Origin of the sequence: Streptacidiphilus pinicola (assembly GCF_003258295.1) — a bacterium.
Taxonomy (GTDB): Bacteria; Actinomycetota; Actinomycetes; order Streptomycetales; family Streptomycetaceae; genus Streptacidiphilus; species Streptacidiphilus pinicola.
The window spans coordinates 1-93,269 of the sequence record NZ_QKYN01000034.1 but is presented as its reverse complement, the minus strand read 5'-3'; the positions used below and the strand labels follow the sequence as shown (position 1 = coordinate 93,269).

General features: G+C 72.1%; 82 protein-coding genes, 1 tRNA gene and 1 pseudogene. 26 read left to right on the top strand and 58 right to left on the bottom strand.

Features of this window, described 5'->3' with window-relative positions:
* Window positions 1-156: 156 nt before the first annotated feature.
* Window positions 157-1,068 (bottom strand): proteasome assembly chaperone family protein, encoded by a 912-nt coding sequence (locus tag DN069_RS08745; protein WP_111500284.1) that lies wholly within the window; start codon window positions 1,066-1,068, stop codon window positions 157-159.
* A gap of 455 nt (window positions 1,069-1,523) precedes the next feature.
* Between DN069_RS08745 and DN069_RS08740 the strand changes: the two genes are divergently transcribed.
* Window positions 1,524-2,213: a GNAT family N-acetyltransferase gene (locus DN069_RS08740; RefSeq protein ID WP_111500283.1), complete on the top strand. Its 690-nt coding sequence runs from the start codon at window positions 1,524-1,526 to the stop codon at window positions 2,211-2,213.
* Window positions 2,214-2,275: 62 nt separating this feature from the next.
* On the opposite strand, the gene DN069_RS08735 is transcribed toward DN069_RS08740, so the two are convergent.
* The 5 genes from DN069_RS08735 to DN069_RS08715 form a co-directional block, all read right to left on the bottom strand.
* The gene (locus DN069_RS08735; protein ID WP_111500282.1) at window positions 2,276-2,734 is read right to left on the bottom strand and encodes a hypothetical protein; all 459 of its coding nucleotides are present in this window, start codon (window positions 2,732-2,734) and stop codon (window positions 2,276-2,278) included.
* A 70-nt stretch (window positions 2,735-2,804) separates the two neighbouring features.
* Complete coding sequence (locus DN069_RS08730) at window positions 2,805-3,776, bottom strand: hypothetical protein (RefSeq protein ID WP_111500281.1); 972 nt, start codon at window positions 3,774-3,776, stop codon at window positions 2,805-2,807.
* A 475-nt stretch (window positions 3,777-4,251) separates the two neighbouring features.
* Window positions 4,252-7,002: a pyruvate, phosphate dikinase gene (gene ppdK / locus DN069_RS08725; protein ID WP_111500280.1), complete on the bottom strand. Its 2,751-nt coding sequence runs from the start codon at window positions 7,000-7,002 to the stop codon at window positions 4,252-4,254.
* 429 nt (window positions 7,003-7,431) lie between these two features.
* Window positions 7,432-8,595, bottom strand: coding sequence for a tRNA dihydrouridine synthase DusB (gene dusB / locus DN069_RS08720; protein ID WP_111500279.1), 1,164 nt, complete (start codon window positions 8,593-8,595; stop codon window positions 7,432-7,434).
* 38 nt (window positions 8,596-8,633) lie between these two features.
* Window positions 8,634-9,515 (bottom strand): helix-turn-helix transcriptional regulator, encoded by an 882-nt coding sequence (locus DN069_RS08715; protein ID WP_111500278.1) that lies wholly within the window; start codon window positions 9,513-9,515, stop codon window positions 8,634-8,636.
* Between the two features lie 78 nt (window positions 9,516-9,593).
* Here DN069_RS08715 and DN069_RS08710 point away from each other — a divergent pair, with 78 nt between their 5' ends.
* Window positions 9,594-11,117, top strand: coding sequence for an MFS transporter (locus tag DN069_RS08710; protein ID WP_111500277.1), 1,524 nt, complete (start codon window positions 9,594-9,596; stop codon window positions 11,115-11,117).
* Window positions 11,118-11,181: 64 nt separating this feature from the next.
* Window positions 11,182-11,787 carry an NADAR family protein gene (locus DN069_RS08705; RefSeq protein WP_111500276.1) on the top strand — a complete coding sequence of 202 codons (606 nt, stop codon included), beginning with the start codon at window positions 11,182-11,184 and terminating at the stop codon, window positions 11,785-11,787.
* Between the two features lie 5 nt (window positions 11,788-11,792).
* Here DN069_RS08705 and DN069_RS08700 read toward each other — a convergent pair whose 3' ends face one another.
* The 3 genes from DN069_RS08700 to DN069_RS08690 are packed head-to-tail and all read right to left on the bottom strand — an operon-like array spanning window position 11,793 to window position 14,534.
* Window positions 11,793-12,572: a DUF4097 family beta strand repeat-containing protein gene (locus DN069_RS08700; protein WP_111500275.1), complete on the bottom strand. Its 780-nt coding sequence runs from the start codon at window positions 12,570-12,572 to the stop codon at window positions 11,793-11,795.
* A gap of 22 nt (window positions 12,573-12,594) precedes the next feature.
* Window positions 12,595-13,236, bottom strand: a complete 642-nt coding sequence (locus DN069_RS08695; protein WP_111500274.1) for a response regulator transcription factor — start codon at window positions 13,234-13,236, stop codon at window positions 12,595-12,597.
* Complete coding sequence (locus tag DN069_RS08690; protein WP_111500273.1) at window positions 13,224-14,534, bottom strand: sensor histidine kinase; 1,311 nt, start codon at window positions 14,532-14,534, stop codon at window positions 13,224-13,226. The genes DN069_RS08695 and DN069_RS08690 overlap by 13 nt, the downstream gene beginning before the upstream one ends.
* Window positions 14,535-14,698: 164 nt before the next feature.
* On the opposite strand from DN069_RS08690, the gene DN069_RS08685 reads away from it, so the two are divergent.
* Window positions 14,699-15,127: a hypothetical protein gene (locus tag DN069_RS08685; protein WP_111500272.1), complete on the top strand. Its 429-nt coding sequence runs from the start codon at window positions 14,699-14,701 to the stop codon at window positions 15,125-15,127.
* Window positions 15,128-15,257: 130 nt separating this feature from the next.
* On the opposite strand, the gene DN069_RS08680 is transcribed toward DN069_RS08685, so the two are convergent.
* The gene (locus tag DN069_RS08680; protein WP_111500271.1) at window positions 15,258-16,640 is read right to left on the bottom strand and encodes a glycine--tRNA ligase; all 1,383 of its coding nucleotides are present in this window, start codon (window positions 16,638-16,640) and stop codon (window positions 15,258-15,260) included.
* Window positions 16,641-16,869: 229 nt separating this feature from the next.
* Between DN069_RS08680 and DN069_RS08675 the strand changes: the two genes are divergently transcribed.
* The gene (locus DN069_RS08675; RefSeq protein WP_243639019.1) at window positions 16,870-17,289 is read left to right on the top strand and encodes a Fur family transcriptional regulator; all 420 of its coding nucleotides are present in this window, start codon (window positions 16,870-16,872) and stop codon (window positions 17,287-17,289) included.
* A 2-nt stretch (window positions 17,290-17,291) separates the two neighbouring features.
* Here the strand turns inward: DN069_RS08675 and DN069_RS08670 are convergent, their stop codons facing one another.
* From DN069_RS08670 to leuA, 4 genes are all read right to left on the bottom strand, one after another.
* The gene (locus DN069_RS08670; RefSeq protein WP_111500296.1) at window positions 17,292-18,131 is read right to left on the bottom strand and encodes an isoprenyl transferase; all 840 of its coding nucleotides are present in this window, start codon (window positions 18,129-18,131) and stop codon (window positions 17,292-17,294) included.
* A 40-nt stretch (window positions 18,132-18,171) separates the two neighbouring features.
* Window positions 18,172-18,918, bottom strand: coding sequence for a DNA repair protein RecO (recO, locus tag DN069_RS08665; RefSeq protein WP_111500269.1), 747 nt, complete (start codon window positions 18,916-18,918; stop codon window positions 18,172-18,174).
* Window positions 18,919-18,985: 67 nt separating this feature from the next.
* Window positions 18,986-19,648 carry a TerB family tellurite resistance protein gene (locus tag DN069_RS08660; protein WP_111500295.1) on the bottom strand — a complete coding sequence of 221 codons (663 nt, stop codon included), beginning with the start codon at window positions 19,646-19,648 and terminating at the stop codon, window positions 18,986-18,988.
* A 152-nt stretch (window positions 19,649-19,800) separates the two neighbouring features.
* Window positions 19,801-21,567, bottom strand: coding sequence for a 2-isopropylmalate synthase (gene leuA / locus DN069_RS08655; protein WP_111500268.1), 1,767 nt, complete (start codon window positions 21,565-21,567; stop codon window positions 19,801-19,803).
* Between the two features lie 338 nt (window positions 21,568-21,905).
* Between leuA and DN069_RS08650 the strand changes: the two genes are divergently transcribed.
* On the top strand, window positions 21,906-22,181 hold the full coding sequence (locus DN069_RS08650) for a protealysin inhibitor emfourin (protein ID WP_111500267.1): 276 nt from the start codon (window positions 21,906-21,908) through the stop codon (window positions 22,179-22,181).
* 103 nt (window positions 22,182-22,284) lie between these two features.
* Here the strand turns inward: DN069_RS08650 and DN069_RS08645 are convergent, their stop codons facing one another.
* From DN069_RS08645 to DN069_RS08635, 3 genes are read right to left on the bottom strand one after another with little or no spacing between them, the layout of a single operon-like run.
* Window positions 22,285-24,798: a beta-glucosidase gene (locus DN069_RS08645; RefSeq protein ID WP_243639018.1), complete on the bottom strand. Its 2,514-nt coding sequence runs from the start codon at window positions 24,796-24,798 to the stop codon at window positions 22,285-22,287.
* A gap of 52 nt (window positions 24,799-24,850) precedes the next feature.
* Window positions 24,851-25,549 carry an alpha/beta fold hydrolase gene (locus DN069_RS08640; protein ID WP_111500265.1) on the bottom strand — a complete coding sequence of 233 codons (699 nt, stop codon included), beginning with the start codon at window positions 25,547-25,549 and terminating at the stop codon, window positions 24,851-24,853.
* 40 nt (window positions 25,550-25,589) lie between these two features.
* Window positions 25,590-26,846, bottom strand: coding sequence for an MFS transporter (locus DN069_RS08635; RefSeq protein ID WP_243639016.1), 1,257 nt, complete (start codon window positions 26,844-26,846; stop codon window positions 25,590-25,592).
* Window positions 26,847-27,071: 225 nt separating this feature from the next.
* Between DN069_RS08635 and DN069_RS08630 the strand changes: the two genes are divergently transcribed.
* A complete protein-coding gene (locus DN069_RS08630) occupies window positions 27,072-28,076 on the top strand; it encodes a LacI family DNA-binding transcriptional regulator (protein ID WP_243639014.1) in 1,005 nt (334 codons plus the stop codon).
* A 149-nt stretch (window positions 28,077-28,225) separates the two neighbouring features.
* On the opposite strand, the gene era is transcribed toward DN069_RS08630, so the two are convergent.
* From era to DN069_RS08610, 5 genes are all read right to left on the bottom strand, one after another.
* A complete protein-coding gene (gene era, locus DN069_RS08625; RefSeq protein WP_111500263.1) occupies window positions 28,226-29,152 on the bottom strand; it encodes a GTPase Era in 927 nt (308 codons plus the stop codon).
* A 35-nt stretch (window positions 29,153-29,187) separates the two neighbouring features.
* On the bottom strand, window positions 29,188-29,787 hold the full coding sequence (locus DN069_RS08620; RefSeq protein WP_243639012.1) for a Uma2 family endonuclease: 600 nt from the start codon (window positions 29,785-29,787) through the stop codon (window positions 29,188-29,190).
* Between the two features lie 77 nt (window positions 29,788-29,864).
* Window positions 29,865-30,026, bottom strand: a complete 162-nt coding sequence (locus DN069_RS39940) for a hypothetical protein (RefSeq protein ID WP_165845426.1) — start codon at window positions 30,024-30,026, stop codon at window positions 29,865-29,867.
* Window positions 30,027-30,105: 79 nt separating this feature from the next.
* Window positions 30,106-30,462, bottom strand: a complete 357-nt coding sequence (locus DN069_RS08615; RefSeq protein WP_111500261.1) for a cytidine/deoxycytidylate deaminase family protein — start codon at window positions 30,460-30,462, stop codon at window positions 30,106-30,108.
* A 33-nt stretch (window positions 30,463-30,495) separates the two neighbouring features.
* Window positions 30,496-30,834 (bottom strand): GNAT family N-acetyltransferase, encoded by a 339-nt coding sequence (locus DN069_RS08610; RefSeq protein ID WP_111500260.1) that lies wholly within the window; start codon window positions 30,832-30,834, stop codon window positions 30,496-30,498.
* Here DN069_RS08610 and DN069_RS08605 point away from each other — a divergent pair.
* Complete coding sequence (locus DN069_RS08605; protein WP_111500259.1) at window positions 30,833-31,702, top strand: LLM class flavin-dependent oxidoreductase; 870 nt, start codon at window positions 30,833-30,835, stop codon at window positions 31,700-31,702. The genes DN069_RS08610 and DN069_RS08605 overlap by 2 nt on opposite strands.
* A gap of 77 nt (window positions 31,703-31,779) precedes the next feature.
* Here the strand turns inward: DN069_RS08605 and DN069_RS08600 are convergent, their stop codons facing one another.
* A complete protein-coding gene (locus DN069_RS08600; protein ID WP_111500258.1) occupies window positions 31,780-32,982 on the bottom strand; it encodes a M20 metallopeptidase family protein in 1,203 nt (400 codons plus the stop codon).
* 33 nt (window positions 32,983-33,015) lie between these two features.
* A complete protein-coding gene (locus DN069_RS08595) occupies window positions 33,016-34,431 on the bottom strand; it encodes an MFS transporter (protein WP_111500257.1) in 1,416 nt (471 codons plus the stop codon).
* A 193-nt stretch (window positions 34,432-34,624) separates the two neighbouring features.
* Here DN069_RS08595 and DN069_RS08590 point away from each other — a divergent pair, with 193 nt between their 5' ends.
* From DN069_RS08590 to DN069_RS08580, 3 genes are all read left to right on the top strand, one after another.
* Window positions 34,625-35,659 (top strand): AsnC family transcriptional regulator, encoded by a 1,035-nt coding sequence (locus DN069_RS08590; protein WP_111500256.1) that lies wholly within the window; start codon window positions 34,625-34,627, stop codon window positions 35,657-35,659.
* A 104-nt stretch (window positions 35,660-35,763) separates the two neighbouring features.
* Window positions 35,764-36,294 (top strand): hypothetical protein, encoded by a 531-nt coding sequence (locus tag DN069_RS08585; protein ID WP_111500255.1) that lies wholly within the window; start codon window positions 35,764-35,766, stop codon window positions 36,292-36,294.
* 70 nt (window positions 36,295-36,364) lie between these two features.
* On the top strand, window positions 36,365-37,252 hold the full coding sequence (locus DN069_RS08580) for a DUF4097 family beta strand repeat-containing protein (RefSeq protein WP_111500254.1): 888 nt from the start codon (window positions 36,365-36,367) through the stop codon (window positions 37,250-37,252).
* 3 nt (window positions 37,253-37,255) lie between these two features.
* Here the strand turns inward: DN069_RS08580 and DN069_RS08575 are convergent, their stop codons facing one another.
* Together DN069_RS08575 and DN069_RS08570 are read right to left on the bottom strand one after the other, a co-directional pair.
* Window positions 37,256-38,455 (bottom strand): M20 metallopeptidase family protein, encoded by a 1,200-nt coding sequence (locus tag DN069_RS08575; protein WP_111500293.1) that lies wholly within the window; start codon window positions 38,453-38,455, stop codon window positions 37,256-37,258.
* Between the two features lie 112 nt (window positions 38,456-38,567).
* Window positions 38,568-39,386, bottom strand: coding sequence for a helix-turn-helix transcriptional regulator (locus DN069_RS08570; protein ID WP_111500253.1), 819 nt, complete (start codon window positions 39,384-39,386; stop codon window positions 38,568-38,570).
* Between the two features lie 325 nt (window positions 39,387-39,711).
* Between DN069_RS08570 and DN069_RS08565 the strand changes: the two are divergent.
* Window positions 39,712-40,399: pseudogene (locus DN069_RS08565) on the top strand (SDR family NAD(P)-dependent oxidoreductase).
* Window positions 40,400-40,483: 84 nt separating this feature from the next.
* The gene (locus DN069_RS08560; RefSeq protein WP_111500292.1) at window positions 40,484-41,944 is read left to right on the top strand and encodes an MFS transporter; all 1,461 of its coding nucleotides are present in this window, start codon (window positions 40,484-40,486) and stop codon (window positions 41,942-41,944) included.
* On the opposite strand, the gene DN069_RS08555 is transcribed toward DN069_RS08560, so the two are convergent.
* Window positions 41,927-42,730, bottom strand: a complete 804-nt coding sequence (locus DN069_RS08555; RefSeq protein WP_111500252.1) for a helix-turn-helix transcriptional regulator — start codon at window positions 42,728-42,730, stop codon at window positions 41,927-41,929. The two genes, DN069_RS08560 and DN069_RS08555, sit on opposite strands and share 18 nt — an antisense overlap.
* 49 nt (window positions 42,731-42,779) lie before the next feature.
* On the opposite strand from DN069_RS08555, the gene DN069_RS08550 reads away from it, so the two are divergent.
* Window positions 42,780-43,217, top strand: a complete 438-nt coding sequence (locus tag DN069_RS08550; RefSeq protein ID WP_111500251.1) for a DUF2000 domain-containing protein — start codon at window positions 42,780-42,782, stop codon at window positions 43,215-43,217.
* Window positions 43,218-43,229: 12 nt separating this feature from the next.
* Here the strand turns inward: DN069_RS08550 and DN069_RS08545 are convergent, their stop codons facing one another.
* The 9 genes from DN069_RS08545 to hrcA all read right to left on the bottom strand — a co-directional run bounded on the left by DN069_RS08545 (window position 43,230) and on the right by hrcA (window position 54,151).
* Entirely contained in the window at window positions 43,230-44,588 is a 1,359-nt protein-coding gene (locus DN069_RS08545) for a hemolysin family protein (RefSeq protein ID WP_111500250.1), read from the bottom strand.
* 28 nt (window positions 44,589-44,616) lie between these two features.
* A complete protein-coding gene (gene ybeY / locus DN069_RS08540) occupies window positions 44,617-45,105 on the bottom strand; it encodes an rRNA maturation RNase YbeY (RefSeq protein WP_042367920.1) in 489 nt (162 codons plus the stop codon).
* A gap of 43 nt (window positions 45,106-45,148) precedes the next feature.
* On the bottom strand, window positions 45,149-46,192 hold the full coding sequence (locus DN069_RS08535; RefSeq protein ID WP_111500249.1) for a PhoH family protein: 1,044 nt from the start codon (window positions 46,190-46,192) through the stop codon (window positions 45,149-45,151).
* A 155-nt stretch (window positions 46,193-46,347) separates the two neighbouring features.
* On the bottom strand, window positions 46,348-47,265 hold the full coding sequence (locus DN069_RS08530; protein WP_111500248.1) for a ribonuclease Z: 918 nt from the start codon (window positions 47,263-47,265) through the stop codon (window positions 46,348-46,350).
* A gap of 5 nt (window positions 47,266-47,270) precedes the next feature.
* A complete protein-coding gene (locus tag DN069_RS08525; protein ID WP_111500247.1) occupies window positions 47,271-47,636 on the bottom strand; it encodes a histidine triad nucleotide-binding protein in 366 nt (121 codons plus the stop codon).
* Window positions 47,637-47,706: 70 nt separating this feature from the next.
* On the bottom strand, window positions 47,707-50,925 hold the full coding sequence (locus tag DN069_RS08520) for a S41 family peptidase (RefSeq protein ID WP_111500246.1): 3,219 nt from the start codon (window positions 50,923-50,925) through the stop codon (window positions 47,707-47,709).
* 66 nt (window positions 50,926-50,991) lie between these two features.
* Entirely contained in the window at window positions 50,992-51,741 is a 750-nt protein-coding gene (locus DN069_RS08515) for a 16S rRNA (uracil(1498)-N(3))-methyltransferase (RefSeq protein WP_111500245.1), read from the bottom strand.
* Window positions 51,742-51,880: 139 nt separating this feature from the next.
* Window positions 51,881-53,023 carry a molecular chaperone DnaJ gene (gene dnaJ / locus DN069_RS08510; protein ID WP_111500244.1) on the bottom strand — a complete coding sequence of 381 codons (1,143 nt, stop codon included), beginning with the start codon at window positions 53,021-53,023 and terminating at the stop codon, window positions 51,881-51,883.
* A 96-nt stretch (window positions 53,024-53,119) separates the two neighbouring features.
* Window positions 53,120-54,151 carry a heat-inducible transcriptional repressor HrcA gene (hrcA, locus tag DN069_RS08505; RefSeq protein WP_111500243.1) on the bottom strand — a complete coding sequence of 344 codons (1,032 nt, stop codon included), beginning with the start codon at window positions 54,149-54,151 and terminating at the stop codon, window positions 53,120-53,122.
* A 201-nt stretch (window positions 54,152-54,352) separates the two neighbouring features.
* On the opposite strand from hrcA, the gene htpX reads away from it, so the two are divergent.
* The gene (gene htpX / locus DN069_RS08500) at window positions 54,353-55,273 is read left to right on the top strand and encodes a zinc metalloprotease HtpX (RefSeq protein WP_111500242.1); all 921 of its coding nucleotides are present in this window, start codon (window positions 54,353-54,355) and stop codon (window positions 55,271-55,273) included.
* Window positions 55,274-55,327: 54 nt separating this feature from the next.
* The gene (pspAB, locus tag DN069_RS08495) at window positions 55,328-55,909 is read left to right on the top strand and encodes a PspA-associated protein PspAB (RefSeq protein WP_111500241.1); all 582 of its coding nucleotides are present in this window, start codon (window positions 55,328-55,330) and stop codon (window positions 55,907-55,909) included.
* Here pspAB and DN069_RS08490 read toward each other — a convergent pair.
* Both DN069_RS08490 and DN069_RS08485 read right to left on the bottom strand, forming a co-directional pair.
* The gene (locus tag DN069_RS08490) at window positions 55,869-56,510 is read right to left on the bottom strand and encodes a maleylpyruvate isomerase family mycothiol-dependent enzyme (RefSeq protein ID WP_111500240.1); all 642 of its coding nucleotides are present in this window, start codon (window positions 56,508-56,510) and stop codon (window positions 55,869-55,871) included. The genes pspAB and DN069_RS08490 overlap by 41 nt on opposite strands.
* A 68-nt stretch (window positions 56,511-56,578) precedes the next feature.
* Window positions 56,579-57,544: an RNA polymerase subunit sigma-70 gene (locus DN069_RS08485; RefSeq protein WP_111500239.1), complete on the bottom strand. Its 966-nt coding sequence runs from the start codon at window positions 57,542-57,544 to the stop codon at window positions 56,579-56,581.
* A gap of 72 nt (window positions 57,545-57,616) precedes the next feature.
* Between DN069_RS08485 and DN069_RS08480 the strand changes: the two genes are divergently transcribed.
* Window positions 57,617-58,447: a DUF3097 domain-containing protein gene (locus DN069_RS08480; RefSeq protein WP_243639011.1), complete on the top strand. Its 831-nt coding sequence runs from the start codon at window positions 57,617-57,619 to the stop codon at window positions 58,445-58,447.
* A gap of 3 nt (window positions 58,448-58,450) precedes the next feature.
* Here the strand turns inward: DN069_RS08480 and DN069_RS08475 are convergent, their stop codons facing one another.
* Window positions 58,451-60,937 carry a pectinesterase family protein gene (locus DN069_RS08475; protein ID WP_207892091.1) on the bottom strand — a complete coding sequence of 829 codons (2,487 nt, stop codon included), beginning with the start codon at window positions 60,935-60,937 and terminating at the stop codon, window positions 58,451-58,453.
* A 261-nt stretch (window positions 60,938-61,198) separates the two neighbouring features.
* Here DN069_RS08475 and DN069_RS08470 point away from each other — a divergent pair, with 261 nt between their 5' ends.
* The 3 genes from DN069_RS08470 (at window position 61,199) to DN069_RS08460 (ending at window position 63,657) form a co-directional block, all read left to right on the top strand.
* Entirely contained in the window at window positions 61,199-61,612 is a 414-nt protein-coding gene (locus tag DN069_RS08470; protein ID WP_111500238.1) for a hypothetical protein, read from the top strand.
* A 96-nt stretch (window positions 61,613-61,708) separates the two neighbouring features.
* A complete protein-coding gene (locus tag DN069_RS08465; protein WP_207892090.1) occupies window positions 61,709-62,971 on the top strand; it encodes a sensor histidine kinase in 1,263 nt (420 codons plus the stop codon).
* The gene (locus DN069_RS08460) at window positions 62,968-63,657 is read left to right on the top strand and encodes a response regulator transcription factor (protein ID WP_111500237.1); all 690 of its coding nucleotides are present in this window, start codon (window positions 62,968-62,970) and stop codon (window positions 63,655-63,657) included. Before DN069_RS08465 ends, DN069_RS08460 begins: the two co-directional genes overlap by 4 nt.
* Here DN069_RS08460 and DN069_RS08455 read toward each other — a convergent pair.
* From DN069_RS08455 to DN069_RS08435, 5 genes are all read right to left on the bottom strand, one after another.
* Window positions 63,651-64,295, bottom strand: coding sequence for a hypothetical protein (locus DN069_RS08455; protein ID WP_111500236.1), 645 nt, complete (start codon window positions 64,293-64,295; stop codon window positions 63,651-63,653). The genes DN069_RS08460 and DN069_RS08455 overlap by 7 nt on opposite strands.
* Window positions 64,292-64,837 (bottom strand): SigE family RNA polymerase sigma factor, encoded by a 546-nt coding sequence (locus DN069_RS08450; RefSeq protein WP_111500235.1) that lies wholly within the window; start codon window positions 64,835-64,837, stop codon window positions 64,292-64,294. Before DN069_RS08450 ends, DN069_RS08455 begins: the two co-directional genes overlap by 4 nt.
* A 77-nt stretch (window positions 64,838-64,914) precedes the next feature.
* A complete protein-coding gene (locus DN069_RS08445; RefSeq protein WP_243639009.1) occupies window positions 64,915-65,313 on the bottom strand; it encodes a PPOX class F420-dependent oxidoreductase in 399 nt (132 codons plus the stop codon).
* Between the two features lie 24 nt (window positions 65,314-65,337).
* On the bottom strand, window positions 65,338-66,567 hold the full coding sequence (gene hemW, locus DN069_RS08440; RefSeq protein WP_111500234.1) for a radical SAM family heme chaperone HemW: 1,230 nt from the start codon (window positions 66,565-66,567) through the stop codon (window positions 65,338-65,340).
* A 43-nt stretch (window positions 66,568-66,610) separates the two neighbouring features.
* Window positions 66,611-68,527, bottom strand: coding sequence for an AMP-dependent synthetase/ligase (locus DN069_RS08435; protein WP_243639006.1), 1,917 nt, complete (start codon window positions 68,525-68,527; stop codon window positions 66,611-66,613).
* A gap of 359 nt (window positions 68,528-68,886) precedes the next feature.
* Here DN069_RS08435 and DN069_RS08430 point away from each other — a divergent pair, with 359 nt between their 5' ends.
* On the top strand, window positions 68,887-70,620 hold the full coding sequence (locus DN069_RS08430; RefSeq protein WP_111500233.1) for an ABC transporter ATP-binding protein: 1,734 nt from the start codon (window positions 68,887-68,889) through the stop codon (window positions 70,618-70,620).
* On the top strand, window positions 70,617-72,578 hold the full coding sequence (locus tag DN069_RS08425) for an ABC transporter ATP-binding protein (RefSeq protein WP_279387884.1): 1,962 nt from the start codon (window positions 70,617-70,619) through the stop codon (window positions 72,576-72,578). Before DN069_RS08430 ends, DN069_RS08425 begins: the two co-directional genes overlap by 4 nt.
* Window positions 72,579-72,639: 61 nt before the next feature.
* Here DN069_RS08425 and DN069_RS39935 read toward each other — a convergent pair whose 3' ends face one another.
* Window positions 72,640-72,813, bottom strand: a complete 174-nt coding sequence (locus DN069_RS39935) for a hypothetical protein (protein WP_165845425.1) — start codon at window positions 72,811-72,813, stop codon at window positions 72,640-72,642.
* A 210-nt stretch (window positions 72,814-73,023) separates the two neighbouring features.
* On the opposite strand from DN069_RS39935, the gene DN069_RS08420 reads away from it, so the two are divergent.
* Window positions 73,024-73,884, top strand: a complete 861-nt coding sequence (locus tag DN069_RS08420) for a lysozyme (RefSeq protein ID WP_111500232.1) — start codon at window positions 73,024-73,026, stop codon at window positions 73,882-73,884.
* A 99-nt stretch (window positions 73,885-73,983) separates the two neighbouring features.
* Here the strand turns inward: DN069_RS08420 and DN069_RS08415 are convergent, their stop codons facing one another.
* Window positions 73,984-74,817 carry a helix-turn-helix domain-containing protein gene (locus tag DN069_RS08415; protein WP_111500231.1) on the bottom strand — a complete coding sequence of 278 codons (834 nt, stop codon included), beginning with the start codon at window positions 74,815-74,817 and terminating at the stop codon, window positions 73,984-73,986.
* A gap of 67 nt (window positions 74,818-74,884) precedes the next feature.
* Here DN069_RS08415 and DN069_RS08410 point away from each other — a divergent pair, with 67 nt between their 5' ends.
* Window positions 74,885-75,472: a TIGR03086 family metal-binding protein gene (locus DN069_RS08410; protein ID WP_165845424.1), complete on the top strand. Its 588-nt coding sequence runs from the start codon at window positions 74,885-74,887 to the stop codon at window positions 75,470-75,472.
* Between the two features lie 3 nt (window positions 75,473-75,475).
* Here the strand turns inward: DN069_RS08410 and DN069_RS08405 are convergent, their stop codons facing one another.
* Window positions 75,476-77,359 (bottom strand): serine/threonine-protein kinase, encoded by a 1,884-nt coding sequence (locus DN069_RS08405; RefSeq protein ID WP_111500229.1) that lies wholly within the window; start codon window positions 77,357-77,359, stop codon window positions 75,476-75,478.
* A gap of 155 nt (window positions 77,360-77,514) precedes the next feature.
* Window positions 77,515-79,389, bottom strand: coding sequence for a translation elongation factor 4 (lepA, locus tag DN069_RS08400; protein WP_279387883.1), 1,875 nt, complete (start codon window positions 79,387-79,389; stop codon window positions 77,515-77,517).
* A gap of 87 nt (window positions 79,390-79,476) precedes the next feature.
* On the opposite strand from lepA, the gene DN069_RS08395 reads away from it, so the two are divergent.
* Together DN069_RS08395 and rpsT are read left to right on the top strand one after the other, a co-directional pair.
* The gene (locus tag DN069_RS08395) at window positions 79,477-79,776 is read left to right on the top strand and encodes an antibiotic biosynthesis monooxygenase family protein (RefSeq protein WP_111500227.1); all 300 of its coding nucleotides are present in this window, start codon (window positions 79,477-79,479) and stop codon (window positions 79,774-79,776) included.
* A 106-nt stretch (window positions 79,777-79,882) separates the two neighbouring features.
* Window positions 79,883-80,149, top strand: a complete 267-nt coding sequence (gene rpsT / locus DN069_RS08390) for a 30S ribosomal protein S20 (protein ID WP_111500226.1) — start codon at window positions 79,883-79,885, stop codon at window positions 80,147-80,149.
* A 175-nt stretch (window positions 80,150-80,324) separates the two neighbouring features.
* On the opposite strand, the gene holA is transcribed toward rpsT, so the two are convergent.
* From holA to DN069_RS08340, 10 genes are all read right to left on the bottom strand, one after another.
* The gene (gene holA / locus DN069_RS08385) at window positions 80,325-81,305 is read right to left on the bottom strand and encodes a DNA polymerase III subunit delta (RefSeq protein WP_111500225.1); all 981 of its coding nucleotides are present in this window, start codon (window positions 81,303-81,305) and stop codon (window positions 80,325-80,327) included.
* Between the two features lie 94 nt (window positions 81,306-81,399).
* Entirely contained in the window at window positions 81,400-81,663 is a 264-nt protein-coding gene (locus tag DN069_RS08380; protein ID WP_111500224.1) for a hypothetical protein, read from the bottom strand.
* Window positions 81,664-81,677: 14 nt separating this feature from the next.
* The gene (locus tag DN069_RS08375; protein WP_111500223.1) at window positions 81,678-84,092 is read right to left on the bottom strand and encodes a ComEC/Rec2 family competence protein; all 2,415 of its coding nucleotides are present in this window, start codon (window positions 84,090-84,092) and stop codon (window positions 81,678-81,680) included.
* Window positions 84,089-84,985, bottom strand: a complete 897-nt coding sequence (locus DN069_RS08370; RefSeq protein ID WP_207892089.1) for a ComEA family DNA-binding protein — start codon at window positions 84,983-84,985, stop codon at window positions 84,089-84,091. The genes DN069_RS08375 and DN069_RS08370 overlap by 4 nt, the downstream gene beginning before the upstream one ends.
* A gap of 97 nt (window positions 84,986-85,082) precedes the next feature.
* On the bottom strand, window positions 85,083-85,427 hold the full coding sequence (locus DN069_RS08365; protein ID WP_133259857.1) for a hypothetical protein: 345 nt from the start codon (window positions 85,425-85,427) through the stop codon (window positions 85,083-85,085).
* A gap of 120 nt (window positions 85,428-85,547) precedes the next feature.
* Complete coding sequence (locus DN069_RS08360; protein ID WP_111500221.1) at window positions 85,548-86,387, bottom strand: DegV family protein; 840 nt, start codon at window positions 86,385-86,387, stop codon at window positions 85,548-85,550.
* 93 nt (window positions 86,388-86,480) lie between these two features.
* Entirely contained in the window at window positions 86,481-89,360 is a 2,880-nt protein-coding gene (gene leuS, locus DN069_RS08355) for a leucine--tRNA ligase (protein ID WP_111500220.1), read from the bottom strand.
* A gap of 273 nt (window positions 89,361-89,633) precedes the next feature.
* Window positions 89,634-91,625: a S53 family peptidase gene (locus DN069_RS08350; RefSeq protein ID WP_111500219.1), complete on the bottom strand. Its 1,992-nt coding sequence runs from the start codon at window positions 91,623-91,625 to the stop codon at window positions 89,634-89,636.
* Between the two features lie 234 nt (window positions 91,626-91,859).
* A tRNA-Ala gene (locus DN069_RS08345) sits at window positions 91,860-91,932 on the bottom strand.
* Between the two features lie 66 nt (window positions 91,933-91,998).
* On the bottom strand, window positions 91,999-93,269 hold a 1,271-nt coding region (locus DN069_RS08340), incomplete at its 5' end, for an MFS transporter (protein WP_111500218.1).

Below are 93,269 nucleotides of genomic sequence, written 5' to 3'. Positions count from 1 at the left end.
GAGATGTGTATACGAGGCCGGTTCCTGGCCGAGCAGGGCGCCACGGAGTAGAGATTTCGCTCCCGCAGTCAGTCGCAACACCTCAGGGGCGCGAGGAACTGCGCGACAGTTCCCCGCGCCCCTGAGGTGTTGCGACTGACTGCGGGAGCGAAATCTCTACTCCGTGTCGCCCTGCTCGGCCAGGAACTCCTCGAAAGCGCGGCCTAGTTCGTCCGCGGAGGGGAGGTCGACCGGTTCGGCGAGGAGGTTCTCGCGGTCGGCCGCCCCCGCCACCGCGTCGTACTGCTGCTCCAGGCCCCGGATCGCCGTCCGCAGGTCCTCGTCGCCCTCGGCGATCTGGCGGTCGATGTCCTCGCGGACCTCGTCCATCCGGTCCCGCAGCCCCGTGCCCGGCAGCACCAGCCCGGTCGCGGACTGGATCGCCTCCAGCACGGCCACCGCGGCGTGCGGGTAGGGCGTGCGCGCCAGATAGTGCGGCACGTGCGCGGCGAAGCCCAGGACGTCGTGGCCGGCCTCGTCGAGGCGGAACTCCAGCATGCCGCCGGCACTGCCCGGCACCTGCACCTGCTCGAACCAGCGGGGGTGCTGACCGATCAGGTCCTTGCGGTTGCCGTGCGGGGTCAGCCCGACCGGGCGGGTGTGCGGGACGCCCATCGGCACCCCGTGGAAGGTCACCGCGAGCCGCACGCCCAGGCGCTCGACGACCTGCCGCACGGCCGCCGCGAACCGCTCCCACTCCACGTCCGGCTCCGGGCCGGACAGCAGCAGGAAGGGGGCACCGACGGCGTCGTGCACGAGGTACAGGTCGAGCGTCGGGGCCTCGTACGTGGCCCAGTGGTCGCGGTCGAACAGCATCGTGGGGCGACGAGCGCGGTAGTCGACCAGCCGGTCGGCGTCGAAGCGGGCGACCAGCCGGCGGTCCGGGTCCTCCAGCAACTCCGCGACGATCTGCTCGCCGGTCTCCCCGGCGTCCATGAAGCCGTCGAAGAAGTGCAGCAGGATCGAGGCGTCCGCGGCCAGCTCCTCGGCGTCCGGCTCGAACGCGTACAGCCCCTCCGGTTCCAGCACCTGGGGTCCACTCCCGTCGTCAGGCTGTCGAAACAGCTTCCAGTACCCTGGTTCCAGCATCCCGGAACCAGGGTTCATTCCCCAATTCGGAGTGCGAACCGAGGCCATGCGCCCCGGAGACACGCCGTGCACGTCGGTTTCGCGCGACTGGGGTGACTTAACCCCTCAGGCCCGGTATGGTCCTCTCGCTGCACTCCACTCTCGCCCGCGCAGGGCGCGTGGAGACTGCCGCACAACCTCTCGCAGCACTTTCTTGCAGCACCCTCGCTTCGCACCTTGCCTTCACCTGGCCGCCCGCTGTCCTTCGCGCTCTCGTTCCCGCCTCGGCCATCTTTCGGACACACACTGTCCCCCCGCTCCCCGCTACGCCGCACGGCGCACGCGATCCGTCGCCGTACCCACGGCCGGCGGGGCGCACCTTTCCCGACCCCACCCGCCGAAGGACCTAAGGCCAAGTGCCCGTACCCGTCTTCCTCTGCGGCCGCACCGTGCGGCTGGAGCCGCTCACTGAGCGCCACATCGAGGCCCTTGCCGCGGCCGCGGCAGAGGACCGAAGCAGCTATGCGTTCACGCCCGTGCCGCACGGCATCGAGGCGACGGAACGTTACGTCAGAGACGCGCTGGCCGCGCAGGCGGCGGGTCGCGCCCTCCCCTTCGTCACGGTCAGAGCGAGCGACGGCCTGGTGGTGGGGTCGACCCGGTTCACGGAGCTGGACTACTGGCAGGGCCCGGTGATCTGGCCTCCGGCCCCCCGCGGCCCCGTCGGCGACCCGCTGACGGCGATCCCCGACGCGACGGAGATCGGCGCCACGTGGCTCTCCGCGCGGGCCCAGGGCACCGGGATCAACACCGAGGCCAAGCTCCTGATGCTCCGTCACGCCTTCGAGACGTGGGGCGTGCGCCGGGTCTCCATGCGCGCGGACGCCCGCAACGGGCGCTCGCGCGCGGCGATCGAACGCCTCGGCGCGGTCCTGGAGGGCGTCCACCGCATGCACACCCGCGGCCTGGACGGCATGGTCCGCGGCACGGCCTTCTACTCCATCCTCGACGAGGAATGGCCCCTGGTCCGCTCCGGCCTCGAACAACGCGTCGCCGCGGGCCGGAGCCACCGAGTGACCGACACGAGGCCCCTCATTTCGGCGTAGCCGAACAGGGGCGCGAGGCTCCGCTGATGTGCGGCTGTTACTCGCGCCCCTGAAGAGTGCGACTACCCCTTGACGACGATGGTGACCTTCCAGGTCTTGCCGGAGGCGGCTGAGCTGGTGAGGACCGACGTGCCGTCGGTGGTGCCGTAGAACATGGCCGGGGTGACGCCGAGGGGGGCGGTCATGACGCCCGTGTTGGCCGGGGCGAGGATCGTGGCGGAGGACTGCACCGGGCGCCAGGCGTCGCCGCTCTTCGCGGCGGTGAGGAATATGTCGACCCGCTGGCCGCGGGGCAGGCAGTAGACGCCGGCCTGCTGTTCCGTGAGCTCCCCCGCCGAGTGCGGCAGCACCGGGTCCGGGAGCTTCGCGCACGCGGGCAGCGCGGTGGTCGCGGTCGTCGCCGTCGCGGAGGGAACCGCGGGAGCCGCGCTCGGCGCGGCGGACGGGGTGGACGTGCCGCCGCTGCAAGCGGTCAGCAGGGCCACGGCCGCCAGGGGCAGGATTCGCAGGGCTCGGTTCACGACAGGACTCCTCGGATGCGGCCGTAGGCCGAACCCCTCGGGGCCCGGCCTACGACGGGGTGGTGCGACGTCAGTGCTGGTTGCTCGCGCTGGTGTAGGACACCACGCAACCGCCGGCACCGCCAGAGAAGTTGTTGCTCCACAGCGACTGGACGGCGAAGTTCGCGCCGTTCAGGCTGATGATCTGCGAGGCGCCCTGGCCGCTGGAGATCCAGGCGCACTTGTCGCCCGTCTCCGCGCCCGAGCTGTCGACCCAGCCGCTGCTGGGCGCCGGGTCGGTCAGCGTCTCGGCGTACTCGTGGCCGCCGACGATGGTGATGCCCTCGTCCGCGCCGTTCACACCGGAGGAGCCGGTGCCGACGAAGTTCGCGCCGCAGCCCGAACCCGCGTCGGTGATGTAGGGCATGTTGGTGTAGGGCAGGTCCGCGCCGGAGGCGGTCGTGGTGTGGTCGTGCCAGGCACAGTAGGAGGTCTTGAAGCCCGAGGGCACCACACCGTGCGGCAGGTCGACGACGATCTGGACGTTGTCACCGGAGACGCCGAAGTGGGCCGCCGCCTTGACCGCCTCGGCGGCGATCGCGGAGGTGCTGGGGCGGCTGGGGGTCTTGCTGGAGCTGTCCAGCCAGGTGCCACCGAGGGGGCTCGACGCCGGGTGGCCGACGGGGGTGCCGGCGCCGTTGCACTGGGTGGTACCGGTGGCCACGCCCTGGCAGTACTGGGTCTGCGAGGTGAAGAACGTGTCGCCGCTGCCGTAGGCGTGCGAGAAGAAGCTCTGCTGGAGGGCGACCTCACCCGACGGGTCGTTGGTGACGCTGGAGCTGCCCCACTGGTTGCCCCAGTAGACGTAGTAGACCGTCGGCGCGGTGACGACGTTGCCGCCACCGTAGGCGAGGTTGCCGGCGGTGCTGGCGGCCGCCGTCATCGCGGCGTGCGGGTTCATGTGGTGGGGGGCGAGCTCACTGGCGCCGGCGGGGGCGGCGGCGACGAAGCCGGCGACGGCCAGCGCGGACGCGGCGCCGGCGACAAGTGCGGAACGAAGCACGGTGGTGCCCTTCTCGAACGAGGGGGAGAAGCGGAGGGCTGTGCAACGCCGCTGGCCAGGCGGCCCGTTGGTGTCACCACGTTTGGGGGTGTGCGCTTGCGTTCCGAGACGTTAGGCGATCGGACAGACAGCGTTCAAGAGTGCGACGGCAGCCTCAGAGCGAACTGAGAGGTTCCGGAATTCCCGCCTACGCGCGGAGACATGAGGGGACGTGCGAAGACGTGCGAAGACGTCCGAGGACACGCGAGGACGCCCGGAGACAACAAAAGCCCGAGCGGGGACGGACGCCGTTGTCCGTGCCCCGCTCGGGCGGGTTTCCGTCGCGGCTACTCTGCGCCGAGCTCCGCGACGGAGCAGGTGCGGGCAGCGGCCCCTCCCCCTTGCATCAACTTCCGCCTTGGTCGGGGACGGTGTGACGTCGGAGGGGCATACCTCGCGCTGGCACCCGGTGAGGTGAGGACCGGGTGAGGGTTTGTCAGCGCGAGTCGCTGCCCGCCGTCTCGATGGCGGCGCGGCCTGCCTCCAGGCGCGCCACCGGGATCCGGAAGGGCGAGCAGGACACGTAGTCCAGACCGACCTCGTGGAAGAAGTGGACCGAGTCCGGGTCACCGCCGTGCTCGCCGCAGACGCCGAGCTTGAGGTCCGGGCGGGTCTTGCGGCCCTCGATCGCGGCGTTGCGGACGAGGGCGCCCACGCCGTCGCGGTCGATGGTCTCGAACGGGGAGACCCCGAAGATGCCCTTCTCCAGGTAGGCGGTGAAGAAGCTGGCCTCGACGTCGTCGCGGCTGAAGCCCCACACCGTCTGGGTCAGGTCGTTGGTGCCGAAGGAGAAGAACTCGGCGGCCTCGGCGATCTGACCGGCGGTCACCGCGGCGCGCGGCAGCTCGATCATGGTGCCGAGCGCGATCTTCAGGTCGACCCCGGTCTTCGCGCTGACCTCGGCGAGGACCTTCTCGGCCTCGTCGCGGACGATCTCCAGCTCCTGGACGGTGCCCACCAGCGGGATCATGATCTCGGCGCGCGGGTCGCCGCCCGCGAGCTTGCGCTCGGCCGCGGCCTCGGCGATCGCCCGGACCTGCATGGCGAACAGGCCGGGGATGACCAGGCCGAGGCGGACGCCGCGCAGACCCAGCATCGGGTTCTGCTCGTGCAGGCGGTGGACCGCCTGCAGCAGGCGCAGGTCGTTCTCGTTCGGGTCCTTGCGGGCCTCGGCGAGGGCGACGCGCACCGACAGCTCGGTGATGTCGGGCAGGAACTCGTGCAGCGGCGGGTCCAGCAGGCGGACCGTGACCGGCAGGCCGTCCATGGCCGTGAAGAGCTCGACGAAGTCGGTCTTCTGCAGCGGGAGCAGCACGGAGAGCGCGGCCTCGCGGTCGGCGTCGTTGTCGGCGAGGATCAGCCGCTCGACCTCCTTGCGGCGCTCCTCGCCGAGGAACATGTGCTCGGTGCGGCACAGTCCGATGCCCTGGGCGCCGTAGCGGCGGGCGCGGCTCGCGTCCTCGGCGTTGTCGGCGTTGGCGCGCACCCGCAGCCGGCGGGCCGAGTCGGCGTGGGCGATGATCCGGTGGACCGCCTTGACCAGGCCGCCCTCCTCGTCGGCGCCGGCGTGCAGGGTCCCCTCGAAGTACTCGACGACGGGGCTCGGTACGACCGGTACCTCGCCGAGGTAGACCTTGCCGGTGGAGCCGTCGATCGAGATGAGGTCGCCCTCCTCGATCACCCGGCCGTCGGCGGTGGTGAACCGGCGCTTCTTGGTGTCGACCTCGAGCTCCTCGGCGCCGCAGACACAGGTCTTGCCCATGCCGCGGGCGACGACGGCGGCGTGCGAGGTCTTGCCGCCACGCGAGGTGAGGATGCCCTGGGCGGCGATCATGCCGTCGAGGTCGTCCGGGTTGGTCTCGCGGCGGACGAGGATGACCTTCTCGCCGGAGCGGGACCACTTGACGGCGGTGTAGGAGTCGAAGACCGCCTTGCCGACCGCGGCGCCGGGCGAGGCCGCGATGCCCCGGCCGATCTTCTCCGCCTTGGTGTTCTCGTCGAAGCGCGGGAACATCAGCTGCGCCAGCTGCGCGCCGTTGACGCGGTGCAGCGCCTCGTCGAGGTCGATCAGGCCCTGGTCGACCAGCTGGACGGCGATGCGGAAGGCCGCGGCCGCGGTGCGCTTGCCGACGCGGGTCTGCAGCATCCAGAGCTTGCCGCGCTCGATGGTGAACTCGATGTCGCACAGGTCCCGGTAGTGGTTCTCCAGGGTCTGCATGATCGTCATGAGCTCGTCGTAGGACTTCTTGTCCAGCTGCTCGAGCTCGGCCAGCGGCAGGGCGTTGCGGATGCCGGCGACGACGTCCTCGCCCTGCGCGTTGGACAGGTAGTCGCCGTAGACGCCCTGGTGGCCGGAGGCGGGGTCACGGGTGAAGGCGACGCCGGTGCCGGAGTCCTCGCCGAGGTTGCCGAAGACCATGGAGCAGACGTTGACCGCGGTGGCCAGGTCGTGCGGGATGCGCTCCTGACGGCGGTACAGCTTGGCGCGGTCGCTGTTCCAGGAGTCGAAGACGGCGTGGACGGCGAGGTCCAGCTGCTCGCGCGGGTCCTGCGGGAAGTCGCGGCCGGCGTGGTCCTTGACGATCTTCTTGAACGTCTTGACCAGGCCCTTGAGGTCCGCGGCGTCGAGGTCCAGGTCGTTGACCGTGCCCTTGGCGCGCTTGACCTCCTCGAGGGCCTCCTCGAAGAGCTCGCCCTCGACGCCCAGCACGGTCTTGCCGAACATCTGGACCAGACGGCGGTAGGAGTCCCAGGCGAAGCGCTCGTTGCCGGACTGCTTGACCAGGCCCTTGACCGAGGCGTCGGACAGGCCGATGTTGAGAACCGTGTCCATCATGCCGGGCATGGAGAACTTGGCGCCGGAGCGCACCGAGACCAGCAGCGGGTCGGAGGCGGCGCCGAGCTTCTTGCCCATGGTCTTCTCGAGGGCGGCGAGGTGCGCACTGACCTCGTCGCGCAGGGAGGCCGGCTCACTGCCGGTCTCCAGGTAGACCTTGCAGGCCTCGGTGGTGATGGTGAATCCCGGAGGGACGGGGAGACCGAGGTTGGTCATCTCGGCCAGGTTCGCTCCCTTGCCGCCGAGAAGGTCCTTGAGGTCCTTGTTGCCTTCAGTGAAGTCGAAGACGAACTTGTCCTGAGTGGCCACGAGCCTCTCCTGCCGCGCGGTTGCCCTGATGCCGGAGAACATACCCAGATCGAAGGCACTTGGCTGCCCCAGATAGGCCGTCAGCGGCCGGTACCGACCGGTAACCCGTGAGATCGAAAGCCCGGAATCGGCCTTAGCCTGCGAAAGTAAAATCGTCGCCCTGACGCTAGCGATCCTTCATCAGTTGAACCCAGGGAAACCCCGATCTCACACGAGCGCAACCGGACGACCACGGATGGCAACGATCAGATGTCCTTGGCTTGATCCTTTGGAGGCACGCGCCCGTCGCCGCGTTCGGACTCGTTCGGGAAGCGTTTCACACCCCGTCCCACCTGCGGTTTTACGTCCATCTGACGCAAAGTGACGACGAATGTGGCCGGAGTCACGCGCCGATGGGGCGTCTGTCTCACTCCTCGTACGTAGCCCGTCTCACCATGTGTCGCCTGGTGTCCACACTCCGTTAGGCCAAGCTCAGCCCCCGGAGGTGTCCAGCTCCGCGTCGGCGGAGGGAACCGCGCAGTCGTAGGGGTCGTCGAGCCAGCCCTCGGGCAGGACGACGCGGTGCGCGCCGGAGGTGCGGCCGCGCGGGCCGTCGGCCGAGACGGGCCAGGGCTGCTCCTGGTCGACCTGGGCGAGCAGCTCCTCCAGCTCGGCCAGCGAGGAGGCGGTGGCCAGGCCGTTGCGCAGCTCCGAGCCGACCGAGAAGCCCTTGGTGTACCAGGCGACGTGCTTGCGGAAGTCGATGACGCCGCGCTTCTCGTCCCCGATCCACTCCCCCAGCAGCTCCGCGTGGCGGATCATCGTCGTCGCGACGTAGCCGAAGTCGGGGCGGGCGTAGTCGACCGTGCCCTCGAAGACCGAGACCAGCTCCTTGAACAGCCACGGGCGGCCCAGGCAGCCGCGGCCGACGACCACGCCGTCGCAGCCGGTCTCGCGGACCATGCGGGCGGCGTCGTCCGCGGACCAGATGTCGCCGTTGCCCAGCACCGGCACGTGGGCCGGGACGGCCTCGCGCAGGCGGGCGATGGCGGACCAGTCGGCCTCGCCGCTGTAGTGCTGGATGGCGGTGCGCCCGTGCAGCGCGATCGCGGCCACGCCCTCCTCGGCCCCGATCCGGCCGGCGTCGAGGTAGGTGATGTGGTCCGCGTCGATGCCGACCCGCATCTTCATGGTCACCGGCAGGTCGCCGGCGTTGGCGACGGCCTGGCGCAGGATGTCGCGCAGCAGGTTGCGCTTGTAGGGCAGGGCCGAGCCGCCGCCCTTGCGGGTGACCTTGGGGACCGGGCAGCCGAAGTTCAGGTCGATGTGGTCGGCCAGGTCCTCGTCGGCGATCATCTTCGCCGCGCGGCCGACGGTCTCCGGGTCCACACCGTAGAGCTGGATGGAGCGCGGCTGCTCGCTCGGGTCGAAGTGGATCAGGTTCATGGTCTTGGCGTTGCGCTCGACCAGGGCCCGGGTCGTGATCATCTCCGAGACGAAGAGGCCCTTGCCCCCGCTCTGCTCCCGGCACAGGGTGCGGAACGGCGCGTTGGTGATCCCGGCCATCGGCGCCAGCACGACGGGCGGCCACACGGTCAGCGCTGAGCCGAGACGCAGCGGCGCGGCGGTGACGGCATCGGGCGCGGGCGTGGTCATCCGGAGGTCCTTCGGTCGGGCGGCGACAGGCAGAACCTCTATTGTCCCATTGCCGCCAGCTGCTCCACGCGGGCCTTGGTCACCGGGTCGGCCGGGATGTAGGTGATCATGCGGTAGCCGGGGCGCGGACCGAGCCAGAGGTTGGTGTACTCAAAGTTCAGCAGGCCCACCGCGCTGTTGAGGAAACGCTTGGTCCCCTCGGAGGTGCCGGTGACGTCGTGCTGCTCCCACGCCTCGGCGAACTCGGGCGAGGCCAGCAGCAGCCGCTTCAGCAGCGACTTGTAGCCCGGCTCGGCCACGTGCTCGGCCAGGGCGACGCGGAACTTCGCGGTCATGTGGCGCGCGGCCACGTCCCAGTCGACGAGCAGCTCGCGCCAGGCCGGATCGGTGAAGGCCAGCCACATCAGGTTGCGCTGCTCCGGCTCGAACCGCTCCAGGCCGCCGCAGAGCCGGGAGTAGACGTCGTTGAACCCGATGATGTCGAAGCGGGCGTTGAGCACCACCGCGGGCATCGGCGAGAGCTGGTCCAGCACGGCGCGGACCGGCGGGGTGACCACCGGGCACTCCCTGGGCGAGCCGATCGGGTCGGCGGCGCCGGCGAGCGCGAACAGGTGCTGCCGCTCCACCTGGTTCAGCAGCAGGCCGCGGGCGATCGCGTCGAGGACCTGCGCGGAGACCTGGATGTCGCGGGCCTGCTCCAGCCACGTGTACCAGGTGACCCCGACCGCGGCGAGCTGTGCGACCTCCTCGCGGCGCAGCCCCGGTGTGCGGCGGCGGCCGATGCTGGGCAGGCCGACCTGCTCCGGCGAGATGCGCTCGCGGCGGCTGCGCAGGAACGCGGCGAGTTCGCGGCGGCGCAGGTCTCCGGGCTTGCCGACGGGTGCGACGAGTTCGAGGCTGGACGCGGGTGCGGTGGTCATGTATTCCAGGATGCAACCGATTCGATCCCGTTGCCAGGTAGTCCCAGTACCAGGATAACCAGACACTGGTACCAGGTTATGGAGCGGCGGACAGTAGTGGTCGTGACGATCCACACCACCCCTCAGCAGACCCCCCGGACACTCACCCGGGCGAACGTGCTGCCGCGCGTCTCACGCATCGCCGGCGGCCCGGCTCCGGCTCCCGTCCGCACCTCCGCTCCCGGCCGGCTCAGCACCCTGGGCCTGGTCACCGTCCTGCTCGGCGCCTTCCTGCCGATGCTGGACTTCTTCATCGTCAACGTCGCCCTGCCCACCATCGACAAGGACCTGTCGGCGGGCCCGGCCACGCTCGAACTCTTCGTCGCCGGCTACGGCATCGCCTACGCGGTGCTGCTGGTGCTCGGCGGTCGCCTCGGCGACCTCTACGGACGCAAGAAGCTCTTCGTCGCCGGGGCGCTGCTCTTCGGCCTCACCTCCGCGGCCTGCGGCTTCGCGCCCACCGCGCTGGCGCTGGTCGTCGCCCGCGTCGCCCAGGGCGCCTCGGCCGCGCTGATGCTGCCGCAGGCGCTGGCCACCATCCAGGCCGCGACCGAGGGCGAGCGCCGGGCCAAGGCCATGGGCGTCTACGGCGCCGTCGGCGGCATCGCCGTCGTCATCGGCCAGGTGCTGGGCGGCGTGCTGCTCTCCGCCAACCTCTTCGGCACCGGCTGGCGGTTCATCTTCCTGGTCAACGTGCCGGTCGCGGTCGTGGCCGTGCTGCTCGCGCTGCGCACCGTCCCCGAGACCCGCTCCGCCAACCCCGCTCGCGTCGACGTCCCCGGCACGGTGCTGCTGGCCGGTGCGCTGCTGGCGCTGCTGGTCCCGCTGATGGAGGGCCGCTCGCTGGGCTGGCCGGTGTGGACCTGGGTGCTGCTCGCTCTCTTCCCCTTCCTGCTCACCGCTTTCGTGCTGGTCGAGCGGCGTGGTGAGCGCAACGGGCAGGTGCCGCTGGTGCCGATCTCGCTGCTGAAGCTGCGCGGGCTGAAGGTCGGTCTGACCATGGCCGTGCCGTTCTTCGCCGGGTTCGGCGGCTTCATGATGGTGATGGCCGTCGCGCTCCAGGTCGGCCTGCACGAGGGCCCGATCGCCTCCGGCTTCGCGATGGTGCCCATGGCCGCCGGCTTCTTCGCCGCCTCGCTCGCCGGCCCGCGGCTGCTGGCCCGCTTCGGCTCGAAGGTCATCGTGACCGGCGCGGTCATCCAGGCCCTCGGCCTCGGCACCCTGGCACTGACGGTGGCCAACGACTGGTCCGGCATCAACACGTGGGGGCTGCTGCCCGGCATGGTGATCGCCGGCACTGGCCAGGGCCTGGTCATGCCGCCGCTCATCCGCCTGGTGCTGAGCCAGATCCCGGTCGAGCGGGCGGGCGTCGGCGGCGGCATCCTCGCCACCACCCAGCAGTCCTCGCTGGCCCTGGGCGTCGCCACCCTCGGCACGCTGTTCCTCTCGCTCTCCCCCTCCATGGGCATGCGGGACGCGCTGACCCTGGTGCTGGTCCTGCAGTTCGCGGCGACCTTCCTGGTCATCGCCCTCTCCACGCGCCTGCCGCGCAAGGTCGGGTGAGGAACGGTGAGGGCTGTGGATAACGCGTGGCGGGTTGTCAGTGCCGACTGCCAGGATCGCGGGCATGACGCAGAACGACATCACCACCCACGAACACCCGGCGGGAGCCCACCCGTCTGAGGCTCGCAGCCGGGAGGAGCTGGCCGCCCTCGTGACGGCCGGCGCCCATCCCAAGTGGCTGATGTTCTGGGGGCATCAGCCGCAGAAGGACGGGACGGTCGGTCAGGGCTCGCTGAGCCAGTGGTGGCCCTGCCGGTTCACGGTCGACGGCGTCGAGTACGCGAGCGCCGAGCACTGGATGATGGCGGCCAAGGCCCGGCTCTTCGGTGACGACGCGTCGGTCCCGGCGATACTCGCGGCCCGCACCCCCGCCGAGGCGAAGGCGCTGGGCCGCAAGGTCGCCAGCTTCGACGAGCAGCGCTGGGCCGAGTCCCGGTTCGAGCTGGTGGTCCGGGGCAACGTGGCCAAGTTCGGCCAGGACCCGGAGCTGCGCCGGTACCTGCTCGGCACCGGGCAGCGCGTGCTGGTCGAGGCCAGCCCGCTCGACCGGGTCTGGGGCATCGGTCTCGGCGCAGCGAACGAGGCCGCCTCCGACCCGCAGCGCTGGCGCGGCCTCAACCTCCTGGGCTTCGCGCTGATGGAGGCCCGCGAGCGGCTGGCCGCCGAGTAGTCCGGCTACCGGTAGTGCACCTCGGCCTGGCCGCTCGTCACGGACACGGCGATCGTGCCGGGCGCCGAGAAGGAGGACAGGCCCGGGGCGACGTCGCTCTCGCCACTGGTGACGGACGCGTTCACCCGGTACTGGGTGCCGGACGGCACGGCGACCGAGACCTGCCCCGAGGTCGCGCCGGCCGTGACGGTGGTGGGCGGCGCAGCGAAGCCGAGATCCACCTCGCCCGAGCCGGCGACGGCGTTCACCTTGTCGCTCTGCAGGTCGGTCCCGGAGATCTGGCCGGACCCCACCCGGATGTCGAGCGGGCCGCTCGCGCGGTTCAGGTCGACCTCACCCGAGCCGAACTGTGCGGTGACCGGGCCGGCCATGGCCGTGACGCTCAGCTGCCCGGAGCCTCCGGTGGAGACGACCTCGGCCGTCGCCGGCACGGTGATGTCCAGCTGCACCGCGCACTTGTCGGCGAGGAACCTGGCCCCCTCGCAGCTCGCGTCGACGTTCAGGGTGCCGCTGCTCGGGTCGAACTTCAGGACCACCGTCGGCTTGGTGAAGACCCACTGCATCGTCTGGGTCACCCGCGCCGTCCCCCCGTTCGCGGGATGCACCTGCACCTTCGCCGGCCCGGTGTTCAACTGCACCGACTTGATCTGTGCGGCGGTGTAGCTGTCGGTGTGCGTCGACTGCTGCTGCAGCATCCAGGTCAGCATCGTCCCCGCCGAGAGCGTCGCCGCCACCACGATGACGAGCGCCGACAGGACCCACCAGATCCTCTTCTGCCGTGCCATTTCATCCCTCCCAGTGTTCGTGTCACGCGTCGAGGAAGCGCAGCACCGCCATGACGCGGCGGTGCTCGCCCTCCGTCGGCGGCAGGTCGAGCTTCATGAAAATGCTGTTGATGTGCTTGGCCACCGCACTCTCGCTGACCACGAGTTCGCGGGCGATCGCCGCGTTGGAGCGGCCCTCCGCCATCCGGCCGAGCACCTCCCGCTCGCGCGGGGTGAGCTGGTCCAGCGGGCCGCTCTGCCGGCGCAGCAGCAGCTGCGAGACGACCTCGGGGTCCAGCGCGGTGCCACCGGCGGCGACGCGTTCCAGCGCGTCGAGGAAGTCGTCGACGTTGGCCACCCGCTCCTTGAGCAGGTAGCCCACCCCCCGGTTGTCACCGGTCAGCAGGTCCGCGGCGTAGCGCTCCTCGACGTACTGGGAGAGCAGCAGCACCGCGATCGACGGCCACTGGCGACGGATCAGCAAGGCGGCGCGCACGCCCTCGTCGGTGAAGCCGGGCGGCATCCGCACGTCCGTCACCACGACGTCCGGCTGGTGCTCGTCGACGGCGGCGAGGAGCTCCTCGGCGTCGTTGACCGCTGCGACGACGGTGTAGCCGACGGCCTCCAGTACCTTGACCAGTCCCACCCGCAGCAGGACGGAGTCCTCGGCGATTACAGCGCGCACGGCAGCTCCACATGAAGAGTCGTCGGTCCCCCGAGGGGGCTGGTGATCTGCAGCGTTCCGTCCACGGACGCCGCTCGCTGGCGCAGGCCCACAAGTCCGCTGCCGTTGACCGGGTCGGCGCCGCCGACCCCGTCGTCGGTCACCCTGATGACCAGGACCGGACCGTTCGCGCCCGGCCGCTCGTCCACGGCGATCTCCGCGCGTGAGGCGCGGGCGTGCTTCGCGATGTTGGCCAGCGCCTCGGAGACCACGAAGTACGCCACCGCCTCGACCGCCGGCGCGGCCCGCCGGTCCAGCCGCACCTGCAGCCGGACCGGCAGCGGCGCGCGGGCCGCGATCCCGGACAGGGCCGCGTCCAGGCCGCGGTCCTCCAGGACCACCGGGTGCAGGCCCCGCACCAGGTCGCGCAGTTCGGAGATGGCGGACTGGGCCTCGGTGTGCGCCTCGTCGATGACCACCATCGCCCGCGCGGCCTGCTCCTCGGGTGGCAGGTTCTTCAGCGTGCGCTTGGCCAGCCCGAGGTTCATCGCCAGCGACACCAGCCGCTGCTGGGCTCCGTCGTGCAGGTCCCGCTCGATCCGGCGGCGCTCGGCGTCCGCGGCGTCGACGACCTCGGCGCGGCTCTCCGCCAGGTTCTCGACGCGCCGCGTCAACTCCGCCAGCTCGCGGGCCCGGTTGGGCCCGAGCAGGCCGGCCGCCGCGCGGGTGTCCAGCATCCGCCCGAGCAGCACGATCCAGGGCGCGAGCACGAGGGCGAGCGAGCCCAGCACGATCAGCCAGGTGATGCCGTGGTGGTTGATCCCGAACGCGAGCGTGGCGGGCAGGTCGGGCCTGGTGCCCGGAGCGGCGGGCGGGGGCGCCCCGCCCGTCGCGTCGTTGCCCGGCACCGCCCAGTACCAGGCCGGCAGACTCACCAGCACCAGTCCGCAGACGATCACGAAGACGGTGCCCAGCGCGTACAGCGCCATCACGGTGTTCACCACGACGTGGTAGAGAACTTGCCGCCAGGTCGTCTCGGCGGTGAGCGCGCGCCAACGCGGCCGCACCTGCGGGACGGCCGGGATCTCCAGCCCCAGGAGCGAACGGAAACGACTGCGGTGAATCCTCGTCAGCACCGGGGTCAGCAGCAACGGCAGCAGTACCGGCGCGAGCACGAACGGCGCCGCGCCCGGCCAGGCCAGCACGACGACCGCCGAGAGGTTCGCCGTCGGCACGGCCGAGGCGAGGAAGACGAGGTCGCGCAGACCCTGCCGCCCGTAAGGGGCGAGGACTGCGCGGACCGCACGGGAGAAGCGCATGCGCCCAGGCTAGAGGCTGAATGATCACCGCTGCCATGAACCCTGAGACCGTCTCAGGGTGTACCTGGCACCACCCCCGGGACGGCGACTGGCGCTACTGCCTTCCACAGGAAGGTCCGGAAGGCTTGGATACGCAGGGCGGACCAAGAAGGTGGGAGGGAACGGTGAACGACACCGGGCTGGGCGAACCGAGCGCGCTGGACCTGGAGTTCCGCGGGCTCCCGCTACTGGACTCCCCCTGGTCCGTGCGCTTCGCCCGCGGCACGCGGGACCGCCGCGCGCTGGAGGTCTACAACAACGGCCTGCTGCTGGACGTGATGGTCGAAACGGCCCTCGCCACCCAGCTGCTGCGCGGCGCGCGCCGCGGCTGCCGCGACGGCCGCCACAGCGTCCTCGCCTGGGGCCACGTCTGCGCGGACGGCACCGCCCCGTCCCTGACCCTCGGCCGCGCCGGCACCCCACTGCTCGGCGCGATCACCACCCCGGGCGGCTTCTGGCTCGCCCTCACCGACGGCGACGCCGATCGTGTGCTGGCGCACGCCCCCGACGGCACACACGCCAAGCTCCGAGTACGGGCGGGTTGGTCGCGGTAGCGACTTGAGGGGCGCGGGGAACTGCGCGACACGCCACCCGCGTGCGGATGGTCGCCCATGAACAGGGCCATACGCACAGGGTGGTTGCTCGCGCAGTTCCCCGCGCCCCTGGATAGTGCAGCTACAGCTCTCAGCAGCCGATGAGCTTCGGGGCCAGGAACTGGGTGACCTGGTCGAGCGAGACGCGCGTCTGCTCCATGGTGTCGCGGTCGCGGATCGTCACCGCGTTGTCCTCGAGGGTGTCGAAGTCGACGGTGATGCAGAACGGCGTGCCGATCTCGTCCTGGCGGCGGTAACGGCGCCCGATCGCGCCCGCGTCGTCGAACTCGACGTTCCAGAACTGGCGCAGGTCCGCGGCCAGGCCACGGGCCTTCGGGGAGAGGTCGGCGTTGCGGGACAGCGGCAGGACCGCGACCTTGACGGGAGCGAGCCGCGGGTCGAGGCGCATGACGACGCGCTTCTCCATGACGCCCTTGGCGTTCGGCGCCTCGTCCTCGCGGTAGGCGTCCAGCATGAAGGCGAGCATGGCGCGGTTGACACCGGCGGCCGGCTCGATGACGTAGGGGTACCAGCGCTCGCCGGACTCCTGGTCGAAGTACTTGAGGTCGACGCCGGAGGCCTCGCTGTGCGAGGCGAGGTCGTAGTCGGTGCGGTTGGCGATGCCCTCCAGCTCACCGAACTCGTTGCCGCCGAAGTTGAAGCGGTACTCGATGTCCACCGTGCGCTTGGCGTAGTGGGAGAGCTTCTCCTTCGGGTGCTCGAAGAAGCGGATGTTCTCCTCGCGGATGCCGAGGTTGCGGTACCAGTCCCAGCGCTCCTGCAGCCAGTACTCGTGCCACTTCTCGTCCTCGCCCGGCTTGACGAAGAACTCCATCTCCATCTGCTCGAACTCACGCGTACGGAAGATGAAGTTGCCCGGCGTGATCTCGTTGCGGAAGCTCTTGCCGGTCTGGGCGATGCCGAACGGCGGCTTCTTGCGCGAGGTGGTCTGCACCGCGGCGAAGTTGATGAAGATGCCCTGCGCCGTCTCCGGGCGGAGGTACGCCAGGCCGGAGGCGTCCTCGGTCACGCCCAGGTGGGTCTTGAGCATGCCGGAGAACTGCTTGGGCTCGGTGAACTGACCCTTGGTGCCGCAGTTGGGGCAGTTGACGTCCGCCAGGCCGTTCGCCGGGAGCCGGCCGTGCTTGGCCTCGTACGCCTCTTCCAGGTGGTCCGCGCGGTAGCGCTTGTGGCAGGAGGTGCACTCGGTCAGCGGGTCGTTGAAGGTGGCGACGTGGCCGGACGCCTCCCACACCTCACGCGCCAGGATGACCGAGGAGTCCAGACCCACCACGTCCTCGCGGCCGGTGACCATCGCACGCCACCACTGGCGCTTGATGTTCTCCTTGAGCTCCACACCGAGCGGTCCGTAGTCCCAGGCGGCGCGCTGTCCACCGTAGATCTCACTGCAGGGGTAGACGAAGCCACGGCGCTTGCTCAGGCTGACGATGGTGTCGATCTTGTCGGCGGCCACAGTGCTCTCTTCAGGTACGACGAAGCGGTCAAGGATGGATTTCCATGCACGCGGATACCAAAGGCTACCGGGCGGCGCGGGGGACGTTTCAAATCCGTGGTATCTTGAAAATCGTTTTCATATGAACGCCACCGTACCAGTCCGTTCCCGTACGACCACGGACTGGCACAATTGCCCGGAAGGGCCTCGCGTCCACCCCCGAGAACACCCGAGAACCGCAGGAGAGCCGGTGACCCCCGCGAACCAGTCGTCCCCCGCCAGGTCGACCCGTCAGCGCACCGCCGTCGCCTCCCTGCTCGCGGAGGTCGACGACTTCCGCAGCGCGCAGGAGCTGCACGACCTGCTCAAGCACCGCGGCGACTCGGTGGGCCTGACCACGGTCTACCGCACGCTGCAGTCGCTGGCCGACGCCGGCGAGATCGACGTGCTGCGCACCGACGACGGCGAGGCCGTCTACCGCCGGTGCAGCAGCGGTCACCACCACCACCTGGTCTGCCGCTCCTGCGGCCGGACCGTCGAGGTGGAGGGTCCGGCCGTGGAGCGCTGGGCCGAGGGCGTCGCCCGCGACCACGGCTTCGTCGACGTCGCGCACACCCTGGAGATCTTCGGCACCTGCGCGGGCTGCGCCGCGCAGGCTCGACAGGGCTGAGCTCAGGAGGTCCGGACGGGCCCCGGCTGGGTCGGCACCTCGTTCGGCAGGGCCCCGCCGTAGCGGCGGTCGCGCATGGCGTACTCCTCGCAGGCCCGCCACAGGTCGCGCCGGTCGAAGTCCGGCCAGAGCACGTCCTGGAACACCATCTCGGCGTACGCGGACTGCCAGAGCAGGAAGTTCGAGGTGCGCTGCTCGCCGCTCGGGCGGATGAACAGGTCCACGTCCGGCATGTCCCGGTGGTACATGTACTTGGCGAAGGTCTTCTCGTTGACCTTGGCCGGGTCCAGCCGGCCCTCGGCCACGTCCTTGGCCAGCGCCGCCGCCGCGTCGGCGATCTCGGCGCGGCCGCCGTAGTTGACGCACATGTACAGCGTCATGGCGTCGTTGTCGCGGGTCATCTCCTCGGCGACCTGAAGCTCCTGGACCACGGACTTCCACAGCCTGGGCATACGACCCGCCCAGCGGATCCGGATGCCCATGTCGTTCATCTCGTCGCGGCGGCGGTGGATGACGTCGCGGTTGAAGTTCATCAGGAAGCGGACCTCGTCGGGCGAGCGCTTCCAGTTCTCGGTGGAGAAGGCGTAGAGCGAGAGGTTCTTTACGCCCAGCTCCAGGCAGCCCTTGAGCACGTCGAGCACGACGGACTCGCCGACCTTGTGCCCCTCCGTGCGCGGCAGGCCGCGCTCCTTCGCCCAGCGGCCGTTGCCGTCCATGACGATGGCGACGTGCTGCGGGACCAGCTCACCGGGGAGCTTCGGCGGCTGCGCGCCGCTCGGGTGCGGGGTGGGCGGGAGGTACTCCCGGGTCCGCTTGCTGCCGAAGAGTCCGCGCCGTGCCACAGCCATGTGCCCTACTTCTTCTCTAGCGTCGAGACGTGTGTCAGTGGGCCACGTACCGCAGCGAACGCAGCCCGCGTTCCAGGTGCCACTGGACGTAGGCGGCGACCAGCCCGCTGCCTTCGCGGCGGTGCCGCGGCTCGCAGGCGTCCGCGGTCTCCCAGTCGCCGGAGAGCAGGGCCCCCAGCAGCTCCAGTGTCTCAGGGGAGGGTACGACACTCCCGGGCACCCGGCAGTCCCCGCAGAGGGCTCCGCCGGTCTGCACCGAGAAGAACCGGTTCGGCCCCGGCAGCCCGCAGGCCGCGCACGCCCCGAAGGACGGCGCATAGCCGTTGACCGCCAGGGAGCGCAGCAGGAACGCGTCGAGCACCAGGTGCGGTTCGTGCTCGCCCGCGGCGAGGGTGCGCAGCGCGCCGACGAGCAGCAGGTACTGCTGGACGGCCGGCTCGCCCTCGTTCTCGGTGAACCGTTCGGCGGTCTCCAGCATGGCCGAGGCCGCGGTCCAGCGGTCGTAGTCGGTCGCTATCCGCCCGCCGTACGGGGAGATCGTCTCGACCTGCGTGCACAGCGCGAGATGCCGCCCGACGATCTCGTCACCGCGGCAGAAGAACTGCACGTCCACGTGCGAGCAGGGCTCCAGCCGCGCGCCGAACTTCGACTTGGTCTTGCGCACCCCGCGCGCGACCGCGCGGACCCGGCCGTGCTGCCGGGTCAGGATGGTGATGATCCGGTCCGCCTCGCCCAGCTTCTGGGTGCGCAGCACCACCCCGTCGTCCCGGATCAGACTCATGGGTCCATTCTGACCCGTACGGCACCGTGATCGTGACGTCGGGCCGGAAACCGGTCGGGCGGACCGGTCAGGGGCGCAGGGTGCGCGCCGCGGCCGCAAGGGTCGCGTCGGTCTCCTCGCCGCTGAAGCCGAGGCACTGCCCGACGGCCCGCAGCACCGACCGCTCGGCGGGCCGGTAGGGCCCGTCGGCCAGCGCGATCAGCGCGCCCTGCGTCAGCAGGCGGGCCAGGCCCGGCCCGAGCAGGTGCGGCGCGAGTGGCTCGATCGCGGTGTGCAGCTCGACGACGAGGGCGCTGCCACAGCCGCAGACGTCCGCCAGCGGGTCCTCCTCCTCGGTGCAGGCTGCGAGGTCGGCCAGCAGCCCAGGCTCGTCGAGGTCGGCGTACCCGGCCTCGCGCAGCGCCGTGATCGCACTCTCCTTCACCGCGGGCGCGGCCCCCGGCCCACCGGACGCGGCGAACACCGCGAGCGTGACCGCGTGCTGGGCGTTCCTGAGCATGGCCAGGAGCTGGCCGGAGGTGGGACGGGCCAGCGCGTCCGTCCCGTAGCGGTGCCGGCACGAGGTGCACTGCAGCGTCGCCGCGGTGCGCCGCAGCGGGAGCAGCGGGATCCCCGCGACCCGGAGCCAGTTGCGGCCGCGCTGTCTGCGGTAGTTGCGGTCGCCACCGCAGGCGAGGCAGTAGAACTCCCCGAGCAGCTCGGTGTGCCACCGGGCTGAGACAGCGACCACGTGCGCCACGTTGCGCTCCCGACTCCGTCGTCAGCCGGCAAGGCCCCGTCGCCGTCCGGCTGACCCTTGATGCTGCCACGCGGATGACGACCTGTCAGCACCCCCGGCGTAGCCGGGTAGGGGCGCGGGGCAGAGCCCCGCGCCCCTAGTGGTTACTGTCGCTGCGCGCGGTTGACGGCGGAGATGATGGCCTTGATCGACGCGCGGACGATCGAGGTGTCGATGCCGACGCCCCAGACGACCTGGCCGTCGACCGCGCACTCCCAGTACGCCGCGGCCTGGGCGCCCGAGCCCTGGCTCAGGGTGTGCTCGGCGTAGTCCAGGACCCGGACGTCGACGCCGATCTGGGCCAGCGCGGCGACGAACGCGTCGGCCGGGCCGTTGCCCGTGCCGGACAGGGCGAGGTCCGCGCCGTCGACGGTCGCGTCCACGGTGATCGTGTCGGTGCCGTCGGCCGTGGAGGACGCCTGGTGCGAGCGCAGCTGGATCCGGCCCCACGGCGCGTCCGGCGTCGGCAGGTACTCGTTCTCGAAGGCGTTCCAGATCTGCGCCGGGGTGACCTCGCCGCCCTCGGCGTCCGTCTTGGCCTGGATGATCTTCGAGAACTCGATCTGCATCCGGCGCGGCAGGTCCAGGCTGTGGTCGTTCTTCAGGACGTAGGAGACACCGCCCTTGCCGGACTGGCTGTTGACGCGGATGACCGCCTCGTACGAGCGGCCGACGTCCTTCGGGTCGATCGGCAGGTAGGGGACGCCCCAGGTCTGCTCGCCGACGGGGATGCCCGCCGCGGCGGCGTCGGCCTCCAGCGCGTCGAAGCCCTTCTTGATCGCGTCCTGGTGGGAGCCGGAGAAGGACGTGTAGACCAGGTCGCCGACGTAGGGGTGGCGCTCGGCCAGCGTCATCTGGTTGCAGTACTCCCAGGTGCGCCGGATCTCGTCGATGTTCGACAGGTCGACCTCGGGGTCGACGCCCTGCGAGAAGAGGTTCAGCGCGACGTTGACCAGGTCCAGGTTGCCGGTTCGCTCGCCCTGCCCGAACAGGCAGCCCTCGACGCGGTCGGCGCCGGCCATCACGGCCAGCTCGGCGGAGGCGACGCCGGTGCCGCGGTCGTTGTGGGGGTGGGTGGACAGCGCGACGAACTCGCGGCGCGACAGGTTGCGCGACATCCACTCGATCTTGTCGGCGTAGACGTTCGGCGTGGAGCGCTCGACCGTGGTCGGCAGGTTCAGGATGATCTCGCGGCCCTCGGCGGGCTGCCAGACGTCCATGACCGCCTCGCAGACCTCCAGGGCGAAGTCCAGCTCGGTGTCGATGAAGATCTCCGGCGAGTACTGGTAGCCGAAGACCGTGTCGTCGCCCAGGATCTTCTCGGCGTAGCCCATGACCAGCTGGGTGCCGTCGACGGCGATCTGCTTGATCTCGTCCTTGGAGGCGTTGAAGACGACCCGGCGGAACAGCGGCGAGGTCGCGTTGTACAGGTGGACGGTGGCGCGCGGGGCGCCGCGCAGGGACTCCACGGTGCGCTCGATCAGCTCGGCGCGGGCCTGGGTCAGGACGGAGATGGTCACGTCCTCGGGGATCGCGCCGTCCTCGATGATCGAGCGGACGAAGTCGAAGTCGGTGGCGCCGGAGGCGGGGAAGCCGACCTCGATCTCCTTGTAGCCCAGCTTGACCAGCAGGTCGAACATGGCGCGCTTGCGGGCCGGGGACATCGGGTCGATCAGGGCCTGGTTGCCGTCGCGCAGGTCGGTCGACAGCCAGCGCGGGGCCTTGGTGATGACCTGGTTCGGCCAGGTGCGGTCCGGCAGGTCGACGGTGCCGAAGGGTACGTAGCGCTGGAACGGCATCCCGGACGGCTGTTGGCGGACGGAGGCCGCGGTGATCGGGGTGGGACGCTCGTTGAAGGGCTGCTGGCTCATGGTGGGTGAGTCTCCTGATGCTCGTCGCTCCGAGAGGCGGCCGACGGCTGCGGGATCAACGAGTGATCAACTAACGCGCAGCACCCACCCCCGCGGCGAGGGAGTCGGCCTCGATCAACTCGGGCCCTCGCCGCGGCAGCTAAGAAGAAGCAGTCCGCTACGCATGATGTCTGCCAGAGTAACCCAACCGGTTCCGATGAGTGAGCGAAACCCGCCGGTAGTCCGCTTGGTGAGACAGGAGGTCTGGACCACTGCCCCCCTCAATGGACTGCTCGCGGTCAAGAGTCAAGGGCGGAAAGCACTGCATTTTCGTCGCTCCCCGGAGCACACTGATTACTATGCGCATCACGGTCACCCGCACCGGCGGGTCCGCCACGACGGACCACTGGGCCCTGTTGGACACCGACGGTCGTCCCGACGCCCCCCACATCCACGCCCTGGTGCGCGAGGCCCTCGGCGCCTGCGGTCGCAGCCCCTCTCTCGGCCTGCCGCACGCCCCGCACTTCGCCTACGCGATCACCGTCGACGGCCGCCCCACGGGCTACTGTGCGGACCCCCAACTGACCTCTTCTCAGCGCTCGTTGATAACCCTGGTGCTGAACGGCCAAATGTGACGACCGACTGGGAAATCAGCAGAGAGGACCAGGCTGTGAACGCGCGCCCGCCCCGCGGGCCCGGGCCAGGCACGGGCCGGGAGCGCGGGGCGGGCTCGGTGCGTCAGCCGCGGGGAGGCACCTCCGCGGTGACGGTCAGGGGCAGGTCGGCCACGCTGTGGCCGGCCTGGATCCGGTAGCCGCCCGGGCGGTCGGTCCAGTGCCCGTCCGTCCAGGTCTGGAAGGCGCGGAGCGGGAGCCGCACCCGCACCTCCGCCTGCTCGCCCGGCGCCGCCGTCGCCGACGCGAAGCCGGCGAGCGCGGTGGCCGGGCGGGAGTCGTCCGTGCCGTCCGGGGACAAGTAGAGCTGCACGACCTCGCGTCCGGGCCGGGCGCCGGTGTTGCGCAGCAGCACGACCGCCTCGACGACCGGGGCGTACGGGTCGTCGCCCGCCGGCGACGGCAGGACCCGCACGTCGAGGCCCTCGTAGCTCCACTCGGTGTAGCCGAGGCCGTGGCCGAACCAGTACGCGGGCGCGATCCCGCTTCGGCGCTGCCAGGCGCGGTAGCCGACGAAGAGGCCCTCGCCGTACGCCAGCGCGCCGTTCACCGGGTCCACGTCCCACACCGGGGCGTCCACCTCGGCCGCGGGCCAGGTCGTGGGCAGCCGACCGCCCGGCTCACGGGCGCCGGTGAGGACGTCGGCCAGCGCCGCGCCCGCCTCCTGGCCCGGGAACCAGCCGAGCAGCACCGCCGCGACGTCCTTGCGCCACGGCATCAGCACCGGAGCACCGGCGTTGACGACGACCACCGTGCGCGGGTTGGCCTCGGCGATCCGCGCGACCAGCTCGTCCTGGCGGCCCGGCAGGGCCAGTCCGGCCCGGTCGACGCCCTCGCTCTCGACCTCCTCCGTGGTGCCGACGACGACCACCGCGACATCGGCGGCGGCCGCCACCGAGACGGCCTCCTCCAGCAGCTCGTCGGCGGTGCCGGCCGGCTCGCCGTGGCCGAGAGTGAAGGAGACCAGGCCGAAGCCCGCGAAGCCGCCGCCCTCGGGCAGGACGTGCCGCAGCGCCAGCGACACCGGCCCGGCGACGCCCTCGGCCAGCTCCAGCTCGACGACGCGCTCGGGCGGGTTGAGGAACGCGGCCGCCGGGTCCTCGCCCTCCACCAGCACCGTGTCGTCGAAGAGCACCGCACCGTCCGCCTCCAGGACGAAGCGGCCCACCCCCCGGATCCCGATCCGGTGCGTGCCGGCGCGGCCCGGCTGGAGCGTGCCGGTCAGCTCGACCGCCGCGAGATCCGCGAAGGAGAGCCCGCTCGGCAACTGGCCGATCCAGCGCGCGGCGCCGTCCGGCAGCGTGGCCGTGCCGAGCTCCGCGCCGTCCCGGTCGAGGAACCGGGCCTCGGTGCGGGCGGCGAGCGGGCGCAGGTGCACGTTGGGATCCGCGCCGACGGCGTAGGCGAGGGCGGTGCCCGGCGGCAGCGCCGCCCGCAGGCCCTCCAGCGGGCTGACCACGTGCGTCGGGAAGACCTGCGCCGATCCGCCGCCGCCGATCCGCGCCTCCTGCGCGGCCTGGCCGACCAGCGCGACCGAGCCCACGGAGTCGGGCAGCGGCAGCACGCCGTCGTTGGCGAGCAGCACCATGCCGGCGGCGGCCACCTCGCGGGCCAGCGCCTCGCCGTCGATCGGCGCGGGCAGCTCGGCCGCCGGGACGGCCGCGGGCGCGCCCTCCAGCAGCCCGACCCTGGCGGCGAGCCGCAGCACCCGTCGGGCCAGCTCGTCGACGGTCTCCTCCGGGACCAGGCCCTCGCGCACCGCGCGGACCAGGTGCTCGCCGTAGACCGTCGCCGGGCCCGGCATCGCCACGTCGAGACCGGCCAGCGCGTCGCGCACGGTGTCGCGGGCGCCGGTCCAGTCCGAGACGAGCATCCCGTCGAAGCCCCACTCGCCGCGCAGCACGCCGTTGTTGAGCTCCTGGTGCTCGGTCATGAAGGCACCGTTGACCTTGTTGTACGCGGACATCAGACCCCATGGCGAGGCCTTGCGCACGATCGCCTCGAACGGCGCCAGGTAGAGCTCGCGCAGCGTCCGCTCGTCGACGCGCACGTCGACGGTGAAGCGGTCGGTCTCGGAGTCGTTGGCGACGAAGTGCTTGGGCGTCGTCCCCACGCCGCCCGACTGCACGCCCGCCACGAACGCCGCGCCCAGCTCGCCGGTCAGCAGCGGGTCCTCCGAGTACGCCTCGAAGTGCCGTCCGCCGCGCGGGCTGCGGTGCAGGTTGACCGTCGGCGCCAGCACCACGTGCGCGCCCTTGCGGCGCGCCTCCTGCGCCAGCAACTGCCCGGTGCGGCGCGCGAGTTCCGGATCCCAGGTGGCCGCGAGCGCGGTCGGTGAGGGCACCGAGACGGACGGGTCGTCCGGCGTCCAGTTCTCGCCGCGCACGCCCGCGGGCCCGTCGGACATCACCAGCCGTCCCAGGCCGATGTCCGCGTTGGCGGGCAGCGACCACATGTCGGCGCCCGCGAGCAGGGCCACCTTGGCGGTCAGGTCCAGCTTGCCCAGCGCCGCCTCGACGGCCGCCTCACGCTCCTGCTCGCCGTTCCGCTGCTCGCCGTGCTGCTGATCGGGTGTCATCTCTCCTGCATCCTTTCTCACTCCCCCGGTTGCCGCCATGTTCAACTCTCCGTCAGATCCAGCCGTCGAGCGAGGAGATGAACCCGTCGAAGTCGTCACGGTGGATGGTGTGCCCCGCGCCCTTGACCACACGCACCTCGAAGCCACGCTCGCGCAGCGTCTCCTGAGCCCCGTCGTCGAGCAGGAAGCTCGGGTCGGCGACCTGCACCAGGGAGGGGACGGCGGGCTTCGCCGGGAGCACCGCCTGCTCGGCCAGGCCGGAGAGGGAGGTGGCGGTGGCCGGATCCCAGACGGCGAGCGTCTCCAACTCCACCCCGATGTCCTCCCGCGCCCAGCGCGGGTTCATCGCGGCGATCGAATCGGACGTCGCGTTCGCGGCGAACTGGACGAAGACGGCAGGGTCGAAGCCCTGCTCCGGCTGCACGAACCGCCACGCCGGGTCGGAGAAGACCGCGCGCTCGGGCCGCAGCCGGTCGACGGCGAAGGAGAGGGTGAGGCCGCCGAGGGAGTGCCCGACGGCGAGGTCCGCGCCGGAGGGCAGGGTCTCGACCAGGTCCTGGGCGAACAGCTCGGGGGTGTACGCGCCGCGCCCGGACGCGCCGTGGCCGCGCAGGTCGACGGCGATGACGCGGTAGCCACGCTCGGCCAGCGCCGGGCCGACCCGGCGCCAGGTGCGGGAGTCGGACATGATCCCGTGGACGAGCAGGGCGACGCGGTCGCCGGAACCCCACTCGCGGGTGTTGAGCAGCATGGGTGTGTTCTTGCCTTTCGGGTTCGCGTCACGCCGGATCTCAGCGGACGGAGCGGATGGGTCGGATGGCCAAGGCGCCGAGGACGGCGAGCGCGCCGCCCGCGGCGAAGAGCAAGTCGTAGCCGCCGACGCTCACCAGCACCGAGGCGACGAAGGGCGCCACGATCTGCGGTCCGGCGTTGGCGACGTTCAGCACGCCCATGTCGCGCGCGGCGTCCTCGGCCCTCGGCAGCACGAGGGTGACCAGCGCGTTGTCGACGGCGAAGAAGCAGCCGAAGGCAAGCCCGTTGACCACGGAGAAGGTGACCATCCCGGCGAAGGTCGGGGCGGCGATCGGGATCAGCACGGCCAGGCCGGACGCCGCGGCCGAGATGCCGACGAAGAGCTTGCGCGCGTCGAGCCGGTCCGAGAGCGGACCGCAGATCGCGATCGAGACGACCATGGCGACGCTGTTGACCGGCGTCAGCACGGCGGCGGCCGCCGTCGCGCTCATACCGTGCGGCAGGCGGATGTGGTCCTGGAGGACGTAGAGCTGGTAGCCGCTGACGGCGAAGTAGCCGAGGACGAGCAGCGCCCGGCCGACGAAGGCCCAACGGAAGTCGTGGGCCTTCAGGCTGTCGGCGAAGGCGCGGACCTGCTCGCCGAGACCGGCCGGGGCCTTGGGCGGACGCCGGGTCTCCTTGCCGAGGGAGGTGAACAGCACGGCGGCGACTGCGACGACCAGGCCCAGCACGAGATAGCCGGTGGCGAAGTGGCCGGAGAAGCCGTTGGCGACGAGCACGCCGAGGATGGATCCGATCGGCACGCCGAGCCCGACGGCGGCGGAGGCGCTGCCGCGCCGCGTGACCGGCACCCGGTCCGGGATCACCGAGGTGATCGCGGCCTGGTAGACGTTCATCACCGCCTGGCCGAGGCACCAGGCGACGGCGACCAGCAGGACCGAGTTCACCGCGCCCAGCAGCAGCATCGCCGGCACGGCGAGCAGGCCGCCGCCGAGGATCCACGGGTTGCGGCGCCCGGACCGGTCCGAGAGCGCGCCCGCGACGGGGTTGAACACGGTGGCGAAGATCGCGCTGACCCCGGCCACCAGGCCGAGCATGGCGACCTTGTCGTGGGGGGTGATCTTCTCGATCTGGAGCGGCAGCAGGATGCCGCCGACTCCGACATAGAGCGCGTACATCGCCGTGTTGCCCGTGAAGAGCAGCGGCAACAGGCCTCTGGAAGGCCTCGCGTCGGCGCCGGCGTAGGCGGACTGCTCGACCGGGGCCGGGCTGGGGGTCGGCTCGGAAAGGGCCACGATGCCCTCCTGGTTTCTGGCTCGGAGCTGGGTGGGTGGGGGTGCCGCGATCGGCTGAGGGGGGCCGTCGCGGCCGGGGTCTCGCAACCCCGCGCCGCTCCTGCGTCAGGCTTACCCATGATGTGCTTACACGTGTCACCTGACTCGTGTAAGCACATGTCTAGCATTGGTTTTGTCGCAAGACCAGCCCTCAGGACAGATGAGTCTGCAAAGATGTGGAGCGCCATGAGCGAAACGACATCAACCGCGCCGACCAGCGCGGACGTCGCCCGCCTCGCGGGCGTCTCCCGGGCCACCGTCTCCTACGTGCTGAACGACACCGCAGGCGGCCGGGTGAGCGAGAAGACCCGACTGCGCGTGCGCGCCGCGGCGGACCAGTTGGGCTACGTCCCCCACGCCGCCGCGCGTTCCCTGCGCGCCGGGCACACCGGTCTGGTCCTGATGGCCGCGCCGGAGATCACCTTCGGCCCGCTCTTCAACGAGTTCTTCGCCGAACTGCGCGCGGGCCTGCGCGACCACGGCTACACCGCCGTCCTCTACGGCACCCGCGGCGACCTCTCCGGCCGCGAGATCGCCCGCGCCTGGGCGGAGCTGCGCCCGACCGCCGTCATCACCGGCGTCACCGACGACCTGACGCCGGAGGGCGTGGAGATCCTGCGCCGCTCCGGCACCCGCGCGGTGCTCTCCCTCGCCGAGCGCCCGGTCCCGGGCGCGCACTCGCTGCTCCTGGACCAGAGCGCGGTCGGCGCGACGGCCGGCGAGCACTTGGTGGCCCGAGGCCACCGCGCGATCGGCGTCGTGATGCCCACGGACGCCACCCTGCGCCGCTTCAGCGAGCCCCGGCTCGCGGGCGTGCGGCAGGCCGCGGCGGGCGCGCGCGTCGAACCGCTGGCCCTCGACTACACCGAGTCCTCCGCGGCGGAGCTGGCCGCGCGCTGGCGCTCACTCGGGCTGACGGGCCTGTTCTGCTACAACGACGAGTACGCGGCCCTGATCCAGGCGGCGTTCCAGGACGCCGGCATCGCCGTCCCGACGGACGCGGCGCTGGTCGGCGCGGACGACCTGATGCTGGCCCGCGTGCTGCGCCCCCGGCTCACCTCGGTCCACGTCTCCCTGCCGGAGGGCATCGCCCTGGCGGACCTCATCGACCGCCTGATCCGCGAGCCGGACACCCCACCGGAGACCTACCGGATCGGCGACGCGACGATCACGGTGCGGGACAGCAGCTAGTCGCACCACCTCAGGGGCGCGGGGAACTGCGCGAACAACCACCCGGGGCAGATGGTCCTCAACGTGCAGGGCCATCCGCACACGGTGGTTACTCGCGCAGTTCCCCGCGCCCCTGGCGGCCGCGCCGCCTGAGACAGTGCAACCGACCCCTAGAAGCCGAGCTTCCTGAGCTGCTTCGGGTCGCGCTGCCAGTCCTTCGCGACCTTGACGTGCAGGTCCAGGAAGACCGGCGTGCCGAGCAACGCCTCGATCTGCTGGCGGGCAGCGGTGCCCACCGCCTTGAGGCGGGCGCCTCGCGTGCCGATGACGATGGCCTTCTGGCTCTGCCGCTCGATGTAGACGTTCGCGTGGATGTCCAGCAGCGGGCGGTCCGCGGGGCGGCCCTCGCGGGGGATCATCTCCTCGACGACGACCGCCAGGGAGTGCGGCAGCTCGTCGCGGACACCCTCCAGCGCGGCCTCGCGGATCAGCTCCGCGACCATGACCTGCTCGGGCTCGTCGGTGAGGTCGCCGTGCGGGTAGAGGGTCGGGCCCTCGGGCAGCAGCGGGACGAGGAGGTCGACCAGCAGGTCGACCTGGTGGCCGTCCTTGGCCGAGACCGGAACGATCTCCGCCCACTCGATGCCGAGCTCCGCGCCGATCTTGGCGACGTCGAGCAACTGCTCGGCGAGGCGCTTGGAGTCGACCAGGTCGGTCTTGGTGACGATGGCGACCTTGGGCGTGCGCTTGATCCCGGCGATCTCCTTGGCGATGAACTTGTCGCCGGGGCCGATCTTCTGGTCGGCGGGGAGGCAGAAGCCGATCACGTCGACCTCGGCCCAGGTGGCGCGCACGACGTCGTTGAGGCGCTCGCCGAGCAGCGTGCGCGGCTTGTGGAGCCCCGGCGTGTCGACGAGCACGAGCTGCGCGTCGGGGCGGTGCACGATGCCGCGCACGGTGTGCCGGGTGGTCTGCGGACGGTCGGAGGTGATCGCAACCTTGGTGCCGACGAGCGCGTTGGTGAGCGTGGACTTGCCGGCATTGGGGCGCCCGACGAAGCAGGCGAAACCCGAGCGGTGCTGCTGGGTAGAACTCATGCGGCCATTCTCCCCCACGCGGGGAACGCTTGTGCTCAGAGCCAGCGCTGCGGGTCGGCAAGGTCGATGTCGATCGGGAAGGGCAGCTCCAGCGTGAGCCGGCCCCGGAAGATGCCCTGCGGCGCGTAGCTTCCCGTCGCCTCCTCCCGCTCGAAGACGTGCACCGCGAGCTCGCCCTTCTCGTTCTCGACCCGCCAGTAGTGCGGGAAACCAGCGCCCGCGTACTTGCGCGGCTTGACGTCGCGGTCGCGCTCGACCGAGTCCGGCGAGACGACCTCCACCGCGAGCAGGACGTCCTCCGGCCGGTAGTCGGACTGCTGGTCGTCGATGACGGCCGCCTTGGGCACGATCATGAGATCCGGCTCCGGCCGGTCGCGCTTGCCCAGCGTGACCGTCATTTCGCGGATAACTGCGAGCTCCGGAGGACGGGCGGCCAGGAGGCCGTATTCGAGCAACCTGATCGCGTAGATGTGAAAGTTGCGCTGCGGACTCATGAAGACGAGGTTCCCGTCGAGAAGCTCCGTGTGGGGAGGCAGGTCCGGGAGCCTGTCGAGATCGCCCGCAGTCCAGCCGTCCTCGGGCGGGACCGGCCAGGTCGGGGTGTTCGGCGGTGCGACGGTCATCGTTGCTCCCATGCCGCGGATCCTCGTCGTGCTGTTCAGCGTACCCAGCGGGTTGGGCCCATCACTCACCCGAACGTGGGAGCGCAGGCTCACTTGCCCTTCTTGAACAGCGACCCCACACCCCCCACCACCGTGAACAGCGCCACGATGATCGAGGCCGTGAGCCACCACGGGTTCTGGTCCTGCTGCCAGTGGCCCATGCCCATGAGCACGAACAGCACGCCACAGATGAACGCGATGCCCTTCATCATTTGCCCGCTCCCCCACGTCGCTCCACGGCCGACGCCCCGACCCTAGTCGGGCCCGGGGCGTTGGCAAGAGACCGCCGCCCTACTCCACGACGACGGTGTCGCGGACAACCGCGTCCGTGCCGGCCAGGTAGACCGGGGTGCCGGAGCCGCCGAGGTCGCGGGCGGCAGCGAGGTCGGGGTCGGCGAGGTGGTTGGCATCGCTGACGACGGCGGCCGCCTCCAGGCTCTTCGCGCCGCTGGCCACGGCCATGGCGACGGCCGTCTGCAGCGCGCTGAGGTGCAGGGACGGAAGGGAGACGGTCGCGGCGACGTAGGTGCGGCCGGTCTCGTCGCGGACCGCGGCGCCCTCGGCGACGCCGTTGCGGGCGCGGGCCGACCGGGCGAGGGTGATGATCTTCTTGTCTTCGGCGTCAAGCTCGACGGGCTGCTCGCTCATGGCACGAGGATAAGGTCTGCCGCGCCGTCATGATCAGTCGTGTTCACGGTGCGGTCCCCGGAACGGCTCCCCGGTCCCCGAGCGGCAGGGTGTGCCGCACCTCCTCCTCGGCGAAGCCGAGGGCAGCGTAGAGGCGCGGGCTGTCTCCACCAGCGCCCGGCCGATCCCGCGCCGAGCCGCGTGCGGGGCGACCAGCTCAAGCCCGTAGGCGTCCCGGCCGCCGGACCAGTGCGGTTGCGGCGTCACCGACCCGACCCCGAGGATCTCCTCGTCCACCGTGGCCGCGAACATCGCTCCCGCGTCGAGCGAGCCGGTCAGCCGGCTCCGAGCGCCGCGCAGCGCGCCCGTCCGGGCGCTACCTTGGCCGCTCATGACGGCTCTTCGTATCGGTGTCATGTACGACCGCTCCTGGGACCCCGCCGGGCTGCCCGCGTTCGCGCGCGAGGTGGAGGCGCTCGGGGTCGACGACCTGTGGGTCGTCGAGGACCTCGGCTGGAACGGCGGGATCTCGGCGGCGGCGGTCGCCCTCGGCGCGACCGAGCGGCTCCGGGTCGGCCTCGGGATCGCCCCGGCGCCGCTGCGCAGCCCCGCGCTGCTGGCGATGGAGATCGCCACGCTGGCCCGGGTCCACCCGGGCCGCCTGGTCGCGGGGATCGGCCACGGAGTGCGGGAGTGGATGCGCCAGGTCGGCGTCGCCCCGCGGTCGCCGCTGGCGCTCCTGGAGGAGACCCTGACCGCGGTCCGCGCCCTGCTGCGCGGCGAGCGGGTCACCTTGGACGGTCGCGAACTGCGGCTCGACGGGGTGGAGTTGGTGCACCCACCGGCCAAGGGCGCGGTGCCGCCGGTGATCGCGGGCGTCGTCTCTCCCAAGTCCCTCGAACTGGCCGGACGCGCCGCCCAGGGCACGCTCGTGGCCGAGGGCCACGGCCCGGCGGATCTCCACGCGGTCCGCGCGGCCGCGGAACGCGGCGGCGCGGGGGCGGACCACACCGTCACGGTCTTCACGTTCCTCGGCGTGGGCGAGGCCGCGGCGCCGGCCCTGCGGGAGGCCGTCGCGGGCCACGCCCAGTGGCTCGGGCGGGATGTCACCGAGACGTTCGCCGCGGGAGGCTCGGCGAACGACGCTGCGGCGTCACTCCGCGCGCTCGGTGACGCGGGTGCGGGGACGGTGGTGTTGCGGGCGTGCGGTCCGGAACCGCTCGCGCAGGTCCGCAAGGTGATAACGGCGCTCAGCCACTGACCTGAGGGGCGCGGGGCTCTGCTGATTGCGGCTCCGCCGCGTGGTCAGCAGAGCCCCGCGCCCCTAGGTAGAGCAACTCACCCGCGTGCCAGGCGCCGGATCGCCAGCTCCGCGAGGAGCGACGCGCCGTCCGCGAGGACGGAGTCGTCGAAGTAGGCCTCCGGGCTGTGGTTGTACGGGGCGGTGGCCGGGTCGCGGTCGGGGGCGCAGGCGCCGAGGAAGAAGTAGGCCGAGGGGACGCGCTCGCAGACGTAGGAGAAGTCCTCCGCGCCGGCCAGGGGCTGGGGCATGGGGCGGAAGCGGTCCTCGCCGAGGAGGTCGCGGGCGGTGGCGGCCGCGAACGCGGCCTCCGTCTCGTCGTTGCGGGTGACCGGGTAGAGGCGCTCGTAGCGCGCGTCGATCTCCAGGCCGTGGGCCGCGGCGACGCCGCGCACGACGCGCAGCGTCTCCTGCTCCGCGCGGGCGCGCGCCTCCGCCGAGAAGGAGCGGATGGTGGCCTCGAAGGAGGCGTCGTCGGGGATGACGTTGTTGATCGTGCCGCCGTGGATGTGGCCGACCGTCACCACGACCGGGTCGAAGGCGTCGAAGCGCCGGGTGACCATGGTCTGCAGCGCGGTGACCGCCTCGCACAGGGCCGGGATCGGGTCGAGCGCGGCGTGCGGGGCGGAGCCGTGGCCGCCACGGCCGCGCAGGGTGACGTGGAGGGTGTCGGCGGCGGCCATCGCCGGGCCGGGGCGGCCGGAGACGACACCGCCGGGCAGCAGGCCGCTGGTGACGTGGATGCCGTAGGCGGCGACGACCTCGACGCCGGCGGCATCCAGCAGGCCCTCGTCGATCATGACCTTCGCGCCGCCGCAGCCCTCCTCGCCGGGCTGGAACATGAACACGACCGACCCGGCCAGCTCCTCCCGACGCTCCACCAGCAACCGCGCCGCACCCACCAACCCCGCCACATGCAGATCATGCCCACACGCGTGCATCGCCCCCGCGATCCGCGACGCGAACGGCAACCCACTCGTCTCCTGCACCGGCAACGCATCCATATCACCACGCAACAACACCGCAGGCCCAGGACGCCCACCCCGCAACACCGCCGTCACACTGCTCAACTTCTCACCGAGCGAGACCTCCAACCCCAGCCCCTCCAACGCCGCCACCACCTTGGCCTGCGTCAACGGCAACTCCAGACCGATCTCCGGCTCCTCGTGAATCGACCGCCGCAACGCGACCAACTCCGGCAACAACTGCACAGCGGACTCGGCAAGAGTGGCTGCAACCATGAACAGGCCTCCTGTAAGGCGCGTAGGCGATGATCACACCGGCTGTTCCGAGGCTAGCCGCATGCCCTCTCTGGTGTCAGGAGTCGCGCCGTCAGGAGTCGCACGCAGGGCCAGGGCGACGGGCACGCCGAGGGCGCAGAGCAGGGCACAGGCGGTCCAGATCGTGACGTAGGCGGCCGCCGAGGGGACGCCGGGGCGCAGCAGCACCGCGTCCAGGACGGCAGCGCCGACGGCGCCCGCCGCCGCGCCCGCGAGCGTCTTCAGGGTGTTGTAGACGCCTGTGCCGATGCCCGTCCGGTCCGCGGGCAGACGGCGCATCAGCAGGCCCGGCAGCAGGCTGAGGCCGAGGCCCGCGCCGAAGCCGGCCACCGCGTTGGGGGCGACGAAGGCGGCGGCGCTGCCGTGGCTCGCGGCGATCACCGCGTAGCCGAGGGCGCTCATGGCGAAGCCGAAGGCCAGCAGGGCGCGGGCGCCGAAACGGCGGGCCAGGCGGTCGGCGACGAGCGCGCCGAGCATCGCGCCGAGGACGGCGGGCAGCGAGAGCAGGCCGAGCAGCCGCGAGTCCGCGCCGAGGCCGTAGCCGTCCTCGGCGGGCTTGGCGGCCTGGAAGGAGAGGGTGGGCGACTGGGCGCCGTAGAGGGCGAAGCCGAGCAGCAGGCTGAGGCCGAAGACGGGGGCGGTGGGGCGGCGCGCCAGCATCCGCACGTCCACCGTCGGGGTGGGGCAGCGTAGTTCCTGCCGGACGAAGAGCGCGAGCATGGCGGCCGCGCCGAGCAGCAGGCCGGCCGTCAGCGACACGCCGCCGGACTTGCCGGCGGTGCCGAGGCCACCGAAGAGCAGCCCGAGGCCGGTCGCGAGCAGGGCCGCGCCGCGCCGGTCGAAGCGTCCGACGGCCCGGGTCACGGACTCCGGCGCGAACACCCACACCGCCGTGAGGGAGACGGCGGGCAGCGCGGCGAGGATCCACAGCCCGGGGCGAACGACGGCGCCCGCGACGGTCCCCAGCGTCAACGCGCCGACCAGCAGGCCGACGGCGCGTCCGCCGCGCTCCTCGCCCAACTGGTCGCGCAGCAGCGCGAACTCCAGCGGCAGCCAGCAGGCGAGCACCCCGGCCAGGGCCTGTCCGACGAGCAGCAGCGGCAGCGCGGTCGCGGTCGCCGAGAGCGCGAACCCGAGGCTGGTCAGCGCGAGCGTGACCAGCAACAGGCGGCGGTGGCCCAGCAGGTCACCCAGGCGCGAGCCGAGCGGCACGGTCACGCCGGCGACGAGGAAGTTCACCCCGAGCACCAGCGCCTGTGCGCCCGCGTCGAAGTGCAGTGACCGGGCGAGATCCGGCAGCAGCACCGGGAAGGAGCCCTGGATGGTGCCGCTGAAGAACTCGACGAGGACGAGCAGACCGACCAGGGCGCCCGCTCCGGTCAGCGGCCGGGCGGCGGGGGGACGGGGCATGGGCGGCCCTTCTGTTCCAGGGAAGGCAGCGGGAGTGCACGAGAAGTGCACGAGCAGGGAAACGCAGCCGCTCACGCGGGCGAAAGGCCCGAGTGGGCGAAAGGATCGCTAACCTGGGCCGCGTCGGGCCGCCGCCGCACGGATCGGCAAGAGCGCGCCCCCGCGCGCACGGATCGGCCAAGGAGGGCGTCGCGTGATCGACGAACTGGATCTCGCCCTCGTGGACGCGCTGCGTGTGGCCCCCCGCGCGCCCTGGTCCCGGCTCGCCGGCCCGCTGGGCGTGGATCCGGCGACGCTCTCGCGCCGCTGGGCACGGCTGACGTCGGACGGCGACGCGTGGGTCACCAGCTACCCCTCCGCGGAGCGGATGGGCGTCGGTCTGACCGCACTGGTCGCGGTGGACTGCCGGGCCGACGCCGTGCTGGCGGTCGCGCAGACGCTGGCGGCCGACCCGCAGACACCGACGGTCGAGGTCGTCACGGGCGAGGCCGACGTCATGCTGACCGTCGCCGCGCTGGAGCCGGGCCAGGTCACCGCCTACGTGCTGGACCGCATCGGAAAGGTGCCCGGGGTGCTGCGCACCCGCACGGCGTTCGTCGAGCGCACCCTGCGCGAGGGCAGCCGCTGGCGGGAGGGCGCGCTGGACCGCTCCCAGCAGGAGGCGATCGGCGCGGGGCTCGGCCCGTCCGTCGAGACGGTCCCGGCGCGCGGCGGCGCGCTGCGACGGGCGCTCGACGACCGGGCCCTGCTGCAGGCGCTGGGGGCGGACGGCCGCATGCCGTTCGCCGAACTCGCCGAGCGCACCGGCCTGCCGGCGACGACGGTGCGCCGCCGGGTCGAGGAGCTGCGCCGCAGCGGCCGCCTGGTGCTGCGCTGCGACGCCTCACCGCGGCTGAACGGGCACTCGGTCAGCACCTGGCTCTGGCTCGACGTCCCGGTCCGCGAGCTGGACGCGGCGACGCACTGGCTGGTCGAGCTCCCCGCGGTGCGGATGTGCGGGGTGGTGGCGGGTGCGACGGCGAACGTGGTGGTGGCGGTGATGACGCATCAGGTCGCGGACGGGCGGCGGATCGAGGCGCAGCTGGGTTCGCTGTTCCCAGCGGCACGGGTGACGGCGCGCCAGGTGATCCTGCGGACCACGAAGCTGGTCGGCCATCTCCTCGACGCGGAGGGCCGCCGGATCGGCCACGTGCCGTTGGACCCGTGGCAGAACCTGAGCCTGGCCTGACCGCACAACCCGGCCTGACCGCACTGACCGGGCCTGAGCTGCTCTTACGCCAAAGTGAGCCAGAGCCACTTGCATTGGTGCCAAAGTGGTGCCACATTAGAGCCATGGAACTCACCCCTTATGTCGACCAGCTCCGCCGCGAGCTGACCACCGCGGCCGAGGTCGGCGGCGAGGAGGCCCGCGCGCTGGCCGGCCGGCTGCTGCAGCCGCTGGACGCCGCGGTCCGGCTCACCCTGCTGGAGGCACTCTCGGCCGCCGCCGAGGAGATCTCCGCCGAGCTCGCGCCCGGCTCCGTGGACGTCCGGCTGCGGGGCGGGTCCGCCGGCTTCGCGGTGACGCCGCCGCCCGCGCCCGCCGCGCCGGTCGCCGAGGCCGCCCCCGCGCCGATGGATGTCCGGCTGCCCTTCGCCGAGGGCGACGACGCCGCCATGGTCCGGATCAACCTGCGGCTGCCCGCCAACCTCAAGGCCCTGATCGAGGACGCCGCCTCCTCCGGCGGACTCTCCGTCAACGCCTGGATCGTCCGCGCGGCAGCGGCCGGCCTCGCCGCCGAAGGCCGCAGCTCCGCCCGGCCCGCGCCCGCGCAGAAGCCCGATCTGACGATCGGCCAGCGCTACACCGGCTGGGCCCGCTGAGCACCGCGCACAGCTGAGCACCGAGCACCGTCCGAGGGCGTCCTGTCCTCGCCTGCCTAAGGAACCCGAGATGTCCGAGTCGAAGTTCGCCACCCCGTCGCCGATCTCCGTCGTGCTCGACCTCTACGTCGCCGACGTCCGCTTCTCCGTCTCCGACCGGACCGACACGGTCGTCGAGATCAAGCCGAGCGACCCGGGCAAGCCCGCCGACGCCAAGGCCGTCGAGAACACCCGCGTCGAGTACGACGAGACCACGCGCACGCTCAACATCGTCTCCAGGAAGCCGCTGAAGCGCTTCGTCGAATGGAGCAGCAAGCGACCGGAGTCCATCGACGTGGTGATCGCGCTGCCCACCGACTCCGAGGTGCGCGGCGAGGCCGACCTCGGCGACTTCCACGCCGACGGCGCGCTGGGCACCGTCCAGCTCAAGACCGGACTCGGCTGCGTCCGGCTCACCGAGACCGGCCCGCTCAACGTCCGCGGCGGCGTCGGCCAGATCTCCGTCACGAGCGTCAGCGGCCCGACGCAGGTGCACAGCGGCTCCGGCGACATCCAGCTGGGCACGCTGGACGGCACCGCCGACGTCTCCAACGACAACGGCAAGGTGCACATCGGTGCCATCACCGGGCCGGCGACGGTCAAGTGCTCCAACGGAGCCGTCACCGTCGACCGTGCCCTCTCCGACATCACCGCCGCCAGCTCCAACGGCGTGGTCCGGATCGGCGAGGTCGTCCGCGGCAAGGTCTCCGCGACCTCCAAGAACGGCAGCGTCGAGGTCGGCGTCCGCGAGGGCACCGCGGCGTGGCTGGAGCTGAGCACCGGGGTCGGCCGCGTCTACAACGAGCTCGGCGCCGCCGCCGCCCCCGAGGCCGATGAGCCGGTCGACAGGGTCGAGCTGCGCGCCGGCACCAAGCTCGGTGACGTCACCATCCGCCGCGCCGTCCGCCTGGAGGACTAGGCCCTAGGCCCTGGCCAAGCGGGCGAGGGCGAGGCCCGCGAGCAGCGCTGCGGCGTCGCCCAGGACCGAGTCCTCGAAGGCGGCCTCGGGCGCGTGGTTGTACGGCGCGGTGGAGGGGTCGCGGTCCGGCGGGGTCGCGCCGAGCATCAGGTACGCGGAGGGGACGAGCTTGTCGAGCACGCCGAAGTCCTCGGAGCCGGCCACGGCGTGCGGCATCTCGACGTAGCGGCCCGCTCCCAGGACCTCGGTGACGACGCCCGCGGCGTACGCGGACTCGACCGGGTCGTTGACCGTCACGGGGTAGCCGCCGACGATCTCCGCCTCCACGGTGAGGCCGTGCGCCTCGCCGATCCCGCGGACGACGCGGAGCGCCTCCTGCGCGACCTTCTCCCGGGCCTCGACGGAGAAGGAACGGATGGTCGCCCCGAAGGTGGCGGTCTCCGCGATGACGTTCTCCACGCTGCCCGCGTGGAAGGTGCCGACGGTGACGACCACCGGGTCGAAGGCGTCGAAGCGCCGGGTGACCATGGTCTGCAGCGCGGTGACCGCCTCGCACGCGGCGGGCAGCGGGTCGAGCGCGGCGTGCGGCATGGAGCCGTGGCCGCCGCGGCCGCGGAAGGTGACCTGCAGGGTGTCGGAGGCGGCCATCACCGGACCGGGACGGGAGGCGACCCAGCCGGCCGGCAGCAGCGCGGCGGCGACGTGCAGGGCGTAGGCGGCGACGGCCTTCGTACCGGCGGCCTCCAGGACGCCCTCGTCGACCATCAGTTGGGCGCCGCCGCAGCCCTCCTCGCCGGGCTGGAACATGAACACGACCGACCCGGCCAGCTCCTCCCGACGCTCCGCCAGCAACCGCGCCGCACCCACCAACCCCGCCACATGCAGATCATGCCCACACGCATGCATCGCCCCCGCGATCCGCGACGCGAACGGCAACCCACTCGTCTCCTGCACCGGCAACGCGTCCATATCACCACGCAACAACACCGCAGGCCCAGGACGCCCACCCCGCAACACCGCCGTCACACTGCTCAACTTCTCACCGAGCGAGACCTCCAACCCCAGCCCCTCCAACGCCGCCACCACCTTGGCCTGCGTCAACGGCAACTCCAGACCGATCTCCGGCTCCTCGTGAATCGACCGCCGCAACGCGACCAACTCCGGCAACAACTCCACAGCGGACTCGGCAAGAGTGGGCGACATCGGCGTCTCCTCGGAGGGGGCGGTGAGCGGGAACGCTCCCATGCTCATCCCGGCCCCTCCCGCGCGCTCGCCCCTGCACGGATCGGCCGCAGCACGCTGCGGCGCGCACGGATCAGCCGGCGATGGGACGGAACGTGGAGCGGCGGCCCTCCGGGGAGGCGAGCCACTCCAGCTTGCGCATGGTGTCCGTGCCCGGCGCGGCGTTGTGCAGGACGACGGTCAGGTCGGGGCGGTCCGGGATGCGCAGCTGCGTGCTCTCGAACCGCAGCTCGCCCACGAGCGGGTGCTCGACGTGCTTGGGCCGGGTGCCGGGCGGCCGGACGTCGCCGCGGGCCCAGAGCTCGGCGAAGAGCTCGCTGGTGGCGCTCAGCTCGTCCACGATCGCCGCGAAGCCCTCGTCGCCGGGGAACTCCGCCGCCGCGGCCCGGTACTCGGCCACGACCAGCGACGCGTCGTGGTCCCAACCGACGTGGCGGTCACGGTAGAGGGTGTTGTGGAAGAAGGAGAAGAGGCAGTTGCTGCAGCGCTCGTCGAAGTCGAAGACGGCCGTGGCGGCGGTGTTGTAGGCGACGTTGTTCCAGTAGCGGTCGATCACGTTGGCCGGGAGCGGCATCCACGAGTCGATGAGCCGCTGGATCGACTCGCTCACCGGGGCCTGCACCGGCGGGACGGCGAGCAGCGGCGGATTGAGGCCGGCCAGCACGTAGAGGTGACGCCGCTCCGGCTCGTCCAGCTTCAGCACCCGCGAGACGGAGTCGAGCACCTGGCCGGAGACGGTGATGTCGCGGCCCTGCTCCAGCCACTGGTACCAGCTGACGCCCACCCCGGCGAGCACCGCCACCTCCTCGCGGCGCAGGCCCGGCGTCCGGCGCCGCGCGCCGCCGTCGGGCAGCCCGGCGTCGCCGGGGCTGACCCGGGCGCGTCGGCTCATCAGGAACTCACGCAGGTCGGCACGGCGTCGGACCTCGGCGGTATTCGTACGAACGTCCACAGTCTCCCCTGCCTTGTGGTGTGGCTCCAGACTAACGAAGCGCCTCCGGGGCGGCTTATGGCAACGGCCAGTGCGGTGCCGATCAGGCTGAGCGCGAGATCGATCCGCTCCAGGCGGACCGGCGTGGGCAGCGGCTGGGGCAGCTCGGTCCCCGTCCCGGCAACGCGGCCTTCCTGGCCGATCTGGCGGCCGTCTCCGCGCGATGCTGACGGCACCCACCCCCACCTCCTGACCCCACCTCCTGACCCTGAAGGAGCAGTTCGTCATGACCGACCTCACCGGAAAGACCGTCCTCGTCACCGGCGGCGCCCGCGGCCTCGGCGCCGAGACGGCCCGTCAGGCCGTCGCCGCCGGAGCCAACGTCGTCCTCACCGACGTGCTCGACGAGGACGGTGCCGCGACCGCCGCGGAGCTCGGCGAGCGCGCCCGGTTCCGTCGCCGCGACGTCACCTCCGAGCGGGAGTGGGCCGAGGCCGTCGGCTACGCCCAGGAGACCTTCGGCGGTCTGCACGGCCTGGTGAACAACGCCGGCATCGCCACCGGCGGCTTCCTCGCCGACGAGTCCGTCGCGCACCTCCGCCGCGTCCTCGACGTCAACCTGACCGGCGTCTTCATCGGCATGAAGACCGCGATCCCGGCCATGCGCGCGGTCGGCGGGCTCGATCGTCAACATCTCCTCCGCGGCCGGCCTGATGGGCCTCGCCCTGACCGCCGGCTACGGCGCGTCCAAGTGGGGCGTCCGCGGCCTCAGCAAGATCGGCGCTGTCGAGCTCGGCACCGAACGCATCCGCGTCAACTCCGTGCACCCGGGCATGACCTACACCCCGATGACAGCCGCCACCGGCATCCGGCAGGGCGAGGGCAACTACCCCAACACCCCGATGGGCCGCGTCGGCGAGCCCGCCGAGATCGCGGCCGCCGGCCCGACGGTCAGGTACGTCATGGGCCAGTAGCGGCCCGTCGCCTGCCTGGTGGTGGCACCAACAGGATAAGCGGCCTCTCTCCACGGGGTGTTGATCCGCAGAACCATGATGGTCATGGCGATCGACACCCCAGCGGACCTCCGCTCCACGACCACCACCACCGGGCTGCCGGCCGACCCCGAGAGCGGCGAACGACTGTCGCTACGGGCCAAGCTGGTCCTCTTCGTCCTCTGTGCCGCCCAGTTCGCGGTGGCCCTCGACTTCTCCATCCTCAACATCGCGCTGCCGTCGCTCGGCCGGTCGCTGCACCTGTCGCAGGCCAACCTGCAGTGGGGCATGACCGCGTTCGCGCTCCCCTCCGGCGGGTTCCTGCTGCTGTTCGGCCGGGTCGCCGACGCGGTGGGCCGCAAGCGGGTCTTCCTCGGCGGGCTGACGCTGTTCACGGCCTCGTCCGTGCTCGCCACCCTGGCCTGGTCCCCCGCGAGCTTCCTCGCCGGGCGCGCCCTGCAGGGCCTCGGCGCGGCCGCCATCGTGCCCGCCGGCATGGCGCTGCTGACCACCACGTTCCGCGAGGGCCCGCAGCGCGACCGCGCCCTGGGCATCATGGGCAGCCTGATGGCCGTCGGCTTCACCTGCGGCATGGTCCTCGGCGGCGTCCTCACCCAACTGCTGACCTGGCGCTCCACCATGGCCCTCAACGTCGTCATGGGCGCCGCGGTGCTGGTCGCCGCGCCGCGGCTGCTGCCGGAGTCCCGCAACGAGGTCCGTCCCCGGATGGACATCCCCGGCGCGATCGCCGTCACCGGCGGCCTGCTCTCGCTGATCTACGCCCTCTCCACGGCCGCGCAGCACGGTTTCGGCGACGCCTCCGTGATCGTCACCCTCGCCACCGCGGCGGTCCTGCTGGTCGCCTTCGTCGCGATCGAGGCCCGCACCGCCGAGCCGCTCGTGTCGCTGCGGATCCTGCGCCGCCCCACGGTGGCCTTCGGCAATCTCGGCGGCCTCACCACCATCGCGACGATGACCGCGGCGGTCTTCCTCGGCACGCTCTACCTCCAGCAGGTCAACCACCTCTCCCCCGTACTGACCGGCCTCGTCTTCGGCGCCCTCGGCGTCTCCTGCGCGGTCACCGGCGCGCTCGCCCCCCGCTGGGTCGCCCGCGTCGGCTCCGCGAAGGTCCTCGCCGGCGGCCTGCTGCTGCAGGCAGTCCTGACGTTCGGCCTGCTGGCCGTCGGGGCGGGCACGGGCGGGACGTGGCTCTTCCTGGTGGTCATCTCGCTGGCCGGCATCGGCCACATGGCGGCGATGGTCGCCTACAACGTCACCGCGACCTCCGGCCTCCCCAACGACGAGCAGGGCCAGGCCACCGGCCTCACCACGACCACCCAGCAGGTCGGGATCACCGTGGGCATCCCGCTGCTCGCCGCGCTGGCCTCGACCCGGGCGGACGTACTGTCCGGCGTGAAGCTGGGCCTGGCGGCGGACGCGGTGGCCGTGACGGTGCTCGCCGTGACGGTCGCGGTCGGACTCGGGGCTGCTGCTCGACGGCGACAGCCGTCAGGGGCGCGCCCCTGAGGTGTTGCAGCTGAACCGTCCGGGAGAGACTCCGATCACGCGCTTGAAGTGCCTTCCCAAGTGCGCCTGATCGTAGAAGCCCGCCGAGGTGGCCGCCTCGGCGGGCGCGCAGCCGTCCAGCAGCAGCGAGCGGGCCCGTTCCACCCGACGGGACGTCAGGTACTGGTGCGGGGCGATGCCGAACGCACCGGTGAACGCCCGCACCAGGTGCGCCGGGTGGGCGTGCAACAGCTCGGCCGCCTCGTTGAGGGTGACGCCCTGGAGGAGGCGGGCGTCGAGAAGGTCCCGCAACTCCTGTGCCAGGCCGGGCCGGAGGCCCTCGCTCCGCGCGCGTGACCGCAGGTGGGCGCGCAGGCGCTCGACGACGAAGGCGAGGCGGCTCTCCGCCTCCAGCTCCTCCCCTCGGTGTGCCAGCACTCCGTGGAGTTGGCCGACGCGCATGCGCAGCAGCGGGTCGGCGAGGTCGGGGGTGTCCGCCGCGGAGCCGATCAGCGCCGGGTCCAGGACGGTCGCGTCCAGGTAGAGGACGCGCTTGCGGAAACCCTCGGGCGTGGCCGGAGAGCCGTTGTGGGGGACGTGCGGGGGCAGCAGCGAGACGGTCTCGTGCAGCGTGCCGCAGGCGTGGCGGTTGAGGTCGTAGCGGACCGCGCCGGAGTCGACGATGAGCAGCGTCCAGACGTCGTGGACGTGCATCGGGTAGGCGTGCTCGGTGAAGTGGGCGTGGAAGACCTCGGTGACGCCCGGGACCTGCGGACGCCACGCGGAGACCGACTCACCCGTGGCCATGCAAAGAACGTACAAGACCGTGCCGCGCCTGACGCGGCAGTCTCACTCCATGAGCGATGACCAGACCACCGCCCCCGTCCGCTTCGACACCAAGATCGCCGTGCTGCTCCGCGAGGACCTGCAGACCTGGCAGCGCCTCAACGTCACGGCGTTCCTCGTCAGCGGCCTCGGCACGGAGGCGCCGGAGGTCGTCGGCGAGCCGTACGAGGACGCGGACGGCAACGCCTACCTGCGGATGTTCCGGCAGCCCGTGCTGGTCTTCGAGGGCTCCAAGGAGACGCTCACCGCCGCCCACGCCAAGGCCCTCGCCCGCTCGCTGCCGCGCGCGGTCTTCACCTCGGACCTGTTCGCCACCGGCAACGACGCCCACAACCGCGCCGCCGTCCGCGCCGTGCGCGGCGACGACCTCGACATCGTCGGACTGGCCGTGTACGGCGCGCGCAACGCCGTCGACAAGGTGATCAAGGGTGCGCGGATGCACCCCTGAGCCGAGGAAGGGTCACGCCGACTCCGCGCGCGGCTCCTCCGCCTCGCGCGGAGCGGCGGCGCTGACGCGCGGGACCGGGGACGCCAGCAGCGTCCCGATCCGGTTGCGGCGGCCCGCCGTGCTCTCCGCGGTGAGGCGGATCGCGGCGATCGGCAGGTCCTCGTCGTCCGGCAGCGGCACCACGGCGTCGGAGCCGGGGATCGGGACGCGGCCGAGGGCCTTGGCCAGCAGGCCGCCGACGGTCTCGACGTCCTCGTCCTCGAGCTCCAGGCCGAAGAGATCGCCGAGCTCCTCCACCGGGAGCCGGGCGGTGATCCGGTAGGAGCCGTCCGGCAGCGGCTCGACGGCGGGGGTCTCCCGGTCGTACTCGTCGGTGATCTCGCCGACGATCTCCTCCAGGATGTCCTCGATCGTCACCAGCCCGGCCGTGCCGCCGTACTCGTCGATGACGACGGCGACGTGGATCCGGTCCCGCTGCATCTCCCGCAGCAGGTCGGCCGCCGGTTTGCTGTCGGGGACGAAGGTGGCCGGGCGCATCACCGAGCCGACCGGCTCGGACTCGGCGTCGCGGTTGGCGTGGGTGCGCCGGACCAGGTCCTTCAGGTACGCGATACCGACGACGTCGTCCTCGTTCTCGCCGACCACCGGGATCCGGGAGAAGCCGGAGCGCAGCGCCAGCGTGAGGGTCTGCCGCACCGACTTGCCGCGCTCGATCATCACCAGGTCGGTGCGCGGCACCATCACCTCGCGGACGATGGTGTCGCCGAGCTCGAAGACGGAGTGCACCATGCGGCGCTCGTCGTCCTCGATCAGGTCGTCCTTCTCGGCCAGGTCCACCAGGGCGCGCAGCTCCGCCTCGGAGGCGAAGGGGCCCTCGCGGAAGCCCTTGCCCGGGGTGAGCGCGTTGCCGAGCAGGATCAGCAGGCGCGGCACCGGGCCCATGACCCTGGCCAGCGGCAGCAGCACGTAGGAGGCGGCCGTCGCGGAGTTCAGCGGGTGCTGACGCCCGATCGTGCGCGGCGAGACGCCGACCGCGACGAAGGAGACCAGCACCATCGCGGCGATGGCGACCAGCACCGCCTGCCAGGTGTGCGGGAAGAAGCGCACGCACACGACGGTGACCAGGACCGTCGCCGCCATCTCGCAGGTGACACGGATCAGCGTCGCCAGGTTGAGGTAGCGCGTCGGGTCGTTGGCGAGGGTCAGCAGACGCTCCCCGCCGCGGCGGCCGTTGCGCGCGGCCTCCTCGGCGCGGAAGCGGGAGACCCGCGAGATCCCCGCCTCGGCGCAGGCGGCGAGCCACGCGCAGATGACGAGCAGCACCGCCCCGATCAGGAAGGAGGTGCTGAAGCTGGTACTACTGCCGCTCATCTCGGTGGCGTTTTCTTCTTCTGCTCGCTCAGCGGGTGGTGGGGGCCGGCGACGGACCGGTCTCGCCGCGGGCGGCGCGCCAGTCGTCCAGGATGCGCTTCTGCAGCCCGAACATCTCGCGCTCCTCCTCCGGGTCCTCGTGGTCGTAGCCGAGGACGTGCAGCACGCCGTGGACGGTGAGCAACTGCAGCTCGGCGTCCATGGAATGGCCGTTGGCCGCGCCCTGCTTGGCCGCGACCTCGGGGCACAGCACGATGTCGCCGAGGAGGCCCTGCGGGGGCTCCTCGTCCTCCTTGCCGGGACGCAGCTCGTCCATCGGGAACGACATCACATCCGTGGGGCCGGGCTCGTCCATCCACTGCACGTGCAGCGCCGCCATGGCCTCCTCGTCCACGACGATGACGGAGAGCTCGGAGAGCGGGTGGATGCGCATCCGGTCCAGCGCGAAGCGCGCGACGTCGAGGAGCGCCTCCTCGTCGACGTCCGTACCGGATTCGTTGTTGATGTCGATCGCCATGGCGAGTGCGGTTCTCGGCTTCCTGGTCGGTTGGTTCTGTCGCTCAGTTGCGGTGGGAGTTCGGCTTCGGCGCGGGGTTCGCGTCGTAGCGGCTGTAGGCGTCGACGATCCGGCCCACCAGCTTGTGCCGGACCACGTCCGCGCTGGTCAGCCGGGAGAAGTGGATGTCCTCCACCCCGTCCAGGATGTCCTGGACCACGCGCAGGCCGCTGACCGTGCCGCCGGGCAGGTCGATCTGCGTGATGTCGCCGGTGACCACGATCTTGGAGTTGAAGCCGAGCCGGGTCAGGAACATCTTCATCTGCTCGGCGCTGGTGTTCTGCGCCTCGTCGAGGATGATGAACGCGTCGTTGAGGGTGCGGCCGCGCATGTAGGCGAGCGGCGCCACCTCGATCGTCCCGGCGACCATCAGGCGCGGGATCGAGTCCGGGTCGATCATGTCGTGCAGCGCGTCGTAGAGCGGGCGCAGGTACGGGTCGATCTTCTCGTAGAGCGTGCCGGGCAGGAAGCCGAGCCGCTCGCCGGCCTCGACGGCCGGACGGGTCAGGATGATCCGGTTGACCTGCTTGGCCTGCAGCGCCTGCACGGCCTTGGCCATGGCCAGGTACGTCTTGCCGGTACCGGCCGGGCCGATGCCGAAGACGATGGTGTGGCGGTCGATCGCGTCCACGTAGGTCTGCTGGTTCAGCGTCTTGGGACGGATCGAGCGGCCGCGGTTGGAGAGGATGTTCGCGGTGAAGACGGACGAGGGGCTCTCGTGCGCCTCCGGGCTGTTCGGATCCTCGGCAGCCTTGCGCAGCATCGCGATCGAGCGCTCCACGGTGTCCTCGGTCAGCGGCTGACCGGTCCGGAGCACCAGCATCATCTCGTCGAACACACGCTGCACCAGCGCGGTCTCGCGGGGGTCACCGGTCGCGGTGACCTCGTTGCCGCGGGCGTGGATGTCGACGGAGGGGAAGGCGTTCTCGATCACGCGGAGGAGTGAGTCCCCGGTACCGAGCACCGTCACCATCGGGTGCTTCTCCGGGATGACGATGCGCGCTTGGGTCTGCGACTGGGGCGACTGGGTCTGCGTTTGAGAAGTCATAGGTCGGCGCTGAGGCCTGCCTCATCCCATTTCTCTGTCGTGTCCGTCTGGATCCAAGAAAAGGGTACGACGGACGATACGGCCGGGGACAACGATGCTGCGCCGGTCAGCAGGGATTCGCCAGTCTTTTATTCCGCTGTTCATTTCGCTGCCCGCTATCCCCGCAACGGGACCGGGATGCGCATCAGGTCGGCCGCGACCACGATCTCGCCGTCGAAGTGGCGCTCGGCCTCGTCGAGATGCCCTCCGAGGTCGGGATAACGCTGCGAGAAATGCGTCAGCACGAGGGTACGCACGCCCGCCTGCGCTGCGACCCGGGCGGCCTGCGCGGCGGTGAGATGCCCGTGCTCCTCCGCGAGGTGCGCGTCCGCGTCGAGGAAGGTGGCCTCGATGACCAGCAGGTCCGCCCCCTCGGCGAGCGCGTGGACGCCCTCGCACAGCCGGGTGTCCATGATGAACGCGGCCCGCTGGCCGCGCCGCGTCTCACTGACGTCGCTCAGGGTGACGTCCCCGAGGCGTCCCTCGCGCTGCAGCCGGCCCACGTCCGGGCCGGTGATGCCGAGCGCGCGCAGCTTCTCCGGCAGGATCCGCCGGCCGTCCGGCTCGACCAGGCGGTAGCCGTAGGACTCGACCGGGTGCGACAGGCGCGCGGCCTCCAGCGTGAACGGAGACCTCTCGTTCCCGGTGGCCTTGAGCGGACCGCCCTCGCCGGAGACCGGCTCGGGCCGCAGCTCCACCTGCTCGTAGAACGCGCTGGCGTGCCGCAGCCGCTCGAAGAACGGCTCGCCCGAGGCCGGGTAGTGCACGGGCACCGGATACGGCACCTTGTCGAGGTTGATCCGTTGGATCACCCCCGGCAGGCCGAGGCAATGGTCCCCGTGGAAGTGCGTGACGCAGATCCGGGTGATGTCGTGCGCGCTCACCCCGGCGTGCAGCATCTGCCGCTGGGTGCCCTCACCCGGGTCGAAGAGCAGGCCCTCGCCGTCCCACCGCAGCAGATAGCCGTTGTGGTTGCGATGCCTGGTGGGAACCTGGCTGGCCGTGCCCAGCACGACCAGCTCGCGCGCCGACACCGCCGTCAGACCAGCTTCTCGTGCAGCTCGCCGTTCCCGCCGCCGAGCACGTGCACGTGGGCGTGGAACACCGTCTGCCCGGCGCCGGCGCCGGTGTTGAAGATCAGCCGGTAGCCGCTGTCGACGACCTTCTCCTCCTCCGCCACCCGCCCCGCCTCCGCGAGCACGGCCCCCGCGAGCCGCGGGTCCGCTTCGGCGAGCGCGGCGGCGTTCGGGTAGTGCGCCTTCGGCACGACGAGCACATGCGTGGGCATCTGCGGGTTGATGTCGCGGAACGCGAGCGTGTGCTCGGTCTCACGCACCTTGGTGGAGGGGATCTCCCCGGCCACGATCTTGCAGAACACGCAGTCCACCTGGGCCTCGCCGGCCATCACACGCTCCTACATCGGGGTTCTCGTACGGAATGGTACCGATGGCCTCAGCCATCAGGGGTGCGGGGAACTACAGCTCCGGGAGCGAGGGCGGGGTCGCGGCCGGGGTGGTGGCCAGCGCGGCGAGGGCCAGCCTGATCGCCTCGTCGAGTTGGGGGTCGCGGCCGGCCACCCAGTCGGCCGGGGTGCAGGGGACGGGGACGTCCGGGTCCACGCCGTGGTTCTCCAGGCCCCAGCCGTAGCCCTCCATCCAGGTGGCATAGCGCGGTTGGGTGACCGCGGTGCCGTCGACGAGGCTGTACCGCATGTCGATGCCGATCACGCCGCCCCAGCTGCGCGCGCCGACCACGGGGCCGAGGCGCAGGGCCTGGAACGCGCCGCCGACGATGTCGCCGTCGGAGCCGGCGAACTCGTCCGTGACGGCGACCAGCGGGCCGCGCGGGGCGTCCATGGGGTAGCTCATCGGGACGGAGTCCCGCTCCAGGTCCCAGCCGATGACGCGGCGGTTCAGCTTCTCGATGACCAGCTGCGAGGTGTGCCCGCCGCGGTTCTCGCGGACGTCGACGACCAGGCCCTCGTTCAGCACCTCGGTGCGCAGATCGCGGTGGAGCTGCGCCCAGCCGTTGCTGACCATGTCCGGGACGTGCAGGTAGCCGAGGCGGCCGCCGGACGCCGCGTGGACGTGGGCCCGGCGGTCGGCGACCCACACGTGGTAGCGCAGTGACGACTCGTCGGCCAGCGGCACCACGACGACGGTGCGCTCCGCGCCGCCGTCCGCCGGGGCGACGGTCAGCTCGACGGGCTTGCCGGCCGTGCCGACCAGCAGCGGCGCGGGGCCGGTGAGGGCCTCGACGGGGCGGCCGTCCACGGCCACCAGCGCGTCGCCGGCGCGGACCGCGACGCCCGGCGCGGCCAGCGGCGAGCGGGCTTGCGGGTCGGAGGACTCACCGGGCAGCACGGCGGTGATCCGCCAGAGGCCCTGCTCGTCGCGGGCCAGGTCCGCGCCGAGGAAGCCCTGACGGCGGGCCGCCTCCGGGCCGGACGCCCGCGGGGTGACGTAGGCGTGGGAGGTGCCGGGCTCGCCCTGGAGCTCCCAGAGCAGGTCGACGAGGTCGCCGTGACTGCCCAGGCGCTCGACCAGCGGCCGGTAGCGGGCCTGGACGCCGTCCCAGTCCATGCCTCCCAGGTCGGCGCGCCAGAAGTTGTCACGCATCAGGCGGGCGGTCTCGTCGAACATCTGCCGCCACTCGGCGGCGGGTTCGACGGTCACCCGGACCCGGGAGAGGTCCACCTCGACGCGGGAGTCCCGGTCGTCCTTGTCGACGCGGCTGTCGGCGGGCAGCACCGTCAGCGTACGGCCGTCGCGGACCACGACGCGGCTGCCGTCGCCGGAGACCGCGTAGTCGTCGAGCGCGTCGACGAGCACGGTGAGCCGACGCGCGGTCAGGTCGTAGTGCTCCAGCGCGCTGCGCTCCGGCTGGGTCTCCGGGGTGGCGCGGCCGTTGCCCAGGTTGCCGACGAGCGGGTGGCGCAGCCAGGCGACGCCGCCCTTGACGGCGTGCAGGCTGCCGTAGCGTCCGGCGGGGACGGGGAAGGCCAGCACGCGGGCCTCCAGGCCCGCGAGCTCCACCTCGGTCGCCGGGGTCGGCTCGGCCTCGTCCCCGGCGGGCTTCGCGTCGCCCGCGCGGCCGACCGGGCGGCCCTCCAGCAGCGGGCCGAACGGCGAGAGCGCCTCGGCGGTGAGGGTCAGCAGGTAGGGCCGGGAGGCGGCGGGGAAGGACAGGTCGAAGACGTGCTCGTCGTAGACCGGGTCGAAGTCGCGCGCGGAGAGGAACGCCAGGTGGCGGCCGTCCTGCGTGAACGCGGGCGACCAGTCGCGGAAGCGCCGCGGCGTCGCCTCGACGATCTGGCCGGTCCCGGTGTCGGCGAGCCGGATCTGCGTCAGCATCCCCTCGCAGAACACCTGGTGCGACCAGGCGAGCCACCGCGAGTCGGGCGAGAAGACGAGCCCGCCGGCGGCGCCGTACTCGCTGCGGTCCAGCTCCCGCGGCGCGTCCGCGGTGTCGGCTGTCTCGATCAGCAGCACCCGGCCGGTGCGGTCGGCGACCGCCAGCAGGCGGCCGTCGGGCGAGGCCGCCAGCTCCTCGACCCGGCCGAGGCGGCCGGCGAGCACGCGGCGGCCGTCGGAGAACTCCAGCGCGTCCTCGCCCTCGGCGTCCGTCACCCACGCCGACGCACCGTCAGGCAGCGCGACCGGCAGGCGGTGCCGCACGCCCGGCGTCGCGGCCAGCGCGCGGACCGGGCCGTCGCGATGGGTCACCCGGTGCAGGGTGCCGCGTACCTCGACCACGCTGGACCGTCCGTCCGCGTCGACGGCGACCTCGCCCAGGTGCGCCCCCGCGGCGACCGGATGCGGCTGCCGCCCGCTGCGCGGTCCGCCGAGCCGTACGTCCAGCGGGCGCGGCGCGACACCCTCGTCGAGCGAGTCGACCAACCACAGGTCGCCGCCCGCGTGGTAGACGACGCGGTGGCCGTCGGTGGCGGCGTTGCGGGCGTAGAAGTCGTGCCCGCCGTGGGTCCGCAGGTCGGAGCCGTCCGGGAGGCTGGACCAGAGGCGGGCGACGCCGTCGTGGTCGGAGAGGAAGGCGACGCGCTCGCCCAGCCACATCGGGGAGTCGAGCTGTCCGTCCAGCTCGGCGTGGAGGCGGGCGAACTCGCCGTCCTCGCTGCCGATCCAGAGCTTGCTCGCCGTGCCGCCGCGGTAGCGCTTCCAGTGCGCGGCCTCGCGCCCGGCGGTGGCGGAGGCCAGCAGCACGCCGTCCCCGTCCTGCTGCAGGGCGAGCCCGCTGAGCCGCCCGTAGGGCAGCGTGCGGGCGGGCCCGCCGTCCAGCGGGACGGCGTGCGCCCACACATGCGCCCGGGACCGGCGACCCTGCGCGCTCGCGGCGAGCACCTCGCCGTCGGCGGTCCAGCCCAGCACGGTGGTGTTGGCGTTCCCCCAGTACGTCAACCGCCGCGCGGGCCCGCCCTCGACCGGCGCGACATGCACCTCGGGCGCGCCGTCCCGCGTCGACGCCCACGCCAGCAGGGTGCCGTCCGGTGAGAACCTCGGCCTGCTCACCGGCACCTGATCCGCACTCACCCGCCACGCCCGCCCCCCGGCGACGGGGGCGACCCACACGTCGTCCTCGGCCACGAAGGCGACGAGGTCGCCGTGGATGTCGGGGTACCGGAAGTAGCCGTCGCTGTCGGGTGTCTGCTTCTGGGTCTGCGCCTGGGTCTCTGTCACGGGCGCACGCTACCCAGCGGACGTCCGGGATACGAGATCTTTTTCCGTGAGCGAACCAGACCGAACTCAGTTCCAGCGGCCGCTACGGCCGAGCAGCAGCGAGGCGGCGGCGATGCCGGCGGTGGAGGTGCGCAGGACCGAGGGGCCGAGAAGGTAGGCGCCGGCGCCGGCGGTGGTGAAGGTGTCCATCTCGTCCGGGGAGACCCCGCCCTCCGGGCCGACGACCAGGACGACGGAGCCGGACGAGGGCAGGTCGGCGGAGGCGAGCCGGGCCGCGCCCTCCTCGTGCAGGACGCCCGGGAGGGTGGCCGAGGCGAGCAGCGTCGCGACCTGACGGGTGCTCATCGCCCCGTGCACGACGGGGAACCGCAGCCGGCGCGACTGCTTCCCCGCCTCGCGCGCTGTCGCGCGCCACTTCCCGAGGGCCTTCTCGCCGCGCTCGCCCTTCCACTGCGTGATGCAGCGGGACGCCTGCCAGGGCACGATCTCGTCCACCCCGACCTCGGTCATCAACTCCACCGCGAGCTCCCCGCGGTCACCCTTCGGCAGCGCCTGCACCACGACGATGCGGACGTCCGGCTCAGGCTCGGAGAGCAGCTCGGCGACGGTGACGTCGAGGACGTCCTTCCCCTCGACGGCGGCGACGGCCCCGCGCAGCCCGGCCCCCTCACCGTCGGTGAGCACGACCTCCTCACCGGGGTTCATCCGCTTCACGGAGACGGCGTGCCGCCCCTCGGCGCCGTCCAGCCGCACCACGGCCCCGACCCGCGCGGTCACGATTCGGTCAGGGGGGATGAGAAACACCGGAGCGGTCACTTGCTTGCTCTACCTTCGGAAGGGCACATGTCAGGGGCGCGGGGAACTGCGCGAGAACCACCCTATGCGGATGGCCCTGCGCGTGCGGCGACCCACCCCATCAGTGGCTTGTCGCGCAGTTCCCCGCGCCCCTCAGTGGCTAACGCCCGTTGAACGCGTCCTTGAGGCGCGAGAACAGCCCCTGCTGCCCGGGCGCGAACTGCCCGGACGGGCGCTCCTCGCCGCGCAGCTTGGCCAGCTGCCGGAGCAGGTTCTCCTGTTCCGCGTCCAGCTTGCTGGGCGTCAGGACCTCGACGTGGACGATCAGGTCACCTCGGCCGCCGCCCCGCAGGTGCGTGATGCCGCGCCCGTGCAGGGGGATGGACTGGCCCGACTGGGTCCCAGGGCGGATGTCGATCTCCGCCATACCGTCCAGCGTCTCCAACGGAACCTTCGTGCCGAGCGACGCCGCCGTCATCGGCAGGGTCACCGTGCAGTGCAGGTCGTCGCCCCGACGCTGGAAGATCGCGTGCGGGTTCTCCGAGATCTCGACGTAGAGGTCGCCCGCCTGGCCGCCGCCCGGGCCGATCTCGCCCTCGCCGGCGAGCTGGATGCGCGTGCCGGTGTCGACACCCGCCGGGATCTTGACCGTCAGCGTCCGGCGCGCGCGCACGCGACCGTCGCCCGCGCACTCGGGGCAGGGCGTCGGGACGACCGTGCCGAAGCCCTGACACTGCGGACACGGCCGCGAGGTCATGACCTGGCCCAGGAACGAGCGGGTCACCTGGGAGATCTCGCCGCGGCCGCGGCACATGTCGCAGGTCTGGGCCGAGGTGCCCGGGGCCGCGCCCTCACCGTTGCAGGTGTTGCAGCGGACCGCGGTGTCGACCTGGATGTCCTTGGTCGTGCCGAAGGCCGCCTCCTCCAGATCGATGTCGATCCGGATCATGGCGTCCTGGCCCCGGCGGGTCCGTGAACGCGGGCCGCGCTGACCGCCGGACGCGCCGAAGAAGGCGTCCATGATGTCGCTGAAGCCGAAGCCCGCGCCCTGGCCGAAGCCGCCCGCGCCGGCTCCCGCGCCCGTCGCGGACAGCGGGTCGCCGCCGAGGTCGTAGACCTGCCGCTTGTTCGGGTCGGAGAGGACCTCGTACGCGGCGTTGATCTCCTTGAACCGCTCCTGCGTCTTCGGGTCCGGGTTGACGTCAGGGTGCAGCTCGCGCGCCAGACGGCGGAAAGCCTTCTTGATCTCGTCCTGACTCGCGTCCCGTCGGACGCCGAGTACCGCGTAGTAGTCCGTGGCCACCAAAATGCTCCGCTAGTTTCCGTCTGAGGCTCGTGCCGGTCGTCGGGCCGGTGTGGTCGGTCCCTGCTGCGTCGGTCGTCGCGTCGTCGCTGCCGCCTAGGACGCTGCCAGGATCTGGCCCACGTACCGGGCAACCGCCCGGACGGCGGCCATGGTTCCCGGGTAGTCCATGCGAGTCGGGCCGACCACGCCGAGTTTGGCGACGGTCTCGTCGCCCGAACCGTAGCCCACCGAGACCACCGAGGTGGAATTGAGGCCCTCGTAGGCGTTCTCGTGACCGATTCTGACCATCACGCCGGGGTCCGCGGTCTCACCCAGTAGTCGCAGCAGCACAACCTGTTCCTCCAGCGCCTCCAGCACGGGGGCGATGGTGAGCGGGAAGTCGTGCGGGAACCGGGTCAGGTTGGCGGTGCCGCCGAGAACGACGCGCTCCTCGGTCTGCTCCACCAGGGCCTCGAACAGCGTGGACAGCACGGTCGAGACGGCGGGGCGGTCCTGGGGTGTGAAACTTTCGGGCAGGTCCTGCAACAGACGCGGCACCTCCGCGAAGCGGCGGCCTCCGGCGCCCGCGTTGAGGCGGCTGCGCAGCTCGCCGAGGGTCGCCTCGCCGACCGGCGCCGGGCAGTCGACCAGGCGCTGCTCGACCCGGCCGGTGTCGGTGATCAGCACCAGCATCACCCGCGTCGGGCTCAGCGCGACCAGCTCGACGTGCCGGACCGTGGACCGGGTCAGCGACGGGTACTGGACGACGGCGACCTGACGGGTCAGCTGCGCGAGCAGCCGGACCGTGCGGGCCACCACGTCGTCGAGGTCGACGGACTGGTCCAGGAAGTTGGTGATGGCGCGACGCTCGGCCACCGACAGCGGCTTGACCTCGGTCAACCGGTCCACGAAGAGGCGGTAGCCCTTGTCCGTGGGGACCCGCCCGGCACTGGTGTGCGGCTGGTGGATGAACCCCTCGTCCTCGAGCACGGCCATGTCGTTGCGCACGGTCGCCGAGGAGACGCCCAGGTTGTGCCGTTCGACCAGGGCCTTCGAGCCGACCGGCTCCTCGGTGCCGACGTAGTCCTGCACGATGGCGCGCAGCACCGCGAGCTTGCGGTCGTCGAGCTGACGCTCCTCACGCACGGGCACGCACCTCCAGCCGGACCTTGATCCTGTCCCTACCTCGGCTCTGGCACTCTGGACATTCGAGTGCCAGCCTCCGTCAGCTGTCAGTGTAAAGCGCGACGGTCCACGACCGGAACGTCTGGACCTCGTCAGACGTACCACATACCGAGGGCGACAGGCAGAATTGCATCGGCAGTCCACCGCCCCAGGAGGGACCTCATGTCCAGGACTCGATTCGCGCCGGACCGCGGGCTGACCACGCGCATGCTGATCACGATGTTCTTGATCGGTCTGCTCTTCGTGGCCTTCGTCGGTCTGCTGCTGGTGCTGTTGCGCGGGGCATGGCCGATCGTCGTCATCCTCGCCGGTGGGCTGTTCGTCGCGCAGTTCTGGTTCAGCGACAAGATCGCCGCATTCAGCATGGGCGCCCGTGAGGTCTCGCCCGAGGAGTTCCCCGAGCTGCACGGCACCGTCGACCGCCTCTGCGCCCTGGCCGACATGCCCAAGCCGCGGGTCGCCGTGGCCGACACCGACATGCCGAACGCCTTCGCCACGGGCCGCAACGAGAAGAACGCCGTGGTCTGCGTCACCACCGGTCTGCTGCGCCGGCTCGAGCCGGAGGAGCTGGAGGGCGTGCTCGCCCACGAGCTCTCCCACGTCGCGCACCGCGACGTCGCGGTGATGACGATCGCCGGCTTCCTCGGCGTGATGGCCGGCATCATCACCCGCGTCGGCCTGCAGTTCGGCATGTTCGGCGGCTTCAACGACCGCGACAACCGGGACAACGACAACACCGCCGTCGCCGCGCTGATCGTCATCGCCGTGAGCGCCGTCGTGTACGCGATCAGCTTCCTGCTGACCCGGCTGCTCTCGCGCTACCGCGAGCTGTCGGCGGACCGCTCGGCCGCGCTGCTGACCGGCCGCCCCTCGGCGCTGGCCTCGGCCCTGACCAAGGTGACCGGCGACATCGGCGCGATCCCCTCACAGGATCTGCGCAAGGCGCAGCCGTACAACGCCTTCTACTTCGCCCCGGCCCTGTCGGCCCGTGAGATCGCGACGAACGCCTTCTCCACGCACCCCTCGCTGGAGCAGCGCCTGGAGCAGCTCGGCAAGATCTCCGCAGAGCTCGGCAAGAGCTGAGCATTGCGCTAGAACTGCAGCACATAGCGAAGAGCTGAGAGGACACACGTAGCGATGGGTTTCCTGGACGCCCTGCTGGGCCGGACCAAGCCGGTCAAGCCCGACCTCGACCAGCTCTTCGGCCTCCCCTCGGCCGCGATCACCCTGGAGGCCGCCGCGGGCTTCAAGCCGACCGGCGTCGGCTCCGTCTGCTTCGCCGCGGCCGAGGGCGGCGCGTTCGCCCAGGTCCAGCAGGACATCCAGGCGCTGCTCGACGCGGACACCGGCCGCGGCGGCCAAGCGATCGAGGTGACCCAGCGGGACTCCTACGGCTACAGCTGGATCACCGCGCGGCAGTCGCCGGACGACATCGTCTCGCTCGTCAACGACGTCCACGCGGTCAACTCCGGCCTGGAGTCCCAGGGCTTCGGCCCGCAGCTGCTGTGCACGCTGGTCAACTTCACCGACGCGCAGCACCGCAAGCTGGCCCTGGTCTACCTCTACAAGCGCGGCAGCTTCTACCCCTTCGCCCCACTGCCGGGCGAGAAGCGGGACAACCCGCTGGAGCTGCAGATCAAGGCCATGCTGGCCAACGACCTCCGCATCGAGCAGGAGCTCAGCCGCTGGTTCCCGGTGTGGGGCGCCCCGGGGCTGTAGTCGCCTTCGCCGCGGCGGGCAATGGGCGGCGGCCGGTGATGGTCAGGAGCAGGTCCTTGGCCGGGAGGTCGAGGACGGTGTCCCCCGTGCCGAAGGCGATGTCGGCGTCCTGAGCGCGGAGGGTGACGCCGCCGAGGTCGACGCCGAAGAAGGCGAGGGCGCGGGCGCTCCCGCTCGCGTTGGCGAGGACGGTGGCGATGCGCTCCGGCGGGGCCGGCGGGAGGCCGAGGGGTTCGGTCAGGTCCAGGCCGTGGATCACGTCGTGGCTGAGGGCCCCGGCCTGACCGCCGCCCGGGGGCTGCCAGGGGTGGCGGACGTTGTCGCGCAGCGAGCGCAGCAGCTCGTCCGCGGACATGCGGGAGGCGTCGCGCCGGGCGGCGGTGTCCGAGAAGCGGTTGATGGAGAAGCGCGCGGCCGCCAGCCCCGTGAAGAAGCGCAGCGGCTTGGTCCGGAACGGGAACGTGATGTGGGCGACCACCTCGCGCACCCGCCATCCCGTGCAGAGCGAGGGCGTGTCCCACTGCTCGGGGGTCAGGTCGGCGAGGAGCGAGGCGAGCCGCTCGCGTTCGGCGTAGGTCTCGGTCTGCAGCTGGGTGTCCATGGTCGTGCCTTCGCGTCCGTCGGAGTGGTGTCACTCCTGGTACGACGCGGAGCCCGGAAACTCATCGGTCATCGGGAGACCTTCGGCGGCAGGCCGAACTCCGCGAAGCGGTCGCCCCAGCCGAGGTAGGTGACGATCTCGCCCACCCGGCCGTCGCGCAGCTCCAGCACCAGCAGCGCGAAGGGCCGCAGCACCCCGTCCGGGTCCGGCCGGTACTGGCCGATGGTGGGGCTGCCGTTCGCGCTCGCGCCGAGCAGCATGCGGTCCTCGGCGCAGTACTCCGCACCCGCCTCCATGGCCGCGCCGATGCGCGCCGGGCCGTGCAGCCACCACAGGAACGGCGGCATGCCGGAGCGCACGTCGTCGGCGAGCAGCGCGATCAGCCGGTCCACGTCGTGGGACTCGAAGGCGTCCACGTAGGCGCGCAGCAGCGCCTGCGTCTCCGGGCCCTCGGGGTCGGCGGCGTCGGCGGGCGCGGGGCGGTGCTCCGCCAGGGTGGCGCGGGCGCGCTGGAGCGCGCTGTTGGCGGCGGCCGGGGAGCAGTCGAGGATCTGCGCGGTCTCGGCCGCCGAGAAGGCGAGGACGTCGCGCAGCACCAGCGCTGCCCGCTGCCGCGGCGGCAGCCACTGCAGCGCGGTGACGAAGGCGAGGCGGACCGACTCGCGGCGCACCGCCAGCTCGGCCGGGTCGGCCACCTGCGGCAGGCGTGAGTCGGCCAGCGGTTCGATCCACTGCGCGGGCGGCAGCGGTGCGCCGAGCTCGCCGGTGGTGGACGCCGGGCCGAGGTCCCACGGCAGGGCCCGGCGGCGGGCGCCGCGCAGCAGGTCGAGGCAGACGTTGGTGGCGATGCCGTGCACCCAGGTGGAGAGGCTGGCCCGGGTCGCGTCGTGGCGGTGCAGGTTCCGGTGGGCGCGCAGCAGCGTCTCCTGGACGGCGTCGTCGACCTCGGCGGAGGCGCCGAGCATCCGGTAGCAGTAGCCCGTGAGCGGGCCCCGGAGCGGTTCGAGCGTCGTTTCGGCATACGGTGCGGCCACCCGTCCATGATGGCGAATCAGCACACGCGCGGGCGTTCCCACGCCCGCGCTCCCCTCTGCGATGATCGACGGGTGAGCCGATACGACGCCGTGGACCTGACGCCGCCCTGGAAGCGCCCCTCCACCGTGCCGGAGCTGCCCGCCGAGCGGGACCTGGTGGTGGAGGAGGCCACGACGGGCTTCTGCGGCGCGGTCGTGCGCTGCGAGAAGACCGCGGAGGGCTTCACCGTCACCCTGGAGGACCGGCACGGCAAGCTGCGGGTCTTCCCGCTGACGCCGCGCGGGTTCCTGGTGGACGGCAAGCCGGTGACCCTGGTCCGCCCGCAACCGGCCGCGGGCGTCGCCCGGCAGGGGCCGGGACGGACGGCGTCCGGGTCGAACGCGGTGCAGGGCGTGAAGGCCCGGGTCGCGCTGCCGAGCCGGATCTACGTCGAGGGCCGGCACGACGCCGAGCTGGTCGAGCGGGTCTGGGGCGACGACCTGCGGATCGAGGGGGTGGTCGTGGAGTACCTGGAGGGCGTCGACGACCTGCCCGCGATCGTCGCGGAGTTCGCCCCGGAGCCGGGGCGGCGGCTCGGCGTGCTGGTGGACCACCTGCTGCCGGGCACCAAGGAGGCGCGGATCGCCGCGCAGGTGACGGGCGATCACGTGCTGGTGGTCGGGCACCCGTACATCGACGTCTGGGCGGCGGTGAAGCCCGCCTCCGTGGGCATCGCCGCGTGGCCGGAGGTGCCGCGCGGGGAGGACTGGAAGACGGGCGTCTGCGCCCGGCTGGGGTGGCCGCTGGACACCCCGGCGGCGTGGAAGCGCATCCTCGGCTCGGTGCGCTCGTACCGGGACCTCGACCCGGCCCTGCTGGGCCGGGTCGAGGAGCTGATCGACTTCGTCACCCAGCCCGAGTAGCGGTCACAGGGCGGGGAAGGCGGGGAACGAGCAGGAGGGCACGGAGCCGCTCCCGCTGACGCCCGTGACGGTCACGCCGGTGCCGGACGGCTCGAGGTTGTCGTCGCGGGCCGTGATCGCCGCGTAGGCGGCGGTGTTCGCGGTGGCGTCCGAGGCGACGTCGAGCAGCGCGAGACCGAGCGGGTGACTCGCGTCCAACCCGACGAAGGTCGACTTCGCGCCGGAGGTCGAGGCGGTCGCGCGGAAGCCCTCGACGGTGATGCCGGTGAACCAGGGGACGAAGGAGCCGGAGCCGCCCGAGTAGTGCGTGTCGAAGACCATCGGGGCGCGCACGGCGGTGACACAGGTGTCGAGGTAGCTGACGTCGCTCACCTTGCCGCCGTTGGCGGGCGAGGACTTGATCCGGATGCCGCTGCTGCTGCCGCTGACGTTGCCGTAGGCGTCGGTGCCGGTGACCGTGTTGTCGCGGACCAGGACGTTGCTGACGCCACTGTTGGTCTCGCTGCCGATCGAGATGCCGTGCGTGCCGTAGAAGTGGTCGTTCTCGATGGTGATGTTCCGGCTCGCGGCGCTGCCGCCCTTGATGGCGACGCCGTCGTCCCCGTCCATGATCCAGCTGTCGGCGACGGTCACGTTCGTGGCGCCGGCCGGGTCGATGCCGTCGGTGTTGCGGGCGGTGGCCGGGGTCTTGATCCGGACACCCCAGGCGGTGAAGCCGTCGCCGCCGTTGTAGACCACGTGGAAGTTGGGCGAGTCGACCAGGTCCACGTCGTAGAGGGTGAAGTTGTCGGAGTTGTTGGCCTGGATCAGGCGCGGGTTGTTCTGGTTCTCACCCGCCTTCTGCGCGGCGGTGGCCAGACCCCACCAGCTCGTGCCCTTGCCCAGGATCGTCTCGTCGCCGCGGCCGTCGATCCGGCCCTGGGTGCCGCTCGCCGCGCGCACGGCCTCGATGCCCGCGTTCGCGCCCGCGACGGTGACCAGCGGCGCGCAGCCACCCGACGAGGAGGCGAGCGTGCCGCAGGCCGGCTTGCCGCTGACCTGGTAGTTCGCCGGGTTGCGGGAGCCGAAGAGGGTGACGGTCGGGTCCAGCAGCAGCACCTCGCCGCGGTGGACGGTCAGCGGGCCGCTCAGGAACGCCGTCCGGGAGGAGGCGGCCGCCAGCTTCACCGCGACGGTGCCGGACCCGGTCTGCGCGCACGAGTCGAGCGCCCGCTGGATCCGGCCGGTGTCCGGCGGGGTCGCCTCGGCGCTCCCCGACGCGACGCGGTTCGGCATCGCGAGGGTGGCGGTGACGGTCGCGCAGACGGTCGTCGGCACCCTCGGCTCGCTCACCTGCCGGGCGTCGCCGGTGGCGAGGGTCCCGGCCGGCGCGGTGCTCGGGGCGGTCGCGGCGGGGTTCCAGCCGTCGGTTCCCGCGAGGTAGGCCCCGGTGGTGTACTGCGCGGCCTGACCGGCGGTCAACTGCGGACTGTCAGCGGTCACGGCAGCGCCCGGGCCGGTGTTCGCGTAGGAGTCGAAGCGTGCCGAGCGCCACGAGAAGCCGCTCATGTCCGTCCACGGCGCGGCACCCTTCACGGCCGCCGGCAGCACGGTGTTCCGGACCACCACCTGGGCCACGGCCGTGGCCGTCGGATGCCACGGCCGGCCCAGCCAGTATGTCCCGGCCTTGGCGCTGCTGACCACCGTGCTGTCGGTGATCAGGAAGCCGTACTTCTTCGACGCCTCGGTGTTCGCCGCCGTCAGCACGCCATTGACGCCGCCCGCCGCCGCGCCGTCGTCCCGCGCGTCGAGCGTGTCGTGGTCGAAGACCGCGGTCGCGTTGCCGAAGAGGAAGTCGACGTCGCCGCTGATGTCGTCGTCGCGGAAGTACTGCCGCGTCTGCGCGGTGGGGTTCGGCGACCAGGCCAGCAGCGTGTCCTGGTGGCCCAGGATGCGGTCGCCCTCGTACACCTGCCGGTCGCCCTCGGCGGCGAGCGCGACGGCCTGCGTGTTCTTGATTCCCGGATTCGCGGCCCTGGAGAAGGAGTTGACGATGGTGAGGTTCTTCACGGTCATTCCGGGCGCGGCGAAGGTGGCGGTCGCGCTGCCGAGGGTGCCGTGGGTCGAGCCGCCGGGCTCGGGGGTGCCGGAGGCGTTGCCGTAGCTGATCACCACGTCGGCGGCGCGGCCGGTCGCGCCCACCAGGGTGAGCCCGGTCTTGCTCGCCGGGACGGTCACCGTCTCGTGGTAGCCGCCCTTGGCGATGCTGATCGTGTCCCCGGCCGCGGCGGCGTCCACGGCCGCCTGCACGGTCCGGTACTGTGCGCCGCCGTCGGCGGCGACGGTCAGCGTGCGGGGCGCGTGCGCGGCGGGGGACGCGGTGCTCGCGTCGGCGAACAGCGGTATCGCGGCGATTCCGGACGCCGCTACGGTCAGGGCCGCCGCGGCCCCGAGCAGGCGGCGGGCCGGCCGGGAGCGGCGGTGGGCGGACGGTCGTGCGGTCTGTGACACCGGGTCAATCCTCTGGTGGGTACTGCTCGACGGGCAGGGACGACTCTTGGTGGTCCGGCGCGGCGGAAAGGTTGCCCGGCGCGCGGAAGTTCTTTCGGAGGCGGTCCACTCAGCCGATCGGTGGAGACGGATCAGCCGTTCGGTGGGGCGGCGGATTCAGCCGTGCACCCGGTGGATCGGTCGATGTGGGCGAGGGCCGTTCTCACGACTCTGGAAGGGAGCCGAAAGAAGCCCGAGCAGCCCCCTGAAAGGACTGGTCCCATGACCACCCAAGCCATCACCCACCCGCGCAGCCAGGCCGCGTTCCGCAGCCTGCGGACTCTCGTCACCGCCTACGCCGGGCTCAGCGTGGCGACGCTCGGCGTCGCCTACCTGCTGCGCGGGCACACCGCTCTGGTCACCTCGACCGTCTGGATCCGCGGCGGGATTGTCGCGCTGGCCTCGCTGCTGATGCTCTCCTTCGTGGTGCGCAGCGCGCGCGGCCACCGCGGGGCCTTCCGCCGGCTGCGGATCACCTCGGCGCTGATGCTCGTCGCCATCGCGGTCATCGCCTCCCTGCCCGGTTTCCTGCCCGTCTGGATGCGGGTCGAACAGGCCCTGTGCGGCGTGCTGTTGCTGGGCGTCGTGGCCATCGCGAACGGCCGGCACCTGCGCGGCGTCTTCGCCGCCGGATGACGGCGGATGACGGCGGACGACGGTGAGCGGGTGATGCCGGGTCAGGTGCACGTCGCGCCGATAGGGTGGCGACCACGAGACGGGAAGGAGGAGGGCGTGGACGATCCCACGCGGCGGTGGCCCGTGTGGGCGACCGTCCTGCCCTACCCCCTCCTTGGTTTCCTGGCCCTGGTGACGGCCTCCAACAAGGGTTTCGCCGGCGTCTCCCTCGCCGTCGACCTGGCGCTGTGCGCACTGACGGCGGCGTGGATCCTGGTGGTCTTCACGCTCCACCCCGAGTGGCGGGACCGGCCCCGGACGATGGCGGTCTTCTTCGTCGTCCTGATGGCGATCACCGCCGTCCTGGTGGTCCGCGACTCGTGGTTCGGCTTCTTCACCCCAGCCTGCTACGTCTTCGCCTTCCGGCTGATCCCGTGGCCCTGGGAGCCCGTCGCGGTGGGCGTGGTCGCCGCGGTCGCCGGAACCGCCCAGTCCTACGGGGTGGACAGGAGCACCGCGGTGGGCGCCACGGAGTACGCGGCCATCCTGCTCGTGAACATCCTGCCGATGTGCGGGTTCGCCTTCTACGCCCGGCGCAGCGCCCGCTACCAGCAGGAACGGGAGCTGGCCCTGGCCGAGATCCAGGAGGCCAACCGGCGGCTGGAGGTGAGCCTCGCGGAGAACGCCGCCCTGCACGAGCAACTGCTGGCCCGGGCCCGGGAGGCGGGGGTGCAGGACGAACGGCGCCGGATGGCGCGGGAGATCCACGACACGCTCGCGCAGGGCTTCACCGGCATCATCGCCCAACTGCGCGCCGCCGAGCACGCGGCCGACGGTCCGGACGCCGACGCCGCCGCCTGGCACCGGCATGTGGACGCGGCCGGACGGCTGGCGCAGGAGAGCCTGACCGAGGCCCGGCGTTCGGTGCACGCGCTGCGCCCCGAGCCGCTGCGCACGGCGGTGCTCGGCGAGGCGCTGGCCGGCGTCGCCGACCGCTGGACCGCCCTGCACGGCACACCGGTCCGCCTCTCCACGACGGGCACCGCCCGGCCGCTGCCCCCCGAGACGGAGCTGGCCCTGCTGCGCACCGCCCAGGAGGCGCTGGCCAACGTGGCCAAGCACGCCCGCGCCTCCCGGGTCGCGCTGACCCTGTCGTACCTGGAGGCCGAGGTGGCGCTGGACGTGGTCGACGACGGCGCGGGCTTCGACCCCGCGCGGGCGGCCGCCGCCGGTCCGCGTCGGGACGGCGGGTTCGGGCTGGTCGGGATGCGGGAGCGCATCGAGTCCGTGGCGGGCACCCTGCAGATCGAGTCCGAACCGGGCTCCGGCACCGGCCTCTCGGCCCGGGTACCGGTCGGTTCGACGGAGGAGGACGCATGAGCGGGGCGGGCGGGCGCGCGATCAGGCTGGTCGTCGCCGACGACCACCCGGTGGTCCGGGACGGGCTGGCCGGGCTCTTCGCCCGTGAGCCGGGGTTCGAGGTCGTCGGCGAGGCCGCGGACGGCGCCGAGGCGCTGCGGCTGGCCGAGACGCTGGCACCCGACGTGATCCTGATGGACCTGCAGATGCCGGGCACCGACGGCGTCACGGCCATCCGTGAGCTGGTCCGCCGGGGCGGCGCCGCACGGGTGCTGGTGCTGACGACGTACGACACCGACGCGCACGTGCTGCCCGCGATCGAGGCCGGCGCCTCCGGCTACCTGCTCAAGGACGCGCCGCGCGACGAACTCCTGCGCGCGGTCCGGGCGACCGCCCGCGGCGAGTCCGTCCTGGCCTCCTCCGTGGCCGCCCTGCTGATGCAGCGTGTCCGCAGGCCCGCGTCCGCCTCCGCCGCACCGTCGCCGTCGTCCCCGGCCGACGCCGGGCCGCTGAGCCAGCGGGAGCTGGAGGTCCTGCAGCTGGTCTCCTCCGGCGCGACCAACCGGGAGGCGGCGGCCCGGCTCTTCATCACCGAGGCGACGGTCAAGTCGCACCTGCTGAACGTCTACGCCAAGCTCGGCGTCTCCGACCGGGCGGCAGCGGTGACCGAGGCCTTCCACCGGGGGCTGCTGCGCCCGCATCAGTGACCGTGGAAGTCCCCTTGGACGGACACCGGTCGGCCGTGGCCGGTCGCCGTCGCGGCGTAGTCGTCCCGGCCCGCGTCGCGGCGGCCGGGGGCGTGGTCGTACCGGGCCGTGAAGGTGTAGGTGCCCGGCGGGAGGGTCGTGCCCGGCCCGAGGGTCCACTCGTAGAGCAGGAAGCCGCCCTGCCGGGTGACGGTGACGGCCAGGCCCTGCGCGGAGGACCGCTGTCCCGTGGCGGCGAGACCCGGCGTCAGCGCGATGCGGAGCCGCACGTCGAGGGCGCTGACGGTGTACCTGGTCGTGAGCGTGACCTCGCTCTGCGCCCGGGAGTCGTCGCTGCCCGGGGCGACGGAGCCGTCCGACCAGAGGAACCCCTGCTGACGGGAGGAGACCGAGGGGGCTGCCACCGACGTGGCGGTGGTGTGGCGGCCGAGCGCCGTCCAGGTACCGGTCACCGTCGCGACGAGGAGCAGCGCGCCCGCCGCCGCCAGACCGGCCGACCGCGGCGGGGTGCGCCGGGTTCGCGCCCGGGAGCGGCGCTCCGGGTCCTGACCGGCGGCGACGCGGGCCAGGATGGCGTCCCGGTCCGGCCGGTGGCGCGCGGCCTCGGCGTGCAGCGCGTCGCGCAGGTGCTCCGTCACCGCCCCTCCCCCACCGTCGTCAGCCACGTGTCCGCGTCCCCGTCCACCCCGCGCAGGAGTGCGGCCAGCTGGGCCGCGCCCCTGGACGTCTGGCTCTTCACGGTACCGACGCTGATCCCGAGCGCCCGCGCGGTCTCCCGCTCGGACAGGTCGAAGGCGTAACGCAGCACGACGCAGGCGCGGCGCCGGTACGGCAGCCGCCGGAGTGCGCTGCGCACGTCCACGACGGCGGGGACGTCGGCGCCGCGCGCGATGTGAGCGTTCTCATCCCACAGCGTGCGCCAGCCCCTGCGCTCGCGTCCGAGGCGGCGCAGGCGGTTGCGGCACAGGTTGGCGAGGACGCCGCGGGCGTAGGCCGCCGGGGAGTCGGCGGCGCTGACGCGGTCCCAGTGGCGCCAGACCTCGACCAGCGCGTCCGCCGCCAGGTCGTCGGCGGCGTCCGGTTCACCCGTCAACAGGTAGGCGAGTCGCGAGAGTTCGGCGTGGTGTCGCTCGAAGAAGGCGTGGTAGGCGTGCTCGACCGCCGGATCCCAGCCCGTCACCCGCCCTCCTCACGTCCGCCCCGACAGGGAGGCGCGAGCCTATCAACGGGCCGTGAGGGCAGGCGAAGCGGGGAAGGTCAGAAGCTGATCTCCACGGTGGCGATGGGGTGCCTGCGCCGACGGCCCGTCAGGTTGGACCAGGTGTCGCCCAGACGGAACATCAGGTACTTGCGACCCATCAGACGGCGCACCTTCTCGGTGCCCTCGGCGTCGAGCAGGCGCCCGGTGCCCGTGGCCTCGGGGGCGTCCGGGGCGATCCGGCCGCGCACGTCGCAGGGCACCACCGTGACGCGCGGGTCGCGGCGCAGCCGCTTGACCTTCCAGCTGCCGGCCTCCGTCCACACGTAGAGCCGGCCGTCGTCGACGACGCCCCAGACCGGGGTCGCCACCGGCGTGCCGTCCTTGCGGTAGGTGGTGAGGCTGACGTAGTCGGCGCGGGTCAGCGCCGTCAGGACGCTCGGGTCGAGTGCGGTCACGCCGCCGACGCTACCGCGTCCGCGTCAGTCCACGAGGTCCCGGACGACCGCGTCGGCGAGCAGTCGCCCGCGCAGCGTCAGCACGGCCCGGCCGGCGGCGAACGGCTCCGCCTCCAGCAGCCCGCCCGCGAGCGCCTGCTCGGCGGCCTTGCGGCCCGCATCGCGCAGCAGGTCCAGCGGGCAGCCGTCGGAGAGCCGGAGCTCCAGCAGGATCCGCTCGACGCGGCGGTCCTCGTCCGCCAGCCGCTCACGGCCCTGCGCCGGGGTCTGCCCCGCCTCCAGCGCCTGCGCGTAGGCGGCTGGGTGCTTGCGGTTCCACCAGCGGACCCCGCCGACATGGCTGTGCGCACCGGGGCCGGCGCCCCACCAGTCCGCGCCGGTCCAGTAGAGCTCGTTGTGGCGGCAGCGCGCCTCGGGCGTCGTCGCCCAGTTGGAGACCTCGTACCACTCCATCCCCGCGGCGCCGAGAAGCTCCTCCGTGATGAGGTAGCGGTCGGCGTGGACGTCGTCGTCCGTCATCGGGATCTCGCCGCGGCGGATCCGGGCGGCGAGCTTGGTGCCCTCCTCGACGATCAGCGCGTAGGCGCTGACGTGGTCAGGCTCGGCCGTGAGCGCGGCGTCCAGCGAGGCGCGCCAGTCGTCGTCGGACTCGCCGGGGGTGCCGTAGATCAGGTCGAGGTTGACGTGCTCGAAGCCCGCGGCGCGGGCCTCGGCGACGCAGGCCTGCGGACGGCCGGGGGTGTGGTGCCGGTCCAGCAGCTGGAGCACGTGCGGGCGCACGCTCTGCATGCCGAAGCTGAGGCGGGTGAAGCCGCCCTCGCGCAGCTCGCTCAGGTAGGCCGGGTCGACGGACTCCGGGTTGGCCTCCGTGGTCACCTCGGCGCCGGGCGCCAGCCCGAACTCGTCGCGGATCGCGCCGAGCATCCGCACCAGGTCACGCGCGGGCAGCAGGGTCGGCGTGCCGCCGCCGAGGAACACCGTCTCGACGGGCACGTCGGTGTCGCCCAGGATGCGCCGGGCCAGCCGGATCTCCGCGACGAGGTGGTCGGCGTAGGTGTCCTGCGACGCGACCGCGCCGGAGGAGCGCAGCTCGGTCGCGGTGTAGGTGTTGAAGTCGCAGTACCCGCAGCGGGTGGCGCAGTAGGGCACGTGGACGTAGAAGCCGAAGGGGCGCGTACCGAGCCCGGCGAGGGCGGTCTCGGGCAGCGCACCGTCGACGGGGACGGCTTCGCCGTCGGGCAGAGCGGAGGGCATACGGCCTATTGTCCGTTACGCCCTCCCCTCCCCCCAAAAAAGGTCAGGCCTCGCGGGAGCCCGCGTACATCGCCTCGATCAGCTCGGCGTTCTCGCGCTCCACGACCGGGCGCTTGACCTTCAGGCTCGGGGTGAGCTCGCCGTGCTCGATGTCGAGGTCGCGCGGCAGGACGGTGAACTTCTTGATCGTCTGCCAGCGCTGCAGCCCACCGTTGAGCTGGTCCACGAAGCCGGAGATCAGCTGGTGCGTCTCGGACGAGACGCAGACCTCGGCGTAGGACTTGCCCGCCTGACCGTTGGTGGACGCCCACTGCATGATCGCCGGCTCGTCCAGGGTGATCAGCGCGGCGCAGAAGTTGCGGCCGTTGCCGATGACCATGATGTTGCTGACGAACGGGCAGACCGCCTTGAACCGGCCCTCGACCTCGCTCGGGGCGACGTACTTGCCGCCGGAGGTCTTGAACATGTCCTTCTTGCGGTCGGTGATCCGCAGGAAGCCGTCCTTGTCCAGCTCGCCGATGTCGCCGGTGTGGAACCAGCCGTCGGCCTCCAGCACCTCGGCGGTCTTCTCCGGCTGGTTGTGGTAGCCGCGCATGACGCCGGGGCCGCGCAGCAGGATCTCGCCGTCCTCGGCGATGCGGACCTCGGTGCCGGGCAGCGGGCGGCCCACCGTCCCGACGCGGTAGCTCTCGCCCGGGTTGACCGTGGAGCCGGCGCTGGTCTCGCTGAGGCCGTAGCCCTCCAGGATGTGCACGCCGACGCCGGAGAAGAAGTAGTTGATGTCCGGGGCGAGCGCGGCCGAGCCGGAGACGCAGGCCCGCAGCTGCCCGCCGAACGCCGCGCGGATCTTGGCGTAGACGAGCTTGTCCGCCACCGCGTGCTTGGCCTGCAGCGGGAAGGGGACGGTGCGCGAGCCGGTCCGGATCTCGTTCTTCTGCGCCGTCTCGGCGTACTGGCGGGCGACGCCCGCCGCCCACATGAAGATCTTGTACTTGGCGCCGCCCTCGGCCCGGGCCTTGCCGGCGATGCCGTTGTAGACCTTCTCGAAGATGCGCGGCGCGGCCGCCATGTAGGTCGGCTGGACCAGCGGCAGGTTGGTGATGATCTTGTCGATCCGGCCGTCGACGGCGATGACCGAGCCCTGCTGGATGTGACCGGAGGTCAGCGTCTTGCCGAAGACGTGCGACAGCGGCAGCCACAGGTACTGCACGTCGGTGTCGTCGGTCAGGCCGAGCGAGGACTGCGCCGCGGCCTGGTAGGCCCAGCAGTCGTGGACCAGGCGGACGCCCTTGGGGCGGCCGGTGGTGCCGGAGGTGTAGATCAGGGTGGCCAACTGCTCGCGCTGGAGCGCTGCGACGGTCGAGGTGACGGCGTCGGCGTGCTCCTTGAGGTAGGCGACGCCGCGCTCCTCCAGCTCGGCGAGCGAGAGCACCTCGACACCGGCGGGCTCCGCGCCCGGCTCCGGCTTGCTGCCGTCGACGGTGACGATCACCCGGACCTCCGGGGTCTGGTCCAGCACGCCGAGCACCTTGGCCAGCTGCTTGTCGTCCTCGACGAAGAGCGCGCGGCTGCCCGAGTCGGAGAGGATGAACGCGGTCTCCTCGCCGTTGGTGCTCGGGTAGACGGCGGTGACGGCCGCGCCGGCGCACATGATGCCGAGGTCGATCAGGATCCACTCGATCCGGGTCGAGCAGGAGATGCCGACCCGCTCCTCGGGCACGATGTCGAGGCTCATCAGGCCGGCCGCGATGCCGCCCACCCGCTCGGCCGCCTGCGACCAGGTCATCGAGCGCCACTGCTCCGCGCCCGGGGCACCGTCGGCGGCGTGCTCGTCGACCGGCACGGGGTAGCGGTAGGCCACCCGGTCCGGCGTGGCCGCCACACGGGCGAGGAAGAGCTGCGCCACGGATTCGGGGCGGTTGTCCAGCAGGGGCTCGGCGACGAGGGGCTTCAAGCTCACGACTACCTCCGGTGCCCGCTCGGCCGGTGTGGGGCGGCCGGGGGCTCATGCGGTGCGGACGGCGGGGCTGACTGGGGGTGGACGGTGGCCGTCTGCGAAGGGGGCAGACTGCGGGCGTCACTTCAGACCCACTGTTTAACTCACGAGTAACCAGCGGGCAACGATCAGATTAGGACGTTCGGGCCTCGGGCGTAAGGGGGTGAATTGACCGCGCCCCGCTGGCTTGCCGGGCGGCAGGTAAGCTTCGTACCATGGCGCCCCGCTAAATCAATGGCCCGCGCCCGCGCAACCGGGTACGGTGTACGCAGATACCTTCACAACCTCCACCCACCAGCTCATCTCCTCCTGAGAGATCCGTTGTGCTGATCCGACTCCTGCGCGCCCACCTGGGGCCGTACTCCAGGCCGATCGCCCTGCTGGTCCTGCTCCAGCTGGTCCAGACGATCGCGACCCTCTACCTTCCCACCCTCAACGCCGACATCATCGACAACGGCGTCATCAAGGGCGACTCCGGCTACATCCTGTCCACCGGCGGGATCATGATCGGCGTCTCGCTGGCTCAGGTGATCTGTTCCGTCGGGGCCGTCTACTTCGGCGCCCGGACCGCGATGGCGCTGGGCCGGGACATCCGGGCCTCGGTCTTCAACCGGGTCCAGTCGTTCTCCGTGCGCGAGGTCGGCCAATTCGGCGCCCCCTCGCTGATCACCCGCAGCACCAACGACGTCCAGCAGGTGCAGATGCTGGTGCTGATGACCTTCACGCTGATGGTCTCCGCGCCGATCATGTGCGTCGGCGGCATCATCCTGGCGCTCAACCAGGACGTGCCGCTCTCCAGCCTGCTGATCGTCATCGTGCCGATCCTCGGCGTGATCATCGGCTTCACGGTCAGCCGGATGCGGCCGCTCTTCCGCTCCATGCAGGAGCGCATCGACACCGTCAACCGCGTGCTGCGCGAGCAGATCAGCGGCCTGCGCGTGATCCGCGCCTTCGTCAAGGACACCCACGAGCGCACCCGCTTCCGCGGCGCCAACGACGACCTGACCGACGTCGGCCTGCGCGTGGGCCGGCTGATGGCGCTGATGTTCCCGCTGGTCATGCTGGTGGTGAACCTCTCCAGCGTGGCCGTCATGTGGTTCGGCGCGCACCGGATCGACAGCGGCGGCATGCAGATCGGCGCACTGACGGCGTTCCTCAGCTACCTGATGCAGATCCTGATGTCGGTCATGATGGCCACCTTCATGTTCATGATGGTGCCGCGCGCCGAGGTCTGCGCCGAACGCGTCATGGAGGTGCTCGACACCGAGACCACCGTCGTCCCGCCGGCCAGCCCGGTCCGCGAGCTCTCCGCCCGCGGCTTCCTGGAGCTGCGCGGCGCCGAGTTCCGCTACCCGGGCGCCGAGGCGGCCGTGCTGCGGGACGTCTCCTTCACCGCCCGGCCCGGCGAGACCACCGCGATCATCGGCTCAACCGGATCCGGCAAGACCACCCTGGTCAACCTGATCCCGCGGCTCTCCGACGTCACCGACGGTTCGGTGCTCGTCGACGGCGTGGACGTGCGCGAGCTGGACGAGTCGGTGCTCGCCAAGTCGATCGGCCTGGTCCCGCAGAAGCCCTACCTGTTCACCGGCACCGTCGCCTCCAACCTTCGCTACGGAAACCCGGACGCGACGGACGAGGAGCTGTGGGCGGCCCTGGAGACCGCGCAGGCCAAGGACTTCGTCTCCGAACTCGCCGAGGGCCTGGACGCGCCGATCGCGCAGGGCGGCACCAACGTCTCCGGCGGCCAGCGCCAGCGTCTGGCCATCGCCCGCGCGCTGGTGCGCAAGCCGGAGGTCTACCTCTTCGACGACTCCTTCTCCGCGCTCGACTACGCGACCGACGCCCGGCTGCGCGCCGCGCTCGGGCGCGAGACGCGCGACTCGACGGTGGTCATCGTGGCGCAGCGGGTCTCCACGATCCGCAACGCCGACCGCATCATCGTCCTCGACGCGGGCCAGGTCGTCGGCGAGGGCACGCACCGTGAACTGATGGACGTGAACGAGACGTACCGAGAGATCGTGCTGTCTCAGCTGACCGAGGAGGAGGCGGCATGAGCTCCGGCGGCGACGAAGCCAAGGCGGCGGCAAGCCGCCGTCCGGGCGCGGGGGCGGGTCCGGGCCGCTGGATGGGCGCCCAGCCGGCCGAGAAGTCGTTGAACTTCAAGGCCTCGGGCAAGCGCGTGCTGGGCCGGCTGCGGCCCGAACGCCCGCTCATCATCGGGGTGCTGGCGCTGGCCATGGTCAGCGTCGCGCTCTCGGTGGTCGGCCCCAAGGTGCTCGGCCACGCGACCGACCTGATCCTCGGCGGGGTCTTCGGCAAGAAGATCCCGGCGGGCACCGACCCGGCCGCGCTCAACGCGCACCTGAACCACCAGCAGCAGCAGATGCTGTCCTCGGTCCACTTCACCCCCGGCAAGGGCATCGACTTCGGCGCGGTCGGCACCGTGCTGCTCTGGGTCGCCCTGATCTACCTGGTCGCGGGCCTGTGCGGGATCATCCAGGCGCGCCTGGCCAACGTGGCCGTCCAGCGCGCCGCGAACCGGCTGCGCGCGGACGTCGAGGACAAACTGGCCCGACTGCCGCTCAGCTACTACGACAAGCAGCCGCGCGGCGAGGTGCTGAGCCGGGTCACCAACGACATCGACAACATCGCGCAGTCGCTGCAGCAGACCATGTCGCAGATCATCAGCTCGCTGCTGATGGTCGTCGGCGTGCTGACCATGATGTTCTGGATCTCCTGGCTGCTGGCCCTGATCGCGCTGGTCTCCATCCCCGCCTCGGCGGTGCTGGCGGCCAAGGTCGGCAAGCGGGCGCAGCCGAACTTCGTCCAGCAGTGGAAGTCCACGGGCAAGCTGAACGCGCACATCGAGGAGATGTACACCGGCCACTCCCTGGTCAAGGTCTTCGGCCACCAGAAGGAGGCCGCGGAGCAGTTCGACGCCGAGAACGAGAAGCTCTACCAGGCCAGCTTCAAGGCGCAGTTCATCTCCGGCCTGATCCAGCCGTCGATGATGTTCATCGGCAACCTGAACTACGTCATCGTGGCGGTCGTGGGTGGCCTGCGGGTCGCTTCGGGCGCGCTGTCGATCGGTGACGTGCAGGCGTTCATCCAGTACTCGCGGCAGTTCAGCCAGCCGCTGACCCAGGTCGCGGCCATGGCCAACCTGGTGCAGTCCGGCGTCGCCTCGGCCGAGCGCGTCTTCGAACTGCTGGACGCGGACGAGCAGTCGCCCGAGCCGGCCGCGCCGGAGCGTCCCGAGATCGTGCGCGGGCAGGTCGAGTTCGAGCACGTGGCCTTCCGCTACGACCCGGAGAAGCCCCTCATCGAGGACCTCTCGCTGCTGGCCGACCCCGGCCACACGGTCGCCATCGTCGGCCCGACCGGCGCCGGCAAGACCACCCTGGTCAACCTGCTGATGCGGTTCTACGAGCCGACGGCGGGCCGGATCACGCTGGACGGCGTCGACGTCGCGGCGATGAACCGCGAGGAGCTGCGCGGCCACATCGGCATGGTGTTGCAGGACACCTGGCTGTTCGGCGGCTCCATCGCGGACAACATCGCCTACGGCTCGGAGGGGGCGACGCGCGAGCAGATCGTCGCGGCGGCGAAGGCCGCCCACGTCGACCGCTTCGTGCGCACCCTGCCGGACGGCTACGACACCGTCATCGACGACGAGGGCACCGGCGTCAGCGCGGGCGAGAAGCAGCTGATCACCATCGCGCGGGCGTTCCTCGCCGAGCCGACGATCCTCGTCCTGGACGAGGCGACCAGCTCCGTCGACACCCGCACCGAGGTGCTGATCCAGCGCGCGATGGCCAAGCTGCGCGCGGGCCGCACCGCCTTCGTCATCGCGCACCGCCTCTCCACGATCCGCGACGCGGACACCATCCTGGTGATGGAGAACGGCGCGATCGTCGAACAGGGCGACCACGCCTCCCTGCTGGAGCAGGACGGCGCCTACGCCCGCCTCTACAAGGCGCAGTTCGCCCAGGCGGTGGCGGAGGTCGACTGACCCTCGCCTCCGAAGGCCGGTGGCCGCTCCCCGCCCGGGGAGCGGCCACCGGCCGTTCCGGCTACCTCCGCGCGGTCACCGACGCGCTCGGCGTCGTCGGAGCGGGTGTCGGGTCGTGGTGTGTGGCCTGCGTCAGCAGGAACGCCACTGCCGCCGCCGTGACCAGCAGTCCACCGGCCCCGGCCAGTCGCGGATCGAGCAGCGGGTTGCGCGGCGGGTCCTGATCGGTCGGCATCCGCTCAGGCTAGATCGGCCGCCCGGAAGCGACGACGATCCGGTCGTGCAGGACTTCGTCGCAATTGCCTGCAAGCTCTTTCGCGATTCGGGTCTACATGCGTAGCATTCCTGTGGCATGGCTGTGACAACCCGGGTGTGCAGCCGTCAGTTCAGCGTTCTCGCAAGCCCTTTGCCGTCCAGCACGAGGACAACACGGAGGCGCGACGCAATGAACTCCCGATCTCTCCCCCGCAGACTCACCACCGCCGCGACCCTGCTCACGGCGCTCGGCCTGGCGGCCGCGATCCCGGTCGCCCCCGCCCAGGCAACCTCCCGCGACGCCACGTCCGCCCAGGCGGCCCAGGCGGCCGCATCGGCCAAACTCCCGCGCGGCGACGCCTACATGGGCATCGGCGTGCGCGCGCACGGAGGCGGCGGCCTCGGCCCGGCGCTGCCGCTGGTCACCCAGACCGAGGGCGTGGACGTCTCCAGCTACCAGGGCAACGTCGACTGGACCACGCTGTGGAACAGCGGCGTCCGGTGGGCCTACACCAAGGCCACCGAGGGGACCTACTACACCAACCCGGACTTCGCCCAGCAGTACAACGGGCCCTACAACGTCGGCATGATCCGGGCCGCCTACCACTTCGCCACCCCGGACACGACCTCCGGCGCCGCCCAGGCGGACTACTTCGTCAACCACGGCGGGGGCTGGTCCAAGGACGGCAAGACGCTGCCCGGCGTGCTCGACATCGAGTGGAACCCCTACGGGGCCTCCTGCTACGGCCTGTCCCAGAGCGGGATGGTCAACTGGATCGCGAGCTTCATCAACGAGTACCACTACCGCACCAGCCGCTGGGCGGTGATCTACACCGCCACCTCCTGGTGGAGCCAGTGCACCGGCAACTACGGCGGGTTCGCGGCCAACGACCCGCTCTGGATCGCCAACTACAACGGCTCCCCCGGCACGCTGCCGGCGGGCTGGGGCTACTACACGATGTGGCAGTACACCGACTCCGGCCCGTACGTCGGCGACCACGACAAGTTCAACGGCGACATCACGAGGGTCCAGGCGCTCGCGCTGGGCTGAAACCACGGGTGGGCCGACGGCCTCGCGCACCGCGGCGATCAGGTCCGCGGCGGCCTGGAACTCGTCATCCACGCGCGCCCGTCGGCCGGAGCGGCCTGATCAGCGCTCGCCCCGCGCGTAGCGGGACGGGGACACGCCCACGACCGCGGTGAAGTCGCGGGTCAGATGGGCCTGGTCGCTGTAGCCGAGGTCGGCGGCGAGAGCCGCCCAGTCGACCGAACCGTGGTCGGCGCGCTGCGCCGCCTCGTGCAGACGAGCGCGGCGCAGCACCGCCTTCGGCGAGACGCCCACATACTCGGCGAACAGGCGCTGCAGCGTCCGCACGGAGAGCTCGAAGCGCTCGGCGACCTGCTCCACCCGGACCAGGGTGTGGTCGGACGTCATCTCCCGCACGACCGCCGCGACCTGCGCCGCATGGGGGTACCCCCGGCCGAGGGCTGGGGAAGGATCCGGCTCGGCCGGCAGGCGCTCCGCGAGAAAGCCCTCGACGAGCGCGACCATCGCGTCCGTCTCCGGGCAGGCGAGGACCCGCGGGCAGAGCGCGTCGGCCTCCTCGCCGAAGAACCGCGCGGCCGGGAGGACCTGGTCGGTGAGCTCCTGGACCGGGCCCGGGGCGAACACCCGGAAGCCGCCAGGCAGGAACCTGACGCCGTGCACCTGCCCCGCGTCGACCAGCCGCCTGGTGTAGACGCCGCGGATCACGCCGTAGAGCAGCGGCCCGGCGGGCTCGAAGACCAGGTGCACGTTCGGGTGCGACAGCACCCGCGACTCGTACGGGGGCTGCCCGGTCACGTCCCAGCGGACGATCCAGTGGTACTCCACGTACGGCGCGAGCGCCGGACCCGGCGGCGCGGTCGTGACCGTGAACCGGCTCGCGCCCTGTTCCGGGTGCAGCACACCGCGCGGTCCCACGCCCGACTCCCGCTCCGCCATGTCCGTCACCCTATGCGTGTCGCGTTTCTTCAAGACCTCACCCCGCGCCGCCCGTACCGTCGTGACCATGAACGACAAGCCCGAACTTCCCGACCTGTACGGCCCGCTCCGTGCGGCCGCCACCGAGACCGTCCGCGTCGTGCGCGGCGTCGACCCGGCCGCGCTGGGCGCGGCGACGCCGTCGGCCGAGTGGGACCTGCGCGCGGTCGTGAACCACCTGATCCTGTGGACCGCCCACAACTTCGCGCTCCGCGCGGAGGGCGGCGCCGTGCCCGCGGAGTGGTACGAGCGCGACTTCACCGCCGAGCCGGGCTGGGCGGAGGCGTACGCGCAGCAGGTCGACAAGGCGCTCGCGGCGTGGTCGGACCCGGCCGTGTGGGAGCGGGACATGCCGATGGGCGACTCGGCCGTCCCCGCGTCGGCGATCGCCGGCATGGTCCTGCTCGAGTTCACCCTCCACGGCTGGGAGGCCGCGCAGGGCTCCGGTCAGACCTACGCCCTGGACGAGGCGACCGCCGCGGCGGTGCTGGCGCAGGTCGAGCAGTGGGCGGAGATGTTCCGCCAGTACGACGGCTTCGCCGAGGCACTGCCGGTGGCCGCCGACGCCCCCGCGTTCGAACGGGCGCTCGCGCTGTCGGGCCGAAAGCCGCGCTAGACCTCAGCCGGTACGAAGCGCTCCCCACGTCAACGGACCAACCTGGCCGTCGTTCTGCAGCCCGTGGGCGGACTGGAAGCTCTTGACCGCCGCGAGCGTTTCCGGCCCGAACTGCCCGTCCACACCGGAGCTGCCAACGCTGTAGCCGTGGTACTGCAGCAGGCACTGGACCTCCGTGACCCGCACGTTGTTCTGGTTCTCAACGGTCAGGGTGGTGCCGGATGTGTAGAACGGGCACGCCTTCTCCCAACCCGGCGTGGTCGGCGGCGGCGGAGCCGAGGAGTGCGGGGCGGAGGGCGTCGTCTGGGAGCCGGCCGGGGTGGTCTGGGCGGCGCCCGGGGTCGTCGCACCGCCGTGGGGCTGCGCGCCGGGGGTCGTGGACGTGCCCGGACGGGCCGCCGCGGTGGTCGCGGGGGCCGAGGCGACGCCCGTCGCGGACGCCGCCGCCGAGGAGGCGCTCGCGCTCGGCGTGCCCGAGGCGGCGTCCACGCTGCCGCTGCCCTGCTGCGCGCTGGTGTGGGAGCCGGGCTTGGAGCCACCGGTGAGGGCGATCGCCGTGCCGGCGAGCGCGGCCACGGCGACGACCGCGGCGACGGCCAGCAACACGCCGCGACCGCCACGACGCCGTTCCTCGGGCTGCGCGGCCGCGACGTCCGGGGTGATCGAGACATAGGCGGGCTGCTGCACGGCCTGCTGAGGGAAGACGGGAACGGTCGGCGGAGTCGGCCGGACAGGCCCCTGCATCGGCACGTGGGCCGTCGGGGGCGTCTGCGGCATGTACGGCGGCTGCGGGGTCGGCGTGGACATCGACGTCTGGGTGGGCGTCGCGGCCGTCCCGGCGGGACCGGCGCTGCGGCCGAGCATCATCGTGCCGCCGTCGGCCATCGGCGCGGGCGGCGTCTCCAGAGTGGGCAGCGGCAGCGCCCGCACGGCGAGGGCCACCTCGACCCGGGCCATGATGGCCGCGCCCAGCTCCGGCGACCACGGCGCGGCGACCTGCCGCAGCACGGCCCGCTCGGCGACGTCGGGCGCGGTCGGGCGAGCGGACGCGTCCTTGTTGAGGCAGGCGCGGACCAGTTCGGCCAGCTGCGGGTCGACCTCCTCGACCCGGTCCAGCACCTCCGGCTTCGGCTCCTCGAAGGCGACGCGGTGCAGCACGTCCACGGTGGTGCCGTCGCCGAACGGGCCGGTACCGGTGACCGCGTAGGCGAGGACGGAGCCGAGGGCGAACAGGTCGGAGGAGGTCGCGACCGCCTGGCCGCGGACCTGCTCCGGCGACATGTAGGCGGGCGTGCCGACCTGTTGGCCGGTGGTGGTGATGGCGCTGGTGTCCGCGGCCTGCGAGATGCCGAAGTCGATGACCCGGCAGCCGGCCGGGCCGAGGATGACGTTGGACGGCTTGATGTCGCGGTGGACCACGCCGACCCGCTCCATCGCCGCGATGGCCTGGGCGAGTTCGAGCGCGAGCCGCCAGGCGCCGGTCGCCCCGAGCGGTCCGGAGCCCGTGACGGCCTCCGAGAGGCTGGGTCCGGGGATGTACTCGGTGGCCATCCACAGCAGGTCGCCGTCGTAACCGCTGCCGAGCAGCACCGCGGCCTGCTCGCCACGGACGCGGGCGAGCGCCGCGGACTCGCGCTCGAAGCGGCGCCGGAATCCCTCGTCCTCCGCGTACTCGGGCCGGATCACCTTGACGGCGGCGAGCTCTGACGGTCCGTCGGCCGCGCGGCCCAGGTAGATGCGACCCATGCCACCGCCACCGAGGACGGCGATGTTGGTATAGGGACCGACCCGTCGCGGGTCGGTCGGGCGCAGCGGCTTCGCACCGAGGCGGTCCAGGCCGACCGAGCCGAACATTCTGGGATCCGAGAAGCCGTCCTGCTGCGTCATGTCCTGTCCCCGTCCCCCGTCAGTTTCCGTCCGCCCCGAACGTTCGACCCCCCGTTCGGCACCCGGGAGATTACCGCAATCACGTGAAACTACGGACAAAGGTGAGGCCCCCGCAGGTATCACCTGCGGGGGCCTCACCTTCGCTGCGGCTGCGGCTACTTCTTCTTGTCCGCTGCGGCCGCGCCCTCGTCGGTCGACAGCGCGGCGATGAAGGCCTCCTGCGGGACCTCCACGCGGCCGACCATCTTCATGCGCTTCTTGCCTTCCTTCTGCTTCTCCAGCAGCTTCCGCTTACGGGAGATGTCACCGCCGTAGCACTTGGCGAGGACGTCCTTGCGCATCGCGCGGACGGTCTCTCGGGCGATGACGCGCGAGCCGATGGCCGCCTGGATCGGCACCTCGAACTGCTGGCGCGGGATCAGCTTCTGCAGCTTGCCGGCCATCATCACGCCGTAGTTGTAGGCCTTGTCGCGGTGGACGATCGCGGAGAAGGCGTCCACCTGCTCACCCTGGAGCAGGATGTCCACGCGGACCAGGTTGGCGCTCTGCTCGCCGATGGGCTCGTAGTCGAGCGAGGCGTAGCCGCGGGTCTTGGACTTCAGCTGGTCGAAGAAGTCGAAGACGATCTCGGCCAGCGGCAGGTTGTAGCGGATCTCGACGCGGTCCTCGGAGAGGTAGTCCATGCCCTGCAGCGAACCGCGGCGGGCCTGGCACAGCTCCATGATCGCGCCGACGAACTCGTTCGGGGCGAGGATGGTGCCGCGCACGATCGGCTCGTAGACCTCGGAGATCTTGCCGGTCGGGAACTCGCTCGGGTTGGTGACGGTGTGCTCCGTGCCGTCCTCCATGATCACCCGGTAGACCACGTTCGGGGCGGTGGAGATCAGGTCGAGGTTGAACTCGCGCTCCAGGCGCTCCCGGATGATCTCCAGGTGCAGCAGGCCGAGGAAGCCACAGCGGTAACCGAAGCCGAGCGCGACCGAGGTCTCCGGCTCGTAGACCAGCGCGGCGTCGTTCAGGCGCAGCTTGTCCAGGGCGTCGCGCAGCAGCGGGTAGTCCGAGCCGTCCAGCGGGTACAGGCCCGAGAAGACCATCGGCCTCGGGTCCTTGTAGCCGCCCAGCGGGTCGGTGGCGCCCTTGTGCATCGAGGTGATGGTGTCACCGACGCGGGACTGGCGGACGTCCTTCACACCGGTGATCAGGTAACCCACCTCGCCGACGCCGAGCCCCTGGGACGGCTTGGGCTCCGGCGAGATGACGCCGATCTCCAGCAGCTCGTGGGTCGCGCCGGTCGACATCATCGCGATGCGCTCACGCTTGTTCAGCTGACCGTCGACGACACGGACGTAGGTGACCACGCCGCGGTAGGGGTCGTAGACCGAGTCGAAGATCATCGCGCGCGGCGGGGCGTCCTTGACGCCGACCGGGGCCGGGATCTTCTCGACGACCGCGTCCAGGATGTCCTCGACACCGAGACCGGTCTTCGCGCTGGCGCGCAGCACGTCGCTCGGCTCGCAGCCGATGATGTGCGCGATCTCCTCCGCGTACTTGTCCGGCTGCGCGGCGGGGAGGTCGATCTTGTTGAGCACCGGGATGATCGTGAGGTCGTTCTCCAGCGCCAGGTACAGGTTGGCGAGGGTCTGCGCCTCGATGCCCTGCGCGGCGTCGACCACGAGGAGGGTGCCCTCGCAGGCGGCCAGCGAGCGGGAGACCTCGTAGGTGAAGTCCACGTGGCCCGGAGTGTCGATCATGTTCAGGATGTGCGTGCTGCCGACGCCGGGGCCGGTCTGCGGCGCCCAGGGCAGCCGCACGGCCTGCGACTTGATGGTGATGCCGCGCTCGCGCTCGATGTCCATCCGGTCCAGGTACTGCGCACGCATCTGCCGGGGGTCGACCACACCGGTGATCTGCAGCATCCGGTCGGCAAGGGTCGACTTGCCGTGGTCGATATGGGCGATGATGCAGAAGTTGCGGATCAGCGCCGGGTCGGTGTTGCTGGGCTCCGGAACGTTGGACGGCATGGCGGACACTAAGGATCCAGTTCTTCTGATCGGCCGGGACGTGGGTTTTTCCCACCCATCGTCCCATGGCCCAGCGCTGGTGCAGAATCCTGGCCCATGATCATGGAGTCCGCGCTGCTCGACGTCCGCCCCGGCCAGGAGGAGAGCTTCCTCGCCGCGTTCACCCAGGCCCGTCCGCTGATCGCCTGCCAGCCGGGTTTCCGCTCGGTGCAGCTGCGCCGCTGCGTGGACCCGGGCCGCGAGTCACGCTTCCTGCTGCTGGTGGAGTGGGAGACGCTGGAGCACCACACCGAGGGATTCCGCAGGTCCGCGGAGTACGAGCGGTGGCGTGAGCTGCTGCACCACTTCTACGACCCCTTCCCGCTGGTCGAACACTTCGGCGAGTCGGCGGTGTGAGGCCGTCTGGTATCGTGGACCACCGTGTCTGTGCTGTGCCATGCCCTCTAACCTGGCTCGGCGCCGACGCGATCCCAGAAGAATCAACTCAGACTGAGGCTCATTCGTGGCGAACATCAAGTCCCAGATCAAGCGCATCAAGACCAACGAGAAGGCTCGTCAGCGCAACAAGGCTGTCAAGTCCTCCCTGAAGACGGCCATCCGCAAGACCCGTGAGGCCGTCGAGGCCGGCGACTTCGCGAAGGCCGACGAGCTGGCCCGTGTCGCGTCCCGTGAGCTGGACAAGGCCGTCAGCAAGGGCGTCATCCACAAGAACCAGGCCGCGAACAAGAAGTCCGCGCTGGCCACCAAGGTTGACGCGCTCAAGGGCTGAACTCCTTGATCGACCGCTCGCCGGGCCGCGTTCCCTCTCAAACGCCCCGGTCGAGCCGCACAACCCAGCAGCCCACGCGGCCTGCGTTCGCCACGCGGGTGGGCTGCAGTAGCTGAAGCTGACGGAAAGGCTCCGCCACTCCCTTCGGGGAAGGCGGGGCCTTTCTGTTGTTGCACTACCTCGCTCGGGCCGCCTGAGACACAGCCACCACACACTGTTCCAGCGCGTACGCCGGGTCGCCGCTGCCGCCCTTGACCGCGGCGTCCGCGTCAGCGATGGCGCGGAGCGCGGTCGCGACGCCGTCGCCGGTCCAGCCGCGGAGCTGCTGGCGGACGCGGTCGATCTTCCACGGCGGCATGCCGAGCTCGCGGGCGAGATCCGCCGGACGGAGCGACCGGTCCGCGGTCGCGACGCGGCCGATCGCGCGGACGCCGGAGGCGAGCGCGAAGACGATGCCGGTGGGCTTCTCCCCCACGGCCAGCGCCCAGCGCAGCTGGCCCAGCGCGTCGGCGGTGCGGCCGGTGACCGCGAGGTCGGCGACCTGGAAGCCCGTCGACTCGGCGCGGCCGGTGTAGTAGCGGGCGACGACGGTCTCGTCGATCGTGCCCTCGGTGTCCGCGGCGAGCTGGCTCGCCGCACTCGCGAGCTCGCGGAGATCGCCGCCCACGGCGTCCAGCAGGGCCCGGCAGGCGTCCTCGCTGGCGGAGCGGCCGGCACCGCGGAACTCCGCCCGGACGAAGGCGAGCTTCTCCGCGGGCTTGGTCAGCTTGGGGCAGGCCACCTCGCGCGCGCCCGCCTTCTTGCCCGCCTCCAGCAGCGCCTTTCCCTTGGCGCCGCCGGCGTGGACGAGGAGCAGCAGGACATCGGGGGCCGGGTCCTCGATGTAGGCCTTGAGCTCCTTGACCACGTCCGCTCCGGCGTCCTGCGCCGCGCGCACGACGATGACCTTGCGCTCGGAGAAGAGCGAAGGGCTCGTCAGCTCGCTCAGCATGCCGGGCTGGAGTGTGCCAGGGGCGAGGTCGCGCACGTCGGTGTCCGGGTCGTCCGCGCGGGCCGCGGCGACGGTCTGCGCGACGGCACGATCGAGCAGCAGCTCCTCCTGCCCGACGATCAGGGTCAGCGGGGAGAGCAGGTCTTCGGAGGGTTTCCTGGCCATCGCGAACCACCCTATCCGCCGGGAGTGACAGCGACGGACGGGGCAACCGGACAGCCGCCGCCCCAGACGCCGATCAGCTGCGGTCCGGTGCGGCCTAGAAGTCCTCCAGCCAGCCGTCGTACTCGGCCACGAGGTCCCGCAGGTCGGCGACGGAGAGGGTGATCGGGAGCGGCGGGTCGAGGACGACGAGCCACTGGGCGTCCTCCGCGTCGTCCTCGCCGGCCAGGGCCTCGCGGTGGAGCTCCGGCTCCGGGAGGCCGGGGTGCGCCGCGGTGAGCTGCGCCGACAGTGCCTCCGCCGCGTCGCGGTCGGGAAGCACCAGCACGTAGTGGTCGATCTGGTCACTCGTCGTGGTCACCCGGCCATTATCGACTAGCCCCGGCGCACCGCGACGGCGAGTGCTCCGTCGGGGGTGAGGACCGCCAGGTCCCCCTGCTGGTCGGTGCGGACCACGGTGGTGCCGAGCGAGCGGAGCAGCCGGAGCGTGGTGGGGGCCGGATGGCCGTACCGGTTGCCCTGGCCGACGGAGATCAGCGCGAGGCGCGGCCGGAGCGCGGTGATCAGCGCCGGGTCCTGTTTGGCGGAGCCGTGGTGCGCCACCTTGAGCACGTCGACGCCATGCGGGCCCGGCAGCGAGGTCAGCGCGGCGAGCAGCCGCTGCTGGGCGGGCGGCTCCAGATCGCCCAGCAGGGCGATCCGCAGGCCCGGCAGGGTGACCAGCAGCGCCACCGAGGCGTTGTTCGGTCCGGGCGGGACGTGGTCTCCGGCGGGGTCCGGCGGCCACAGCACCTCCCATCGCAGCGCCCCCAGCGCCCGCTGCTCGCCGCGGGTGGCGCGGATCAGCGGCACGCCCGCCTCGGCGGTCCAGCGGCGGACCCGGGCGTACTCGGTGGGCGGGTCGTCGACCGTGGTGGTCTCCACCGCGCCGACGTGGCGGTCGTGCAGGACGCCGGGCAGGCCCTCGACGTGGTCGGCATGGTCGTGGGTGAGGATCACCAGCGGGAGCGTGGTGACGCCGAGGGCGCGCAGGCAGCCGTCGACGGCGTGGGGGTCGGGGCCCGCGTCGACGAGGATCGCGGTGGCCGGGTCTCCGCCGGGCGACAGCACCAGGGCGTCCCCCTGGCCCACGTCGCAGGCGACGAGCCGCCAGCCGACGGGCGGCCAGCCCGTGGCGAGCCGGGCGAGCGGCGGGGGCCGTAGCAGCACCAGCAGCAGACAGAGCGTCAGGAAGACGGCCATCAGGGGACGCCGCAGCCAGGCCGCGGCGGCGACGAGCGCGCAGGTGACGGTGATGAGCAGGACGGCACCGAGCCAGCCGACGGGCCAGTCGATCTCCGCGCCGGGCAGCGCCGAGCCGAGGCGGGCGACCTGGATGAGCGCCCAGACCGGGACGGCGGCGACCCGGGCGATCCACTGCGCGCCCGTCAGCCACAGCGGCGCGACCGCGAGCGCGGCGAAGCCGAGCACCGTGGCGGGGGCGACACAGAGCTCCGCGAGCAGGTTGCAGGGGATCGCGACGAGCGAGAGCCGGCCCGAACGGAGCACCAGCAGCGGCCCGCACCAGGCCTGGGCCGCGGCCGCGGCGGCGACCGCCTCGGCGAGGCGGTGGGGCCAGCCGTGCGCGCGCAGCGCCTCGGACCAGCGCGGCCCGACGGTGACCAGCCCGGCGGTGGCGAGCGCGGAGAGGGCGAACCCGTAGGAGAGGGACAGCGCCGGGTCCGCGAGGATCAGCACCAGTGTTGCGCCCGCGAGGGCGGGCAGCGGACTGCCGCGGCGCCCGGTGGCCAGGCCGAGCAGCATCACCAGGCCGGTGGCGGCGGCCCGCAGCACGCTCGGGTCCGGCCGGCACAGCACCACGAACGCCCCGGTCAGCAGCGCGCCGGCCACGGCGGCGCCGCGCAGCGGCAGCCCGAGGCGGGCGGCGAGGCCGCCGCGCTCCGGGGTGCGGGCGCGGGAGGCGCGGCCGATCAGCAGCACCATCATGATCGACAGGTTGGAGCCGCTCACCGCCGTCAGGTGGGTGAGGTCGGTGGCGACGAAGGCCTCGTCGAGCTCGGGCGTCATGGCGCTGGTGTCGCCGTCGACCAGGCCGGGCAGCAGCGCCCGCTCGTCCTCGGGCAGTGGTGCGACCGCGCGACGCAGGCCGGCCCGGAGCGCGCCCGCCGCGCGCTGGAACGCGTCGGGCGGCGCGAGCAGCCGGGGCTGATCCGTCGTCAGCAGCGTCGCGACGACGCCCGGCGGGCCGTCGGGGCCGACGGGACGGGCGCGGGCGGTCAGGGCGACCCGCGTCGAGGGCAGCAGCCGCAGCCACTCCCCCGCCGCCGGGCCGCGCACCACCACCCGGACCGGCGAGCTGGTCGCCGTCCCCGCGACGCCGTCGACGACGGCGCGCAGCACCGTGGTCCCGTCGGTGGCGCGGCGTTGCGGATCCGTCGTGACGGTGAGCCGCAGCTCGGCCGGACGGCCGGAGCGGGCCAGCGCCGGGACGGGGCCACGGCTGAGCGCCACCCCGGCCAGCCCGGTGCTGAGCGCCGCCGCGGCGGCGCTGAGCACCAAGGCCGCGAGGAGCCGCGGTCGCACGCGGCCCAGCAGCAGCCCCAGCCCGACGACCGCGCAGACGGCGGCGCCGCCCAGCACCCACCCGCTGTACGCGCCCCGCAGCGACACCAGCGCGGCGCTGAGCCCCCACACCAGGGCCGCGGGCCCGACCAACCGCACGTCCAACGGCCTCGCCTCCGCGCCGCCGGGACGGGCCGCGCCGGGCGGCGCGGCGTCCGGCGCCGTCATGGCCGGAGCTGGGCGCGGAGGTCCTGCAGGCGGCGTTCGCCGAAGCCCGGGACCTGGCGGAGCTGGTCGACGGACTGGAAGCCGCCGTGCTGCTCGCGGAAGGCGATGATGCGCTGGGCGAGCACCGGGCCGATGCCCGGCAGGGCGTCGAGCTGGGCCGCGGTGGCCGAGCTGAGGCTGAGCGGGCCGGAGGCGTGGGCCGCGCCGGCCGGGCCGCCCGGGGGCGGGCCGCCGACGATGATCTCCTCGCCGTCGTTGACCTTGCGGGCCAGGTTGAGCCCTGTCAGATCCGTGCCAGGGAGCGGCCCCCCGGCCGCGTTGAGGGCGTCCTGGACCCGGGAGCCGGGCGGTAGCGTCCGCAGGCCGGGGTTGCGCACCTTGCCGGAGACGTCGACGACGAGCGCGGCGATGGCCGTGCTGCCCGGCGCGGGACCGCCCGCCGACGACGCACCGCCGGAGGAGCCCGGCGAGGGCGACCCGGTGCCCACCGCGGCCGTCCCCTCCACGGCCGGGGCGGGGACGGCGACGGCCTCGGGCCGGCCGGCCCAGAAGTGCTGGACGCCGTAACCCAGCGCCAGCACGAGCAGCACGGCGAGCCCGAGCAGCGCCCGCCGGTCGAGGTCCCAGCGCTCCCTCAGCGCGAGCCCGAGGGAGGAGGCGAAGGCCGGACGCCCCGGCGGCGGATCGGGCGCGGCGGCGGGCAGCGTGGCCACCGGCAACGCGGCGGTGATCTCGGGCAGGACGGCCGTGGACACCGCCGCCGCGGTGGTCGCGGTGGTGGCGGCCGGTCGGAAACGCTCCTGGGGGCCGAAGAGGGTGTCGACGCGGTGGCGCACCAGGGCCGTCGTCGCCTCGCGACGGGCCCGGGCCGCAGGGGTGAAGGCGGTTCGCATGCGCCCGACGTTAGGAGCCGACCCGCACACGCGTCCCAGGCGAACGGACGGTCTGTGGACAACCCGGCCCTGTGGAAAACCGGCTCACCCGCAGGGGTTACTCCGGCCCCGTCTCCGGCAGGAAGCAGATCGCGCAGTGGCGGCAGAACATCTGCCGTTCCCAGCTCGCGCGCGCCCTGCGGGCCTCGTCGACGCCCCGCGAGACCACGAACGCGACGACCCCCGCGGTGAGCAGGAGCAGCAGGCCCAGCACCCGGGCGTCGTCGATCACGAAGAACGCCCCCGCCGCCGCGACCACGAGCGGCACCCCGTAGCTCGCCGCACGGGTCGCGGGCGGCGCGAACGAGGACTTCAGCGCGCTGCCGTCCGGCAGGGCCAGGTAGTAGTGGTCGAGTTTGACGACCTGTTCGGCCATTCCGCAGCCAGGGCAGGCGAACGCCATGGCTTGCCTCCTCCCGTGCGTCCCGCTTACCCCACGGGACCCACCTGCCCGGAGGATGCCCACCGGGACGGCGGTCAACCCACGTCGTACACGGACCGGGCGGACCGACGCGACGGCGGCTCAGCGCGGCGAGACGACCACGGCCAGCAGCCCGGGGCCCACGTGCGCGCCGATGACCGCGCCGACCTCGGAGACGACCAGCTCGCCCACCCGCGGCACCTGCTCGCGCAGCCGCTCGGCCAGGGCCTGGGCGCGGTCGGGGGCGGCGAGGTGATGGACCGCCAGGTCCACCTCGTGCGCGCCCGCGTGCGCCACCGCGAGCTCCTCCAGACGGGCGATGGCCCGGCTTGCGGTGCGGACCTTCTCCAGCGGCTGGATCTGACCGTCCGCCAGGTGCAGTAGCGGTTTGACCGCGAGCGCCGAGCCGAGCATCGCGCGGGCGGCGCCGATCCGGCCGCCGCGGCGGAGGTACTCCAGGGTGTCGACGTAGAAGAGGCCCGCGGTGCCCTTGGCGCGGGCGGTGGCGGCCTCGACGGCCTGGTCGGCGGTGCCGCCGGTGCGGGCGGTCTCGGCGGCGGCCAGGACGCAATAGCCGAGCGCCATGCCGACCATCCGGGTGTCGACCACGCGGACCGGCAGCGGCGCCTCCTCGGCGGCCAGCAGGGCCGCCTCGTAGGTGCCGGAGAGCGCGGCGGACAGGTGCAGCGAGACGACCTCGGTCGCGCCGGCCTCGGCCGCCGCGCGGTACGCCGAGGCGAACGCCTCCGGGTTCGGCCGCGAGGTGGTGACCGGCGTCCTGCGCTGCAGCGCGGCGGCCACCTCGGCCGGGGAGATCTCGGTGCCCTCGGCGAGGGCCTCGCCGCCGATGACCACGCTGAGCGGGACGACCGAGATCCCGTAGCGGGCCACCGCCTCCTCCGGAAGGTACGCGGTGGAGTCGGTGAGGATGGCGACGGACATGGCCTGGAGGTTACCTGCCGGAAGACCGGAAGGGACAGGCGGACCCGTCCCTTCCGGTCTCACGGTTTCAAAGAAAGCCGAGCCCGCACCGGATCAGATGACGATGTTGACCAGCTTCGGCGCGCGGACGATCACCTTGCGCACCTCGGCCCCGCCCAGCGCGGCCACGATCGCCGGATCGGCCAGCGCCAGCTTCTCCAGCTCGGCGTCGCCGATGGCCGGCGGCACCTCCAGGCGGGCGCGGACCTTGCCCTTGATCTGGACGACGCAGGTCACCGAGTCCTCGACCAGGTAGGCCGGGTCGGCCTCCGGCAGCTGGGCGTGGGTCAGCGACTCCTGGTGGCCCAGCTTCTCCCACAGCTCCTCGGCGATGTGCGGGGCCAGCGGGGCGACCAGCAGCACCGCCTGCTCCGCGACCACGCGCGGCGTGGAGCCCCGCTTGACCAGGAAGTTGTTCAGCTCGGTGGCCTTGGCGACCGCCGTGTTGAAGCGCAGGTTCGCCATGTCGGTCCGGACGCCGTCGATCGCCCGGTTCAGCGCGCGCAGCGTCTCCTCGTCCGGCGTCTCGTCGGTGACGACGACCTCGCCGGTCTCCTCGTCGACGACGGTGCGCCACAGCCGCTGCAGGAAGCGGAAGGAGCCGACGACGGCGCGGGTGTCCCAGGGACGCGAGACGTCCAGCGGGCCCATCGCCATCTCGTACAGGCGCAGCGTGTCCACGCTGTACTCGCCGGTGACCTCCTCCGGCGCCACCACGTTCTTCAGCGACTTGCCGATCTTGCCGATCTCGCGGCTGACCGGCTTGCCCTCGAAGTACCAGACGCCGTCGCGCTCCTCGGTCTCCGCGGCCGGGACCGGGAAGCCGCGCTCGTCGCGGTAGACGTAGGCCTGGATCATGCCCTGGTTGAACAGCTTGTGGAACGGCTCGCAGGAGCTGACGTGACCCAGGTCGAAGAGCACCTTGTGCCAGAAGCGCGCGTACAGCAGGTGCAGCACGGCGTGCTCGGCGCCACCGACGTACAGGTCGGCGCCGCCGGCCTTCTTCACCTCGGTCGGGCCCATCCAGTAGGCCTCGTTGACCGGGTTGACGACCTCGGTGTCGTCCTCCGGGTCCACGTAGCGCAGCTCGTACCAGCACGAACCGGCCCAGTTGGGCATGGTGTTGGTCTCACGGCGGTACTGCTTCGGCCCGTCGCCCAGGTCCAGGGTGACGTTGACCCACTCCTCGGCGCGCGACAGCGGCGTCTCGGGCTGGGTGTCGGCGTCGTCCGGGTCGAAGGTGCGCGGCGAGTAGTCCTCGATCTCGGGCAGCTCGACCGGCAGCATCGAGGCGGGCAGCGGGTGCGCGACGCCGTCCTCGTCGTAGACGATCGGGAACGGCTCGCCCCAGTACCGCTGACGGCTGAACAGCCAGTCGCGCAGCTTGTAGTTGACGGTGCCCGCGCCGATGCCCTGGGCGGCCAGCCAGTCGGTGATGGCCTTCTTGGCGTCGACGACGCCCAGGCCGTCCAGCGAGACGAAGTCGTTGGCCGAGTTGACGATGGCGGCGTCGTAGGAGTCGAACGAGTCGTCCCACGTCGACGGGTCGGTGCCGCGGTCGTCGGACGGCTGGACGACGCAACGCATCGGCAGCCGGAACGCGCGCGCGAAGGCGAAGTCGCGGCTGTCGTGCGCCGGGACGGCCATGATCGCGCCGGTGCCGTAGCCCATCAGCACGTAGTCGGCGATGAAGACCGGGACCAGCTCGCCGCTGACCGGGTTGACCGCGTAGGAGCCGGTGAAGACGCCGGTCTTGGTCTTGGCGTCGGCCTGGCGCTCCACGTCCGACTTGGCGGCGGCCTGACGGCGGTACTCGGCCACGGCCTCGGTGGGCGTGGCGTAGCCGCCGGTCCACTCGGCGGGCAGATCCGTGGACGGCCAGGCGGCCGGGACGATCGACTCGACCAGCTCGTGCTCGGGCGCCAGCACCATGTAGGTGGCGCCGAACAGGGTGTCCGGGCGGGTGGTGAAGACGGTGATGGCGGCGTCGCCCTCGCTGCCGTGCACCTTGAAGTCGACCTTGGCGCCCTCGGAGCGGCCGATCCAGTTGCGCTGCTGCAGCTTGATGGCGTCGGGCCAGTCCAGCAGGTCCAGGTCGTCGATCAGACGGTCCGCGTAGGCGGTGATCCGCATCATCCACTGGCGCAGATTGGCCTTGAAGACGGGGAAGTTGCCGCGCTCGGACCGGCCGTCGGCGGTGACCTCCTCGTTGGCCAGCACGGTGCCCAGACCCGGGCACCAGTTGACCGGGGCCTGCTTGACGAAGGCCAGGCGGTACTCGCCCAGCAGCTCGTCGCGCTCGGCGGGGGTCAGCGCGGACCAGGCCCGGCCGTCCGGGGTGGCCACCGCGCCGGACTCGAACTTCTCGATCAGCTCGGTGATCGGGCGGGCGGCCTGCGCCTCCGGGTCGTACCAGGAGTTGAAGATCTGCAGGAAGATCCACTGGGTCCACTTGTAGTACGACGGGTCGATCGTGGAGATCGAGCGCCGCAGGTCGTGGCCCAGGCCCAGGCTGCGCAGCTGCTCCCGGTACTTGGCGATGTTCGCCTCGGTGGTCACCCGCGGGTGCGTGCCGGTCTGCACCGCGTACTGCTCGGCCGGCAGGCCGAAGGCGTCGAAGCCCATCGTGTGCAGCACGTTGTGGCCGGTCATCCGCAGGTGACGGGCGTACACGTCGGTCGCGATGTACCCCAGCGGGTGCCCCACGTGCAGGCCGGCGCCCGACGGGTACGGAAACATGTCCATGATGAACGCGTGCGGCTGAGAGGCTGCGCCGCTGTCGCCGGCCTCGGCCAGCGGCCCGACCGGGTTCGGGGCGGCGAAGACGCCGTCCTTCTCCCAACGGTCCTGCCAACGGGCCTCGATCTGCGCCGCCAGGGCGTGGGTGTACCGGTACGGAGCGGCCGCAGCCGCCTCGGAGGTGCTCTCGCTCATCGTCCTCAGACTCCAGGGGTGCCAGCTCGGAAGGGTGCTTTTGCGCCGGAAAACGAAAAGACCCCTCGTCCATGAGGGGTCGCCACGCTGACTCCGGCCAACGTCTCTTCGAACAGGCCGGTCCGTGTCAGCGCGGCCGGCTAAGGAGCAGGCGCGCGGTTCGCATGCCGCAAGGGTAGCAGGCGGGCACTCCGGGCTCCCGCAGGAGTCGCACTCCCTGAGGGCGGGAGGTGCGACTGCCTGCGGGAGCGAGCCTCGCGCCGCTGAACGGCCCTAGCGGGCCGTCAGGGCGCCGCCGTTCGGGCCGTAGGACGGGATGTAGCCCGGGGCGGGCGAGCCGACGCCCGTGACGTCGTCGTAGCCCTGGGTCGCGTGGAGCGACGAGTCGTGGCCGAGGGCGCGCAGCGTGGTGACCGTGCCCGCGGTGGCGTCGACGTTGTTGCGGTAGTCGACGCGGACGACCGCCAGCTGGACCTTCTTGCCGTACGGGAAGTCCGTGACGTCATGCAGCGCCTGCGTGCCGTAGCGGCCGTAGATGGCCGGGTTGGCGAAGCCGAGCGGGCCGCCGGCCTCCTGCTGGGCCAGGGCCTGGATGCCCGCGATCACCGGCGCGGCGAGGCTGGTGCCGCCGACGCGGTACTCGCTGTAGGCGACGCTGCCGTTGGGGAAGGTCTGCGTCTGGCCGACGAGGAAGCCGGTGCTGGAGTCGGCGACGGCCGCGATGTCCGGGACCACGCGGTGCGGCTTGCCGAAGACGTTCGCGAGCGTGCCCGGCACCACGGAGCTCTGGTACGAGGGCTGGGCGACGCGCGAGCTGGTGCCGCCGCCCGCGCCGGCGGTGAACGCGCCGGGGAGGGTGGACCAGGAGGTGCCGGAAGCCGCCAGCGGAGCCTTGTCCGTGCCCCAGCCGGTCTCGAAGAGGTACTGGTCGTTCGCGCCGACCGCCAGGGCCGTGCCGCCGACCGCGGTCACCCACGGCAGCGAGGCCGGCATGTCGGTCTGCGTCCGGCCGGTGGCCGCCTTCTCGTCGCCGCCGTCGCCGCTGGAGAAGTAGTAGCCGATGCCCTCGACCGCGCCGGTCATGAAGATCTTGTCGTAGACCGGGTCCATCGCGGGGTCGCTGGCGAGCTCCGGTTCGCCCCAGCTGTCGCTGACGATGTCGGCCAGATGCCCGTCGTTGACCTTGTTGAGCGCGTCGATCAGGTCGGCGTCGCCGCAGGAGGCCGCGCCGACGTAGGTGAGGTTCGCGGCGGGGGCCATGGCGTGGACGGCCTCCAGGTCGAGCGTCTGCTCGCCGTACCAGCCGCTGGCGCCGCAGCCGTCGGGGGCGGCGGCGCTGGGGGCGGCGGTGTGGGTCCAGGTGGCCGCGTCGACGCGGGTGAGCTGGCCGTCGCTGTAGGCCGCGTCACCGTGCGCGGACGCGTACTGGTTCAGGTCGCCGGCCAGGGTCGGCGAGTCGTAGGCGTCGACCACGGCGATCTTGACGCCGGCGCCGGTGAGGCCGGTCGCGGTCGCGCCGTAGGCGGAGCGCAGTTGCTTGCCGGTGTAGCCCTTGGTCACGTACGGCATCACCCGGCCGTAGGCCTTCGGCAGCGTGCTCGCGGCCTGCTGGCCGTAGTACGCGGAGGTCGGCGGCGCGTTGACGAAGGCGTTGGCAGGGCCGGGCAGGGTCTCCCCGTGGTGGGCCTGGTGCGGGGAGGAGTCCAGGCCGGTGACGGCCAGCACGTCGTCGGCGACCGAGGCGGGGATGGTGGTGAGCCCGTCGGGCGCGGTGTAGACGTGGCCGTTCTTCCGGTACGCGTGCAGGTGCGCGCCGAAGGCACGGGACGCGGCCTGGGCGTCGCCCTGGACGGTGAGGTAGTGGCTGTTGCTCTGGACGACGCGGAAGCCGGCGCCGGTCAGCCAGGAGGTGACCGCGGCGACCTGCGCCCGGGACGGGGCGAAGCGCGCCCGGATCTGGTCGGGCGTCAGAAAATTGCGGTACCGGCTGGATCGTGGATCGGAGACGGCCTTCGCCTCGGCGGCGAGCGCCTGGCGGGCGCGGCCGGCGAGGTAGACGCGGGCCTCGACCTTCGCCGTGCGGGGCACCAGCCCCTGGTCGGCGGCGGGGGCGGCCGTCCAGACGGGGGCAGAGCCGGGCAGCGGGACCCGGTCCGGGCGGGTGCGGTCGGCGGCGGCGGCGCCGCCGGGGAGCGCGGCGGCGGCCGTGAGCGCGGCACAGAGCAGGGCCGCGGTCAGCGCCAGGGGCCTCCTGGTGGGACGCATGGCAGGAACACCTCTCTCGTCTGCGCACCGAGTCGGTACGCGATCGAGGGGAGGATGCGCAGCGAGAGAGCCTCCGGAGCACGGTTGCCGCCGATCGCTCCGATGATTGACTGATTATTCATCAGATCGGGTTGTTGTCACGGTCGGACGTGTGTTCCTACGACGTCCGCCGCCCGGCCCCGGAAATGCCGGAGGGCCGGTATCCGATCCGGATACCGGCCCTCGAGCCTGCTGTGGAGCTACGGGGAATTGAACCCCGGACCTCTTGCATGCCATGCAAGCGCTCTACCAACTGAGCTACAGCCCCGCGCGCCTCGTGGCGACGTGCCCTTACTGTACACGTTCCACGAGGCTGCCGACCAATCCGTTTCGCTCACGCCAGGGCGCCGCGCACCGCCCTGACCAGCACGGCCGCGCCCAGCATCAGCGCGGCCACCGCGCCGAGCGTCACCGCCAGCGCCGATCCCGACGCCGCCGGGCCCGCGACGGGGCTCGAACCGTGGAAAGCGGTGACCCGGGAGAGGAAGAGCGTGCCGAGGGCCGCGACGCCGACGACCTGGCCCAGCTGGAGCACGGTGACCATGACGCCGCTGGCGTCCGCCGCGTGCTCCGGCTCGACGCGACCGAGCGCGCGGGCGAACAGGGGGCTGTAGGCGCAGCCGCCGGCGATCCCGACCAGGAGCAGCGCGGCGCGCTGGGTCCAGGAGACGGCGCCGCCGTCCCGGGCCAGCAGGCCCACCACCGCGAACCCGAGCGCTCCGACCACCAGTGCGAACAGCGGCAGCGTGCGGTGCAGACGCTCCGGCAGGCGCCGCCACCACAGTCCGGCCGCACCGAAGCCCAGCATGGTCGGGGCCACCGTCAGGCCACTGCGCAGCGCGCTCGCGCCGAGTCCGGCCTGCAGGTGCAGGGCGAGCGCGAAGGAGAAACCGGCGACACCGGTCATCACCAGGAAGAGCGCGGCCGCCGACGGGGCCAGGCCGGGGCTGCGCAGCACCCGGGCGTGGATCAGCGGGTGGCCGCCCCGGGCGGCGACGCCGCGCTCGACGAACACGAACAGCACGAACAGCGCCGCACCGGCCGCGAGCAGCGCCCAGCACCAGACCGGCCAGCCCTCGTCGTGGCCGAGCACCAGCGGGACCACCAGCGCGCCGATCGCGGCGGCCAGCAGCACCAGACCCTTGAGGTCGAGCCGCCGCGTCCGCTCCCCCGCGACGGACGGCAGCAGCCGGTGCCCGACGAGCAGCAGCGCCAGCCCGATCGGGACGTTCACCAGGAAGACCGGGCGCCAGCCCCAGCCGAACAGGTCGGCGCTGACCAGCGCGCCGCCCACGACCTGGCCGGTCACGCCGCCGACGGCCAGCACCGCCGAGTAGACGCCCAGGGCCCGCACCCGGGACGCCCCGGTGAAGGTGCGCTGGATCAGGCTCATCACCTGCGGCACCATCAGCGCCGAACCGAGGCCCTGGAGCAGCCGGAAGCCGACCAGCGCGCCGACCGAGGGCGCGAGTCCGCAGGCCAGCGAGGCGGCGGTGAACAGCGCGAGGCCCGCCAGGAAGAGCCGGGTGAAGCCGTGCCGCTCCCCCAGCCGGGCGCCGGTGATCAGCAACACCGCGTACGCGATGCCGTAGCCGGCGATGACCC

Bases quoted from the DNA above. Each gene is read 5' to 3' on its own strand.
- DN069_RS08365 (WP_133259857.1), bottom strand. From the start codon at position 85,427: ATGGCGTTCGCCTGCCCTGGCTGCGGAATGGCCGAACAGGTCGTCAAA.
- DN069_RS08420 (WP_111500232.1), top strand. From the start codon at position 73,024: ATGAACTCCCGATCTCTCCCCCGCAGACTCACCACCGCCGCGACCCTG.
- DN069_RS08375 (WP_111500223.1), bottom strand. From the start codon at position 84,092: ATGACGGCGCCGGACGCCGCGCCGCCCGGCGCGGCCCGTCCCGGCGGC.
- DN069_RS08370 (WP_207892089.1), bottom strand. From the start codon at position 84,985: ATGCGAACCGCCTTCACCCCTGCGGCCCGGGCCCGTCGCGAGGCGACG.
- DN069_RS08525 (WP_111500247.1), bottom strand. From the start codon at position 47,636: ATGGCCGGCGAGGCCCAGGTGGACTGCGTGTTCTGCAAGATCGTGGCC.
- DN069_RS08470 (WP_111500238.1), top strand. From the start codon at position 61,199: ATGACCACCCAAGCCATCACCCACCCGCGCAGCCAGGCCGCGTTCCGC.
- DN069_RS08600 (WP_111500258.1), bottom strand. From the start codon at position 32,982: ATGGTTGCAGCCACTCTTGCCGAGTCCGCTGTGCAGTTGTTGCCGGAG.
- DN069_RS08710 (WP_111500277.1), top strand. From the start codon at position 9,594: ATGGAGCGGCGGACAGTAGTGGTCGTGACGATCCACACCACCCCTCAG.
- DN069_RS08575 (WP_111500293.1), bottom strand. From the start codon at position 38,455: ATGTCGCCCACTCTTGCCGAGTCCGCTGTGGAGTTGTTGCCGGAGTTG.
- DN069_RS08585 (WP_111500255.1), top strand. From the start codon at position 35,764: ATGGAACTCACCCCTTATGTCGACCAGCTCCGCCGCGAGCTGACCACC.
- pspAB (WP_111500241.1), top strand. From the start codon at position 55,328: ATGGGTTTCCTGGACGCCCTGCTGGGCCGGACCAAGCCGGTCAAGCCC.
- DN069_RS08545 (WP_111500250.1), bottom strand. From the start codon at position 44,588: ATGAGCGGCAGTAGTACCAGCTTCAGCACCTCCTTCCTGATCGGGGCG.
- DN069_RS08705 (WP_111500276.1), top strand. From the start codon at position 11,182: ATGACGCAGAACGACATCACCACCCACGAACACCCGGCGGGAGCCCAC.
- DN069_RS08630 (WP_243639014.1), top strand. From the start codon at position 27,072: ATGAGCGAAACGACATCAACCGCGCCGACCAGCGCGGACGTCGCCCGC.
- DN069_RS08605 (WP_111500259.1), top strand. From the start codon at position 30,833: ATGACGGCTCTTCGTATCGGTGTCATGTACGACCGCTCCTGGGACCCC.
- DN069_RS08350 (WP_111500219.1), bottom strand. From the start codon at position 91,625: ATGCGTCCCACCAGGAGGCCCCTGGCGCTGACCGCGGCCCTGCTCTGT.
- DN069_RS08715 (WP_111500278.1), bottom strand. From the start codon at position 9,515: ATGACCACCGCACCCGCGTCCAGCCTCGAACTCGTCGCACCCGTCGGC.
- DN069_RS08405 (WP_111500229.1), bottom strand. From the start codon at position 77,359: ATGACGCAGCAGGACGGCTTCTCGGATCCCAGAATGTTCGGCTCGGTC.
- DN069_RS08640 (WP_111500265.1), bottom strand. From the start codon at position 25,549: ATGCTGCTCAACACCCGCGAGTGGGGTTCCGGCGACCGCGTCGCCCTG.
- holA (WP_111500225.1), bottom strand. From the start codon at position 81,305: ATGGCCAGGAAACCCTCCGAAGACCTGCTCTCCCCGCTGACCCTGATC.
- ppdK (WP_111500280.1), bottom strand. From the start codon at position 7,002: ATGTTCTCCGGCATCAGGGCAACCGCGCGGCAGGAGAGGCTCGTGGCC.
- dusB (WP_111500279.1), bottom strand. From the start codon at position 8,595: ATGACCACGCCCGCGCCCGATGCCGTCACCGCCGCGCCGCTGCGTCTC.
- DN069_RS39935 (WP_165845425.1), bottom strand. From the start codon at position 72,813: ATGCCGACCGATCAGGACCCGCCGCGCAACCCGCTGCTCGATCCGCGA.
- DN069_RS08410 (WP_165845424.1), top strand. From the start codon at position 74,885: ATGAACGACAAGCCCGAACTTCCCGACCTGTACGGCCCGCTCCGTGCG.
- leuA (WP_111500268.1), bottom strand. From the start codon at position 21,567: ATGAGCCAGCAGCCCTTCAACGAGCGTCCCACCCCGATCACCGCGGCC.
- recO (WP_111500269.1), bottom strand. From the start codon at position 18,918: ATGAGTCTGATCCGGGACGACGGGGTGGTGCTGCGCACCCAGAAGCTG.
- DN069_RS08595 (WP_111500257.1), bottom strand. From the start codon at position 34,431: ATGCCCCGTCCCCCCGCCGCCCGGCCGCTGACCGGAGCGGGCGCCCTG.
- DN069_RS08580 (WP_111500254.1), top strand. From the start codon at position 36,365: ATGTCCGAGTCGAAGTTCGCCACCCCGTCGCCGATCTCCGTCGTGCTC.
- DN069_RS08555 (WP_111500252.1), bottom strand. From the start codon at position 42,730: ATGGCCACGGGTGAGTCGGTCTCCGCGTGGCGTCCGCAGGTCCCGGGC.
- DN069_RS08460 (WP_111500237.1), top strand. From the start codon at position 62,968: ATGAGCGGGGCGGGCGGGCGCGCGATCAGGCTGGTCGTCGCCGACGAC.
- DN069_RS08490 (WP_111500240.1), bottom strand. From the start codon at position 56,510: ATGGACACCCAGCTGCAGACCGAGACCTACGCCGAACGCGAGCGGCTC.
- htpX (WP_111500242.1), top strand. From the start codon at position 54,353: ATGTCCAGGACTCGATTCGCGCCGGACCGCGGGCTGACCACGCGCATG.
- DN069_RS08700 (WP_111500275.1), bottom strand. From the start codon at position 12,572: ATGGCACGGCAGAAGAGGATCTGGTGGGTCCTGTCGGCGCTCGTCATC.
- leuS (WP_111500220.1), bottom strand. From the start codon at position 89,360: ATGAGCGAGAGCACCTCCGAGGCGGCTGCGGCCGCTCCGTACCGGTAC.
- DN069_RS08690 (WP_111500273.1), bottom strand. From the start codon at position 14,534: ATGCGCTTCTCCCGTGCGGTCCGCGCAGTCCTCGCCCCTTACGGGCGG.
- DN069_RS08615 (WP_111500261.1), bottom strand. From the start codon at position 30,462: ATGAGCGAGCAGCCCGTCGAGCTTGACGCCGAAGACAAGAAGATCATC.
- DN069_RS08570 (WP_111500253.1), bottom strand. From the start codon at position 39,386: ATGAGCCGACGCGCCCGGGTCAGCCCCGGCGACGCCGGGCTGCCCGAC.
- DN069_RS08560 (WP_111500292.1), top strand. From the start codon at position 40,484: ATGGCGATCGACACCCCAGCGGACCTCCGCTCCACGACCACCACCACC.
- DN069_RS08535 (WP_111500249.1), bottom strand. From the start codon at position 46,192: ATGACTTCTCAAACGCAGACCCAGTCGCCCCAGTCGCAGACCCAAGCG.
- DN069_RS08395 (WP_111500227.1), top strand. From the start codon at position 79,477: ATGATCATGGAGTCCGCGCTGCTCGACGTCCGCCCCGGCCAGGAGGAG.
- DN069_RS08610 (WP_111500260.1), bottom strand. From the start codon at position 30,834: ATGAGCGGCCAAGGTAGCGCCCGGACGGGCGCGCTGCGCGGCGCTCGG.
- DN069_RS08645 (WP_243639018.1), bottom strand. From the start codon at position 24,798: ATGACACCCGATCAGCAGCACGGCGAGCAGCGGAACGGCGAGCAGGAG.
- DN069_RS08620 (WP_243639012.1), bottom strand. From the start codon at position 29,787: ATGGGAGCAACGATGACCGTCGCACCGCCGAACACCCCGACCTGGCCG.
- DN069_RS08425 (WP_279387884.1), top strand. From the start codon at position 70,617: ATGAGCTCCGGCGGCGACGAAGCCAAGGCGGCGGCAAGCCGCCGTCCG.
- DN069_RS08415 (WP_111500231.1), bottom strand. From the start codon at position 74,817: ATGGCGGAGCGGGAGTCGGGCGTGGGACCGCGCGGTGTGCTGCACCCG.
- DN069_RS08360 (WP_111500221.1), bottom strand. From the start codon at position 86,387: ATGTCCGTCGCCATCCTCACCGACTCCACCGCGTACCTTCCGGAGGAG.
- DN069_RS08550 (WP_111500251.1), top strand. From the start codon at position 42,780: ATGAGCGATGACCAGACCACCGCCCCCGTCCGCTTCGACACCAAGATC.
- DN069_RS08650 (WP_111500267.1), top strand. From the start codon at position 21,906: ATGCGCATCACGGTCACCCGCACCGGCGGGTCCGCCACGACGGACCAC.
- hemW (WP_111500234.1), bottom strand. From the start codon at position 66,567: ATGCCCTCCGCTCTGCCCGACGGCGAAGCCGTCCCCGTCGACGGTGCG.
- DN069_RS39940 (WP_165845426.1), bottom strand. From the start codon at position 30,026: ATGATGAAGGGCATCGCGTTCATCTGTGGCGTGCTGTTCGTGCTCATG.
- ybeY (WP_042367920.1), bottom strand. From the start codon at position 45,105: ATGGCGATCGACATCAACAACGAATCCGGTACGGACGTCGACGAGGAG.
- era (WP_111500263.1), bottom strand. From the start codon at position 29,152: ATGAGTTCTACCCAGCAGCACCGCTCGGGTTTCGCCTGCTTCGTCGGG.